Here is a 112,463-nt window from a genome sequence, read left to right as displayed (position 1 = left end):
CCCCGGCAATGACGGCTGTCATACCCTGCGGGCAGGGCCTCGCGGCACATCCCGCGATACCGCAGCGGAACACCGCAGCCGCGACACCATAATGCAGCGGAACAGCCGCCGGCAGGTGGGGAATCGCTTGCCCCGGCGCAAGGGCTCGACTAGTTGTCGCGCGCAAAACGCGCGTGGCCGGTGCCATTCGGCGGCGCGGCTTGCGCGACATGCATGCCCTCAGCGCGGATCGAGCGATCCGCCGCACACCCACGTCGAGGAGACCGGGCCGATGAGCCTCCTGTCCGCCGCCATGAACCGCATCCAGCCTTCCGCCACGATCGCCATTTCCAACAAGGCGCGTGAGCTGAAAGCCGCGGGGCGCGATGTGATCGCGCTGGCGGCCGGCGAGCCGGACTTCGAGACCCCGGACAACATCAAGGACGCCGCGATCAAGGCGATCCGCGACGGCCAAACCCGCTACACCGCGGTGGACGGCATCCCGGAGCTGAAGGCGGCGATCGTCGCCAAGTTCAAGCGCGAGAACGGCCTCACCTACAAGCCGAGCCAGATCACGGTCGGCACGGGCGGCAAGCAGGTGCTGTTCAACGCGCTGGTCGCGACGGTGGATGTCGGCGACGAAGTCATCATCCCGGCGCCCTATTGGGTCAGCTACCCGGATATCGTCCAGTTCGCCGGCGGCACCGTGGTGCCGGTCGAGACGAAGCTGGAAGACAATTTCAAGCTGAAGCCGGAGGCCCTCGAGGCAGCCATCACCCCGAAGACCAAGTGGCTGATCTTCAACTCGCCCTCCAACCCCTCGGGCGCCGCCTATTCGCGCGCGGAGATGAGGGCGCTCACCGACGTGCTGGTGAAGCACCCCCAGGTGCTGATCCTCACCGACGACATGTATGAGCACCTCGTCTATGACGGGTTCGAGTTCGTGACCCCGGCGCAGGTCGAGCCTTCGCTCTACGACCGCACGCTCACCATGAACGGCGTCTCCAAGGCCTATTGCATGACCGGCTGGCGCATCGGCTATGCCGGCGGCCCGGAGAAGCTGATCAAGGCGATCGGCACGCTGCAGTCGCAGTCCACCTCGAACCCCAACTCCATCGCCCAGTGGGCGGCGGTCGAGGCGCTGAACGGCCCGCAGGACTTCATCGCCGCCAATAACGAGGTGTTCAAGGAGCGCCGCGACCTCGCGGTCTCGATGCTGAACCAGGCCTCCGGCATCACCTGCCCGAAGCCGGAAGGCGCGTTCTACGTGTACCCGTCCTGCGCGGGCGTGATCGGCAAGACCACCGCCGGCGGTAAAAAGATCGCGACCGACGAGGATTTTGCCACCGAACTTCTCGACGCCGAGGGCGTTGCGGTGGTGCATGGGTCTGCCTTCGGTCTCGGACCCGCGTTCCGCATCTCCTATGCGACGGCCACCAAGGACGTCGAGGAGGCCTGCCTGCGCATCCAGCGCTTCTGCGGCTCGCTGCGCTGACCGGCCGAGACCCGGGACGACGCATCGCCCTTCGGCCGGCCGGGGCCAACCCGGCCGGTTCCGGTTCCACCAGGAACCAAACCGGACGGCCGCACCACGACGGCCGCCTGACTCAGGAGAGAACCATGTCGCGTTCGAACTTCGTCCGTTCCGCCGTGATCGCGCTTGCCGCCGCCGGCACGCTTGCGGCCCCGGCGCTGGCCCAGCCGCTGCGCACCACCATCCACAAGGCGCCCCACTACACGGCGGCCCCCCCGGTTCCCGGCACCGCCGCCGGCACCCTCACCTGCGTCGGCTCGCCCTCCAACGGCCTGCTCATCGGCTCGCACCGCACGCTGAGCTGCACCTTCACCGATACCCGCGGCGTGCCCCACCCCTATCAGGGCACCATCAGCCGCTACGGCCTCGATGTCGGCTTCACCGGCCAGAACGTCCTGGTGTGGAGCGTGCTCGCCCCCACCCGCGCGCTCGGCCCGGATTCGCTCTCCGGCAATTATGCCGGCGTGTCGGGCAGCGTCGCGGTCGGCGTCGGCCTCGCCGGCAACGTGCTGTTCGGCGGCTCCAACGACACCATCGCGCTGCAGCCCTTCTCCGGCGAGAGCATGACCGGCCTCAACCTCGCCGTCGGCGTGGGCGACCTGCGCCTGCGCGCGCTCTGACCGCGCCCTGGCATGGGGCGCCGGCTCGTCCGGCGCCCGCCTTTCCGAACGGCCCCGCGGCACACGCTGCGGGGCCGTTCGTCGTTTCGGGGGCGCGCGGAGCACACAACTCCACGCCGCCATCCCCTCACCCGGCCCCGCCGTGCACGACGAGTTGATGGTCGGCCACGCTACAACCGCCGCGTCCGGACGTATCTTCTCGCCGAGCCGATGGAGATACCCATGCTGATCCGCCGCCCGCCGAGCTGGCACCTGCCGGAAAACGCCGCCACGCCGGAGGCCGTCTATGTCTCCCGCCGCGAAGCCCTTGGCGCCGGGGTCGGACTCCTGGCGGGGCTGGCCGGGTTTTCGGGCATCCGCCCCGCGCAGGCCCAGCAGGCCGGGGATCCGGACGGGGATCCGACACGCGACCTCTATCCGGCCAAACGCAACCCGGCCTACACGCTGGACCACCCGGTGACGCCGGAGAAGGTGACCGCCAACTACAACAATTTCTACGAATTCGGCTCCGACCAGATGAACTACCATGTCGCCGACATCGCCGCGAAGATGCCGCGCCGGCCGTGGACGGTGAAGATCGACGGGCTGGTGGAAACCCCGCGCGAGGTAGGCATCGACGACATCATCCGCGCGATGACGCTCGAAGAGCGGCTCTACCGCCACCGCTGCGTCGAGGCGTGGTCGATGGCGGTGCCGTGGACCGGCTTTCCGCTCAAGCAGTTCGTCGCCTGGGCGAAGCCGCTCTCGGGGGCGAAATATGTGCGCATGGAAACCTTCGTGAACCCGAAGGTCGCGCCGGGGCAGAAGCGGTTCTTCTACCCGTGGCCCTATGTCGACGGCCTCACCATGGCGGAAGCGACCAACGACCTCGCCTTCATGGTTACCGGCGTCTATGGCAAGCCGGCGCCGAACCAGTATGGCGCGCCGCTGCGGCTCGCGCTGCCGTGGAAATACGGCTTCAAGTCGGTGAAGTCGATCGTGCGCATCTCCTTCGTCGCCGAGCGGCCGGTGGGGCTGTGGGAGCAGGTGCAGGGCGCCGAATACGGCTTCTGGGCCAATGTGAACCCCGAAGTGCCGCACCCCCGCTGGAGCCAGGCCAGCGAGCGCGACATCGGCACCGGCGAGCGCCGACCGACTCTCCTCTACAACGGCTATGCCGAGCAGGTGGCCGGGCTCTACAAGGATCTCGGAAACGAGAAGCTGTTCATGTGAGGCGGGCGGCACGGGTCGCGGCACACAAGGGTTAACATAACGTTAACATCCTGACTCGGCTTGGAAATAGTCGAAGCCTCGCCCCGAAATGGCCTTGAAATGGCAGCCTCTCGCCCAAGTCGCGACCAGCCGTGGCCCCGTTCGGCGGCGAACCTGCCCTCATCGCATCGGACCCATATGTCCCTCGCAGAGGAGGCCGCCATGACAGAGCTGATCATCCGCCGCCGCGACGCTGCCCGCACCGGTCGCGGACGCCTGCGCCATGCCGTCATGGAAGCCGGCGTGGTCCTCTCGCTCACCTTCGCCATCGTGGCGGTGATCTGCGCCTTCGGGCTCGACGGCGCGGGCGCCAGCGAGCTCCATGCGGTGGCAGGCGAGGCCGGCGGGCAGATGACGATGGGCGTTGTGCTGCTCTCGATCTTCGCCGGCATGTGCGTGCTCACGACCTTCATGCTGCGCCACACCATCTCCCGCACGCCCCAGCTCAGCCCGGTGCGCCGTCGCCCGCGCGAGGGTTGAGCCCCACGCCATCGCGCGCGCCGCCCGGCCCGGCCCTTCTCCCCCGACCGCCGGTATCCGGCGGGTTTCCTCGCCTCGCCCCGGTCGGCTCCATGCCGACCGGGTTTTTCTTTGTCACGGTCTTGTCACGCCGTGCCGGTGGGCGGCGGGCACGCTCTGTGCTTTAAGGCTGCGACGCAACGTCATGCGGAGCCTGCCCCGTGAGCCGACCGCCCTTCGCCCCACTGTCCCTGCCCTCGCGCCGCCGCATCCTTGCCGGGCTCGGCCTGCTGGCGGGGGCGCCGCTGCTGCCGCGCGCGGCCGCGGCGCAGGATGCCGGCCCCCTGCGGGTCCCCTCCTCCGCGGGGCCGATCAGCGTCGAGACGGTGACCGGCGGGCTCGAAAACCCGTGGGGCCTCGCCTTCCTGCCCGACGGCCGCGCGCTGGTGACGGAGCGGCCGGGGCGGCTGCGCATCGTCGCCACCAGCGGCACCCTCTCCGCCCCGGTGGCGGGCGTCCCCCCGGTCTTCGCGCAGGGACAGGGTGGCCTGCTCGATGTCGCGCTCGGACCGGATTTCGCCGATAGCGGCCACGTCTATCTCAGCTATGCCGAACCGCGCGAGGGCATCTCCGGCACCAGCGTCGCCCGCGGACGGCTGGTGGAGGAGGCCGGCAACGCCCGGCTGGACGGGGTCGAGGTCATCTTCCGGCAGGAGCCCGCGGTGAGCGGGTCGAGCCACTATGGCTCGCGCCTCGTCTTCGGTCGCGACGGCACGCTGTTTGTCACGCTCGGCGACCGCTTCTCGCAGCGCGACAAGGCGCAGGACCTGTCCAACCATCTCGGCAAGATCGTGCGCATCGGCGCCGACGGCAGCGGGCCGAAGGACAACCCCTTCGTGCGCATGCCGGGCGCCCGCCGCGAAATCTGGAGCTATGGCCACCGCAACGTGCAGGGCGCTGCGCTCGACCCCGCCACCGGGCGGCTCTGGACCGTGGAGCACGGCGCGCGGGGCGGCGACGAGCTGAACCACCCGGAGGCCGGACACAATTACGGCTGGCCCACCATCAGCTACGGCGTCGACTATTCCGGCGCCAAGATCGGCGAGGGAACGCAGAAGGACGGGCTGGAGCAGCCGGTCCATTACTGGGACCCCTCCATCGCTCCATCGGGGCTGGTCTTCTATACGGGAGAGGCCTTCCCGGCGTGGAAGGGTGACCTCTTCCTCGGCGCGCTGGCCGGCATGAAGCTGGTGCGCCTGCGGCTCGATGCCGACAAGAATGCGGTGATCCAGGAGGAAAGCCTGCTCGAAACGCTCGGCGTGCGCATCCGCGACGTCGCCCAGGGCACCGACGGCGCGCTCTATGTGCTCACCGACGAGACGTCGGACGCGCGTCTGCTGCGCCTGTCGCCGGCGGCGTGAGGCACCGGGAGCGGGTGCGGTGGCCCCGTCTCGCTGGCAGCAGGAAGCGCGGATGAGGATCGAGGTGGAGTGCCGCATCGAGGCGCCGATCGACGCGATCTGGCGGGCCTTCAACGATCCGGCGGACATCGTCCGATGGGATGCCTCGGAGGACTGGCGCGTCATCGAGGCCTCGAACGACCTGCAGGTCGGCGGACAGCTCCGGCTGCGAATGGCAGCGGGCGCGGTGGCGGCCGATGGCGACGCGGAGAGCGAGCTCGTCGCGCTCTATACCCGCATCGAGCCGGGGCGGCTGATCGAATGGCGCATGGGGGACGGCCGCCATGTCAGCGTGGCCTTCCTCGCCACGGGCGCCACCACGCTCCTGCAACAGAGCTTCGATGCGGAAGAGGGCATCGCCCCGGAGGTCCAGCGGCAGGACTGGCAGACGGTCCTCGACCGCTTTGCCGGCTATGTGACGGCACGGAGCGGCGCATAGCGTTGCATCGTCCCAGCAGGACACCGGCCATGCGCCCGCCGACGCCCCGCTGTCCATTTGCCGGTGCCCGCCCTAGACTAAGGGGAACACGGGGAGGCGCAGCGTGGACGACAGGACGATTCTCGCCGGAAAGTGTCATTGCGGCACGGTGCGCTTCGAGGTGACGCTCGACGATGGCTTCGCCTCGATCCGGCGCTGCACCTGCTCCTATTGCCGGATGCGCGGCGCGGTGGTCGTCTCGTCCGAGGCGGGCGCGATCCGCATCCTCGCAGGTGAAGACGCGCTGACGAGCTATCGCTTCAACACCGGCGTTGCGCAGCATTTCTTCTGTTCGTGCTGCGGGATCTACACCCATCACCAGCGCCGCTCGAACAACAGCCAGTATGGCGTGAACGTCGCGTGCCTCGACGGCGTCAGTCCGTTCGACTTTGCCGAGGTCCCGGTTTCCGACGGCGTCAACCACCCCAGCGACACCGGCCGGCCAGCGCGCCTGGCCGGCACATTGCGCTTCGTTCCGTCGACATAGGCGCGCGGCCCCTGCCCTCTCCCGGCACGGACAGGCGCGGCGCATGAATGCCGCCTGACTGTCGCCGCGGACGCGGCCTCAGAACTTGTGGAAGATGAAGAAAGCGCCGGCGGCGATGAAGGAGAAGCCCACGAGGTGATTCCAGCCCAGCGGCTCCTTCAGATAGAGCACCGAGAAGGCGGCGAAGACCAGCAGGGTGATGACCTCCTGCATGGTCTTGAGCTGGGCGGCCGAATACACCGCCGAGCCGAATCGGTTCGCCGGAACGGCAAGGCAATATTCGAAGAAGGCGATGCCCCAGCTCACGACGATCACGAGCAGCAGCGGCGCACTCTTGTATTTGAGGTGGCCGTACCAGGCGAAGGTCATGAAGACGTTCGAGGCGAACAGCAGGACGATCGGGGTCAGGGCAGGCGGGAGGAAGCCGGGCATCGGGGCTCCGTGACATGGCGGTTCGGGATCGGGACGGGACAGCGCGAGGGCGCGCCTCATCCATAACGCAGCTTGAGCGACAGAATACCGATCACAAGAACGAGCGAAGCCGCGTTCGCGGCGATGACCGGCACCGAGCCGATCAGCAGGCCGTAGACCAGCCACAGCGCAACCCCGGCGGCGAGCGCGGCATAGGCGACGAATGAGAGGTCACGGGTCTCGCGGGTGCGGAGCAGCTTCACGGTCTGCGGCAGCCAGCACAGCGTTGTGAGCACGGCAGCGAGGCTGCCGATGATCTCGGTCTGAAGGGACGTCACGACCCGCTTCTCCTGATGGGATGCACCGTGCTCCCATGAGGTTCCGTGGCTGTCAATCGGGCGGGCGCGGCCCTGCGCTCACATCTCGGCCCAGTGCCGTAGCAGATTGTGATAGACATTCGCCAGCGACAGCACCGCCGGATCGTCGTCGGGCAGTTTGCCCCGCGCGTCGATGATCGCCATGTCGAGATCGTAGAGCATGGTGCGCTGTTCGCCGGAGCGGATCATCGACTGGGTCCAGAAGAACGAGGCCCAGCGGCTGCCGCGGGTGATGACGTTTACGCTGTGCAGGCTGGTGGCGGGATAGACCACCGCATGGCCCGCCGGCAGCTTCACCTCCTGCGTGCCGTAGACATCCTCGATGACCAGTTCGCCGCCGTCATACTCGTCCGGGTCGGTCAGGAAGACGGTGGTGGAGACGTCCGCGCGCATCCGCATGCCGGCGCCCGGCACCGAGCGGATCGCGCCGTCGACATGGGCGCCGAAGGTCATGCCGACATCGTAGCGGTTGAACATCGGCGGCAGCACGCGCAGCGGCATGGCGGCCGAGGTGAATGTCGGGTTGCGGCCCAGCGCATTGAGGATGAGGTCGCCGAGTTCCAGCGCCTCGGGGGAATCGGTCGGGATCTGGAGATTGCGCTTGGTGAGCGCGGCCTGCGCCCCCGCCGTCACCCGTCCGTCGACCCAGCGCGAGCCTTCCAGCACGCGGCGGCAATGGGCGACTTCGTCCGGGGTGAGCAGGTCGGGAATGGCGATCAGCATGGCGGGATCCGATAAAAAAGCGGGAAAGCCGGGGGTGCCGGCTTTCCCGAAGTCGGTCATTGGTCGGGGAAGAAAGGCCCTGCGCCGGTTCCATCCAACACAGGGAGAGCGGTCTGGTGCCGGGAAAACCCGGCGGGGACGAGAAGCCCGGTGCCGAGAAAACCCGGCACCGGGGGGAGCAGACTTCAGAACGTCACGCCCATGGAAAGCGTGAAGGTGCGGCCCGAACCGGGCACGGCACGGTTGCCGAAGCCCTGCGCGTAGTTAAGCTCGTCGGTAAGGTTGTAGGCATTGAGCGCGACCCGGTACTTATCCCAGGAGTAGGAGACAAGAGCATCCAGCGAGAACGTCTCGGGGATGATCGCGGTGTTCGCACTGTTGGTGTAGTATTCGTCGGCATAGGTGACGCCGGCTCCGACCAGAAGCTTGCCCGGAAGCGAACGGATGACATTCTTGGTCAGGTCGTAGGTCGTCCACAGGGTGAAGTTGTTCGGCGAAACGAACGCGACTTCCTTGCCCGTGCTGGTGCCCGATGTGACTTCGCTGTCGTAATAGGCATAGCCGGCCTGCACGCTCCACGCATCGGTGATCATGCCGGTCACGCCGAGCTCGACGCCTTGCACGCGCTGGGCCTCGCCTGCGGAAACCGCGTCGCCGGTGTTCGGGTCGGTGTAGAAGACGTTGCTCTTCTCCACCCGGAACAGCGTGCCCGTGAGGCCGAGACGGCCCTCGAACAGCGAGATCTTGGCACCGACTTCCCAAGTGTCGTTGTCCTCGGGGTCGAGGTTCGGCTGAGCCGAATTGACGACCGTGACGTCGTTCGCGGGGAACGAGCCCTGCGGCGTGAACGACTTGGCGTAGGAGACGTAGTAGGTCTGCTCCTTCGTGGGTTCCCAGATAGCCGCGAATTTCGGGCTCCAGAAGTCGGTATTGGCGTCGGCATGGGCCCAGGTCGAGCCGTTCCAGTAGGTGTAGTCGCTCGAATAGGTGTCGTAGCGGGTGCCTGCCATGAAGGAGATCTGTTCGGTGATCCACATCCGGTCGCTGACGAACAGGCCGAGATCGGTCGCGTCCGACTTGCGCACACCGTTGCTGGCGAGCGGGTTGCTGTAGAGCGAATAGCCCGTGGTGTTGCCGAACACCGGATTCCAGATGGTCGAGGTGCCCTTGGAGCCGCTCACCGAGATCAGCGTGCGGTCGGAACTGACCGTGTACATGTCGAGGCCAGCGACCAGTTCATGGCGCAGGAAGCCGGTGTTGAATTTCGCGATCGCAGTGGTGACGTTCTGACCCGACCAGGTCTCCTGATCGAAGCCCGGATTGCCGCCGCCAAAGGTGATCGCCGGGTCCAGCCCGTCGAAGAACTGGCCGGTGCAGCTCGCATTGTAGGCGGCAAGCGTCGTTCCCGTGCCGCAGCCCGGAACCGTGGTCGCGAATTCGCGGGTGTAGTAGCCGACGCGGCTGTCATTGGTGATGGTCAGCCAGTCGTTCACCTCACGCTTGTAGTTGGCGGTGAACATGTTGGCGTCGGTGATGTCCTTGTCGGTGGTCTTTCCGTAGAAGGTCGAGCGCGGCACGCCGAATTCGGTCACCGGCCGGCCCAGCTTGCCGAAGGTCGCGACGTCATTGAAGCCGGGGGTCACGATCGGCACGCCATAATCGGGCGTCCGGTCGCCGTGCTGGTAGAGATAGTTGAAGGTGAGCGTCTGGTCGGTGCCGAGGCCGAAGGCCAGCGAGGCCATGACGCCGTAGCGGTCATTGGACACGTGGTCGCGGTCGGCGATGTCCTGCTCGTTGAACATCGCGACGATGCGGAAGGCGGTGGTGGCGTCGATCTGCTTGTTGAGGTCGACCACGCCGCGATACAGCATTCCGGTGCCGATCTGGCCCTCGAAATCGTATTTGTCGCCCAGATGAGCCTGCTTCAGCGTCGAGTTGATGACGCCGCCTGTGGTACCGAGTCCGAAGCCTTCCGACGACGGGCCCTTGAGGACCTGCACATTCTCATAGGCGAAGCTGTCGCGGGTGTAGACGCCGAAGTCACGCAGCCCGTTGACGAAGATGTCGCCCTTCGCCTGGAAGCCGCGGATGCGGAACTGGTCGCCATTCATGCCGCCGCCGCCCTCGCCGATCGAGACGGTGACGCCGGGCACGTTGCGCAGTGCCTGGTCGAGCGTGGTGATGCCCTGTTCCTGCATCTGCTGCTGCGAGATCACCTGCACCACCTGCGGCGTGTCCTGCACCGTGCCGGGCAGGCGCGAAATGCCGGTGGAGGCTTCCAGCGTGTTGGCTGCCGCGCCCTCGCCTTCCACGGTCACGACCGGAAGCTCTTCCGTGCCGGACGTCGTCGCTGTCGTTGCCTGCTGCGCCAGGGCGTCGGCGAACGGGATTGCCGAAAGGGTGACGGCAAGACCGGCCGTCAATGCCGCGTTCGGATTGGTTGTTCGCAGCGACCTCAAAGTCTTCATGGCCCCAAATACCCCACATTCATCATTATCCATCGCGGTGTAGGGCACCGGTCTAAACGCATGCAAACGCTATATTTTTGATATGTTCTAAGATAAACCCCTACCTCAAGGGCCCCTTGATATACCTTTTAATTATTAAAAGATGAATCGTACCAAAAACGTCTTTTTTTCCGTTGTTTTATCTAGAACGACCCCCGCGATGAGCTGACCAAATCGGAACTGTGGCGGTTTAGCCACATTTTGCACTTAGATGACGGTACGACATGCATGATGCCTGGATCACCTACCCCGCGTTGAAGCGGCTCGGCCCCGAAGGCCTTGCCGAACGCATGGCGCGAAGCCCGGAAGAAGCCGCGCGGTGGGTGGAAGGTGCGGCACTGAATGGAATCATCGGCGCGCAGATCGCTTTCGGGCAGATGCTGGTGGACGGCTTCGGCGTCGCCCGCGATCCCGCCGCGGCGCTGCGCTGGTTCACGATCGCGGCGAAGGCCGGCGATGCCGACGCCGTCACCATGCTGGGACGGGCGCATGAATTCGGCTGGGGCGTGCCGGCCGATGCCGCGCAGGCCGCGGTGCATTATCGCGAAGCCGCCGCCCGTGGCCATGCCTGGGCGCAGTTCAACCTCGGCACGCTGCTGCTGAACGGCACCGGCGTTCCGCAGGACCCTCGCGCGGCGCTGGATCTTTTCGTGCGTGCCGCCCGCCAGCGCCAGCCCAAGGCGATGTCGATCCTAGGCCGCTACCGCGAGCAGGGCTGGTGCCATCCGCCCCGTCCGGCCACCGCAGGGCGGCAGGCCCTCGCCTGGTATCGCCGCGGCGCCGAAGGCGGGGATTATCGCGGTCAGTTCGACTATGCCCGGCTGCTGACCCTGGCCGGCCATGGCGAAGCGGCGCTGCCCTGGTTCGCGCGGGCGGTGGAAGAGGGCGTGCCGGTGTTCTGCCGCCAGGTGGGCGCGGGGCTCGCCGAGAGCGGAGTGCCGGAACTGGAACGCATCGCGCTGCGGGCGCTGGAGCGTGCCTGCGGGACCGGCGAGCCGCAGGATCTCGATGCCTATGCCGGCGCCCTCGCCGCCGGCCTCGGCGGGACACCGCAGCCGGAGGAAGCCGCCCGGCTGGCCGCGCAGGCCCGGGAGATCGAGCGCCGCACCGCAGAGCGCGAGGCCGTGCGCCCCGCGGTCTCGCGGCCGGCGCGGCGCCTTGCTTTGCCGCAGCGCCTCCTCTGGCGGTTCCGGCGCTGGATCGACCGCGCCTGAGGAGCGACGCCTGAAGCCCTCTCCGCTCGTGAGGAACAGCGTTTCGGCCGCTCTAGATCCGCCCGTCCGCCCAGGCGGTGAACTCGCGGGTCAGGCGGCGAAAATCCCAGAACGCCGCCGCCACCAGAAAGGCCGGCACCAGCGCAAGGGCGAAGGAAAGCCCCTGCGAGACATCCATGGCGTTGCGGGCGAAATCATAGGCGGTGTAGCCGACCAGCAGGGTGAGCAACGCCGCGGTAAGCGCATAGATCCGCCCCGGCAGTCGCATGATGGCAATCGCGAGCAGCAGCGTCGCGACGATGGCGATGGCTCCCGCAAAACCCCAGCCGAGCGAGAACAGCGTCGCCATCCACCGTCCGATCATGGTCGCCACGATGACCAGCACCAGCGCCACCGCCGCCCCGGCCCGCGGCCGCAGGATGGAGGACCGCCGGCGCGCCGGGCGCGCGGGCGCCGGTGCCGGCGTCGCCGCGCTGCGTGAAGGTTCGCCCGCAGCATATCCGTTCCGCGGCTCGTGCTCGCTCATTGCCGTTCCCCTGCGCTCGCCCGGCACGGTCATCTGCCAGTCACAACCCGCACGATCACTCAAGTGCCGCATCCCGCGCCCGCGCGCAATATGACGGCGCCGCATCGAGCCGGGAAATACCGGCGGCCTGTGCCGGATCGGACAGCGCACTTGACGCAACGTCGGGCAGAACCATTTCGTCAGGACCGTCGGCATGTTTCCGCAGCGATGGCATGCTTCACCGGTTCTTGAGGATCCCCTCCTATCCTCCCACCCGATCGCCGAGCGGACCCGAGACCGAATCCACGATGCGCCCGACCGAGACGCCGTCACTCTCCCCGAACCCCGCCCCGCACCACAAGGTGCTGGTGCTGCTGAACGCCAATGCCGGCACGGTGCTCGATCGCGGCGCGGACAAGGTGGCGCAGCTGGTCGAGCAGCATCTCGGCCATGGCGAGCATGACGTCGAGGTGCGGATGCTCCGCGGCAAGGAACTGCTGAAGGCCATCACCTCCGCCGGCTCCGGCGACCATGACATCGTGGTGGTGGGCGGCGGCGACGGCAGCGTGAGCCTTGCGGTGAAGACGCTGGCCGGCAGCGACAAGGTGCTCGGCATCCTGCCGCTCGGCACGCTGAACCTGCTTGCCCACGACCTCGGCATCCCGACCGATCTCGTTGCGGCGCTGGCGGCGCTGTCCTCGGCCGAGGAGGTGGAGATCGATGTCGGCTCGCTGAACGGGCGGGCCTTCCACACCATCTCCGGCATCGGATTCTTCAGCCAGATGGCGCGGGCCCGCGAGGCGGCCCGGCACTGGAAACTGTGGCGCTTCCTCATCGTCGCCATCGCCGCGCTCTATGCGCTGCGCCGCAGCGGACGGGTGTCGCTGGACGTGACGGTCGACGGCAAGCCGCATTATTTCGAGGCGCTGGCCGCCCTCGTCACCGTGAACCGCTTTTCCGGCCCCGGCTGGCGGCGCGCGCGCCTCGACGAGGACGTGATGGAAGTCCACATCGCCGAGGAGCGCGGCGCGCTCGCCAAGCTGAAGGCCGGCGCCGACATGGTGACCGACAACTGGCGCGACAATCCCGGCATCATCAGCCTCGCCGGCCGCACCATCACCATCGAGCGCCGGCATCGCCATCGCGGCTGGGTCTCGACCGATGGCGAGCTCGCCCGCGAGCACATGCCGCTCGCCTATCGCATCCTGCCGCGCGGCCTGAAGGTGCTGAAACCCCACCCGCCGATCGGCGTGGGAAATCCGGGGTAGACGATGCGGACGCGCGGTGCGGGGAGCGGCCGATGCGGGCCGCATGTACCGCCTCGTCGAACCGTCATCCCGGACAGCCACTGGCTGATCCGGGATCATGGGCATGTCCGGGCACGATCCAGCGAACGATCCCGGCTCAGCGGCTCCGACTCCGACCGGGATGACGAGGAATAGGACACCTTGCATCCGCCGGTACATTCACTGCGGCCCGCCTTCCCCAATCGCCGTGATGCCCGGCACCAGCCGGGCATGCACCTTCCCTTGCCTCAACGCCCTCCCCGCACGAGGTGTGCGGCCAAGGACGCGAACGGCCGGGCGGAGCCGGCCGACCTTGTGTCGCGTGACGTCACGCGGGGCGCAGACGATCGACGGCCCCGGTGTCACGCCCCCCCTGCCGTCAGAGCGGCTCGATCTCGTAGACCACGGAGACGCTGGCGCGGACCTCCGTTTCGCCGGCCTCCATCGGCACCGAATCCATCTTCGCCGCCATCGCCATCATGCGCGGCATCGGCGCGGACGCGAACGACGTCTGCATGCTGAGAACGCCGACCACCCGCATGCCCGCGGCGCCGGCCAGCAGGTCCGCCTGCCGGCGCGCATCCTTCACCGCGTCGATGCTGGCATCGTCCTGCAGCCTGCCGGGCTCGGCGATGCCGAAGGATACGGAGCCGAGCTGGTTCGCCCCCTTGCCGACAAGCGTGTCGAGCAGCGGCCCGAGCCCGCCGAGGTCGCGCACCCGCACCGAGACGGTGTTGCGCACCTCATAGCCGACGATACGCGGCGCCTGCGGCTGGTTCTGGTTCTGGTTCGGCTCGCGCTTGGGATCGCCGAATTGCGGCTGCACCGAGAAGCCATCGGTCTGGATGTCGCGCTCGGCGATGCCGGAACCCTTTACCGCGGCGATGATGTCGGCGACCGCCGCGGTATTGGCGTCGAGCGCCTCGCGCGCGGTCTTGCCGGTGCTGACCACGCCGGCGGAGAGACTCGCCATGTCCGGCGCCGCGGTGACGCGGCCCATGCCGGTCACGGCGAGGGTCGGCCGTTTCGCCGGCTTCGGCAGCTCCTGCGCCGAGGCGGCAAGCGGGGCAAGCGCCAGCAGCAGGGCGGCGGAGATTGCGGCGAGGCGGAAGGGCGTCGGGGCCCGGCGGACGCGATGAGCGGCGTTCATGAGGATTCCTCGAAGGACTGCGACCGCTGACCGAGCGGCAGCTCAACACCATCCGGCGAAGGCGGCGGCATTTTGACCATGCCGCGGAAAGCGGGGGGCGCCCGCCCTACTGTTCGTCGCCCCCGAGGAAATGGCCGACCGCGGCGAGCGCGCTCACCTCGTCGCAGATGATCTTGGCGATGGCGAGCATCGGCACGGAGAGGATCGCGCCGGGAATGCCCCACATCCAGAACCAGAACACCAGCGCGATGATGACCAGCACCGGATTGAGCGTGAAGCGCCGGGCCAGCAGCATCGGCGTGACGATCTCGCCCTCGATCACATGGATCAGCAGATAGAGCCCGGCCGGCAGCAGCGCGATCCACAGCGTGTCGATGGCGAGCAGGCCGGCCAGCAGGAAGATGCCGATGCCGAACACCGGCCCCATGATCGGCACATAGTTGAGAAGGAAAGCCAGCACGCCCCAGAGCACCGGATCGCCCAGCCCCGTCGCCCAGGTCGCGATGCCGGTGGCGATGCCGACCGCGGCATTCATCAGGGTGATGGTGACCAGATAGCCCGAGATGTGGCGCTCGACATCGAGCGATATCTCCACGAGCCGCCGCTTGTCCTTGAAGCGCGGCACGATCTCGACGCCCCGCTTCAGAAAGATGCCGCCCGACATCAGCATGAAGAACAGGATCAGGATGGTCTCGAAGAATCGCGATGCAAAATGGGTGGTGCCAAGGAACAGGGTCGCCGCCAGCCCGGAAGTGACGCTCGGATGCTCGGCCGAGTTGGCGGCATTCGACCCACCCCCTCCGCCCACCACGTTGTCCACCTGATGCAGGAATTTCTGCAGCACCTCGATCGGCTGGTTCAGGAATTTCAGCCGCTCCTGCAGCCGCGGAATGCCGTCCGGCAGCTTGGCCGCCCATTCGGAGGCCGGGCCGGAAATGCCCGCCCCGATGCCGACGATGAGGCCGAACACCACGAGAATGAGAAACAGCGCCCCGAGCCCGCGCGGAATGCCGAGCTTGCGCAGAAACCGCATCGTCGGCTCCAGCAGCAGCTTGAGGATGAGCGCGACCACGATGGGCAGGATGATCTCGGCCGCGAAATAGGCGGCGGTGAGCGAGGCGAGGATCACGAGGATCGACAGCAGGATGACCACCGGATCGGAGGGAAGCTCGATCGGCTCGTCGTCCTCCGCGCGGACATTCTTCTCGGCCGCCGTATCGCTGCTCATGTGTCGTCCCCCCATGTCGCGGATATACCGCGCCCTTCAACGGAACATCCGGGTCGCTGGTTCCGGCGGGAATCGACTGGGGCTGGAAGGCCGCCGGCTTCCGTCACTCGTCACCACGGATGGCGGGTAACACGCGGCGTTCGACGTGAACTAGAAAATGAAAGAAATGAGATCGAAAACATCAAGGGTCAGGAGGTGGCTTTCGAAATAAAGGACTTCCATCGCCTCCTCCTGACGAGGATCTATTTCATATTTATCGTTTAATGACACTCAGATCTCCAAATCCCAACTGAGATTCGGACTTAGTTCCCGTTCTGCTGCAAGATATTTACGCGACATTTCAATCCACATGGGATTTGCTTTTCCATTCCGGTGGATCTCCTCGGCTGGCGGCGCCTCGGCGATCCTTTTTTTGGTTTCTTCCCAGAATTCGGTTTTCTTTATGAGCTGGAAGGCCGTTTCCACGGATATGCCGATATCCGATCGTCGATCTTCAGGGATCCTCTCGAGCATGGCTGCGCGGTGCTCTTCCATCCAGGCGAAGGCGATAGGAATAAGTCGCATTTCCACCCAACGATGATAGTCGACCATTCCGCGAAAAGCTCTGAGAAGATCGGGATGCTCCCAAGGCTCGATCGCCCCAAGGCAACCGCACAACTGTTCATCTTCGGAATAATTCTCCGGCTCATCAATGCACGGAACCGTCATCTGGCAACTATTTGATTTTATCGTCATCGCACATCTCCCTGGTGATGGCGGCCCGACATTCGCCGGCATCGACCAGAATTTACCACTTTTTGCCGCAAGACGTCCGAGAAAATATAGTCCTCGTAAACATTCGATCCATATTCCAAAAATGCAAACTACCTAAAGTAATACAATATAATGAAAATGTACCTGAATATCATTTTATAAACAAAGCATATATGCATGTATAATTCTGAACGAATCCAGACGTACGCTCGACAATATTAAATATCAATAGTATTAGTCGTCCGATAGTCCACCCAGAACGGCAAGAAGGGATAGTGTTAACCGATGAAGGGCACGCGATCGTCGCGATATTGGTAGGCCCGGCAGGACTCGAACCTGCAACCAGACCGTTATGAGCGGTCGGCTCTAACCATTGAGCTACAGGCCCTCCGGCAGAGCGGCCGGGCGGGAGGGAAACTAGCAAAGCCGGAACGGGACGCCAACCGGCCCGGCGACATCCACAGGCAGCCGCCCCCGCCTAGGACGTCCCGGCCGGTCCCGACGGGGGATCGACGGATGCCGGATCGAAGGAGCAGGCCGGGTTCGCCCGCGACTCAGTCGGTTATTTTCGACCATGGGCCGAAAATGTCGTGAAATCGGCACATTCGCTGATTACCGTACGGCAATCGCGCAAAAGCCGGCCCCAGAATGCCGGTGCGCGAAACGCCAGTTCCCATCCTTCCAACAATCCGCGGCATCCGCCGCGCGTCCGCTGCGCCTTTTGCGCACTGCGGATCAGGAGATTCATGCAGAATATCAATCATGTGCCGGCTGAACGGCGCATCCGCCCTTCTCTCCCGGTCAAATCCGTCCGTACCGCCCCGCTGCGCTCCAGCCCCGACTGGAAGCCCGAGCCCTGCCGGCTCTCCCGCGAGGAACTTCGCGCCATCATCGCCGAGCAGCTCGGCTGACGAGGCCCGGCGGAAGCCGCGGATCGTCCGCTCGCGCCGCCTGATCGCGACACAGCGGGCCGTTCCCGGCCCGCACCGCATTCACCTCACCAGAAACCCCTCGCCGATCGGATCGTCCGGATCCAGCGCCCAGGTCGCGGTGCCGAGGAAATGCGCGGTGCCGGAAATCTCCGGAATCACCGCCTCCCGGCCATGGAAGCGCACCCGCTCCAGCACGCGCGCCGACATCGTCGTGCCGATCAGCGACTCATTCGTCCAGCGCTCGCCATCCTTCAGCCACCCGCGGGCGGACAGGATGGCGGTGCGTCCGGCCGTGCCCGAGCCCGTGGGCGAGCGGTCGACCTGCCGGTCGGCGAAGATGCAGCAATTGGCCTGAAGCGAGCCGGCATCGCGCGGCGGACCGTCGATGATGGTGCCGTAGATGTGGTTCAGCTCCGGGATCTCGTCGTGCACCACCTTGTAGGCGCGGTTGGCCGCCTGCTTCACCTCGTCGCCGAAGCGGATCAGCGCCTCGACATTGCCGGCGGTGATGTCGAGCCCGAAGGGGCGGCCGTCCGTGTAGAAATAGAAGGCCCCGCCGAACGCGATGTCGCCGCGCACGCGCCCGAAGCTCGGGGTCTCGACCTCCGCATCGGCCTGCCAGACGAAGGACGGCACGTTGACGAAGCTCACCCCGCCGACCTTGGCGCCGTCCCATGCAACGAAGGCCTCGATGCGCCCGCACGGCGCGTCGATCACCACCCGCGTCTGAGGGCTCACCCGCTCCACCCAGCCGAGCAGCACCGCCGCGGTGGCCAGTGCGATGACGCCATGGCCGCAATGGTCGCTGTAGCCCTCATTGTGCGCGAAGATCACCCCGAACTGTGCGTCGGGCGACACCGGCGGCGTGAGGATGCCGAGATACATGTCGGCATGGCCGCGCGGCTCCAGCGTGAGGCTGCGGCGGATCACGTCCGCATGTTCGAGCAGCCATGCCCGGCGCGCGACGATGCTGGCGCCCGGAATGGCCGGGATGCCGCTGGTGATGATGCGGAAAGGTTCGCCCCCGGTGTGCATTTCCACCGTGGAGACGAGACGATCGACGAACATGGGGATGTCCTGTGGGTCATGCCCGGGGCCCGCCCGGCGGCTTCATGCTAGAGCATTCCGCTGCCCCGAGGATATCGTTCCCGCACGGAAAACACGTGGAAACAACACGCTGACGGCAGCGGCCACGCCGTCGCCCACGTCACGCGCCTCCGCCGCTCGCTGGACGAAAAACCGCTCCGCATGGCAAGCTTTCAAATCTGCATAGGACGTATTGTCGCAATGTTAGGCGAAAACGTGCAAAGACGGTGACCATCGCACCGCCGCATGGACGGCGGAGGCGCGTGAAGTGGCAGCACGCATCGGAAGCCCCGTCGCCCCGATGCGCCGAACATGGAGGTGCCGCGTGGCGGACCCTGAAACCACCCGAAATCCGCTGGCGCGCGGATGGCTGTTCCTGCTGGGGGCGGTCATTGTCCTGGCCGGCCTGTTCTTCCTCGGCGGCGGGGCGTATCTCGCCTGGCTCGGAGGCAGCCTGTATTTCGTGATCGCCGGCATCGTACTGGTGCTCTCCGGCCTGCTCATCGCGCGCGGGCGCGGAACGGGCGCCGCCTTGTTCGGCCTCGCCTTCCTCGGCACCTGCCTGTGGGCTTATGGCGAGGTCGGTCTTCATTTCTGGCCGCTGGTCTCGCGCCTGTTCGCTATGGCGGTCGGCGGCGTGGTCGTCGCCCTCTCGGTCCCGCTGCTGACGCGCGGCAAGGGCGCGCGGGCACTCGGCTGGCTCAGCGCGGCGGTGCTCGCGGTCGGCGTGGCCGCCACCGCGGTCTCGGCCTTCTCGCCCAAGGGCGTGATCGCCGCGACCGAGACCCCGCCGCCCGTCGTTCCTGCCGAAAAGACCGCCGCGCCGGCGGACTGGTCGGCCTGGGGCGCCAATGTCGCCGGCACCCGCTTCGCGGCGCTCGACGACATCACCCCGGCAAATGTGAACCAGCTCAAGGTCGCCTGGACCGCCCATACCGGTGAATTGCCAAAGAGCACCGGCGCCGGCGCGGAAGACCAGAACACCCCGCTGCAGATCGGCGACAGCCTCTATGTCTGCACCGCCTATGGCACCGTCATCTCCTATGACATCGACACCGGCGCCGAGAAATGGCGCTATGTGTCGGGTGGAACGGTTCCGTCGTGGCAGCGCTGCCGCAGCGTCGCCTATTACGACGCGGCCAAGGGCATGCGCGTCACCCCGCTGGCCGAAGGGGCGGACGCTACCGTCAGCCCTCACCGCATCTTCGTGCCCACCGTCGATGCCCGCCTGATCGGGCTCGACGCCGATACCGGCAAGCCGCTCGCCAATTTCGGCACGGACGGCATCGTCGATCTCAAGGTCGGCATGGGCGAGGTGAAGCCCGGCTATTACCAGCAGACATCGACCCCGCTGGTCGCGGCCAATCTCGTCATCGTCGGCGGCCGCGTCGCGGACAACAACGAAACCGGCGAGCCCCCCGGCGTGGTGCGCGCTTATGACGTGATCACCGGCGACCTGGTCTGGGCCTGGGACCCCGGCAATCCCGAGGTCACGCGCGAGCCGCTCTCGCCCGAGGGCTATACCCGCGGCACGCCGAATGTCTGGTCGGCGATGTCCTATGACGCCAAGCTCGGCCTGGTCTACCTGCCGACCGGCAACGCCACGCCCGACTTCTGGGCCGGCGAGCGCACGCCGGAGGACGACAAGTGGTCCTCCTCCATCGTCGCGGTGAATGTCTCGACCGGCCGTCCGGTCTGGCACTTCCAGACCGTGCACCACGATCTGTGGGATTTCGACGTTCCCGCGCAGCCGGTGCTCTACGACATCCCGAACGGCGACGGCACCACGACCCCGGCGCTGGCGCAGGTGCTGAAGTCGGGCATGATCTTCCTGCTCAACCGCGAAACCGGCGAGCCCATCGCCAAGGTCGAGGATCGCCCGGTCCCGCAGGGCCATGTGGCCGGCGAGCGCTATTCGCCGACCCAGCCCTTCTCGGTCGGCATGCCGATGATCGGCAACCAGACGCTCACCGAAAAGGACATGTGGGGCGCCACGCCCTTCGACCAGCTGCTGTGCCGCATCGCCTTCAAGGGCATGCGTCATGAGGGCGTCTTCACCCCGCCGGGCATGGATCGCGCGCTGCAGTTCCCGGGCTCGCTCGGGGGCATGAACTGGGGCTCGGTCTCCATCGATCCGACCACCAGCTACATGTTCGTCAACGACATGCGGCTCGGCCTCGCCAACTACATGATCCCGCGGGCGGACGTGAAGGGTGGCAGCGGCATCGAGATGGGCGTCGTGCCGCAGCTCGGCACCCCGTTCGGCGCGATGCGCGAGCGCTTCCTCTCGCAGCTCGGCATTCCCTGCCAGGAGCCGCCCTTCGGCACGCTCTCGGCCATCGACCTGAAGACGAAGAAGCTGGTGTGGCAGGTTCCGGTCGGCACGGTGCAGGACACCGGCCCGCTCGGCATCAAGATGGGCCTGCCGATCCCGATCGGCATGCCGACGCTGGGCCCGACACTGGCCACCCAGTCCGGCCTCGTCTTCATCGCCGGCACGCAGGACTTCTATCTGCGCGCCTATGACAGCCGCACCGGCCAGGAGGTCTGGAAGGCCCGCCTGCCGGTCGGCAGCCAGGGCGGCCCGATGACCTACCGCTCGCCCAAGACCGGCAAGCAGTACATCGTCGTCACCGCCGGCGGCGCCCGCCAGTCGCCGGAGCGCGGCGACTATGTGATCGCCTACGCTTTGCCGTGAGGCGCGCCGCAGCGACATGAAAAGACGGCGGCCGGATCGCTCCGGCCGCCGTTTTCTTTGGCAGGCTGCGTCGGCGCTGCGATCAGCCGACCACGCCGGCGGCACGCAGCCGGGCCTGCTCCGCCTCGTCCAGCCCCAGCAGGCCGCCGAGCACCTCCGCGGTGTGCTGGCCGAGGGTCGGCGGGGCGAGGGGCTCGCCGGGCGGCGAGCCACTGAGCCGCACGGGCGAACGCACCCCCGGCGCAGTGCCGCCCAGCACATGCGGAAGCGACAGCGCCAGACCGCGCGCGAGCGCCTGCGGCTCGGCGAAGGCCTGGGCGATGGTGTTGATCGGCCCGGCGGGAATGCCGGCGGCATCCAGCATCGCCAGCCATTCCGCTGTGGTCTGCCGCTTCAGGGCGGCGGCGACTTCGGGGATCACCGCCTCACGGTGCGCCACCCGCGCCGCATTGGTCGCGAAGCGCGGATCCTCCGGCAGGTGGGCGAGATCGGCCAGCCGGCAGAAGCGGGCGAACTGCCCGTCATTGCCGACCGCGAGGATCAAATGGCCGTCCGCCGTCTCGAACGCCTGGTAGGGCACGATGTTGGGATGGGCGTTGCCGAGCCGGCGCGGGGCAGTGCCGCCGACGAGATAGTTCAGCGCCTGGTTGGCGAGGCTCGCCATCGCGACGTCGAACAGCGCGAGGTCGATATATTGCCCCCGGCCGGTGCGATGGCGCTGCTCCAGCGCGGCGAGGATGGCGATGGCGGCGTGCAGCCCCGTCATCACATCCACCAGCGCGACGCCGATCTTCTGCGGCTCGGTCTGCGGCGCGCCGGTCACCGACATCAGCCCCGACATGCCCTGGATCATGAAGTCGTAGCCCGCCCGCCCCGCTTCCGGCCCGTCCTGCCCGAAGCCGGTGATGGAGCAGTAGACGAGGCGGGGATTGATGGCGGCGAGGCTTTCGTAATCGAGGCCGTAGCGCTTCAGCCCGCCGACCTTGAAGTTCTCGACCACCACGTCGCTTTCGGCCGCCAGAGCGCGGATCAGCGCCTGCCCGTCCGGGGTGGCCATGTCGATGGCGACGGAGCGCTTGTTGCGGTTGGCGGAGAGGAAATAGGCGCTCTCGCGGGTTGGCCGGCCCTCGCCGTCCGCCAGCCAGGGCGGACCCCAGCCGCGGGTATCGTCGCCCGCTCCGGGCTTCTCGATCTTGACGATGTCGGCACCGAGGTCGCCCAGCATCTGGGTGGCCCACGGCCCGGCCAGGACGCGGGACAAATCGAGCACCCGGATGCCGGTCAGCGCCTGCTGGACGGGGGCTTCGGGGGAAGGTTTGGTCATGGCGATACGCGCGCTTCAGCGGAGGATACGGAAAAGCCTCCGCCTTAGATCACAGTCCCCGCCGCCGGTCGATTGGCCGGCGGGGCTGCTCACGGCGTCGCGACGCCGAAGGAATAGCTGACACCGAGGCCGACGGTCGTCTGGTAGTCCGAGCCGAAGCTGCGGGTGATCGGACTGTCGGCGGCATCGCCCACCAGCTTGTCCACCCGGCCGTAGGCGGTCGCGCTCCAGGAGGGCGAGAAGGCGTAGCTGAGCGAGGCCAGCGCGCCATAGGATTGTACCCCGCCGGAGGGCTGGAACGGCGTGACCACGCCATTGGCCAGCGCCTCGGTTTCGGTGACGCCATACATGGTGCGCATATAGGCGGTGTCGCCCACGGACAGCCGCGGTCCGAGCGAGACGGTGACCGGGCCGAAGCGCCGGAACCAGTCGGCCGACACATCGGCAAGCAGTCCCTGCGTGGTCTTCACCGCCTGCCGCAGCTCGATGCGGGCGCGCAGCGCGTCCGGCACGAGCCAGTATTCGGCAAAACCGCCGACATCGAGCGTCACCGGAACCTCGGCAAGCCCGTAAAGCCCCGGATCGTCGGTCGGCGAGCGGCCGGTGCGATAGCCTGCCGCCGGCCCCATGGAGAAGCGGTCGAGATCGATCAAAGCGAGTTCGAAACTGTCGTCCGGCGCGCCGAGCCCGGCGGGCTCGTCGGCGCGGCGGATGTCGAAATCGCTCGGCACCACCGAGAAGCCGGAACGGTCCGACCCCGGATATTTCGGCCCGAACTCGCCGCCGACCCCGATCGTGACGATCCAGTCCGGCGCGGTGCCGGCGGGCACGCCGATGGGCAGCGTGACGTCCGGCAGGGCCGTGACCGGTGTGGCCGCCGCCGAGGTCGCCGCGGTCTGGGCGCGCGCCGGGCCGGCGCACGCCAGAAACGCCAGTGCGGCGGCAAAAGCCGCCCCACCGGGGTGACACCCCATAGGCGTGAAAGGCTGCGGCGCCATCACAACCGGTCTCCAGGATCCATTGCGCCCACCTTAGGCGAGACGGCTTACCACATCGTTGGCCGCGGCAAGGGTCGCCTCGACATCCTCGAAGCTGTGGGCCGTGGAGATGAAGAGGTTCTCATAGGCGCCCGGATGGAACAGCACGCCGCGGGCCAGCATGCCCTCCCACCAGCGGCGGAAGATGTCCTGATCGGCATGGCGTTCGGCGTCGCGATAGTTGCGGATCGGGGTGTCGGAGAACCACACCTGCAGCAGCGCGCCGATACCCTCGACATAGGCGGGGATGGCGGCCTTGGCGAAGATGGCCGAGAGCCCGTCGCGCAGGCAGGTGGAGACGGCCTCCAGCCGCTCATAGGTGCCGGGCCGTGCCAGTTCGTCCAGCGCCGCATTGGCGGCGGCGACCGCTATGCCGTTGGCGGTATAGGTGCCGGCCATCGACACCTTGCCCCGCGCGACCAGATCCATCACCGCGCGCCGGCCGCCGACCGCCGCGACCGGGAAGCCGCCGCCGAGCCCCTTGGCGAACACGCTGAGGTCCGGGCGGATGCCGAAGCGCGCCTGCGCCCCGCCGAGGCCGAGCCGGAAACCGGTGATGACCTCGTCGAAGATCAGCAGCACGCCATGCTTCTCTGTCAGCGCGCGCATCGCCTCCAGATAGCCGGGCTGCGGCAGGATGCAGCCGGTGTTGCACATCACCGGCTCGGTGATGATGGCGGCGATGTCGTCGCCCTCGCGCGCCAGCACGTCGGCGAGGATGTCGGCATCGTTCCACGGCAGGATGATGAGGTTGCGCTCCACCCCGCTCGGCAGGCCCGGTCCCTGCGGCACCGGCACCGGGCGCGCATCCGGCCCGGCGGTGGCGATGCTGGGATGCTTGCTCCAATACATGCCGTCGGAGAAGCCGTGATACATGCCCTCGAAGCGGATGATCTTGGAGCGGCCGGTAAAGGCGCGGGCGAGACGGGTGGCGTAGAGCACGGCTTCCGTGCCGGTATTGGCGAGCCGCACCTGCTCGACGCTCGGCACCGCGGCGACGATCTTGGCCGCCAGCACCGCCTCGTCGGCGGTCGGCAGGGCGAACACCGTGCCACGCCGCTCGATGAAGTCGACGACCGCGCGCGTCACGGCCGGCGGACGATGGCCGAGGATCATCGGGCCGAGGCCGAGCAGGTAATCGATATACGTGTTGCCGTCGACGTCGGTGAGGCGCGACCCGCGGCCCTGCTCGACGAACAGGGGATGGGGCGACCAGCCGGACCAGGTGGCGCGCGCGGTGCTGTTCACGCCGCCGGGGATATGCTCGCAGGCGATGTCGAAGAGGGCGGCGCTGCTGGAGGTACGCGACAGATACGGGTCGATGACGTTCACGAGGGTCTTCCTGACGATGGGCCGGGGTGCGGCCGGGTTAGGCGGGGAAGGCGCCGAACCCCGATGGGCCGGCGCCGGCTGCCAATCCCAGCGCAACGCCCGTGCCAGATGCACATTCCCCAGCGTTCGCAACGCTTTGTATGAAAGAGCTTCCCCATATTGTGGAGGTCGGGCCCGCCATTTTTCGGGGGCGGCTCCATTTTTTGGAGCCGTATTGCGGAGATCCGAAAGAGGGCTCGCCGCCGCCTGATAAAATAATCATTATATATCAATAAGATATGCGAAATTTCCGAGATTGGCACGGCGATTGCGCAGGAGAGGTCCAACGCACCTCGCGGCCTCTGGCCCGCCTATTCCGGATCGACCCGCATGACCTATCGACTGCTCTGCGACTTCGACGGCACCGTCTCGCTCTGCGACGTGACCGACCTCCTGCTCGAGGCCTTCGCCGAACCCGGCTGGCAGGCGATCGAGGAGCGATGGCAGGCGGGCGAGATCGGATCGGCGGCGTGCATGGCGCAGCAGGTGGCGCTGATGCGAGCCGGCCGCGCCGCGCTCGACGCCCTGCTCGACAGCGTGCGCATCGACCCGGCCTTCCCGGATTTCGTCGCGTTCTGCCGCGAGGAAGGCTTGCCGCTCGCCATCGTCAGCGACGGGCTGGACTACGCGATCGCGCGGATTCTCGCTGCAAACGGCATTACCGGCGTGCCGATCCTCGCCAATCATCTCGATTTCCGGCCCGGCAACCGTTTCGCCATGTCGAGCCCGCGCGCGGCGGCCGATTGCGGGGCGGGAGCCGGCACCTGCAAATGCGCCATCGCGCAGGAAAACGCGCTGACCGGCCAGCCGGTGGTGCTGATCGGCGACGGACGCTCGGATTTCTGCGTCTCCAACCGGGTGGACTTCGTCTTCGCGAAGGATCGGCTGGTGGAATATTGCGGTGAGAACGGCATCCCCCATCACGCTTTCGAGGGTTTTGCCGAGGTCGCTCCGGTGCTGCTGCGCCTGCTCGCCATGCCGGTACCGCGGCTCGACGAGGCGCTGGCCACCGGGCAGGGCGAGCGCTGAGCGGAGGAACGCGTCATGGACATACGCATCCTCGATCTCGACGGTACCCTGCCCGCCCAGCCGCCCATCGCGCGCCGGCTGGCCGAGGGAAAGGCCCGGCGCCACGACCTCACCGCGCTTGGCCCGAAGCTGCGGCTCTGGAGCCGCTCGCGCGATTATGACGCCTTCGCCGATGGCTGGCGCGACCTCGCCGAGGGCAGCAGCCCGACGTTGACGCTGTTCGGCTCCGGCGACTTCCACCACCTCACCGCCGCCTTCATCGAGGCCGCCGCCGGCCCGCTGACCGTGGTGCATTTCGACAACCATCCCGACTGGTGCCGCACCTTCCCCCGCCGCCATTGCGGCGGCTGGGTCAACGAAGCCCTCGCCATGCCGCATGTGCGCCGCGTCATCACGCTTGGCCCCTGCAGCGAGGATCTGGTTCGGCCGGACCGCAAGGGCGCCAACCTCGCCGCGCTGTCGGAAGGCTCGCTGGTGGTGCTGCCATGGCGCCATGAGCCCTCGCAGATCCGGGTGCCGGTCGCAGCCGGCAAGGGGCACGAGGTCGGCGACGGCGAGATCCGCTGGCGGAACCTGTGCGCACAGGACTGGGGCGGCGTGCTGGACGACCTGCTCTCCGCGATCCCGACGCGCCGGGTCTGGATCACCATCGACAAGGATGTGCTCGGCCCGGACGAGGCGCTGACCAACTGGGATCAGGGCGAGTTGCCGCTCGCCTGCGTCGAGGCCGCGATCCGGCATCTGGCGCGCGAATGCGAGATCGTCGGGGCGGACATCTGCGGCGACTACAATCCCGCGCCCTACCGCCAGCCCTTCAAGAGCCTCGAGGCGTTCCTCGACCAGCGCGACCGCCCGCGTGGCGGCGATGCGGCGGCGATCAATGCCCGCACCAATGAGCGCCTGATCGCCACCTTCGAGGAGTGCTTCGCATGACGGTCCCGGCTCTCACCCTTCCGGTCGCCGTGCTGGTCGCGACCGTGCTGCTCGATGTCGCCGGGCAACTCTTCTTCAAGCACGGCCTGAACGCCGCCACCGAGGGGTTGCCGGTGTGGAAGCGCATCGTGACGTCGCCTTTCATCGGGCTCGGGGTGGCCACCTATGCGCTGGAGCTGGTCGGCTGGCTGTTCGTGCTCGCCCATGTGCCGCTCAGCATCGCCTTCCCGGTCGCCAGCCTCGCCTATTGCGGGGTGGCGATCGCGGGACGTTTCGTCCTCGACGAACCGGTATCGGCCGAACGCTGGTTCGGCACCGCGTTCATCACCTTCGGCGCATTTCTCGTCAGCCTTTCCGCGTGAGACCCACCATGCCTGCCCATCCTTTCATTGATTTCCACTATCCCGGCGGCCCCACCGCCGTGCTGCTCGTCCACGGGCTGACCGGCACGCCGAGCGAGATGAAGATCACCGCCAAGGGCCTCGCGCGGGCGGGATATTCCGTCTATGGCGCGAAGCTGGCGGGTCATTGCGGCAGCGAGGCCGATCTCATCGCCACCACCGCCGAGGACTGGCTGGCGAGCGCGCTCTCCGCCTTCGACCACATCCGCACCACCCATGAGACGGTGATCGTGGGCGGGCTCTCCATGGGCGCGCTGCTCGCGCTGCTGGTCGCCCGCGAGCGGCCCGGCCAGGTGGCCGGCTGCCTCGCCTATGCGCCGACCCTGTTCTATGACGGCTGGAGCATTCCCAAGGCCAGCATCCTCCTGCGCAGCGCGGTGACACTGGGCTTCGGCCGCTTCATCCGCTTTCGCGAGGCCTATCCCTACGGCATCAAGGACGAGCGGCTGCGCGCGCGCATCGTCAACGCCATGGAGGCGGGCGATGCCGCCGCCGCCGGCCATCTCTACATGTCCGGCCTCTCGCTTCGGGAATTGCTGCGCATCATCGCCCGGGTGAAGCGCGAAGCCGGCGCGATCCGCACCCCGACCCTCATCCTGCAGGCCCGCGAGGACGACGTCGCCAGCGTGCGCAACGCCTCGTTCCTCGCCGCACGGCTCGGCGGACAGGCGGAGAAGATCCTGCTGGAGGACAGTTACCACATGATCACCATCGACCGGGAACGCGACCTCGTGGTCGCCCATTCGCTCGATTTCCTGCGTCGGCTGGAGGCGCGCCGGGCCGAGCCGGCCTTGCCGCGCGCACCGGCCCGCACCGGGCGCGGCGACACCGCCATCGCCTTTCCGCTCGCCGAACAGGAGCCGGCCTATGGCCTGTGACAGCACCATCGCCACCTCGATCCACGCCTTCTCGCCCGAGGAGTGGAACCGCTGCTTTCCCGGGGAAGCCGAGGACTGGTCGTTCTACAGCGCCTGCGAAGCCGCGGGCCCGCCGGACTTCACCTGGTTCTACGTCGCCCTGCGCGAAGAAGGCCGCCTCATTGCCGTCGCGCCCGCCTTCGGCACCACCTATCGGCTCGACACCACGCTGCAGGGTCCGCTTCGGCGGCTCACCGACCGGCTCTACCGGCTGATGCCCGGCCTGATGTCGATGCGCATGCTGGCCTTCGGCTCGCCGGTGGCGGAAACCTGCCATCTCGGCTTCGCGCCCCATGTCGCACCCGCACGGCGTGGTGAACTGCTCGGCGCGATGATGGCGGCGCTTCAGGCCTATGGTCACCGCAACGGCTATCACCTCATCGCGGTGAAAGATGTGCCGGAGCGGGACATGCCGGTGTGGAGGGACCGGCTGGCGGAGGGTGGCTATACCCGGCTGTCGGGCCTGCCGACCGCCTGTCTCGACCTGCCCTATGCCAGCTTCGAGGACTACCTCGCCAGCCTCAGCAAGGCGACCCGCAAGGACATGCGCCGCAAGATGAAGGCGCTGGACGAACTGCGCATCGAGCAGCGTCGCACCATCGACGACATCGTGCCGGCGATCGAGGATCTGTACCAGCAGACGGTGGCGCATAGCGAGCTGCAGTTCGAGCATCTGCCCGGCGCCTATTTCGACGAGGTGACCCGGCAGATGGCTCCGCGAACCAGCGTGATGCTCTACTGGGCGGGCAACCGTCTCGTCGCGTTCAACTTCATGATCGAGAGCGACGGTCGGTTGATCGACAAGTATATCGGCATGGATTACGACGCCGTGCGCCGCTACAACCTGTACTTCAATAGCTGGCTGGTGAATGTGCGCTACTGCATCGAGGCCGGCATCCCGATCTACCAGAGCGGGCAGGCCTTCTATGGCCCCAAGCTGCGGCTCGGTTGCCGGCTGCACGCCAACTGGCAATATTTCCGCCATCGCAATGCGGTGCTGAATGCGACATTGCGCCTTGTCGCCCGCGTGGTGGCGCTGGACCGCTTCGACCCTGCCATCGCGGAACTGACAAAGGCCGCCGCATGACCACCGTGCTTTCGCCCGAGCGGCGCGGCCATCCTCTCCTGCCCTCCTTCGCCGCCTGGGCAGTGCTCATCGGCTCGGAAACCGTGGCGCAGGTCGCGCTGAAGGCGGGCGGCCTGCATCTGACGGACGTCCCCGCCGGCCCCGGCTGGCTCCTTGCCGCCATACAGGATCCGTGGGTGATCGCGGGCATCGCCGGCTATATCGGCTCATTCCTTGCCTGGATGGTGATCCTCGACCGGGTCGACCTCAGCCTTGGCTTTCCGCTGACCGCCATCGTCATCGTCACGGTGACGCTCGCCTCCACCGTGATGTTCGGCGAAGCGCTGCCGCCGTTGCGCCTTGCCGGCATCGGGTTCATCGTCGCCGGTGCCGTGTTCATGGGGCGGGGTGAGACGTGAACGGTGCGCCGTCGCTGCCTTCCTGGTCGCTGCCGATGCGTTCGATCCGCTGGAAGCTCATCGCCACGCTCTGCGCGGTCAGCGTGCTGCCCATGCTGGTCGCGACCTATATGGCGACGCAGGTCGTGGCGACGACCTTCCATAACGAGGTCGAGGACTGGCTCTACCAGATTTCCCGCTTCTTCATCGCCAATGTGCGCGACGAACGCGAAGAGACGGGCCATTTCGCCCAGAGCCTGATCGAGCAGGGGCTGCTGACGCCGCTCGTCTCCTCCGCTTCGGAAGCGCTGCCCTCCGGCATCAACGACATGGCCGACGCGCTCGGCTACGACCTGCTGGTGATCCTCGACGACCAGGGCAAGATGGTCTTCTCCTCCAAGCCGATCGAGCACCTGCAGAAGATCCAGTTCGCCGATGGGCTCTATGTCTATCTCTACACTGCCCAGGGCCGCGACGTGCTGCTGGTGGCGGGCGAACGCTCCTTCGAGGTCAATGGCCGACAGTACCGGGTTCTGCTCGGCACATGGATCGACGACGGCTTCATCAATTCGATGAACGCGATGCAGTCGCTGGAAATCCGCGTCTATTACAAGATCGGCGACAGCTTCGAGCGCCTGTACTCCTCCCAGACCGGAACCGCGCAGGCACCCCCGCTGGACAGGGCGATGGCCGAACGCCTTGCGGCGGCGGACCCCTCGGCCCCCTTCATCAGCGGCCACCGCTATGGCGCGGGGATCCAGATCTTCACGCCGCTTCGCTCGGGCGACCAGTTGGTCGGCGTCGTCTATTGCGCGCTGCAGGGCGGGGGCACCGGCTGGATCACCCGCAGCAACCTCTTCCTCGGCATCTTCCTGGTCGGCATGTTCATCTCGGTGGTCGCCGGACTGATGCTCTCCAGCGTGCTGACCCGCCCGCTGATCCGCCTCGCGCAGGGTGTCAACGCCATCGCCACGGGCGATTTCAGCCAGCGTGTCGAGGTGCGCGGCGGCGATGAGCTGGGCCAGCTCGCCACGGCCTTCAATTCGATGGCGCGCCAGCTCGAGGCCTTTCGCAAGATGGAGGCGAAGCTGCGCCGGCGCGAGCGCATGACGACGCTGGGCGAAGTCGCCGCCGGCCTCGCGCACGAGGTGCGCAACCCGCTCGGCATCATCAAGACTTCGGCCGAGCTTCTGCAGGGCAGCAGCAGCCTCTCGCCGGTCGAGCTGCGCCGGCTCGGCTATGTGGTGGACGAGGTGCGGCGCATCGACCGGCTGATCCGCGACTTCCTGAGCTTCGCCACCCCGCCCCTGCGCACCTCCGCCATCCGCCCCGGCGAACTGGTGGCGCGCGTGCTCGGCTTTTGCCAGGGCGAACTGGAACGCCGCAACGTGACGGTCGAAATCGTGGACGAGGCACCCGATGCCCTGGTCAATGGCGATCTCGACCAGCTCGTGCAGGCATGCCTCAATCTGGTGCTCAACGCCGCCGAGGCCATGGAGCGCGCGCCGGATTCTCCGCACGAACCGGGACAGCCTCCCCGGCTCGTGATCCGTATCGCGCAAGAAGACGGCGAGGTGCATATTGTCGTTTCCGACAACGGGCCCGGCATCCGGCCGGACCTGCTGGGACGGATCTTCGACCCCTTCGTCACCACCAAGGCCACCGGCACCGGTCTCGGACTGGCAAAGGTGTTCGCCGTCGCGGAAAGCCATGGCGGCTGGATCGAGGCCCGCAACGAACCGTCCGGCGGCGCGAGCTTCGATCTGGTACTACCGCTTCTCTCAGAGAGCCTCGACGATGTCGCACACCATCCTGATCGTTGACGACGAGGTGCGGCTGCTGGACGTGCTCGGCGGGACGCTGGAGGCGCAGGGCTACCGAGCCCTCACGGCGGAAAGCGGCAGCGCGGCAATCGACCTGCTGGAGCGCGAAAGCGTCGATCTCGTGCTCACCGACCTGCGCATGCCGGGGATGAGCGGGCAGACGCTGCTCACCGAGATAAGGCGGCGGCATCCGACCATGCCGGTCATCATCATGACCGCCTATTCCACCGTCCGCGACGCCGTGCAGGCGATCAAGGACGGTGCCCACGACTATATCGACAAGCCCATCGAGATCGACCACCTCAACCGCGCCCTCGCCAACGCCCTCAAGCTGCAGGACGCGCTGCGCGACAATGAGCGGTTGCGGCAGGAACTGGCAGGCCGCTACAAGTTCGACATGTTGCTGGGCGTCTCGGCCAGCTTCCAGAAGGTGATCCGCGCGATCAGCGAAGTGTGCGAGCAGAAAACCACCGTGCTCATCACCGGGGAGAGCGGGACCGGCAAGGAAGTCGTCGCCCGCGCCATCCACTTCAACAGCCCTCGCCAGCGAAAGCCCTTCGTTGCGGTGAACTGCGCGGCGATCCCCGAGAACCTTCTGGAAAGCGAGTTCTTCGGCCATGTGAAGGGCAGCTTCACGGGAGCCGTCGCCAACCGCGCGGGGCGCTTCGCGCAGGCCGAGGGAGGCACGCTGTTCCTCGACGAGGTCGGCGACATGCCGCTCGCCCTGCAGGCCAAGATCCTGCGCGTGCTGCAGGAGCGGGCCTATGAACCGGTCGGCGCCACCGCCAGCCGGGCAGCGGATGTGCGTATCGTCGCCGCCACCAATCGCGATCTCAAGGCGATGGTCGCCTCCGGCGATTTCCGCGAGGACCTCTATTATCGCCTCGCCGTCTTCCCCATCGCTCTGCCGCCTTTGCGCGAGCGGGTGGAGGACATTCCCCCGCTGCTGAAGCGCTTTTCCGACGAGCTCGGCTATTCGCTAGGCCGGCGCAACGTCGCCTTCAGCCCCGACGCCGTGCGCGCGCTCACCAGCTATCGCTGGCCGGGCAATATCCGCGAATTGCAGAACTGCGTGGAACGCTCCCTCATCTCCGCGCGCGGCGGGGTGATCGAAGCCTCCGACCTGCCGCCCTATCTCTTCGAGCGACAGGCACCGCGCACCGACCAGCCGTCCTTCCCCATCGACCTCGACGCCGCACTCGCCGACTACGAGCGCAGGCAGATCCTCGCGGCGCTGAAGCAGGTGGATGGCGTGCAGGTGAAGGCGGCGGAGCTGCTCGGCATCAATGAGCGCAGCCTGTGGCACCGGGTGAAGAAGCTGGACATCACCGTGGTGAAAACCGCCTCGGCCCGGTGATACGGCTCCGAAGGGTCGCGGGGGCGGCCGGCATCCTCTAGGATGGCCCGCGCCAACTCCGTCTCGTCGTCGCGCGTATCTCAATGGACATGATGCCGACCTTGCCCGACAATCCGAACCCGCGTCCGCAGCCTCGCCCGCAGCCTCGTCCGCCCGTGGCCCGCCACAGCGAGAATGTGTGGAGCATCGTGCTCGGCACCTGCTCGCTGCTGCTGCTCATCGCACTCGGCGGAGCGACCTTCTACCTCATCCACCGTGTCGATGCCCTCGACAGGCGGCTTGCTGCGATAGAACAGGCGCAGGACGGCCTGCGCGACACGCTCGCGCAGATCAAGGCGGCGCCTATCCCCACCTTTCCACCGCAACCCGCCCCGCCGCCCGAAGCCCCCACCGCGCCCGCCGCCTCAATAGCGGCGGCACCGGCATCCGCAGCTCCAGCAGACAGCGCTCCGGCGCAGGGCGGACCCGCAGCATCCGAGGCATCCGCTGCTCCGGCCAGCGCGCCGGTGCCGATGCCTCCGCTGCCGCAGACGGCGGCAGCCATCAACCCCCTGCCCCCCGCCGATGCGAGCGCGGCCGCGTCATCCTCTGACGCCGCAGCACCTGCGCCGCCCGCCCCCACCCTGCCCGGCTCCGGCTACACGGTGCGCGTCTTCACCGCGCCGGACCGGTTCTCGAAGGACAAGCTGGCGCGGTTGCAGAAGACGCTGGAGGGGATGGGCTTCGAGGTGGGCATATCCGCCGACGCCCTGTTCGAGCCGCCCGGTTCATCGCTCTCCTTCCATCCGGCCGCGAAGGCGATGGCGCAGAAACTGGTCGGGGGCCTGCGCTCCTCCTATCCGAAGCTCCAGCTCGAACAGGTGCCGGTCGATACGACCCCGGCGAACGCACAGCGCATTCTCATCATCAATCTCGCCGCCGGCAGCCTCGGCTGAGGATGCCAGTGCGCCCTCAGCTCATCTGGCGCCGTTCGCCGAGCACGGTGAAGGCCGCCACCGCCGTGCCGGTGCGTTGCAGGACGATGTCGAGGGCACGGCCGTCCGCCAGAACCAGCACGCCACGGCCCGCCTGCTCGACCTCCAGAAGGGTCGCCACCTCGCTCTCCAGCGTGCCGGTGCCGTCGCCGAGGCGATAGCGGGCTGTTGCTGCCAGAGTGTTGCGGCTGAGCAGCCAGCCCGCCTCGCCATAGGCGCCCTCGCGTGCGGCGGACGGGCGCTCGAGTCGCGGCGTGGTGCGGACCAGTTGCGACAGCATCGCGGCACAGGACTGCAACGGGTTCTGCATGGCCTCGTCTCCGGTTGCGTTGATCCTCTCCGAACGACAAGCGTCCGGCGAGCCTGACGTTCCGGAACGGCGGCGAAATCCCGCGTCGATGCTTAATGCTCGGTGAAGAAATGTCGCACGCACGGCGAAAGCGGTGCGGGACAACCAGAGCGCCCTTGCAGGAGCGCGCCCGGAGCGGGAGAAAGGGCACCTTCGTTCGCCAGCTTGCCAAGGATGCCTGCCGTGATGTCGCTCGACCGCCGTGATTTCTTCGGCCCCCGCCGCCCGCCGGTTCTTGCCCGCGATGCGATGATCGCGACCTCCCACCCCTTCGCGACGGCAGCCGGCCTCGAAATCCTGAATGCCGGCGGCAGCGCGGTCGACGCCGCACTCGCGGCGGTGGCGACACAATGCGTGGTCGACCCGCACATGACAGGGATCGCCGGCGACGCCTTCATCCTCTACGCGCCCAAGGGCAAGCCCACCGTCGCGCTCAACGGCAGCGGCCGCGCTCCGGCGGCTGCCAGCGTCGCGGCTCTCGCCGCTGCCGGCGTCACCGGTGAGATCCCGCGCACCAGTGCCCACGCCGTCACCGTACCGGGCGCGGTTTCGGCATGGATGAAGCTGCATGGCGATTACGGCCGACTGGAGCTCGGCCGCCTCTTCGCCCGCGCCGTCGACTATGCCCGCAACGGCTATCCGGTGCTGCCGCGCGTGCAGTTCGACTGGCTGGATGAGGCCGAGATCCTGAAGGGCGACCCCTATGCGAGCGCTCTGTTCCTGCCCGGCGGCCACGCCCCGAAGGCGGGCGACCGCCACGCACAGCCGCTCCTTGCCGACCGGCTGGAAGCCATCGCCGCGAAGGGCGCCTCGGCGCTCTATGAAGGCGAAATCGCCGCGAAGATCGTGAGGCACCTGAACAGCCTCGGCGGCCTGCACACCGAGGAAGACTTCGCCGAGGGCAAGGACGCGGCGTTCTACACCACGCCGATTTCGGCGAATTACCGCGGCATCACGGTGGAGGAATGCCCGCCCAACGGCCAGGGCGTCATCGCCCTGATGATCCTCGGCATTCTGTCCCATTTCGACCTCGGCCCCGATGTGCCGATGGCCGACCGGGTGCACATCCATGCAGAGGCGACCAAGCTCGCCTATCTGCACCGCGACGCCTATCTCTCCGATCCGGCGACCATGACGATGCCGGTCGAGACGCTGCTCGCCCCGCAGACCACCGCCCAGCTCGCCGCGCGCATCCGCATGGACCGCGCCCAGCCGCCGGTGTTGTGGAACGAGCCGGAACACAAGGACACGGTCTATGTCTGCGCGGTGGACCGCGAGGGCAACATGGTGTCCTTCATCAACTCGATCTTCCACGCCTTCGGCTCGACGCGACTGGTGCCGGACACCGGCGTGCTGCTGCATTCGCGCGGCGCCTCGTTCCGGCTGATCGAGGGTCATCCCAACGCCATCGGGCCGCGCAAACGCCCGCTGCACACGATCATCCCCGGCCTCCTGCGCAAGGACGGGGAGGCGCTGGCGGTGTTCGGCGTGATGGGCGGGCAGTATCAGGCGGCGGGCCAGGCGGCGCTCATTTCCGGTATCTTCGACCGTGGCCTCGACCCCCAGGCGGCGATGGACGCACCGCGTTCCTTCGCCTTCAACGGCACGCTCGATGTCGAGCCGGCCCATGGCGAGGCGGTGTTCGCCGACCTTTCCGCGCGCGGCCACCAACTGACCCACGCCGTCGAACCGCTTGGCGGATCGCAGATGATCATGGTGGACGCCGCCCGCGGCTGCCTGATCGGCGGCTCCGACCCTCGCAAGGATGGCAGCGCGCTCGGCGTCTGAACGCCGACGAAGGGCGCGAGAGGCCGCTCGCGGGGCCATGGCGTCGCGAGCTGAGGTCGCGGGCGCCCCGGCCTGGCCCACGCCCGGGCATGACGATGCGCGAGGCGAGCGGGGCACAAGGCTCGCTCATCGCCCGCCATCCCAGCTGTAGGTGCAGCCGGAGAGCCGGGATCACGAAAGACCGGGCAGACCTTCTTCACACGCCACAGGGCCGCCACGCCTCGCCTCGAGAGCCGCACGATCCTGGATCGGCCTTGCCGTCCGGGATGACAGGATGGGGAGACGCTGCACCAAGGCGCTGCGTCCTCCACCCCTACCATGGAACCTTGCTGCCACACCGCCGTTGATCTGGCGGGGCCGGACCGGCCGCGCGCAACAAGGGGGATATTCCATGGAAGACGCTCAAATCGGCTGGATTGCCGCCATCATCATCGGCGGTCTCGCCGGGTGGATCGCCTCCGGTGTCATGAAAAGCGACACCGGCGTGTTCATGAACATCATTCTCGGCATTATCGGCGCCGCCATCGCCAGCGCCATCTTCGGCATGCTGGGCGTCAGCTTTGCCGGCTGGCTGGGCTATCTGATCGCGGGCATCGTCGGCGCCTGCATCCTCATCTGGGGCGCCCGTGCGATCCGCGGCTAGCGGGTTGATGACGTTCCTCGCGGAAGACGCCGCGCCTGCCCACAGGGAGAGCCTCGCCAGCGAGGCTCTCCCGACGCGGTCCCACGCTGTTTCAACAAGCGATCCCGCGCCCATCCGCCGGGTGGGCGTCGAGATCGAGTTCACCGGGCTCGGCGTCCGCCGCGCAGGCGAAGCGTTGGCCGTTCATTTCGGCGGAACGCTCTGCGTTGAAGATGCACACGCCGTCCCCTTGTAGGCAGCAGGCTGCCCGATGCCTGCATCGAGCTCGACATCCGTCACGTCCATCCGCACCGCACCATCGGGGCGCCGCGCCTGCGGCTGCCCGCTCGCCCGGCGGCATGGCTCGGCAGGCTGATTGCGCCGCTGGTTCCCCGCGAGCTGGTTTTCGCGCCATTGCCGAGCGACGAACTCGATCGGCTCGCTCCCGCCATCGATGTTCTGCGCGAAGCTGGCGCGCGGGGGCGTGGCGGATCGTGGCTCGATTCGCTCGGGCTGCATTTCAACATCGAGCAGGCGGAGCCCGATGCCCGGCGCATCGCGGCGGTGCTGAAGGCGTTTCTCCTCCTGGAGCCGTGGTTGCGACGGGAGGTGGCGCCCGATCTCGCGGGGCGGCTGCACCAGCCGTCTCCCTTTCCTGCTGCTTATGTGCGGAAGGTGCTGGCGCCCAGTTACTGGCCGACTCTCGCCGGCCTTGCCGCCGACTATGTGCATGCCAACCCGACCCGAAAGCGCAGCCTCGACCTGCTTCCGTTGCTGCGCCATTACGGGCCGGCGGACATTGAAGCGCGCATATCGGGCAAGGTGAAGCCGCGCCCTTCCTTCCACTACCGGCTGCCGCGCGCTTTCGTCGGCAAACCGGGCTGGAGCATCGCCGGGGACTGGCAGCGCTGGCTCGCCGTCGAAAGGCTGAGCGGCGACGAAGCTGCCCTTGCCCACCTCTCCGCCGCCCGTCGCGACGGCAGATGGATCGACGGCACGGGGCTGATGCCGGCCCCCATCACGCGCTGAGGGCATCCGCACGTAGACATTCACGCGCGTGGACGGGCACCTTCGATGAACAGCTCCAGGCAGCGCCGCACATAGGCGCGGGGCTCGCCGAAGCCGGGCCAGTGATGCCCTTCGCTGCTGCGTACCAACGGGTTGAAAACGATGTCCATGAGCATGCGCGCGGCGATCCGGCTGTCCTCGACCGCCATCCGCCCCAGCGCGTTCTGCCGCTCGATCCAGGCGGTGAGCTCGGCATGGGTCATGTCACGGCCGCGCTCCTCTACCACCGCTTTCAGTTCGGGATAACGCTCGCACTCGACCATCACCACGCGGATGAAGGCGGCACGCGCGCGATCGTCGGCAACACTGGTGTCGCACAGGAAGATGCGCGTGAGCGATTCCACGAGGGGAAGGTCATCGCGGCCGCGACGCAGGTCGATCATGGTTTCGCGGTGGGAGTCGGTCACCGCGGAGAACAGCGCGAGCTTGCCCGGGAAGAGCCGGTAGAGCGTCTTCTTCGACATCCGGCAGTGCGCCGCGACATCGTCCATCGTCATACGGCCATAGCCTTCCTCGCACAGCAAGGCGAAGGCGGCCTCTATGATGCGCTTGCGCTGGGCCTCGTCGGAAACAGTCTTGGGCCGGCCGCGGCCGCGTGGTGTATCCTCAATCTGTGCGTGCTTATCCATGTCCCCGCCATCCGATGCCGATATCCGCCCAGCGCTTTCCCACAGCCCGGCGAATTGACAATCCGTTCGTCACTGAAATAAGGATACTTTCAAGTTTCGTAAATAGGGAGCGTCCTGTGTCGTCGCCCGCTTATTCCGGCCGCACCGGCTTTCGCCTTCGCCGCGCCGCCGGCCCGTTCGTTGCCGGCCTCGCCTGCCTCGTCATCCTTGCCGGCTGCAAGGAGCAATCCGCACCAGCCGGCCCGACCGCCGGCCAGGCCCGACCGCAGGTCGGCGTCGTCACGCTGCACCCGCAATCCGTCGCGATCACCGCGGAACTGCCGGGGCGCACCACGGCCTCGCTGGTCGCGGAGGTACGCCCGCAGGTGGACGGCATCATCAAGGATCGCATCTTCCAGGAAGGCAGTGAGGTGAAAGCTGGCGATCCGCTCTACCAGATCGATCCGGCCAGCTATCAGGCCAGCTTCGACAGCGCCGTGGCGGCGCAGGCCAAGGCGGAGGCCGCCGTGCCGAGCGCGCAGTCCAAGGTCGATCGCTATGCCGGCCTGATCAAGCAGAACGCCGTCAGCAAACAGGACAATGACGATGCCATCGCCTCGCTCGCCCAGGCGACTGCCGACGTGGCTTCGGCAAAGGCCAGCGTCGAGACGGCGCGCATCAATCTCGATCGCACCCGCATCACCGCACCGATCAACGGGCGCATCGACAAATCCTCGCTGACCCCGGGCGCGCTGGTGACCGCCAGCCAGGACACCGCCCTGACCACCATCCGCACGCTCGATCCCATCAATGTCGACGTGACCCAGTCCAGCACCAACCTGCTGAACCTGCGTCAGGCCATCGACGCCGGACGCATCAAGATCTCCGGCAAGGATGTGAAGGTGCGGCTGAAACTCGACAACGGCACCATTTATCCCCATGACGGCACGCTGGAATTCGCCTCCGCCTATGTGGACGAGACCACCGGCACCTTCGGCGTGCGGGCGACCTTCCCCAACCCGGACCGGCTGCTGCTGCCGGGCATGTATGTCCGCGCCATCGTCGAGGAGGGCGTCGCTCCCAACAGCTTCCTCGTGCCCCAGCGAGGCGTGACCCGAAACACCCGCGGCGAGCCGATCGCCCTCGTGGTCACCGCCGACAACAAGATCGAGCAGCGCGTCCTCACTGTGGGGCGCAGCGTCGGCAACAACTGGCTCGTGCAGAGCGGCGTGGCCGACGGTGATCGGATCGTGGTGGAGGGCAGCCAGTTCGTGAAGCCCGGAGCGGACGTGATGCCGGTCGAGGTCACCATCGACGAGACGACCGGCGAGGTGAAGGACCGCGGCAAGGAGGGTGCCCTGCCGATCAAAGGGCACAATTTCGCCTACGCCGGCACGCCGGCCACCGGTCCGGTGAAGGAGTAAGCCGTCGTGGCGCGTTTCTTCATCGACCGACCCATCTTCGCATGGGTCATCGCCATCCTGATCATGCTGGGCGGCCTGCTCGCCCTCAATTCGCTCTCGATCGCGCAATATCCGCAGATCGCGCCGACCACCGTGCGCATCACCGCCACCTATCCCGGCGCGGACGCGCAGACCGTCGAGAACTCGGTGACCAAGGTCATCGAGCAGGGCATGACCGGGCTCGACAATCTCGACTACATCTCGGCGACCTCGACCTCGACCGGGCAGGCGAGCATCACCGTCACCTTCACCAACGCGGCCGACCCCGACGTCGCGCAGATGCAGGTGCAGAACAAGCTCCAGCTTGTCACCTCGCAGCTGCCGACCATCGTGCAGACGTCCGGCATCGAGGTCGACAAGGCGTCCGACAGCTTCCTGATGGTGGTCGGCTTCGTCTCCAACAACGGGTCGATGTCCTCCATCGACATCGCCGACTATGTGGATTCGACGCTGAACGACCCGCTGCGCCGCGTCTCCGGTGTCGGCACTACGCAGGTCTTCGGCTCGGCCTATTCGATGCGCATCTGGCTCGACCCGGACAAGCTGGCCAAGTTCCAGCTCATGCCGAGCGACGTCACTGCCGCCATAGAGGCACAGAATACGCAGGTCTCAGCGGGACAGGTCGGCGGCCTGCCGCAGAGGAAGGGACAGCAGCTCAACGCCACCGTCACCGCGCGGGGCCGACTGCAGACCCCCGAACAGTTCCGCAACATCATCATCAAGAGCACCAGCGACGGCTCCTTGGTCCGGCTCAATGACGTCGCCACCGTCGAGCTCGGCGCGGAGAGTTACACCACCACCTCGCGCTACAACGGCAAGCCCTCGGCGGCGCTCGGCATCAACCTCGCCACCGGGGCCAACGCCATCAGCACCGCGGACGGCGTGAAGGCGGCGATCCAGCGTCTGTCGGGCACCTTCCCGGAAGGGCTGGAAGTCGTCTATCCCTATGACACGACCCCCTTCGTGGTGCTTTCGATCGAAGATGTGGTGAAGACGCTTTTCGAAGCCATCGTCCTCGTCTTCGTCGTGATGTTCGTCTTCCTGCAGAGCATCCGCGCCACCATCATCCCCACCATCGCGGTGCCGGTTGTGCTGCTCGGCACCTTCGGCGTGCTGGCGCTGTTCGGCTACTCCATCAACACGCTGACCATGTTCGCCATGGTGCTGGCGATCGGCCTGCTGGTCGATGACGCCATCGTCGTCGTCGAGAATGTCGAACGCGTGATGGACGAGGAAGGGCTGCCGCCGAAGGAAGCCACCCGCAAGTCGATGTCGGAGATCACCGGCGCGCTGGTCGGCATCGCCACGGTGCTGTCCGCCGTGTTCGTGCCGATGGCGTTCATGGATGGGTCGGTCGGCGTCATCTACCGGCAGTTCTCGGTCACCATCGTCTCGGCCATGGTGCTCTCGGTGCTGGTCGCGCTCATCCTGACGCCGGCGCTGTGCGCCACGATCCTAAAGCCGCGCAAGGACGCCGCCGGCGAGGCCGGCCATGCGAAGCAGAAGGGCATCTTCGGCGCCTTCAACCGCGCCTTCGACCGCGGCAGCAACGCCTATCGCTCCGGCACGGCGGGCGTCATTGCGCGCTCCGGGCGCTTTCTCGTCATCTTCCTCGCCATTGCGGTGGCGATGGGCTGGATGTTCACCAAGCTGCCCTCCTCCTTCCTGCCTCAGGAAGACCAGGGTATCCTGATCACCAGCGTGCAGCTTCCCGTCGGTGCCACCGCGAACCGCACCGAAACGGTGCTGGCCGACGTGACCCGGCATTATCTCGAGAACGAGAAGGACGCGGTGGAAGGCGTGCTCACCGTGCAGGGCTTCGGCTTCGGCGGGCAGGGCCAGAATGTCGGCATCGCCTTCGTGCGCATGAGGCCCTTCGACGAGCGTACCAGCCCCAACCTCTCCGCCTCCGCGGTGGCAGGCCGGGCGATGGCCGCCTTCTCGAAATTCCACGACGCTCAGGTCTTCGCCCTCGCCCCTCCGGCGATCCAGGGCATGGGCAATTCCAACGGCTTCGACTTCTATCTGCAGGACATCAACGGGGCGGGCCACGACAAGCTGACCGCGGCCCGCAACCAGCTTCTCGCCAAGGCTGCCGGCGATGCGCGCCTCGCCAATACCCGTCCCAACGGCCAGGAGGACGAACCGCAGCTCGTGGTCGACATCGACGAGGAAAAGGCCAGTGCGCTTGGTGTGTCGCTGTCGGACATCAACGACACGCTCTCCACCGCGTGGGGCAGTTCCTATGTGAACGACTTCATCGACCGCGGCCGCGTGAAGAAGGTGTATGTGCAGTCCGCCGCCGACTTCCGCATGCAGCCGGAAGACCTCGCCAAGTGGCACGTGCGGAATTCGGATGGCACGATGGTGCCGTTCTCCTCCTTCACCTCCACGCGCTGGACGTTCGGCTCCCCGCGACTCGAACGTTTCAACGGTTCGTCGGCGGTCGAGATACAGGGTCAGGCCGCGCCGGGGGTGAGTTCGGGCGACGCGATGAACGCGATCGACGAGCTCGTCGCCCAGCTTCCCGCCGGCTATGGCCATGAATGGATCGGCCTGTCGAAGCAGGAGCAGCTCTCCGGCGATCAGGCGACCACGCTCTACGCCATCTCCGTGCTGGTCGTGTTCCTGTGCCTTGCCGCGCTCTACGAGAGCTGGTCGATCCCCTTCGCGGTCCTGCTTTCGGTGCCCATCGGCATCTTCGGCGCGCTGGTGGGCGCTCATCTGTTCGGCCAGACCAACGACGTCTATTTCAAGGTCGGCCTGCTCACCACCATCGGCCTCGCCGCGAAGAACGCGATTCTGATCGTGGAGTTCGCGATCGAGCGCCAGCAGCACGGCTTGGGGCTGATCGAGGCCACGCTCGACGCCGCGCGCCAGCGCCTGCGCCCGATCCTGATGACCTCCTTCGCCTTCATCCTCGGCGTGATGCCGCTGGCGATCGCGAGCGGGGCCGGCTCGGGGGCGCAGAACGCCATCGGCATCGGCGTGATGGGCGGCATGATCGCGGCCACCGTTCTCGGCGTCTTCTTCGTGCCGCTGCTCTTCGTCACCGTGCGCCGCATCTTCGGGCGCGGTGACAAAACGGCCACGGATGCGGGTCCGGAAACGGACGGACACACATCATGACGGGTAACGAGGCCGTGAATCACCTACACTCCCCGCCTGTTGTCCGCCTTAGCCGGAACCGCCTCATGATCGTACGCCATGCCGCCTTCCGCTCCGACCTGCCGCTGGCGCGGCTTTCCGCCGCCCTGCTTCTGGCGACGGCGCTCGCCGGATGCGCGGTGGGGCCGGACTACAAGGCGCCCAACCTCGTCCTGCCGGCCAAATGGGGCACCACCCACAAGACCACCCTTGCGGATGGCGCCAACCCGGCGAACCAACCCCCTCAGCTCGCGCGCTGGTGGGAGCGGCTCAATGACAAGACACTGAACAGCCTCGTCGAGGAGGCTGTCGTCGGCAATCTCGACGTCGCCAGCGCCAAGGCCCGCGTGCGGGAAGCACGGGCGAGCCGCAAGCAGGCCCTCGCCTCCCTCGCTCCGACGCTCGACGGCTCCGGCAGCTACCAGCGCGGGAAGAGCGCGGGCGGCAGCGAGGGAGACGCATTCAATGGCGGCCTCGACGCGAGCTGGGAGCTGGACCTGTTCGGTGCCAATCGCCGCACGGCGGAAGCTGCCAAATACGGCCTCGACGCCGCCGAGGAAGACCTGCGCAACACGCTGCTCACCCTCATCGGCGATGTCGCGACCTCCTATATCGAGGCGCGCGGCTATCAGGCCCGCCTGGCGCTGGCCCAGCGCACCGCACAGTCGCAGCGCGAGACGGCCGGTCTCACCCGTACCAAGTTCCAGGCGGGCTCGGCCTCTGCAGTGGATGTCGCCAATGCCGAGGGGCAGGCGGCGAGCACGGAAGCCAACATCCCCGAGCTGCGTTCCGCCTTCCAGCAGACGGTGCACGAGCTCAGCGTCCTGCTCGGCCTACCGCCGGCAACGCTGAACGAGCGCCTTGCGCGCAGCGCGCCGATCCCGACGCCTCGCTTCCCGATACCGACCGGCGTGCCGGCGAACGTGCTGCTGTCTCGCCCCGACGTCCGTCTCGCCGAGCGCCAGCTCGCCCAATACACCGCCCGCGTCGGCGCGGCGGAGGCGGCGCGCTACCCGGATGTGAGCCTGACCGGCGACATCTCGACCGCCGGCGTCAAGGTCGGCGATCTCGGCAAGAGCTCGAGCATCAGCTGGAGCTTCGGCCCCTCGGTCAGCGTGCCGATCTTCAACGCCGGCTCGCTGCAGGCAGCGGTGGAATATGCGCAGGCCCAGCGCGACGAATATTTCATCGCCTACCGCGCCTCGGTGCTCGCCGCGCTGCAGGATGTCGAGAATGCCAATGTCGCGATGCAGCAGGAGCGCATCAAGAACCGCAGCCTCGCCTCCTCGGCCGCCTCGTATCGGCAGGCCACCTCGCTCTCGCGCTCGCTCTACCAGTCCGGATCGTCGAGCTTCCTCGACGTGCTCGACGCCGAGCGCTCGCTCTATTCGGCGGAGGATTCCTACCTTGCCAGCCGCGTCGCCATCGCCACCGACTATGTGGCGCTGAACAAGGCGTTGGGAGGTGGCTGGCCGGGCACGGTCGACACCCGCACCCCGGACGTGGTCGACCAGATGGGTCCGCGCTTCGTAAGCTCCGACTGGGCCGAGAGGTTCGCCGGCCGGCAATAGGCGGCAACGCGGCCTAAGGTGCACAATCGTTCCGGCCGGGAGATGCCATCCGGCCGGAAGCCCCTTAACGATGGTGCATTCCACCACCGGGACAACGCCATGCCTATCACCGCGCCGCTTCCGCCGGATGTCACATTCGCCGATGTCGAGGCCGCCGCGGTTCGCATTGCCGGGGCGATCGCGCATACGCCCTTCGTGCAGTCCGAGACCCTCTCCGCCAAGCTCGGGGCGGAGATCTGGCTGAAGTTCGAGAATCTGCAATTCACCGCCTCGTTCAAGGAGCGCGGCGCGCTGAACAAGCTACTGACGCTGAGCGCCGCCGAGAAGGTGCGCGGGGTGATCGCGGCTTCGGCCGGCAACCATGCGCAGGGCGTCGCCTACCACGCGCGGCGCACCGGCGTTTCCGCCACCATCGTGATGCCGACCACCACGCCCAACCTCAAGGTCGAGCGGGTGCGCGAGCACGGTGCACGGGTGGTGCTGCACGGCGCGGACTTCGCCGAAGCCGCCGCCGAGATGTTGCGGCTCGCGCAGGTCGAAGGCCTCACGATCGTCCACCCCTTCGACGATCCCGCCATCATCGCCGGGCAAGGCACCGCGGCGCTCGAAATGCTTCGCGCCGTGCCCGATCTCGACATGCTGGTTGTGCCGATCGGCGGTGGCGGGCTGATCTCCGGCGCCGCGGTCGTCGCCCGCGCTATGCGGCCCGATCTACGCGTCGTCGGCGTGCAGTCGGAGATCTTCCCGGGCATGGCACGCGCAGCGAAAGGCTTTATCGGCGAGCCGGCGCCGGGCTCGACGGTGGCGGAAGGCATCGCGGTGAGCGAGCCGGGTCGCCTCACACGCCGCATCGTCGCCGCCGGGGTGGACGACATCGCGGTGGTGAGCGAAGACGCCATCGAGGAGGCGATCGCCCTGCTGCTGGGTATCGAGAAAACACTGTGCGAAGGCGCCGGCGCGGCCGGCATCGCAGCGATGATCGCGCAGCCGCCGCTATTTGCCGGCCAACGGGTTGGCGTCATTCTTTCGGGGGGCAACATCGACACCCGGGTGCTGGTCGCGGTTCTCCAGCGTCACCTCACCCGCGCCGGGCGCATGGTGCGCATCCGCGCGGAACTTCCCGACCATCCCGGCGCGCTGGCGCGGTTGACCGCGACCGTCGCGGCCCACGGCGGCAATATCTACGAACTGCGCCACGAGCGGCTGGCGGCCACCAGCCGTGCCAAGGAAAGCTCCGTCTCGCTCGACATCGAACTGCGCAACCCTTCCGATCTTTCCGGCCTCATGAGCCGTCTTGCCGAAGAGGGCTTCCGCGCCCGGCAGGATGCGTTCTGACGCGCTATCCCGAGGGCTGTGCGTTCGGATCCTCGTCCTCGCCGACGGGCGGCAGCATGCCGGTGCCCGGCGTCGCATCGGGATTGGTGAGATGCGGTTGTGCGTGCGGGCCGGCCGGCGGCACGTCGGGCTTCCGGCCCGGAGGCGTCTCCGGCTTCGCATCGCTGCCGCTCTGGATCCTGTCGTCATCTGTCATGTCGGCCTCCTGATCCAGTCCGAGGGGCACGCCCCTCACCGTTAAGGAACCGACGCAGACGGCCACGGGTTCCGTTCAGGCCTTCGACACCCGCCAGACGCAGTCGCCGACATCGTCCACCACCAGGAGGCCGCCACGCCGGTCCACGATGACACCCACCGGCCGGCCCAGCGCCTTGCCGTCGACCCGGAAGGCTCCGAGAATCTCCTCCGGCGGGCCGGACGGCTTGCCGTCAGCGAAGGGTACGAAGATCACCCGGTAGCCGGAGGGCGGGTTGCGATTCCACGAGCCGTGCTGGCCGATGAAGGCGCCATGGGTGAAGCGCTCGCCGAAGCGGCTGTCATCGACGAAGGTGAGGCCGAGCGAAGCGGTGTGGCAGCCCAGCGCATAGTCCGGCTTCAGCGCCCGCGCAACGAGATCGGGCAGCTGCGGCTTCACCCGCTCGTCCACGACCTTCCCCCAGTAGGAATAAGGCCAGCCATAGAAGGCGCCGTCCTTCACCGAGGTCATGTAATCGGGCACGAGGTCGTCACCGATTTCGTCGCGCTCGTTCACGCTGGTCCAGAGTTCACCGGTTACCGGGTTCCAGTCCATGCCGACGGGGTTGCGAAGGCCACCGGCGAAGACGCGGCGCGCGCCGGTTGCGATGTCGACCTCGAGGATGGCCGCACGGTCGACCTCCTCCTCCATGCCGAACTCGGCGACGTTCGAATTCGAGCCCACGCCCACATAGAGCTTGGTGCCCGCCTTGTTGGCGACGAGGCTCTTGGTCCAGTGGTGGTTGCGCCCGGCGGGCAGGTCGCAGATCTTCACCGGCGCGGCGGTGATCCGCGTCGCGCCCGGCTCGTAGGGAAAGCGCACCAGCGCATCCGCATTGGCAACGTAGAGGTGCTCACCCACAAGTGCCATGCCGAAGGGCGAGGTCAGCCCTTCGAGGAAAGCGAAGCACTGCTCGGCGATGCCGTCGCCATCCGCGTCGCGCAGCAGCGAGATGCGGTTCGCGCTCTTCACCCCCGCCCCGGCCCGCACCATGACGAAGCTCTGCGCCCACCAGCGCAGCGAGAACACGCCCGCCGGGCTCGGCGGTGCCGCGCTCTCGGCGCAGAGGACATCGCCGTTGGGCAGCTCATAGACCCAGCGGGGATGGTCGAGATCGGTAGCGAAGGCCTCCACCTTGTAGCCGGCGAGCGGCACTGGCTTCTGCCCGGCCCCCCACCCCACCGCCGGAGCTATCTTCATGACCGGGATAAGGGTCGGCTTCGGCTTGGGCAGGCTTGGCGCAGCGCCATAGCCCTCGCTCTCGACCAGCGCCGGCTGCTTGCGCAGATCGGTGAGGAAATGCGCCACGCCGGTGACGCAGGCGCCGAGAAAACCGCTGATCTTGACGTAATTCGCCATGCCACACCCCACTGCCTAAACCTTGTACGTTGATCACAGAAAAGGCGACGGCCGGCAATGCCCTCTTGGACGGAGAGGCGCGCCGTCGCAACGGGAGCCTTTTATCGACGGGGACGTTGACCCGTCGCCGCAATCGGAAAATGCTCCGGGCTACAGGAATCCGCGTCGCGTTCCTGTCCATCGGGCGGAAGCTGCGAAGGAAGGAGAAACCACGCCATGCCGCTTGTCGCCATGTCCGACGGTTGCCGCGTGCATTACGACATCATGGGCCGCGGCGCGCCGGTGGTGCTCATTCCCGGCCTTGGCGGCGACGGGCGGTTCTGGGAGCCGGTCGCGGAGCGGCTGGTCCATGGCTTCATGTTGATCGTCGTCGATCATCGCGGCGCCGGTCGCAGCGATCGCCCGCTCGGTCCTTACAGCATCGAGCGCATCGCCGCTGACGTGCTTGAGATCATGAATGCCGAGGAGGTCCACCGCGCTCACCTCGTTGGCCATTCGACCGGCGGAGCCATCGTGCAGACGCTGGCGCTCGATGCCGCAGAGCGCGCGGATCGCATCGTCATCAGCGGGAGCTGGGCGCGGCCGGATGCGCGCTTCCGCATGCTGTTCCAGGCCCGCCTCGCCTTGCTGGAAGCGAACCAGCCGGAGATTTACCAGGCCTTCACCCATGTGCTCGGCTATTCGGCGGAGTGGCTCGCCAGCCATGAGCACGGGTTGGACGGCGCGGTGGAGCGGGCACGCGCCGCGCTTGCGCCGCTTGATGTCACCGCCGCGCGGTTGCGCATGCTGCTGGCCTTCGACCGGGCGGGCGAGATCGGCCGCATCGCTGCGCCCACCCTCGTGCTGGGTGCGCTGGATGACGAGATGGTGCCCTATGCCCATTCGCTGCGGATCGCCGAGGCGATACCTAGCGCGCTGCTGGATTCCATGGCCGGCGGCCACTTTTTCCCCCGGACCGATCCGCACCGCTTCGCCGAGCTGGTGCGCGGCTTTCTGGTTGGCTGAAGCCGCCTCAAACGAACAGAGCCGCCCGGGGGCGGCTCTGTGTCAACCGGCGCGATGCCGCGCGATCAGCGGCGTGAACCGGTCAGCCACGCAATGAGCGGATTGGAAGTCGGAGCAGACGGGTTCTGCAACCGGTCCACGACCACCATCTGGGTGACGTCGCCGCGCTTATAGGCCGCCAGGAATTTCTCATATTCGCGGAATGACACGCAGCCATTGGAATCGCCCCGCGCACCGAGCATGTAGGTGTGGCTCAGAATGCCGTCGCGGCCATACATCTTGCCATCGCCGACCGGCGTCATCCGCAGCGCCTCGACACCGTGGAACAGCGATTCGCGCATGCTGAGCTTGTAGGTGTTCGGCGGGGTCGGGCCACGCATCTTCACATGGATGTAGCGCGGATTGTCGAACATCTCGCCATAGCCGGAATGGGCTTCCAGCTTGGCGCCGCCCGGAAGGTAAACGGTCTTGGCGGAAATGTCGTAGAGCGCGTAGCGGTCGCCACGGCCAGGAATCCGCGCTTCGGCCAGACCCGAGGAGAGCGGGCCGGTGGGCAGCGGCTTATCCGCCGGGGTCGCGGCCGCGACCTTGGGCGGCGCGTTGTCCGGCTCGGCCGCGGCGTCGAGATCGTCCGGGCGCGGCGGCGGCGCAACGGCGAGCCGCTCCTGCGCGGAAGGATCGTCCGGCGTGTCGTTGGCATTGAGACGTCCGGCCGCCACCAGCGGATTGGTTGCCGGCAGGGGTACGGTGCGCGCCGTCTTCACGACCGGCGAGGGAATCGGCACCGGGATCACCGCGAGATGCGACGCGCCCGGCTGGGGAATGTCCGCTTCCTGCATGTCGAAAGGCTCGTCGCCGGAAACCGGGCCGAGCGAAGCCGAGACGAAGGGAGCCACGGGACGGGACCCCGGTTCCGGTGTGGCAGGCGCCGCCGCAACACGGACCGGAACCTGCAGGGCGGAACTGAAGAGCCAGCCCGAAGGCAGGGAGACGATTCCGACGGCGCGATAATTGCCGATGTCGGAAACGCTCGGAACGGGCGGCACGTCGCGCACCGCGACGTGCGGGGGAACCATTGCCGGCTGCTGTGTATTGATACGGGGCTGGGTTGCCGGATCGGGCGCCGCGGCGAAGGAGACCATACCGGTCGCCGCCGCGCCGAACAGCAATGCGCCGCCCACCAGACCGACGCCGACCAGACTGGCCACGGCGATTCGCGCGGGAGACCGCTCTGGTGCGGCGGGTGAGAAGGCGTGTGTGGCCGTAATCGTCATGGTCCTCACAGTGCGACAAGAGTCGCGAGCCGGCGGGCACGCGAAGCTTATCAATCCTGCCCCTGCGGTCAATTCGCTCCCGTAGCAGAACATTCCGCTACGTCCGCGCGCCGCGATTACCACACGGCGTGTCGCCGATCCACCGGTCGACCGAAGCGAAGGATAAGGGCGGTTTGGGCAACAATGTCTTAACGCGCCGCAACAGCGAACATGACGTGGTGACCATATTGCCAGGCAGCGAGGTGCACGAGCCTTGCGGTTTTCCTGTGGCCGGGGCAGTCGCCCCCGAATCGTAACGCCCTTCACGATTCCGTGATCATATGGGCGCGAACCGGGCTCTGACACCGTTCGGATAAAGCTGCGCCTATCGGGGTGCCGCTTCCCCTACCCGGTTGCTGCGGGAGCGGCCTTGGTGAGCGCGGTCGCAGGGAACAGCCCGGCGAGGGGTTCGTTCTTAACCCGACCCGCGCACGTCGCGTCAGGGTGCGCCCCAACCGAGGACACGCCATGAAAGACCTGAACGAGCTCTTCGTGCACCTGCTCAAGGACGTCTACTATGCCGAGCGCCAGATCCTGAAGGCGCTGCCCAAGATGGCCAGGACGGCCGCGACCCCAGAGCTGAAGAAAGCCTTCGAAAATCACCGGACCGAGACCGAAGGCCAGGTTGAACGCCTGCAGCAGGTCTTCGAGATGATCGACAAGCCTGCTCGCGGCATCAAATGCGAGGCCATCGAGGGGCTGGTCGAGGAAGCCAAGGAAGTGATGGACGAGGCAGAGACGCCCGAAGTCATGGATGCCGGCCTTCTGGCCTCCGCGCAGGCGGTGGAGCATTACGAGATGGCCCGCTACGGCACGCTGATCGCCTGGGCCAGCCAGCTCAACATGCCGAAGGCCGTGCGCCTTCTGGAGCAGACGCTGGCGGAGGAGAAGAAGGCCGACGAGCTCCTCACCAATATCGCCATGCAGAGCGTGAACAAGAAAGCGGCGTGATGCGTTAGCAGGCAGGGCGGACGTTCCTTCCACGCCGGACGAAGCCCTACCTCCCTCCCCAGACTGGCCGGGCGCAGGCGCGTCCGGCCTTTTCCTTATGACCTCAGATCCTTCGTTCGGTTAGGAGCGGCGTACCGTCCGACGATGCGGGCGAGAATTTCCGCGCGCGCTGCCGGTGATCGCGTGCCCTTCAACTCATCCGCGAAGCCCCTCAGCGCGCCTTCCTCGAAAGCGGTGACGACGGCCGCGTGCACATAGGAGGTGCGGCACACGCTGGGCGTGTTCGCCAGCGTTTCCGCGACCGAGGCCACCGCCTTCACCACCTGTGAACGCCGCGCCCGCACGCTGCCAGCCGGGGCTGCGGCGGCCAGCAGCTCCAGTGCGCTGACCGAGGCGACCAGCGTGCGGAAATCCTTCAGCGAGAGAGGACAGCCGGCGATCCGCTTGAGAAACGCATTCACCTCCCCCGCGCGCACTGGATGCAGGGCACCATCCTCGCCGCGATACTGGAACAGCCGACGCCCGGGCAACGCCAGCAGCGCGCGCATCACGATCACGAAGCGCGGATTACAGATCTCCTTCACCACCTTTTTTCCACCCTTGGCGGTGAAGCGCAGCGTGACGCGGCCCTCGACGATCTTCACATGCGACTTCAGCAGCGTCGTCGCCCCGCGGGTGCCGTGCTCGCGGGCATAGGATTCGCTGCCTGCCCGGATCGCCGTCAGCGCGACGAGTTCCAGCACGGCGGCATAGGTGAAATCCCGGCCCTCCCCGCCCGCCCCGAGATGGCGGCCAATGGCGCGGCGAATGGTGGGGAGCGCCTGCGCCAGAGCATTGAGCCGACGCGCCTTCAGCGCCTCGCGCACCTGGGTCCACGCGGGATGGTAGCGGTATTGCAGCCGCCCGGCCGCGTCTTCGCCCACCGCCTGCAGGTGGGCCTGCGGATCGGCCGCGAAACGGACCTTTTCATAGGCCGGCGGCACGGCGAGCGCGCGCAGGCGGCGCACGGTGTCGCTATCCCGGATCGGCCGACCATCGGCATCGCGAAAGCTGAATCCGGTTCCCGCCCTGCGCCGGCTCAGGACGAGATCCTGCGGCCCGACCAGCACCAGCCCATGCGAGCGGGCGAGGCTTCGGATGAGGGAGATCCTGCGCATCGGGCAATGTCCTCAAGGCGGGATGATCCCGGCCTGTCGGAAAGCGAAACGCTCCCTCCGCTCCGCCGGTTCCTCCCCGCGCGGAAGCGTGACCACCCTCACTCGCCGATCGCCACCCCCTCGCGGCGCGGATCCGCGGCGCCGATCAGGCCGTCCGGCGTGATCTCTATGGCTTGCACCCCGGATGTCATCTCGGCCGTCTTCACCGCGAAGCCCATCGCCTTCAGCGGCTCTGACAGCGCGACGGCCGGCGTACCGGCCTCGATTTCCACCGCATCGAAGCGGGCGAGGATGTTGGGCGCGGCAATGGCGTCGGCGAAGCCCATGCCCCAGTCGAGATGCGCGATCAGCGTTTTCGCCACATAGCCGATAATCTGGCTGCCACCCGGCGAGCCGAGAGCGGCGACGGGGCGGCCGTCCTTCAGCACGATGGTCGGCGTCATGGAGGAACGCGGCCGCTTGCCGGGCTCGACCCGGTTGGCGATCGGCACGCCGTTCTCCTGGCTGCGGAAGGAGAAATCGGTGAGTTCGTTGTTGAGCAGGAAACCGCCGACCATGAGCCGGGAACCGAAGCCGTTCTCGATGGTGGAGGTCATGGAGACGACATTGCCTTGTGCGTCCACGACGACCAGGTGGGTGGTCGAGGGCAGCTCCAGCGCGGCATCGTCGGCCCGCGGCTCGGCCATGGCATGGTCCCAGCGCGGTTCGCCGGGCGCGACTTCCGGCAACGCGTCACCGCTCCTCAGCAGGCCCGAGCGGGCGGCGATGTACTCCGACGCCAGCAGCCCGCGCGTCGGCATCGGCACGAAATCGCTGTCGGCCATGTAGCGGCCGCGATCGGCGAAAGCGAGCCGCGAGGCATTTGCGATGAGCCGCCAGGCTTCCGGCGACTGCGGGCCCAGCGCCTTGAGATCGAAAGGCTCCAGCATGCCGAGGATCTGGCCGAGCGTCAGCGCGCCGGACGATGGCGGCCCCATGCCGCAGATATCGAGTCCGCGATAGGGCGCGCAGACCGGCCCGCGCTCCTTCACGCGGTAGGCGGCGAGGTCCTCCATGGCGAGCACGCCGGGATTGCCCGTCGCCTCGCGCACGGTGCGCACGATTTCGGCAGCGAGCGGACCGGTATAGAAGGCGCGGGACCCGTCCTTCGCCAGCGCGCGCAGCGTCTGCCTATAAGCAGGGTTCGCCAGCACGCTCCCGGCCGCGCGGGGACTGCCGTCGGCATTGAAGAAATAGGCCGCGGTCGGGCCGAACCGCTTCAGCGCGTCGCCCTCCCCGGCAATGAGGCCGGCGAGACGCGGCGAGACCACGAATCCCTCCTCCGCCATGTGGATCGCGGGATCGAACAGCGACGCCCAACCAAGCCGCCCGAAGCGTCGATGCACGCTCTCCAGCAGCGCGGGAATGCCGGGCGTGCCGACCGAACGCCCGCCGACAACCGCCTCCATGAAGGCGAGCGGCTCGCCCTTTTCGTTCTGGAACAGCGTCGGCGTCGCGGCGGCGGGAGCGGTTTCGCGAGCGTCGAACGTGGTCAGGGCCTTTGCGTCATTGTCCCAGTAGACGAGGAAGGCGCCACCCCCAAGCCCGGATGATTGCGGCTCCACGAGCCCGAGCACGAGCTGCGCCGCCACCACGGCGTCGATCGCGCTGCCGCCCCGCCGCAGCACGTCCGCGGCCGTTTCGCTGGCACGGGGATTGGCGGTCGCGACCATCCAGTGCCGCGCCTCGACGGGGGGCTTGGCAGCAATGGCGCTGCCGCGCTCCGGCACCACGGTGTCCGTCGCCTGCTGGGCAGCGACGGGGGTGGCGAGCACGGCGATTCCCAGCAAGACCGCCGCCCGCATAAGCCTGAAAGGGCGTGTGGCGGAGCGGTGAAGGGCGGGGCGAAGCGGCGTCGGCTCGGCGTTTGCTCGCATCGAACGATCCTCCGGAAACGGGTGCCTATATCCTGCCCACGCTTCGGCAATGCACAAAAAATGTCGCGCCGTAACCGGATGTGAAGCGGGATGGGGTGACGAATCGCGAAAAGGGGATAATCTCCTAGATGTCGTCAACAACCGAAAGGAGGTGATCCAGTGTCTGATCGTCTTGATCTGCGGTCGTCGGTATTCTCGGCCTGGACACTTGCCTCTTGCGAGGTCCGCGCCGCCTGATGCGACGCTTCGCGCCGTCCTTGTGACGGTTACCGGGCCGGACCGCGGTCTGACATGGGAAGGGCTGTCCGCGAGGACAGCCCTTCCTACTTGATAACCACCCTCTAGTCTTCGCGAGTGCAGCCTGAAACCGATCCTCATCTATGTCGATGCCGACGCCTGCCCGGTGAAAGCGGAAATCTTCAAGGTGGCCGAACGGCATGGCGTGAAGGTGCTGCTGGTCGCAAATTCTTATATCGCCGTGCCCTACGGGATCGAGGCCGAGCGGGTGGTGGTCGGTGCCGGGCTGAATGTCGCCGATGACTGGATTGCCGAACGTGCCGTCGAGGGCGATGTGGTGATCACCGCCGATGTCCCGCTCGCCGCCCGCTGCGTCGCCGCGGGGGCCGAGGTCATCGCCCCGAATGGCCGGCCCTTCAGCACTGCGTCCATCGGCATGCAGTTGGCCACCCGCAATCTGATGCAGGACCTGCGCGATGCCGGCGCGATTACCGGCGGTCCGCGCGCCTTCGCACCGCGCGACCGTTCGGAGTTTCTGCAGGCGCTCGATCGCGCGCTGGTGCGGCTGAAACGAAAGGGCTTCCCGGCGCGTTGATGCCTGAAACGGGGATAATGCCATGCTGCAGGCGTGCCTGAACGGCTCTCGGGGCAAGGAATTCCACGAGGCGACTCCGCTTACACCGGACGATCTCGCCCGCGACGCAACGCGCGTCGTGGACGCGGGCGCCACCGAGCTTCATCTTCACCCGCGCAACGCAGGAGGCGCCGAGACGCTGGCCCCCGTCGAGGTTGCCGCCGCGCTCGACGCGGTGCGCGCCGCGGTGCCCGGCATCCCTATCGGTCTCTCCACCCATGCCGGCATCGCCCCTGGTGGCCAGGGCCGACTCGATGCGGTGGCAGCGTGGCGCACGAAGCCAGACTACGTATCGGTCAACCTCATCGAGGACGACGCATCGGAGATGATCGCCCTGTGCCTGTCGCGCGGCATCGGTGTGGAGGCCGGCATCTGGAGCGTGGCCGATGCCGAGCGTTTCGTGAAGCTGCCCGAGGCCCGCAAATGCCTGCGTATCCTCATCGAGATCAACGAGCAGGACGTCGCGGAAGGCCTCGCCGCCGCCGCCGCGATCCGGCTCGTGCTGGCGCGGGCGAGCCTCGACGTACCGATCCTGCAGCACGGTTTCGAAGCCAGCGTCTGGCCGCTCTACCAGGACGCGCTCATGCGCGGCCTTGACGGGCGCATCGGGCTGGAGGACGGCCGCGACCTGCCCGACGGCATGATCGCGAAGGATAATACCGACCTCATCAAAGCTGCGTTCCGCCTCTCTCGCCAGCCGCCGAACCTGCCGCCGGAAGTAACGCCCTCCATCGCGCGCGGCTGAGGAACGAATGCCGGCGCCAGCTTAATTGGAGTCGGTCGGAATCATCGTGGCGACCTGCCGGTCTTTGTCGAGCGCGCTCGCGCCCAGCCCGGCCGCCACACCTTCCCGGTCCGCCATGGGCCGGTTCTGGCTCATCTTGCGCTTGCCTTCTAGGCGCGTGATCGGCAGCCGCATGCCGACAATCCCTTTCAATTGCGCCCGCACGAAAGCGTCCGGTGCATCGGCGACCGACCACGGCTCGGCGCGCGGCTGCTCATGGAGATCGGTCAGCCGCGTTACCGCCTCGCGCAGGCGCGTCTCGTCCTCGAAAAATTCGACCGCGCCATAGGCATGGACCGCCGCGTAGTTCCAGGTCGGCACGACCTTGCCGTGCTCCTGCTTCGAAGCGTACCAGGACGGCGTGACGTAGGCGTCAGGGCCGGAGAAGATCACCAGCGCCTCAGCCAACGGTTGCAGTCTCCACTGCGGATTTGCCTTGGCGACATGGCCGTAGAGCACCCCGTGCGGTCCTTCGGTCTCGTCGAGATAGAGCGGCAGCGGCGTGGCCAGCAGACCCTCGGCAGTGGCCGTGACCAACGTTGCCAGACGCACCTCGCGGATCATCTGGCGCAGGATAGCCGGGTCGTCTTCGCGGAAGGCGGGCGGAGTGTACATCGGGTCATCGACCTTGGCGCGGGGATGAGCGCAGCATAACCTGCGCTGATCCCCCGGTCATTCCATTCGCGGTCGCGTGGATCAGCTGGCGCGCGCGTGGATCAGCCCGAGTTCCGAAGCCCCGCCGAAATGCCGTTGATCGTGAGCTGGATGCCCTGCAGCACCTTCTCGTCGGTGTCGTTGCCGCGATAAGCGCGCAACAGGCCGACCTGCACATGGTTCAGCGGGTCGATATAAGGAAACCGGTTGCGGATGGAGCGGTCAAGCATCGGATTGCTGGCCAGCAGCTTGTCCTGCTGCGAGATGGCCAGCAGCGACTTGATGGCTGCACTATGCTCGGCGCGGATGCGGCCGAAGATCGAGTCCCGCAGTTCCACGTCCTCCACCAGCTCCGCATAGCGCGAGGCGATGGCGATGGAGCTCTTTGAGAGCACCATGTCCATATTGGAGAGCTGGGTGCGGAAGAACGGCCATTCCCGGTACATCTCCTGCAGCAGCGGCAGGCCGTCCGGGTGCTTCTCCAGCCAGGAACCGATTGCGGTGCCGAACCCGTACCAGCCCGGCAGCATCAGCCGGCACTGCGCCCATGAGAACACCCACGGAATGGCGCGCAGATCCTCGATCCGCCGCGTCTTTTTGCGTGAGGCGGGACGCGAACCGATATTCAGCGTCGCGATCTCGTTGATGACGGTCGATTCCCAGAAATAATCCTCAAAGCGCGGGGTCTCGTAGACCAGCGCCCGATAGGCCTTGAAGGCGGCATCGGAGAGCGCCTCCATGACGGTGAGATATTCCTCGCGTGGCGCCTTGGCATCGCCGGAGAGCAGGGTCGCCTCCAGCGTGGCGGAGGCGAGGATCTCCAGATTGGCGCGGCCCACAGCGGGATTGGAGTATTTGGACGAGATGATCTCGCCCTGTTCGGTGATGCGGATAAGCCCCTGCACCGCCCCGCCCGGCTGGGCGAGGATGGCGTCGTAGCTCGGCCCGCCGCCGCGGCCGACCGAACCGCCGCGGCCGTGGAACAGCCGCAGCCGCACGCCGTGGCGCTTGAACACCTCGATCAGTTCGATCTCGGCCTTATAGAGCTCCCAGCCCGATGTGACGAAGCCGCCATCCTTGTTGCTGTCGGAATAGCCGAGCATCACCTCCTGCATCGCGCCGCGGCTGTCGACCAGCTTGCGGTATTCCGGCAGACGGAACATCTGCTCCATCACCTTGGCGGAGTTGCGCAGGTCCTCGATGGTCTCGAACAGCGGCACGATGTTCACGGCCGAGGTGCCGGCGGGATCGACGAGACCGACCTCCTTCAGCAGCAGCGCCAGCTCCAGCATGTCCGAGACGCCCTCGGCCTTGGAGATGATGCAGGTCTGGATCGCCTCCGGGCCGTAGATCTGGTGGATGCGCGCGCAGGTACGCAGCATGTCCATCTCGCCGACCGTCTCGTCCGAATAGGTCGCGAAGGGCGAGGTCAGGGGGCGCGCCGTCGCCAGCTCACGCAGCAGCAGCGAGATGCGCGCGCCTTCGCCCAGCTCCTTGTAGTTTGTGCCCGGCGCCGCGATCTCGAACAGCTCGGCGACGCAGCGCTCGTGCACGTCGGAATTCTGGCGTGAATCGAGGATGGCGAGGTGGAAGCCGAAGCAGTCCACCGCCCGCCGCAGCGAACGCAGCTTGCCGCGCGCAATGGCAGCCGAGCGGTGCTTGCGCAGCGATTGGTCGATGATGTCGAGATCGGCCTTCAGCTCGGCGGCCGAGGCATAGGGCTCCACCGGAGGCTTCGCGGTCACGCCGACCAGATCGGCGATCTCCAGCTGGAACGTGGTCGCCCTGAGGCGTTCGGCGATGACCTGCGCGGCGGCGCGATAAGGTTCGTTGCGGCGCGCCTGTGAGATGGCGGGCATCTGGTCGATGAGCGCCAGAAGTTCGTCGGAGACATCCACCCGGATGGTGCTGATCGACAGCTCCGAGCCGAGCGCCTTCAGCTCGTCCAGATAGAAGGAAATCGCGGTGGAGCTCTGCCGGCGCATGGTCTGCGCCGTCACCGCGGCGGTGACGAAGGGGTTGCCGTCGCGATCGCCGCCGATCCAGCTTCCGATGCGCAGGAAGGAACCGATCTCGTCCGGCGGTCCGGGAACCGCGCCCTCCCCGCCTTCCAGCAAGGCAAGCTTGTCCTCCAGCGCCGCATAGACGCGGGGCAGCTGACGCAGGAAGGTGTAGTCGTAATAAGCGAGGCCGTTGGTTACCTCGTCCAGCACCGTGAGCTTGGTCCGGCGCAGCAGGTTGGTTTGCCACAGCGTCACCACACGGCGGCGCAGTTCCTCGTCGATGTCGGCGAGTTCTTCCGGCGTGGGGTCTATCCGGGTACGCTCGGCCAGAAGCTGGGCGATCCGCATTTCATGGGTCAGCGTGGCACGGCGGCGGACCTCGGTCGGGTGCGCGGTCAGCACGGGCGAGGCCAGGGCGCCGGCAAAGAACCTGCGCAGCTCGGCGGTGGAAACGCCGGCCTTCAGCGCATCGGCGAGCGCATGGGCGAGCGTGCCCGCGGCGGCATGGCCATTGGCGGTCTCGGCACGGGCGCGGCGCAGATTGTGCTGGTCTTCCGCAATGTTGGCGAGATGGGAGAAGTAGCTGAAGGCCCGCACGATGCTGATCGTATGGTCCGCCGGCAGGCTGGCGAGGATGGTCTCCAGCTCGTGACGCGCCGATTCGTCCTCCTCGCGGTGAAAACGGGTCGAGACCCGGCGCACGCGCTCCACAAGGTCGAAGATCGCGTCGCCCTCCTGATCGCGCAGCGTGTCGCCCAGCACGCGGCCGAGCATGCGTATCTCGTCGCGGAGCGACAGGTCGATGTCGGTATCCGCCTCGGGATCGGACGCAGGCGCCGGCATGGCGCCGGAGAGGGCAAGGGACATGGCTCGAGATCTCCGCTGACGGAAGCAACTTAGCAATTCGTATGCCGCAGGCGACACCCTCCTCAACTGCACCGCACACAGCCGAATTGTCGCCCCGCCTTCTCCCCGATCTGCCCCATCTGCGCCCCGAAGCTGAACGGATCTGCCCCTAATATGAACGGGAGGCTCAGGGGACGTTCAGCCGGCGGATGCGAAAAAGGTCGCACGTCGGAACGGCCCGAGTGATCGGCGACATATCGGAACAGCATTCGTCCCGACGCCGTTAGTGCCTTCAGGAGGTTGACATGGCTATGACGTTGCATCCCGCAGATACCACCCCGGCCGCGCCGGAGCGCGTTCTGCGTGTCGCGCCGCGTCTGTCGCGGACGACGGAAACCCTTGATTCGCAAGACCGTGCACCATTGCGTGCCGCCCTTTCCCGCCCGGGCGGGAAGGCCGTACCGGCCGGCTCCATCGCGGCACTCGAAACGCTGCTCGGCTTCTGATCACGTCCATCTGACGTCGGGGCACGTCTTTCGGGGATGACAAAACGGCACCCCCACCCCATATGGATGACGTTACGGCATGGGTGCCGTGGCGCGTGATGCACCGCAATATGGGGTGTCGCGGTATTTCGTTCCGGGGTGAATTGATGCTTCGCAGACTGTCTTCCCGCTCGGCGTTCCGCGTGGCGGTCGCGGCACTCGCTCTCGGCGCCGGCCTGATGGTCGCCGCCGATCTGGCTGAGGCGCGCGTCGGCCGCAGCGGCAGCTTCGGCAGCCGCGGAAGCCGGACATGGGCGGCGCCCGCACCGACGCCTACCGCGCCCACGGCACAGCCGATGCAGCGTTCGGCGACCCCGAATGCGCCGTCCTACGGCCAGACCGCGCCCGGCCTTGGCGCCGGAGCAGCCACCGCGGCGCGCCCCGGTGGATTTTTCAACCGCGGCGGACTGATGGGCGGCATCATGGGCGGCCTGCTCGGCGCCGGACTGTTCGGCATGCTGATGGGCGGCGGCTTCTTCTCCGGCCTCGGCAGCCTCGCCGGGATGCTCGGATTCATCCTCCAGGTCGTTCTGATCGTGGTCGCGATCCGCTTCGTCATGGGCTGGCTGCGCAACCGCAACCAGCCCTCCTATGCCGGCGGCGCGCGCCCGGACGCCATGGCCCGTGAGGGCTACCAGCCGCCACGTCCGACGCCGGCCGGCCTCGGCGCGAGCGGCGACACAGCCGGCGCCGCCGACCGCGCCGGCTTCAATACCGGCCCGCGCGGGCGTCCGCTGAAGCTCGCGGGATCCGATTTCGACGCGTTCGAGAGCCGGCTGACGCAGGTTCAGGAGGCCTATGGCCGCGATGACCGGCAAACCCTCGACCGCCTGCTGACGCCGGAAATGGCCCGCTATATCGGCGAGGAGCTCGACGACATGGAGCGCCAGGGCCTCGAAAACCATCTGTCCGACGTGAAGCTGCTGCAGGGCGACCTTTCGGAGGCGTGGAGCGAGAATGGGCACGACTACGCGACCGTCGCCATGCGCTACCAGCTGCGCGACACCATGGTGCAGCGCTCCAGCGGGCGCGTCGTGGAGGGTGACCCGGAGACTCTGCTGCAGGCCATCGAGTTCTGGACCTTCACCCGCCCGTCGGGCGGCGGCGAGTGGGTGGTGAGCGCCATCCAGCAGGCGTAACGATCGCTCACATGATGAAGCCGGCGGAACCTTCCGCCGGCTTTTTCATGTCTGCGCCTCACGACCGCGCCTGCGCAGGCGTCAAAGCGGGTCGCGGCCGTAGCTGTTGGTGCCTTCTGTGCCGCGGAACATGAACCACACAGTGACGATGATCGCGCCGATGCCGGTGAAGGTCAGCAGCAGCCACCAGCCGGTGCGGTCCAGGTCATGGAATCGGCGAATCGCCACTGTGATTGACGGCATCAGGAGAAAAAGGCCGAGCAGGCTCTGGATCGGCGTGAAAATGTGCGCGTCGCCATAGGCGAGCAGCGTATAGGGTCCGAACAGCGCCGTATCGACGATGCTCGCCACGGCATTCAGCAGGACGGTAAAAAGGACCCACCACCAATATTCCGAGCGCGGCGCCCGCCCGGTAATGCTGACATACTGGCCCAGCACGCTGGATATGGCCTGCGTAAAACCCATCTTCGATCCCCCAACCGAAAACGGCACCTTAGAGCCCTTTCCGATCCGGTGGAATCATCCCGTCGACAAGAAAGGGCTCCGGTTTCAAGTAAAGCGAAGCGCGCGCAGGATGGCGCATGCCGCGGCCATCGCCGCAGAATGGCGCACCGGAACGCTCACCGCTTCGGAGGTCGCCGCCCACCCTTTCGGTAGCCCTTGGTCATCGGATCCGGCCGCTCCGGTCGGGTCCAGCCATCGGCGCCGAGCGGCTCGGCGCGATCGGTGCCGGGGCCCATGTCGTCCAGCGAGGGCTTCATGACGCGGGAGCGCGGCAGGGGCAGGCCGTCATCGGGTTCATAGACCGCCTGCACCTCGTCCGCCCGCGCCGCGGCGCCGGAGGAGACGTGGCCCGGCGAGGACCGCGGACCCGATTTTCCACGCCCCCGCCCTTTCGGCTTGCCGGTCTCGCTCTCCGGCAGATTGGCGGCGGTGCCGTATTTGCGGGTGCCACGATAGCCACCGGTGCGATCGTCGATCGCCTCCTGCCGGGCGAGCGGATCGTCGGAAACGGCAAGCTCGGTGGCCTGAAGGCGCTTGATTTCGTCGCGCAGCCGGGCGGCCTGCTCGAAATCGAGGTCGGCGGCGGCCGCGCGCATGCGCTTTTCGAGATCCGCCATCACCGCCGCGAGATTGTGGCCATAGGCCGCCGGCGCTTCGGCAAGGCCGCTGTCGACCTGCACATGGTCGCGCTCATAGACGCTGTTGAGGATGTCGCCGATCGCCTTCTTCACGCTTTCCGGCGTGATGCCGTGCTCGGCGTTCCAGGCCATCTGCTTGGCGCGGCGACGCTCGGTTTCCGCCATCGCCCGCTCCATCGAGCCGGTGACGCTGTCGGCGTAGAGCAGCACCCGCCCGTCCACATTGCGCGCGGCGCGACCGATGGTCTGCACCAGTGAGGTCTCGGAACGCAGGAAGCCTTCCTTGTCGGCGTCGAGGATAGCGACAAGCCCGCATTCCGGGATGTCGAGCCCCTCGCGCAGCAGGTTGATGCCGACCAGCACGTCGAACGCCCCGAGCCGGAGGTCGCGAATGATCTCGATGCGCTCGATGGTGTCGATGTCGGAATGCATGTAGCGCACCCGCACGCCGTTCTCGTGCAGGTACTCGGTCAGGTCCTCCGCCATGCGCTTGGTGAGCACGGTGACCAGCGAGCGATAGCCCTTCTGCGCCGCCTGCCGCACCTCGCCGAGCAGATCGTCGACCTGGGTGCGTGCCGGACGCACCTCGACCGGGGGATCGACGAGGCCGGTGGGGCGGATCACCTGCTCGACGAAGACGCCGCCGGTGCGGTCCATCTCCCACGGCCCGGGAGTGGCGGAGACATGCACCGTCTGCGGGCGCATCGCCTCCCATTCCTCGAAGCGCAGCGGGCGGTTGTCCATGCAGCTCGGCAGGCGGAAGCCATATTCCGCCAGCGTTGCCTTACGGCGGAAGTCGCCGCGATACATCGCACCGATCTGCGGCACGGTGACGTGGCTCTCGTCAACGAAGATCAGCGCATTGTCCGGCACATATTCGAACAGCGTCGGCGGCGGCTCGCCGGGCAGGCGGCCGGTGAGCCAGCGCGAATAGTTCTCGATGCCGGCGCAGCTTCCCGTCGCCTCCATCATCTCGAGGTCGAAGGTGGTGCGCTGCTCCAGCCGCTGGGCCTCGAGGAAGCGGCCCATGGCGTTCAGCTCCTCCAGCCGCTGGCGCAGCTCGGCCTTGATGCCGGAAATGGCCTGGATCAGCGTCGGGCGGGGCGTGACGTAATGCGAATTGGCGTAGAGCTTGACGAACTTCAGCTCCTGCGACTTCTGCCCGGTCAGCGGGTCGAACTCCTGGATCGCCTCCACCTCGTCGCCGAACAGCGAGATGCGCCACGCCCGGTCCTCGTAATGGGCCGGGAACACCTCGATCACGTCGCCCCGCACCCGGAAGGTGCCGCGGCCGAAATCGCCCTGGATGCGCTTGTATTGCAGCGCCACGAGGTCGGCGAGAAGCTGGCGCTGGTCCACCCGCTCGCCCACCTCGACCTTGAGCGTCATCGAGGAATAGGTCTCGACCGAGCCGATACCGTAGATGCAGGACACCGAGGCGACGATGATGACGTCGTCGCGCTCCAGCAGCGCACGGGTCGCCGAGTGACGCATCCGGTCGATCTGCTCGTTGATCGAGGATTCCTTCTCGATATAGGTGTCCGTGCGCGGGACATAGGCTTCCGGCTGATAGTAGTCGTAATAAGAGACGAAGTATTCCACCGCATTGTCGGGGAAGAAGCTTTTGAACTCGCCATAGAGCTGCGCCGCCAGCGTCTTGTTCGGCGCCAGCACCAGCGCCGGGCGCTGCACCCGCTCGATGACGTTCGCCATGGTGAAGGTCTTGCCGGAGCCGGTGACGCCCAGCAGCACCTGGTCGCGCTCTCCCTCGCGCGCCGCCGCCACCAGTTCCTCGATCGCCTGCGGTTGGTCGCCGGCGGGGCTGTAATCCGACGTGATGACGAACTTCACGCCGCCTTCGGACTTCTCCGGCCGTGCCGGCCGGTGCGGCGCCCAGACCTGCCCGTCCACCTCCGGGCGCCCGCTCTCGATCAGGGCCGACAGCGCCGCCACCGTCGCCGAGGCGCCGGAGGTTGGCGCCACGCCGAGCTTCTCGGCGAGCTTGGGGTCGAGGGTCGCGGTGGGTGCGGGCTCGAAAGCGCGCTGCGAGCGCTCGCCGAAACCGCCGGGACGTGAAGCTTTGGCCATGGCGCGAATATGGGCCGGCGAAGGGCATAGGAAAAGGGGCGCGCGAACGACCGATCTGCTCAGAAGAACGGCAGCGGTCCCGGAAAACGGCCGATCGGCACGTGATGTGTCACCAGCCCCTCCTCCGCACTCCACCGGTGCAGCAGGAAGGCGGGCGGCTCAAGGAAGGAAACGCCCTCCTCCTCTCCCGTATCCAGCCTCAGGCCGATGGCGGTGCAGGTGCTCGGCGCCGTCATCAGCAGGGTGCCGCCGAAGCGGGCCTGCATCGCGCGGTGCACATGCCCGCACAGCACGCGCTCCACCTGCGGATGCCGTGCAATGACCGCCGCGAGTCGGACCTCGCCGAAGCAGCGATAGGCATCGATGCAGGATATGCCGCTGCGGATCGGCGGCTGGTGCATCATCAGGAGCGTCGGGCGCTCCGGCGCGGCGGCGAGCGTCGCCTCCAGCCAGCCGGCCGCCGCCTCGTCGACCACGCCGTGATGTTCGCCCGGCACCGTCACGTCGAGGCCGACGATACGAAGAGGCCCATGATCCACCGCGAAATGCAGCGACCCCTGCGCCGGCAGGTGGGCATGATCGGCGAAGGCCGCGCGGAAGGCGGCGCGCGCGTCGTGATTGCCGGGAAGCACCAGCAGCGGCGCCGGGAGCTGCGCGAGGAGGGTGCGGGCGAAGGCATAGTCCTCCGCGGTACCTTCTTCCACCACGTCGCCGGTCAGCAGCACCAGATCGGGCGCCGGCACCAACGTCCGCAGTTGCGCCACCGCCTGCGCGAACAGGGCATTGGAATCGACCAGTCTCTGATAGAGCCGGCCGGCAGGGCGCAGATGAGGATCGGAAAGCTGGGCGATGAGCATGGCGCCTCCAGGCAGGATTCGCGCCGTCCGATACCGCGCGGCGATGGATGCAGCTCTTTTGTCTCTACCCTTTTGCCTCCCGCAACGGGAGCCCTATGTCATCTCCAGCGCGCGACAGACGCGGCGCATGACTGTGGAGGGATTGAGAACCATGTCGATCTTGAAGAAGGGACTCGCAGGCGCCCCCGTTCGCATCCTGCAGGAAAAGCTGGGCGTGCCGGCGGACGGCCAGTTCGGCCCGAAGACCGAGGAAGCCCTGAAGGCCTACCAGAAGGAGCACGGCCTCGCCGTCGACGGCATCGCCGGGCCGGACACCTTCACCGCGCTGGGCCTTTATGAGCTGGTTCTCCTCAAGGTGGGCTCCTCCGGCGAAGGCGTGAAGAAGCTGCAGACCGCGCTCGGCCTGCCGGCGGACGGCAAGTTCGGCCCGGCCACCCAGAAGGCGGTGAAAGACTATCAGGCCAAGAACGGCCTCGATGCGGACGGCTATGCCGGCCCCGCCACGCTCGCCAAGCTCGGCGTGTTCAAGGAGATCACCCCGGACGTCATCTCCCGCTCGCAGGTCAGCCCGCAGGATGCGGCCGCCTCGGCAGCACCGGCTTCGGCACCGGCCGGAACCACACCCGCCGGACAGCCCTCCGCCAGCGTGCAGGCCGATGCATCCGCCGCAGCGGAGGCTCCGCCCAAGAGCATCTGGGCGACGATCAAGGGTTTCTTCAGCTAGCAGGCCGGCAGCTCTGCAACGTCATCCCGGACGGGCCGGCGGCCCGATCCGGGATCGCGCCCCCGCCGGGCGGGCTTCCTTCCGCGCAGCCGCAAAGAAGCCTCGCCGAGCCGCGGACGAACCCGCCCGTCGTCTGGCTGCGGCCGGGATGACGTTGGGAGAAAGACCCGCGAAAATGCCCGGCTGCCCTTCCGCCTTCCACGGAATCAGGGGATCCATAGGCGCGAGCCGATGCCGGGCATCTCCGCCCGGCCTTCTCCCGCCATGGATGCATGATGACCCTTCTCCTCACCTACGACCTCGGCAAGCTCGGCGTGCCGGAAGAAAGCGCCCCGGACGCCGACCGCGTGATCGCGGGCAACCCGCGGCACCTCACCTGGAACCTTGAGACCACCCCGGACGAGAAGGTGTTCTCCGGCGTGTGGGAATCGAGCCCCGGCATGTGGCGGGTGGAGTATGAGGAGTGGGAGTTCTGCTCCTTCCTCAGCGGCGTCTCGGTGCTGCATGAGGAGGGCAAGCTGCCGGTACGGCTCGAAGCCGGCGACAGCTTCGTCATCCGCCCCGGCTTCCGGGGAGTCTGGGAGGTGGTGGAGACCACGCGCAAGCTCTACGTGATCCGCCTGTCCTGAACGGCCGCCTGCGCGCACGCTTCACTGCCGCGTCCTCCCAAGGTGCGACATGAGGGGGAAGGGCGGCGAAGCACGCCGCGCCTGATCGCGCCAGGATGCCCGGCGGTCACTTTCCGGCCTGCTGATCGCACTCGATCTGCGCCTTGTGCGTCGCCGCCGGCGGCATCCGCATGCCACCATGGGCCTTCCGCACGTCGCTCATGCATTTGTGGAAGGCCGCCTCGCCCTGCGGCGAGCGCATCTTGTTCGCAACCTGGCTGGCGGGACCGCCCGCATGCGCAGCTCCGGCAAGGCTGGCAAGGGTGAACGCGACGGCAACGGAACGCGAAAGAACGTGACGCATGGACGGTATGCCTCCGTTGGGGCTGCACAAGCGCAACCCATCCACACACCACCATAGTGGCGCCGCGAGCGAGTGATGGCAGGAAATCGGCCTCGCCGTGCTCATCCTTTCTGGCGCGGCCGAATTCACCCAAAGGCGGTGCCGCAAGGAAATCCGCAGCGTGTCGCGCGCGCCGGCATTGACCCTGCGCGGCGCTCACAGCATGGTCAGGTGCGGGGTGCTGGAGGAAGCCGATGCGTGTCGAGCGAGTCGTAAGCGAAAAGAGCGCCGGACGGCGTGGCCGAAGCCGGATCGAGCGTCGCGGAAGGCTGCGCGCCGTGGTCGCGCGCGGGCTTGCGGCAACGCTGCTGGCCGGCGGCCTTGCCGGAAACGCGCATGCCACCGGCTTCCTGGAGAAGAACATCTGGCTGCCGCGCGACAGCTGGAGCGGACAGATCCCGGCCTGCGACACGCCGGCGGCGCTCGGCACCATACAATCCCGCTTTGCCGAAACCGAAAGCCGGTTCTGGGGGTCCTCGATCCGGCTCGACGGGTTCGATCGCATCCGCGAACTCGCCTTCCGCCCGTGGGGGCCGGAGAACCAGCCGCGGCGTTATTGCGAGGCGCGGGTCTTCGTCTCCGACGGCAAGGTCAGCACGGTCTATTACTCGCTCATCGAGGATGGTGGCTGGCAGGCGCTGACTTGGGGCGTCGACTGGTGCGTGATGGGCTATGATCGTGGCCTCGGCCATCCCCCGGATTGCCGGACCGCCCTGCCCTGACCGCCTGCCGCCAGAATCTTCGGATGTTTGCCGTGACCTCAGCTTTTCGACGCGTCGCTGCTGCCGGCCATGCGCGCCTGCGCGCCGCGGGGTTGGGGCTGCTGCTTGCCGTCGGCGTCGCCGCCGGCGTTCCGGCGCCGGTCGCCGCCCAGCAATCCGGCACGCCCGGCGGATTCGACCATTACGTACTCGCCCTCTCCTGGTCGCCGAGCTACTGCGCCGATGCCGGAAATCGCGCCTCGCCAAGCCAGTGCGGGGTCGATGCGCAGCCCTTTGCTTTCGTCGTGCACGGGCTCTGGCCTCAATATGACCGCGGCTGGCCGCAGAACTGCCAGAACCCGGCGCCGCGCGTACCGGAGCAGACCCTGCGCGGCATGCTCGACCTGATGCCGAGCCGCGGCCTCGTGCTGCACGAATGGCGCACCCACGGCACCTGCTCCGGCCTGTCCCCGGATGATTATTTCGACACCGTGCGCCGGGCCGCCGCGAAGGTGACGATTCCCGAGCGGTTCCGCCGGCTCGATACGCCCCTCAGCGTGACGCCCGGCGATGTCGAGGCCGCCTTTCGTGCCGCAAATCCCGGCATGGGTGCCGATATGATCGCGGTGGATTGCGGTGGGGGTGGCGGCTCGGGCCTGCGGCGGCTGGGCGAGGTGCGCATCTGCCTCGACCGCTCGCTCGGCTTCACCTCCTGCCCGGAGGTCGACGGGCGCGCCTGCCGCGTCGGCCGCCTCGTCATGCCGCCGGTGCGCGGCAACTGAAGAGCCTTCATGAATTACCGTCACGCTTTCCACGCCGGCAATTTCGCCGATGTCGTCAAGCACATCGTGCTCGCCCGGGTGCTCGTCTATCTCGCCCGCAAGGACGCCGCCTTCCGCGTGCTGGACACCCATGCCGGCGCCGGGCTCTATGATCTCGGCGGCGAGGAGGCGAGCCGCACCGGCGAGTGGGAAGCCGGCGTCGCCGCGGCGCTGGCCACGCCGCTGCCCGCTCCGGTCGAGGCCCTGATCGCGCCCTGGCGCGCTGCCATAAACGCCGCCAATCCGCAGGGGTTCGACACCGGGCTCGCGCACTATCCCGGCTCGCCCTTCATTGCCCGGCATCTCAGCCGCCCGCAGGACCGCATGCTGTTCTGCGAGAGCGAGCCGGGGGTGCGCGCCGCGCTGGCCGAGGTGATGCGTGCCGATGGCCGCGTCAAGGTTCTGCCGACCGATGGCTGGCAGGCGCTCTCCGCCTATCTGCCGCCGAAGGAGCGGCGCGGGCTGGTTCTGATCGACCCGCCCTTCGAGGAAGGCGGGGAGTTCCACCGCCTCGCCGAAGGCCTCGTCGGCGCCCACAGGCGCTGGGAAGGCGGCGTGCTGATGGCGTGGTATCCCATCAAGGACGTGCGGGCGGTCGATGCCTTCCGCCGCGAGGTGACCCGCGCCGGCATCCCCAAGACGTTGCGCATCGAGTTCGACCTGGCCGAGGTGCGGCAGGCCGACCGGCTGTCGGGCGCCGGCTTGGTCGTGGTCAACCCGCCCTTCACGCTCGCCGAGGAGATGCGCACGGTGATGACCGCGCTCGCCCCCCGCCTCGCCCATGACGGACGCGGTCGGGTGCGCATAGGCTGGCTGATGCCCGAGCGATGAACCCCGTACCCTGCCCTCTGTCGCACCCCTGACGACCGGCGGTGGCACGCTGCGCGGCGCTGGCCGCGCGGAGTGCCGTGCGCGGGCGCGGACGGCACCGGATTTGCTTGGAATCCGGCAGCAGGGGCGAGGCGGTCCGCTGGAGAGGCGGGCGGCCCTGCCCGGGGTTCACGGAGCAGGGATACAGATGGCGACGACGGGCACCGTCAAATTCTTCAACACCGACAAGGGATATGGTTTCATCCGGCCGGATGATGGCGGGCGCGACGTGTTCGTCCACGTCTCCGCGGTTACACGGTCGGGGCTGGGTTCGCTCGCCGAAGGTCAGCGGGTGAGCTTCGAGATCGAGCCGGACAAGCGGGGCAAGGGGCCCAAGGCGGTCGACCTCCAGCTCGCCGACTGATAGCCTCGCTGATCGTGGCAGCGGTGCGCTGCGCCGCTGCCGGCGGCGGCGCGCCTGCCACACCGAACACTCGCTCAAATGGTGTGAAGCCGTGTCCCTGCAGCTGCGTTCCGCTCCGCCCTCCCCGTTCGGCCGCAAGGTCAAGATCGCCGCCGTGCTCTGCGGCGTGCATCTCGACGTCGTCCCGGCCGACACCACCGACCCCTCCGAGGTGCTGCGCCAGCAGAACCCGCTCGGAAAGATTCCCGTGCTGCTGCGCGACACGGGCCCGGCGGTCTATGACTCCCCGGTCATCGTCGAATATCTCGACATGCTCGCGGGCGGCGGCTGCGTGCTGCCGGCCTCCGGCGAGCGCCGCATCGAGGTGCTGACCCTGCAGGCGCTGGCCGACGGCCTCATGGATGCGGCCCTGCTGCAGGTCTATGAAGCCCGCTTCCGCCCGGAAGGCGCGCGCAGCGAGAGCTGGCTGGACAACCAGGCCGGCAAGGTCGCGCGGGCACTGAAGGTGCTGGAGGCCGCTCCTCCCGGAAATGGCGGGATCGGCGGCGGGGTCAGCGGCGCGGCGGATGCCGGGGAGATCTCCGTGGCCTGCGCGCTCGGCTATCTCGACCTGCGCTTTGCCGGCGCCTGGCGGGCCGACCACCCGGCCCTCGTCGCGTGGCTGGACGCCTTTGCCGCGCGCGTGCCCGCTTTCGAGGCAACCCGCGCCCCCTGAGCAAGCGCCGGGCCCGAAGGTGCCGACAACGAAAGGCCCGGTCTGCACCGGGCCTTTTTCATGTTCCGGCCGCCGCCGTTCAGAACTTGTAGTTCACGCCGAGCCGGGCCGCCTGGATGCTGAAATCGTGGTCCTGCGAGCGGTAGGCTCTCCCGAGGTCGGGGCTGCCGAAATCGGCATAGATGTATTCGGCTCGCACCGACCAGTTGCTGCTCAGCGCATATTCGACGCCGGCGCCGGCCGACCAGCCCCAATAGGTGTCGCTCACCGAATCCGAATAGACCGGGATGCCGTTGATGCTGCCGCTCGCCGAGACCTTGGCGTTCGCCCAGGCGGCACCGCCGGTGACATAGGGCATCAGCCGGTCGAACGCATAGCCGAGGCGGGCGCGGATCGTGCCGAAGGCGTCGACCTTGGCGCGGATCTCGCCGGCATAGGCATTGGCGATGCCGGGCGCATAGGCGGTGTAGCCGAAGCCGTAGGTCTTGCGGAACGAGCCGATCACGAGGTCCGCCTCGCCGCCCAGCACCACATTGTTCGCGAACTGGTAGTTGTAGCCGGCCTGCACGCCGCCGAACCAGGCCGTGCCCTTCATGCCGCCGCTGTCCCACATCTCGCCATAGGTGAGGTAGCCCGAGGCAAGCGGTGTGTCGACATTCTTCACCTTCGCCTGGCCGTAGCCGACATAGCCACCGACATAGAGCCCGGTCCAGCTATAGGCCGGGGCGGGCGGGGGAAGGACAGGCTGCGGGGCGGGATAGGCGAGATCGGCGGCGGAGGCCGGCGCGGTCAGGAGAGCGATGGCGAGAGCGGCGGCGGTGCCGGGAAGCGCGCGATGCATGATGATGCCCACAGGTTGCAGCAGCAGAGGCATAACCGATGGGACAGAATTCTTCTATTGCAGAAATACAACAGGCATATATTGCCTAGCAGTTAGGCACGAAGATGTCCGCTTTTCAGGATGAATGGAGATAAAATGCCGACACCACGGCATTTCGTCACTTCATATCAGTTAACGAAAGCTTTCGACGTCCGGAATCGTCAAGAAACGGACCCGCAACGGCCCCGGCGCTCGAAGACGACCGACCCTGCAGACATGAAAAGGGCTCCTGCCGCAAGCGGCGGAGCCCTCGTCACGTTCGAAAATGCAGCGGCGATCGACCGCCGCTGCCGCGATCAGAACTTGTAGTTGATACCAGCGCGAACGATGTTCGAGTTGATACCGGCCTTGGCGTCGATGTTGCTGTAGTACTCGTCGCCCAGATCGACGTAGAGATATTCGATCTTGGCCGTCCAGTTGTTGTTGAAGGCGTATTCCACGCCGGCACCGGCGGTCCAGCCGGTGTGGGTCTTGCTCTCGTCCCAGCCGAGATAGTCGATCTTGTTGTGGCCGTAGGCGAAACCGCCGGTCACATAGGGCATCACGTTGTCAAACGCATAGCCGAGGCGGGCGCGGACGGTGCCGAAATAATCCAGCTTCGAGCTGACGCCGTAGAAGCCGTTCGAATCGTTGATGTCCGAGCCCTGCAGATCGGCTTCGGCGCCCAGCACGACATTGTTGCCGAACTGGTAGTTGAAGCCCACCTGGCCACCGGCAAGCCAGCCCGACGGATCGACGTCCAGCTCGTTCAGGCCCTTATTGCCGCTGCCCCAGGCATAGCCGGCATTGGCGCCCAGGTAGAAGCCGGTCCAGCTGAACACCGGGAGCGGCGCGACCACGGGGGCCTTGACGGGATAGGGCTGCGAGAGGTCAGCAGCCATGGCCGGCACAGCCGACAGAAGGGCAACCGCCGCAACACCAGAGTAGAGGAAGTTCTTCATCGTGATCGTCTCCGACAAACTGCAAGAACTGACACACGCAGTCGAGAGGTGAGATAGAAGGGGTCGGGGGCGTGTCTAGGGCCAGATTACGGCGAAATCCGCGTCTCTGGCGGTAACAACGCACTCACGAACCGGTGAAAACGCTGCGCAAAGCCTTGCTGTGCTTCAGCTTGGGCTTTGCGGCGCCCGACTGCTTGGCAAGGGGCGCCGCAACAATTTTGCCATCTTCCGCCGTGCTTTTGCGTCGCCTGTTGCAACGAAGTCACAAGAAGGAAGCCCGCCGATCATTGCCCGCCCCTTGGCACGATCAGAGCCGGAGACCGCGACCGGTCATCAGAACCGGTAGTTAACGCCCGCGCGCAGGAGGTTGCCGGTCACGCCGATATCCTGCGGACCCTCGACGCTGGAATAGGTCTCCGACGACAGGTCGATGCGCAGATACTCGCCCTTGACGCTCCAGTTCTGGTTGATGGCGTATTCCGCACCGGCGCCCAGCGCCCAGCCGATGTGGCTCTTGTCGGAGGACAGGCCGCCGAGCTTGTACTCGCCGCCGCCATAGGCAAGGCCGCCGGTGCCGTAGATCAGGAGCTGGTTGATGGCATAGCCGGCGCGCAGGCGGGCGGTGCCGAAATAGTCGAGGCTGTAGGGACCGGACTCCATGGCCGAATATTGCAGGTCGGTTTCGAAGCCGAGCACGATCGGGCTGGCGCCCTGCCAGTTGAATCCAAGCTGGCCGCCCACGATGCCGCCGTCCGGCTTGCCGCCATGGTCCACATTGCCCCAGCCATAGCCGCCATTGGCGCCGACATAGAAGCCGGACCAGGTGAACGGAGCCGCATAGGCCGGCTGCGCATAGGCCGGCGCGGGATAGGAAAGGTCGGCGGCAAAGGCGGGCGCGGCTGCAGCCATCGCCGCTGCAACAACGAAGCCGGTCAGATAACGCGTGTTCATCACGATCTCCTCAAAGGGGGTTCCATCGCCCCGTTGCGGGCTGGATGAAGGAGAAATGAGCCAAACATTCGAACCGACGCTTAACTACACTGCGAAACTCCCGATTATGCTTAAGGATTCCTTTCCCCACCGTGGCCTGCCGCGCTCGCAACCGCGGTAGGGCCCTTGTGCCGCCGAGACTTTCCGCCCCTTCGCGGTGCATGCGGCCGCCCCGCCAAACCCCGCCCGCCGTGCATCGCAGCAGGGAAGGTGCTACCCAACCGGGCACCGCTTCGCCGGTCGCGTGCCCGCCTTCCGCCCGCCTGACACAATCTGCCTGCCGCCATCCGCCTTTCGTTAGTGGACCCCGTCATGCCGCCCGTCCCGCCAGAGCGTTCCGCGTCCCTCGCCCCCGCCCGCCCGGTCGCGCTGGTCACCGGGGGGGCCGTGCGCATCGGCCGGGCGATCGGGCTCGCGCTGGTGACAGCGGGCTACGATCTCGCCATCCACGCCCGCCACGAACTGCCGGAATGCGCCGCGCTGGAGCGGGATGTCGCGGCGCTGGGCGGGCGGACCGCCTGCCTTTACGGCGATCTCGACGACCCGGCGGTCGTCGCCCGCCTCGTTCCCGATGCGATGGCGGCGCTCGGCCCGGTGGCGCTTCTCGTCAACAACGCCTCGGAATTCCGTGACGACGCCATCGGCACGCTCGACCTTGCGCAGTGGGATCGCCACTTCGCGGTCAATCTGCGCGCCCCGGTCTTCCTCGCCGAATCCCTCGCCACCCATCTGCCGGAGGGCATGGCCGGCGCGGTGGTGAACATCCTCGACCAGCGCGTGTTGAAGCCGGTGCCGCGGCACCTCTCCTACAGCCTGACGAAATGCGCTCTGCACGCCGCCACCGCGATGATGGCGCAGGCGCTGGCGCCGCGGCGCATCCGCGTCAACGCGGTGGCGCCCGGCCCCACGCTGCGCAACACCCGGCAGGACGCCGGGGCCTTCGCGCGACAGAGCGCCTCGGTGATGCTGGGCCGCGGGCCGAGCCCGGAGGAGATCGCGCAGGCCGTGCTCTTCCTCGCAGCCGCGCACAGCGTCACCGGGCAGACGCTGGCGGTGGATGGCGGCCAGCATCTCGCCTGGCAGACCCCGGACGCGACGGGCGAGGAGTAGCCCCTCAGCGCCGGCTGTCCGCCAGCGTATACCAGCCGATGCTCGCCACCACGACCAGCGCGCCGGCGAGTTCCACCCCCGTCACGCTCTCGCCCAGCAGCAGCACCGCCAGCACCATGGTCACCACCGGGCTTATGGTGCCGATGGTGGCGTTCGCCTGCGCCGAGATACGCTGCAGCGCCGCGTTCATCAGGAAGCTCGGCAGCACCGTGGCGCCGAGCGCGAGCGTCAGCCCGATGGCCCACATCCGCCCGTCTACCGCCAGCGCGCTCACCGGGCGCAGCGCGAGGAACTGGCCGAGCGCCACCATGGCGGCCGCCGTCATGGCGATGCAGGTGAAGATGGGCGCGCCCATGCCGGCAATCAGCGGCCGGGCGCAGAGCTGGTAGAGCGCGAAGCTGACCGCCGCCATGAGCACCAGCACCGTGCCGCGCACCGTATCGGTGCCGGAAACGCTGAGGTTCTCGGCGAAGATCAGCGCCAGTCCGGCATAGGCGACGGCGAAGGCGACCAACGCCCGCCGCCGGACCGGAAGGCCGAACAGCACCGCCCCGAACAGCACCACGAACAGCGGATAGGTGAACAGGATCAGCCGTGCGAAGGAGGCGGAGATATAGGTGAGGCCGAGAAAATCGGCATAGGACGAGAACCAGTAGCCGAGCATGCCGACGCCAGCCGCCTTCGCCAGCGCCATGCCGCGCGGCAGCCGTCCGCCCTGCCGCACCACACGCCCGGCGGCGAGAAGCCCGATGACCAGATAGAAGGGCAGCGACAGGCCCATGCGCAGCGCCAGCAGGGTCTCCGCGTCGATGCCCGCGGCATAGGCGATCTTGACGATGACGCTCTTCGCCGCGAACAGCGTCGCCCCGGCCAGCGCAAGCCCGTAGCCGGCCAGCGGAAGCGCCGGAGCGGAAGGGGCCGGGCCGGACGTTGCACGATCGCCGGACGTTGCTGCGCTGTCGCTGGACATGGAGAACCTCACCTCAGGGAGAGAGGCAGGCGGACGGGCATCGCACAGGCTGGGGAAACGATCCGGCGACGCTGGCGTCCGCGTGCCGGTGGAGAGCCGATCGACCGCGCGATCAACAGCCCGCCCGGACGCAGGACGCGCCGGTAAGCCGAAGACGAAGCAGGTGCGAAGAAGTGATCATGCCCCCGCGCTTAGCACGCCCTCGCCCGCCCCACAATCCGCAGCCGCGCCCGGAGCTGCCGCCCGATCCCCCGCGATCCCCCTGTCGCTCGGCGCCGCGAATCCCTATTTTCGGCGCGCATGACAGTCCGCGATCCCCTCACCCCACCCGACGATCTTCCGGACAGCGAGCTCGACGAGACCGCCGATCTCCAGGACGGCCTGCTCGACGAGGCCCTGCTCGCGCTCGACGACACCGATGCCGATGGCGCCGTCAGCCCCGGCTCGCTCGCCACCGGGCGGGCGGCGATCGCGGCGGCGGTGAAGCACGCCCCGTCCGGCGCCGGCGTCTACCGCATGCTCGATGCCGAGGACACGGTGCTCTATGTCGGCAAGGCCAAGAGCATCAAGCGCCGCATCATCGCCTATACGCGCCCGACCGGCCTCACCAACCGCATCGCCCGCATGGTGTCGGCCACCGCGCGGATGGAGTTCGTCTCCACCGGCACCGAGCGCGAGGCGCTGCTGCTGGAAGCGAACCTCATCAAGCAGCTGCGCCCGCGCTTCAACGTGCTGCTGCGCGACGACAAGTCCTTCCCCTACATCCTCATCACCCGCGACCATGACGCGCCGCAGATCACCAAGCATCGCGGCGCCCGCTCGCGGCCGGGCGATTATTACGGCCCCTTCGCCTCGGTCTGGGCGGTGAACCGCACCATCAACGCGTTGCAGAAGGCCTTCCTCGTTCGCTCCTGCACCGACAGCTTCTATGAGGGCCGCACCCGCCCCTGCCTGCTGTTCCAGATCAAGCGCTGCGCCGGCCCCTGCACCGGCGAGGTCGACCACGCCACCTATGCCGAATATGTGCGCGAGGCGCGCGACTTCCTGTCCGGCAAGAGCCGTTCGGTGAAGGAGCAGCTGGCGAAGGAGATGCAGGCCGCCTCCGACGCTCTCGAATTCGAGCGCGCCGCCGCCCTGCGCGACCGCCTCGCCGCGCTTTCGGCTGTGCAGGGCACGCAGGGCATCAATCCGCGCTCGGTGGAGGAGGCGGACGTCTTCGCCATCCACCAGGAGGGCGGAGCCACCTGCGTGCAGGTGTTCTTCTTCCGCACCGGGCAGAACTGGGGCAACCATCCCTATTATCCGCGCGCCGACCGCTCGCTGGAGCCCGGCGAGGTGCTCGGCGCCTTCCTCGCCCAGTTCTACGAGGACAAGCCCTGCCCGCGCCTCATCCTGCTCAGCCATCCGGTCGAGGATGCCGAACTGCTGGCGGACGCCCTGTCCGAACGGGCCGGCCACCGGGTCGAGATCGCGGTGCCGCAACGCGGCGAGAAACGCGAGCTGGTGGAGCATGCGGCCCAGAACGCCCGCGAGGCGCTCGGCCGCAAGCTCGCCGAGACCGCCAGCCAGGCCCGCCTGCTCGACGAACTCGCCCGCGCCTTCGCCCTGCCCGGCACGCCGCGGCGCATCGAGGTCTACGACAATTCCCACATCATGGGCACCAATGCGGTGGGCGGCATGATCGTGGCGGGGCCGGAAGGATTCGCCAAAAGCCAGTACCGCAAGTTCAACATCCGTTCGACCGACCTCACCCCCGGCGACGATTACGGCATGATGCGCGAAGTGCTGAACCGCCGCTTCGCCCGGCTGCTGAAGGAAGCGCCGCGGGCGGGCACAGGCACGGCGACAGTGGCGACGGGAGAGGCTGCGGCGTCCGGCGCGGTGGCAAGCACCGACCCGGTCGCCCCCATCGCCGAGGCCCCTCACCCCACCCATCTCCCCCACGGGGAGAGGGGGGCCGCGCCCGGTTCAGTAGCGGCGCGGCGGCACGGTGAAGCGGAGGACGAAGCGCGAGTGGCCGGCACGGCGGGAGCGGAGGCGGACGGGCTGGCGGAGGCGGCCGATGCCGTCGATGGCCGCTCCGAGCATGCTCCTGATTCCATGGCCTCTTCTGCCCATGGCGCGCGGTCCCGGTACGGCGCGGCTCCCCCTCCCCGTGGGGGAGAGGGCGGGGATGAGCGGCACAACACTCCGGTTAGTGAGCGGGACAAGGCGCCGGCCTCAGAGGACGCCGCCGACGCGCCCGCCCAGGCTTCCTTGCCCGCCCAGGCCTCCTCGCCCGCCTCCCGCGACCCGGACGACCTCACCGGCTGGCCGGACCTCGTGCTGATCGACGGCGGGCAGGGCCAGCTCAAGGCGGCGGCGGAGACGCTGGCGGCGCTCGGCATCACCGACGTGCCCCTCGTCGGCGTCGCCAAGGGACCGGACCGCGACGCCGGCCGCGAAACCTTCTTCATGGCCGGCCGCACGCCTTTCCGGCTGGAACCGCGCGATCCGGTGCTCTATTTCGTCCAGCGTCTGCGCGACGAGGCGCACCGCTTCGCCATCGGTTCGCACCGCGCCCGCCGCAAGAAGGACATCACCCAGGCCGGCCTCAGCGAGATCACCGGCGTCGGCCCGACCCGCAAGCGGGCGCTGCTGCACCATTTCGGCACGCTGAAAGCGATCGAACGCGCCTCCCTCACCGACCTCGCCGCCGTGCCGGGCGTCAACGAGGCCACGGCCCGCGCGGTGTATGATTATTTCCACGCGAAGGGGGGCTGAACGTTATTCCCGCCGCAGGGCCGGGATGACGCGTCGCCCCCCTCGCCTCCCGTGACCGAACCGCCTCATCACCCACGGTCGCCACTCCTCCGTCTTCCCATGGTAACCGCGCTCCCCGGTCATCCCACGGTCGCCGTCCTCCCTCATCCCGGCCGCAGGCGAAGCCGGAGAGCCGGGATCGGGGACGACCGGGTGGACCTTCTTCATCTGCGGCAGCGAGCGGCGGTGCCCATGCGCCCGGAAGCCTGGACGATGCCGGCTCTGCGCTGCGCTCCGGCCGGATGACGGTGGATGGACTGAGGATGACGGGCTGAGTCGGATGAAGATGGGGGAACCCGCTCCTTGGGCGGTACGGCAGCGGAGCGCCCGGATCGTTACCTCTTCCGCATCCCGCCTCACCCCCTTCGACAGCCCGCCGCGCCCCTCACCACTCCTGCCCCGCCGAATCGTCGCCACGCCCCATCAACACCCCGTCCATCACCGGCCTCCCATCCGTCCTCCCTCCCAGCCGCCTCGCCGCACATCCGCCGCTCTCGCCTGCCACCCTGCCCACCTTTCCCGAGGCTGCGGCGCTTTCTGCCGCGACTTTGCATTGACGGGCGCACGCCGGGTGGCTACGTCCCTGAGATCGGAGCCGGACGGACCCATGGTCGACGCCACCACGAGCCGCACTGCAACGCCCGAGGCCGAACCGCTGAAGCGGGGCCACGCGCTCGCATTGCCCAATCTGCTCACCTATGGGCGCTGCATCGCCGTACCCCTGCTGGCGGCGTGCCTGTTCTGGGCGGATATCCTCGACGGCGGCATCTGGCTGCGCTGGCTCGCGCTCGGCGTCTACATCGCCGCCGCCATCACCGATTTCTTCGACGGCTACCTCGCCCGCGCCTGGCACCAGCAATCGGCCATTGGGCGGATGCTCGACCCCATCGCCGACAAGCTGCTGGTCTCCACCTCGCTGCTGATGATGGCGTCCGACGGCACCATTCGAGGCTGGTCGCTCTGGGCCGGCATCGTGATCCTGTGCCGCGAGATCCTTGTCTCCGGCCTGCGCGAATTCCTCGCCGAGCTGCGGGTGAGCGTGCCGGTCACCCGCCTCGCGAAGTGGAAGACGGCGACGCAGCTCATCGCGGTGGGCGTTCTGCTGGCGGGACCGGCGGCGGATCTCATCCTGCCTGGCACCACCCTCACCGGCATCGTGCTGCTGTGGGTCGCCGCGCTGCTGACGCTCTACACCGGATGGGACTATTTCCGCGCGGGCGCCCGGCACCTCATCGATGAGTGAGCGGCGATGAAGATCCGCTATTTCGCCTGGGTGCGCGAGCGTGTCGGCGTCGAGGCCGAGGAGATCGAGCTGCCCGCCGGCGTCGCGACGCTGGCCGACCTCGCCGCCTTCCTCGCCCGACGCGGCGAGAATTACGCCCACGCCTTCGAAAATCCCCGCGTCGTGCGGGCCGCCATCGACCGCGTGCACGCCAGGCCCGAAGCGCCGATCGCCGGGGCGCGCGAGATCGCCTTCTTCCCGCCGATGACCGGCGGCTGAAGCCGGGGGCCGGCCATGTTCACCGTCCGCATCCAGAGCGCGCCCTTCGACGCCGCATGCGAGGCCGCCGCCCTTTCGGACGGGCGCCAGGATGTCGGCGCGCTGGTTACTTTCACCGGGCTGTGCCGGGCCGACGACGCCGCCCCCGAGGCCGGCGGCCGGCTGGTGGCGCTGACGCTGGAACACTATCCCGGCATGGCGGAGGAGGAAATCGCCCGCCATGTCGAGGAGGCGCGCCGCCGCTGGCCGCTGATGGGCGCAACCGTGATCCACCGGCACGGCCGCATCGTGCCCGGCGAGCCGATCGTGCTGGTGGTCACCGCCTCGGCGCATCGCGGCGCGGCGTTCGCCGCCGCCGAATTCCTGATGGACTGGCTCAAGACCAGCGCCCCCTTCTGGAAGCAGGAGGAACGCGAGGCGGCGACGGGCTGGGTGGACGCAAAGGCCGCCGACGACGACGCGGCGGGGCGGTGGGACCCGCTTCCCTGAAGCCGCGGCTTGGGTGCCTGCCGAGCGACGCGACGCTCAGGCTGCGGGAGCGGTGCGATCATCGGCGGCAGACCCGAAGGCGAGGCGCAGCGCATGGCGGCGCACATCCTCCGGCCATGGCGCCATATGGCTTTCCATCCGCGGGCGATCCCCCGCGAACAAGGCGCGGGTCGCCTCCTCATAGCCCGGCAGGTCGCCGGCGATAGCATGCAGGAAATGATAGGCCGCATCGGGCGCCGCCCGGCCGCTGTCCTGCGCGCCCTCGCTGCGCTGGGCCTGGTCCACGAGACGGCGCAGCGCCGCCGAGGCGCCGCCGCGCTGGTGGCCTAGCCAGTCCCATTGCCGCGGCAGCAGTGTCACCTCCCGCGCCACCACCCCGAGCTTCGGCCGGCCCCGCCCGGCGCTCGGCGTCTCCGGCGGCCGAAGCTCGGCATGGTGGCGCGCACTCTCCAGCCGCGCAACGATCTCGGCATCGCTGCCCCTCAGGTCGAGGTCGATGACGCGCCCGGTCGTATCGTCGAACACCAGCGGCATCTCCCCCGCTCCGCTCCCGGCCGCCTTCACGGCGACGGCGACGGCATCCAGAGGGCCAGCGGCGACGAGGCGGGTGCCGAGGAAGGCGGTGGCGCGGGGCAGAGGGGAAGCTAGTCTGGCGGACATGGGACGCACTCCGTTGACGAGGTGGCCATTAATACCCGGATAAATTTATCCGTCAATATCGCCCGGGTATAATTCCCTCACCGTCCGCCTCAAACGCAAAAAGGCCGCCCGGAGGCGGCCTTTCGCGTTTCTCGTGCCCGAAGACGACGGCTCAGGCCGCCTTCTTCTTCGGCTGCACCTCGGCCATGTAGTCCTCGAACAGGGTCTTGGTGACCTGCCCGGGCTGGAAATGGATGCCGTCGATCTCGGAAACCGGCGTCACCTCGGCGGCGGTGCCGGAGATGAAGCACTCCTGGAAGCCCGGCAGTTCGTCCGGGGTGATGCGGCGCTCCTGCACCTCGAAGCCGCGGCGCTTGGCCAGCTCGATCACGGTCTGCCGGGTGATGCCGTTCAGGAAGGCGTCGGCCAGCGGGGTGTGGATGACGCCGTCCTTCACGAAGAAGATGTTGGCGCCGGTGCACTCGGCCACATAACCGCGCCAGTCCAGCATCAGCGCATCGGCGAAGCCCGCGCGCTCGGCGGCGTGCTTGGAGATGGTGCAGATCATGTAGAGGCCGGCCGCCTTGGAGGTGGACGGGGCCGTCTGCGGGTCGGGGCGGCGGTACTTCGCATTGCCGATGCGGATGCCCTTCAGGCGCTCCTCGGGGTCGAAATAGCTCGGCCACTGCCACGCCGCGATGGCGAGGTGGATCTTGTTCTGCTGACCGGAGACGCCCATCATCTCCGAGCCGCGCCACGCGACCGGGCGCAGATAGGCGTCGGTGAAGCTGTTCTTCACCAGAACCTCGCGGCAGGCGGCGTTGATCTCGGCCACGCTGTAGGGAATCTCGAAATCGAGCAGCCGGGCGCTCTCCTTCAGGCGGGCGGAGTGCTCGTCGAGCTTGAAGATCTCGCCGCCATAGGCGCGCTCGCCCTCGAACACGCAGCTGCCATAGTGCAGGCCATGGGTGAGCACGTGGATCTTGGCATCGTTCCACGGCACCATGGCGCCGTCATACCACATCCAGCCGTCGCGTTTGTCGAAGGGCTCCGCGGACATTTCATGTCTCTCCAAATCCGGCCGCCATCCCCCGTCCGAGGGGTGCCGGCCCGCCAGTCTCCCCGGCGCTGTGTGTGTTGGGTCTTCCGGCCGCCCCGCTGGAGCGGGATGCTTTGCCTCGCGGACGAAGTCCCGTTATCGTTCAGCCCTGTCTTTACGAGAGAGCCACCGGTCGACGATCCAAGGGCCGAAGTGCGGCACAGCCGAACGATCCTTTCGTCGAACAGGACATCTGGGTAACGATCATAACGAAAAAAGTCAACATGGCTGACGTAAATGTCTCACCCGCCCAGCGCGCGGCAGATCCCCCCGCACCGCCGCAGGCGCGATCCATCGAGGGTGCGCCTGCGGCTCCGCTGGTCGACATCATCGAGCTTTTGTTCTTTGCCTATAGGAACTTCGTCAGCGACCCCGACGAAATCCTGGCGCGCTACGGCTTCGGCCGCGCCCATCACCGGGTGCTGCATTTCGTCCACCGCCACCCTGGCATGCGTGTAACGGACCTCCTCGACATCCTGCGCATCACCAAGCAGAGCCTGGGCCGGGTGCTGCGCGAGCTGGTGGACCAGGGCTTCATCGACAGCCGCGCCGGTTCGTCCGATCGCCGGCAGCGCCTGCTCTACCTCACCCCGAAGGGCGAGGCGCTGGCGCGCGACTTCATCGCCCTGCAATCGGCGCGCATCGAGCGGGCGCTTGCCGAATGCGCCGGCCCGGACGGCCGGATGGCGGACGCGAAGGCCAATGCACGCCGCTTCCTCGTCTCGATGATCGACGCCGAGGACCGCGGGCCGATCGAGAAGCTCATCGCCCGCGCCGAATCCGCGGCCGACCCAGCCCGTGCCGCCCTGCTGCGCCCGCCGGCCCGCCCGCGCGGCGCCGGCTGAGGAGTTCCCATGCTCACCACCGCCGACCCGCAATCGGGTCCGAAGCTCGCCGACGACGCGCCGCATCTCCTGATCGTGGATGACGACACCCGCATCCGCGATCTCATCTCCCGCTTCCTGTCCGACAGGGGCTATCGCGTCACCACGGCGGCCTCGGCGGCGGATGCGCGCGGGCGGCTCGCCGGGCTGACCTTCGACCTGCTGATCCTCGACGTGATGATGCCGGGGGAATCCGGGCTGGAGCTGGCCCGCTTCGTGCGCGGCGAATCCCCCGTGCCGATCCTGATGCTCACCGCCCGCTCCGAGCCGGCGGACCGCATCGCCGGACTGGAGATCGGCGCCGACGACTATCTCGCCAAGCCCTTCGAGCCGCGCGAATTGCTGCTGCGCATCGGCAACATCCTCAAGCGCTCGGCGACGCCCCAGCCGCAGGCGATCGAGAGCGTGCGCTTCGGGCCGTTCCTGTTCCATGTCGGGCGCGGCGAGCTGACCCGGGAGGGCGAGGCGGTGCGCCTCACCGACCGCGAGCGCGACATGCTGCGCGTGCTGAGCGAACGGCCCGGCGACACCGTGCCCCGGCAGGCGCTGGCCGCTCCCGGCGCGGGTGTCGGCGACCGGGCGGTGGACGTGCAGGTGAACCGGCTGCGCCGCAAGATCGAGCGCGACCCTGCCAACCCGGCCTATCTCCAGACCGTGCGCGGCTCCGGTTACCGGCTGGTCGTCACCCCGTGAGCCTCATCCACGGCCAGCGGCCCGGAGGGCCGGGCACCAAGGGGCGCACCGCCCTGCAGCGGCTGGCCGCGCCGCTCGCGGCAAAACTGCGCCTCTCGCCGCGGCCCTCTCCTGCGGCGCAGGCTCGGCTGGACGATCTCGCGGCAAAGCTGCGTCTTTCGCTGCGCCCCTCTCCCGCACTGCAGGCCCGGTTCGACGCACTGGCTCTGAGGCTGCGTCCCCCGCAGGACCGGCTGGACCGGATGAAGGCGGCGTCCGACGTGGTGACAGAGCGCATGCGCCGGCAGAACGACCGCTTCGGCGCCTGGTTCAACCGGGTGATGCCGAAGGGGCTCTATGCCCGCTCGCTCATCATCATCGTCACCCCCATGGTGTTGCTGCAATCGGTGCTGGCCTTCGTCTTCATGGAGCGGCACTACAATGCGGTGACGCGCCGGCTCTCCGCCGCGGTCTCGCAGGACATCGCCGCGGTGGTCGATCTCGCCGCCAGCTTCCCTACCCAGGCCGACCAGGACCGCATCCGCCAGATCGCGCAGGATCGCATGGGGCTGACGGCCGAATTCCTGCCCGGCGAGCGCCTTCCTCCGCCCGGCCCGAAGCCCTTCTTCTCCATCCTCGATTCCAGCTTCACCGCCGAGCTCGGCAAGAGGATGCGGCGCCCCTTCTGGACCGACACGGTGGGCAATTCCAACCTCATCGAGGTGCGGGTCCAGCTCGACGATTCGGTGCTGCGCATCTTCGCCCGCCGCAGCCAGGCCTACCTGTCCAATTCGCTGATCTTCCTCGTCTGGATGGTCGGCACTTCGCTGGTGTTGCTGGCGGTCGCCATCCTGTTCCTGCGCAACCAGATCAAGCCAATCGAAGCGCTGGCGGACGCGGCCGAGGCGTTCGGCAAGGGGCGCGACGTCATCGGCTTCCGGCCGCGCGGGGCGCGCGAGGTGCGCGGGGCGGCCCGCGCCTTCCTGGAAATGAAGCGGCGCATCGAGCGGCAGATCGAGCAGCGCACCATCATGCTCGCGGGCGTCTCCCACGACATGCGCACCATTCTCACCCGCTTCAAGCTGGAGCTCGCCTTCCTCGGCGACGGGCCGGAGGTGGAGATGCTGCGCAAGGATGTGGACGAGCTGCAATCCATGCTGGAGGCCTATCTCGCCTTCACCCGCGACGACAGCGGCGAGCCGACCGTGCAGGTCGACATGGCGAAGATGCTGGACGACATCCGGCTGAACGCCGAGCGCACGGGGGTGGAGGCAACCGCCAGCTTCCGCGGCAATCCGCTGGTAACGGTGCGGGCGGACGCCTTCCGCCGCTGCATCGGCAATCTCGTCGCCAATGCCGGCCGCCACGGCGACCGCGTCGACATCACCGGCACGCGGGACAATCGCTGGCTGGTGGTGAGCGTGGACGATGACGGCCCCGGCATCCCCGCCGACCGGCGCGAGGACGTGTTCCGCCCCTTCCTGCGCCTCGATGATGCCCGCAATCAGGACGCCGGCGGCTCTGGCCTCGGGCTCACCATCGCCCGCGACGCCGCGCGGGCCCATGGCGGCGACATCACGCTCGGCGACAGCCCGCTGGGAGGGCTGAGGGCGAGCGTGCGGATTCCGGTGTAGGTCTGCTGCCGACCGCGGGAAGGCGATGCGCCGGCCGCCGGGCCATGGTAAAATCCGCCATGGCAGCGCAATGGGGGCATGACGATGACCTCAGCCAATGAAGAGTGCTTCCAGCAGCCCCATTGGCTCATGCTCGCGCGGGGCCTCCATGTCGATCGCTGGCTCGATGACGGCCAATGGGTGGGCACCGGTGGCATCGAAATGCCCCGGGCGGTCCATCTGCGGACGGGCCAGCGCTACTTCCGCTTCGCCAGCAGCGCTGCACCGGCCGCCCAGGTCGCCGGCGGCTGGTGGATTGATTTCGAGAATTTCAACACGATCTCGAGATTCCACGAAAAGAACGAGATGAGCCTCACGGAGGCCGCGCGGCTCTTCCTGGCGCTGCCTTATGATTGGAGCCGCGTCGACCGTCTCGTCAGCGCGATATTGGAGGTTCCTCTGAAGGCCTATGCCGGTGCCGGAAAGCCCGTGCGTCCGGTCGACCACGAGGATTCGCACATCGGCTATGGACGTTCGGGCAAGGGGCAGATCCCGGAAGGCGCGTCATCATGGGTGCCGCAAAAGCATGGCGGCGTGACCCAGCTCCACATACCGGGCCTGTATGTCAAGCGGGAGGATCATTCGGCCCGCCAGCTCTACGAGATCGCATTTCCCCACCCCCGGATCGAGAGCATCGTTAGCGGCCGGGTGCGTATCTGACGCCGGACGGCACGTCGCCTAGGCACCCTCAGAACAGCCGCGCTCCGTTCGGCACATCGCGCTCCGGCTGCATCAGCACCACGTCGCCATTCTCGTCCGGGAAGCCGAGGGTCAGCACCTCGGACATGAATTTGCCGATCTGGCGCGGAGGGAAGTTCACCACCGCGGCGACCTGCCGGCCGATGAGGTCCTCGGCGGCGTAATGCACCGTGATCTGCGCCGAGGATCGCTTCACGCCGATCGAGCCGCCGAAGTCGATCAGCAACTTCAGCGCAGGCTTGCGCGCCTCCGGGAAGGGCTCGACCTGGATGATGGTCCCTGCGCGGACATCTACCTTGAGAAAATCGCCGAACTCGATGGTTTCGACAGGGGTCAGGCTCACGTCACATCCTCTCGTCGCGGACAGGGCCCTTCCCGATCGGGGATATCCCGACCGGCAGGAACGTGCCCGCCGATTCACAGCATTCGGGAACGCCCGGCTTCAGATCGCCGCCGCCGGCGCCTGATCCTCCGGTCGCACCCGCCCCATGCCCCGGCGGCGCCCGCGGCAGCTTGCCACCCGCGCGACCCCGCACAGCAGGCCGAGCGCACGCTCGCCCTTGGCGAGTTCGCGGTCAAGCTCCGCCATGGTACGGGCGAGGCCCGGATCGGTGTCGGTGACGAAGGTGCGCAGCACCCGGGCGAACAGCACCGCCAGCCCCTGGGCCCGCACCGTTCCCTTCAGCCCGGAGTTCTCGATCCGGGCAGCGGCGAGCATCCATTGCTGCGAACGCACCGCCATCCGGTTGAGGCCGAGCGCGAGCATCGGATTGCGTCGCATGGAGCGGGCGAGCGAGCCGATTGCCGCCTTGTGCGGGGCGAGCGCGTCGAGCCGGGCCATCAACACCTCGAACAGCCGGTCACGGCCGGTCGATTCGATCTCATCGTCCATCTCACTGGACTGATCGGCCTCGGTCGCGGCGAGCACTTTCGCGTCCGTCGCCCTCACGAATCCGGCCAGCATGTCAAAGGTCGATCCGAAGCTGGAGCGCAGCTCGGAAAGGCTCACCCCCGCCCGTCCGGCGACATCCGTCAGGCTGATCGTCTCGAAGGATCGCTCCGCCAGAAGACCCAGAAAAGCCTCCAGTATCGCCTCGCGGCCGGCGGGCGAACCGGCCGGGGAACGGACATCGCTGTCGGTCATGAGAACCTCCATCGCATGCGGACATGCCTTCCAAGGTAGGCACCGGCGCGGGCGGGTGAAGGGCTGCCCCCTCACAAACCCGCGCGCCGCCTCACTTTTCTACCTGCACGTCAGCCCGCCAACTCGCGCGAACGCCGCGCCGCCGCCGCGACCGCCTCGGCCAGAAGCGGCCCGAAGCCGCGATTCGCGTCCATCAGGACAGCGAGCGCCGCCGCCGTGGTGCCGTTCGGCGAGGTCACGTTCTGCCGCAGCACACCCGGCTCGATGCCCGAACGCGCGATCAGCTCGCCGGCGCCTGCGACCGTTTGCCGTGCGAGACGGTCGGCAAGGTCGGCGGGCAGGCCCGCAGCCGCTCCAGCCTTCGCCAATTCCTCAGCAAGAAGAAAGACATAGGCCGGACCCGAACCGGAGACGGCGGTGGCGAGGTCGATCATGTCCTCGTCCTCCACCCATTCCACCCCGCCGGTCGCGCGCAGCAGCGCATCGGCGATCCTCCGCTGCACATCGGTCACGGCATCATTGGCAACGGCCACCGTCACGCCACGCCCGATCGCCGCCGGGGTGTTGGGAATGGAGCGCACCACCGCGGTGCCGGCCGGAAACACGGATTCGAGAAAGGCCAGCGTGCGCCCGGCCATCACCGAAACCACCAGCGTATCTGCCCCGGCAAGCGGGGCGACTTTCGCCAGAACCTCAGGCGCCACCTGCGGTTTCACCGCCACCACCATGACCGAGGGCGGCCCGCCATTGAGGGGGTTGAGCGCGACGCCACGGCCTTCCAGCAGCGCCGCAACCTCCGGCGGCGGGCCGGGATCGATCACCGCCGCCTTGGCCGGATCAAGCCCGAGGCCGAGCCAGCCTTCAAGCATGGCGCCGCCCATCTTGCCGGCGCCGACCAGCAGCACGCGGCCCGGAATGTCGGAAAGCACGGGCATTCGGTTCCCTCCTCATGGAACGGCGCGAGGAAGGTGCCGGAACGTCGGCGGCTCAGGCCTCTCCGACCGTTTCGAACAGCACCGCGTCCATCGCCTCGCGCGCCGTCTTGCCCGCCCATACGACGAATTGGAAGGCAGGGAAATAGCGTTCGACGGCAGTGACCGCGCACTCCATCAGCGCCTCGCATTGCTGGTCGGTGGCTTCCGCACCCGCCAGCAGCAAGGCGTGGCGGAACATGATCACGCCCTCCTTGGACCAGAGGTCGAAATGGCCGATCCACATCTGCTCATTGATGAGCGAGAGAAGCCGGAGCACCTCGGTGCGCCGCTTCTCCGACACCTTCAGATCGAAGGCGCAGGCCACATGCAGCGCCTCGATCTCGTCCATCCACTGGAACGAGACATGACAATCCGTCCATCGCCCGTCGAGGGAGATGGTGATCTCGTCTTCCGTCGAACGCTCGAAGGACCATTCATTGAGCGTGGCCATGCGCTCGACCAGATCGAGCGGATGGAGCCGCGTCTCGGACTCAAAGTCAGTATAGGTCATGCTCGACCTCGCGAGGTTTGGCGCGGAGTGGGTCGACGGCACGTAACGCAACAGTCTGCCCGACGATGGATTGGACAATAGAATCAATCCGTTCCGAATCATCCGACAAGCAAAGGGTATCGCGCTGAATCCCTACCTCGCTACGACCATTATGAGTGGCCCCCGATCTTTTCGAACGCGGCATGTGGAAGCATCAGGCCAGCACATAGCGCGGAAAGGAGCAGGCGCCACCATGATAGTGGCGGGATGGCGGTTTCGGATCCGCCACCCTCCTGCGTGGATCAGGCTGAGGTGGCCGGAGAGGCGGCCTCGATCTTCGCAAGTCGCGCCTCGAGCTCGGCCACGCGGGCGGCGAGACGCTCGCTCTCCTCGCGGGCAGCGGCGGCGAGATCGCGAACCGTGTCGAATTCCTCGCGCGTCACCACGTCGAGTTCGCGCAGGATGCGCTCGGCCTGGGTGCGCATCACGTTTTCCGCCTCGCGCCGGACACCGGTGGCAACGCCCGCCGCATCGTTCATGAGGCGCGCGAAATCATCGAAAATGCGGCCGGTGGTCTGGGTCATGGTCTCTCTCCGGTCCCGGCGGCGGCCAAGGTGGTCCGGCGGCATACAGCAGCCCACCTTCATCCGGGACGATGGCGCGAGAATGGGCATTCGCCTGCCCGCGCGCAAGGGCGGCAGGCCGCGTCCTCCCGCATTTCGCGCGCGAACCGGCTTCGCGCGTCTTGATCCGGCCATCCGACGCGGGCAAGAGCAGGCATGGGGAGCTCGGGCCGGCGAGGGTCGCGTCGCGACGCCTCGCCCGGAACGCCTCCGACCGAAAGGCCGCCCATGCCGCTGTTCGTCCTGCCTTTTCCCAGCATAGATCCGGTGCTGATCGCCTTCGGGCCCTTCGCGATCCGCTGGTATGCGCTCGCCTATATCGCCGGGCTGATTCTCGGCTGGTGGCTGGCCAAGCGACTGTGCGAGCGCGATGGACTGTGGGGTGGCAAGGCCGCCATACCGCCGGAGGCCTTCGACGATGCCGTCGTTTGGATCGCCTTCGGCGTCATCCTCGGCGGACGCATCGGCTATGTGCTGTTCTACAATCTCGATTATTACCTGCAGAATCCGATAGCCGCGCTCACCGTCTGGCATGGCGGCATGTCGTTTCATGGCGGGTTCCTCGGCTCGATCCTCGCCATGGCGCTGTTCTGCCGCCGCCGAGGCCTCCCGCTGCTCTCCATGCTCGACATCGCCGCCGCCGTGGTGCCGATCGGCCTGTTCTTCGGCCGCCTCGCCAATTTCATCAATGGCGAGCTGTGGGGCCGGACCAGCGACGTGCCGTGGGCCATGGTGTTCCCGACCGGCGGTCCGCTGCCGCGCCATCCGAGCCAGCTCTATGAAGCCGGCCTGGAAGGTTTGCTGATGTTCCTCATCCTGATGATTGCCGCGAAGCGCGGTGCGCTGGCGCGGCCGGGCCTCATAGCCGGGCTGTTCGTGTTCCTCTATGGTTGCGCCCGCATCACGGTGGAATTCGTGCGCGAGCCCGATCCGCAGCTCGGCTATCTCTATGGCGACTGGCTCACCATGGGCATGTTGCTGTCGCTCCCCATGCTCGCGCTCGGCGCGAGCCTGATGCTGCGCGCCCGCTCCCGCCCCGCGCGCAGCGCGGCAGGCGCCTGATGACGACGCCGCTCGGCACGCGCATCGCCGCATTGATCGAGGCCGGCGGCGCGCCGCTGAGCGTCGAGGATTATATGCGGCTGTGCCTGCTCGACCCCGTGCACGGCTATTACACGACCGCCGAACCCTTCGGCCGATCAGGCGACTTCATCACCGCCCCCGAGATCAGCCAGATGTTCGGCGAGCTGCTGGGCCTCTGGGCCGCGGATGCGTGGATGCGGCTGGGCAGCCCCTCGCCCTTCATCCTCGCCGAACTCGGCCCTGGCCGCGGGACGCTGATGAGCGATGCTCTGCGGGCGACCCGCATCGTGCCGGGTTTTCGTGAGGCGGCGCGGATCGTGCTGGTCGAGGCCTCGCCCCGCTTGCGCGAAAGGCAGGCGCAGACGCTGGCGCCGGAGGTCGCGCATGTCGGGGTGGAGTGGGTGCAGCGCATCGAAGAGCTGCCGCAAGGACCCCTGATCCTGCTCGCCAATGAGTTCATCGACGCCCTGCCGGTGCGCCAGTTCGTGCGCACGCAACACGGAATCGCCGAGCGGATGGTCGGCATCGATGGTCGCGGCGGTTTGCGCTGGGGGTTGGTGCCCTCTCCCGCGCGGCCGGACGTGGTGGCGCGTCTTGAGACGGCCGAGCCGGGCGCGGTGCTGGAGATCTGCCCGGCCGGCGAAACCGTGGCGGCCGTCATCGGTGCGCGGATCGCGCGCGATGGGGGCGCGGCGCTGCTGGTGGATTACGGTCATGCCGGGGGCTTCGGCGACACGCTGCAGGCACTGTGGCGACAGGCCCCGGACGAGCCTCTCGCTCATCCCGGCGAGGCCGACCTCACGGCCCATGTCGATTTCGCCGCCCTCGCCCGTCACGCGACCGCGGCCGGCGCCCGCGCCTTCGGCCCGATCGGCCAGGGCGAGCTCCTGCTGCGCCTCGGCCTCGCCCGGCGCGCCGAGCGTCTGGCCCGCAACGCCGACGCGATGACGCGGGAGGCTATCGCAGCAGCCGCCAACCGTCTCGCCGGCTCCGGCCCGGAGGGCATGGGCGAGCTCTTCAAGGCGCTCGCGCTGGTGCATCCCTCCCTGTCCGAAATCGCCGGATTCGCCACCGGCGAAGCGTTCGCAGACACCGCCATCGCTGCCCGAGGAGACGTCGGATGAAGATCGAAGCCCCCACCCTCAGCGCCCTGCCGGGCATCCGGCACGCTTTCTTCACGCGTGAGGGCGGTGTGTCAGGCGGCATCTATGCCGGGCTAAATGCCGGCGTCGGCTCGCGCGACGTGCCCGAGCATGTGGCGGAGAACCGTTCGCGCATGGCCGGTGCCCTCGGCGTGCCGCAGGAACGCTTCCTGACCTGCTACCAGATCCACTCGCCGGACTGTCTCGCCGTCGATGCTCCCTTCGCCGAGCGCCCCCACGCCGACGCGCTCGCCACCGCGACGCCGGGCCTCGCGGTCGGCATCTCGATCGCCGATTGCGGGCCGGTTCTGTTCGCCGACCCCGTGGCCCGCGTCGTCGGCGCTGCCCATGCCGGCTGGAAGGGCGCGGTGGGCGGCGTGCTCGAAGGCACGCTCGCGCGCATGGAGCAGCTTGGCGCGCGGCGCGCGAACGTCATCGCGGTGATCGGTCCGCTGATCCGCCAGCCGAGCTATGAGGTGGGCCCGGATTTCATCGGCCGGCTCACGGAGGTGGATTCAGCGAATGGCCGGTTCCTCGCTCCCTCGGAAAGGCCGAACCATGCCATGTTCGACCTGCCCGGCTACATCGCCGACCGGCTTCGGGCGGCAGGCGTGGGAACGGTGGAGGATCTCGGCCTCGACACCTATTCCGACGAGACGCGCTTCTTCAGTTATCGCCGCGCGACGCATCGGGGCGAGCCCGATTACGGCCGGCAGATCGCCGCCATCGTCATCGAGTAGGGGCACACCCTACACCTTCTCCCCGTCCTTCCCGCGAAAAGGTTAACGAGGGCGCCTGGTCACCGATGTCGCCCGCCAACGAAAAACGCTTATTTTTCCAAATGTTGCCGGCGCCAATGCCGTATCGCAGCGGCATGCCGGCGCCCCCTGCACCCTCTGGACCTGTCGGGGAAATCAGCTTAACCATTCCTTAACCAAGGACCACCCGCGCCAAACGGGCGGTGCCGACCTTGAGGAATGGTGCATGACGATCCTTTCCCGCGGCCTTGTCATCCCGGTATGCGTGGTGCTTTCCGCCTTCGCACTGGCCGGCTGCCAGACCACCGGTGGACCGGTCGCCAGTGCGGATGCCCCCCGCGCCACCAACATGAGCGCCGGCCCGACCGCCGCAGGGGCGCCTGCCGGCAATACAGTTGCATTCGAATCGATCGACGGTCCTCCGCAGCCGGTCTTCACCAAGCTCGTCAGCAGCCTCAACTCCGAGGCCGGCTCGCATCGCGTGCAGATCGTTTCGCGCGACGAACCTGCCACCTATCGCGTGCGCGGCTACCTCGCCGCCAGCGTCGAGAACGGCAAGGGCACGGTCGATTGGGCGTGGGATGTGTTCGACGATGCCGAGCGCACCCGCGTGATGCGTATTTCCGGCTCCGAGCCCGTTGCCAGTGGTGACGTCTGGGACGAACTCGACCAGAACCAGCTCGACCGGATCGCCGCCCAGAGCATGGACGAACTGTCGCGCCGGCTGAGCGGCACCGCCGTCGCCAGCGCCGAACCCGCGGCGCCCGCAGAAGCCGAGACGCCGCCGACGGAAGGGGAAAGCGCTGCGCCGGCCGCCGAGGATGCGGCGACTTCCCCCGCCACAGCCGCGAATGACGAGGCCGCCCCGGCCGCCCCAACCCGTGCCACGCCAGCGGGCACCACCACTCGCGCGTCGACCACCCGTGCTGCCCGCAGCGCGTCCGCGGCCACAGGCGGCAATGGCTATGCGTCCCTTGCTTCCACGGGCGGAAATCTCGCCTTTGCACCCGAGCACGAATGACGCGCGTATCGTCATGCGCCGGGCCGCTCGCGCGGCAGTCCTGCCAGCCTGCCGCGTGACAACGACCGCCTGCTGCGGCTTCCCCGGCTTTACAGCGCGGGCCTGCCCGCCTATCAGGGCTCCCTGACGGGTGTAAGACAACCCGCCAACTGATAGGACGGCTTGGAGCGCGCCGGAATGTCCAGCAATAATGGATCGATCAAGATCGTCGCCGGCAACGCGAATCGGCCGCTGGCCGAGGCTGTCGGAGCGTATCTGTCCACGCCTTTGACGCAGGCCGTGGTCCGGCGTTTCGCCGACATGGAGATCTTTGTCGAGATCCAGGAGAACGTGCGCGGCAAGGACGTGTTCATCGTCCAGTCGACTTCGTTCCCCACGAACGACAACCTGATGGAGCTGCTCATCATCACCGATGCGCTGCGCCGTTCCTCCGCCCGCCGCATCACCGCGGTGCTGCCCTATTTCGGCTATGCCCGTCAGGATCGCCGCTCGTCCGGCCGTACCCCGATCTCGGCCAAGCTGGTGTCGAACCTCATCACTCATGCCGGCGCCGACCGCGTGCTGACGGTGGATCTGCATGCCGGCCAGATCCAGGGCTTCTTCGACATCCCGACCGACAACCTCTTCGCCGCGCCGGTGATGGTCGCCGACATCAAGTCGCGCTTCGACCTGTCCAACATCACCGTGGTATCGCCCGACGTCGGCGGCGTGGTGCGTGCCCGGGCGCTGGCCAAACGCATCGATGCCCGCCTCGCCATCGTCGACAAGCGCCGCGAGCGCCCCGGCGAGAGCGAGGTGATGAACGTCATCGGAGATGTCGAAGGCACGCGCTGCATCCTCGTCGACGACATCGTCGATTCCGGCGGCACACTGGTGAATGCCGCCGATGCGCTGCTCGCGCGCGGCGCCAAGGAGGTCTACGCCTACATAACCCACGGCGTGCTCTCGGGCGGCGCGGTGGCGCGTGTCACGGCGTCGAACCTCAAGGAACTCGTCATCACCGATTCGATCCAGCCGACCGAGGCGGTCCGGGTGGCGCGCAACATCCGGGTGATCTCGATTTCCTCGCTGATCGGCGAAGCCATCAGCCGCACCGCGCATGAGGAAAGCGTCTCCGGCCTGTTCAATTGAGGAGCTGGCGTTATTGCCATGCAGCATTTGCATGGCGATCGTCAAAAGCGAAACCGGATCAGGGTAATGACTCGGCAGTTCGCGGCCGAAACGGCCTGACACCGCCTTGATCTCGCGATTTTTCACGGAAGCGTGCCTTGTTCGGTCCATCTTTCGTCGCGAGTCTGTTGCCTCGCCAACGAACACGATGGAGGCCCGATGCAGCACTCCGAGCTGCCCGCCCTGCTGGTGCTCGCCTGCATAACCACCACTGGAGCCGTCCATCCGGCTCGCGCGCAGGCGCCCTTCGATCCCTGGACCGGGATCACCATTCCCGACCCTGTGCCCGACCCATCCGGCGGTGCAGACAGCGCGAGCCCCTACGAGCAGGCCGTCGAGAACGCGAATGCCGCGGCGATGGCTGATGCCGCCGGCGATCCACCGGATCTGACCGTGACCGTCTCGCCGCCGCCTCCGGACGAACAGGGTTCCGCGTCGGCCGAAGGCGGTCATGAGGCGGCGCCTGAACCGGCTGCGCCCGGAACGGTATGGGCGACGCTCGGCGGCGGAAGCGTGCCGAAGGTGAACTATATCGGGGCGACGCCAATCCAGCGGCTGCTGCAGAGCCGCGCGAAGAAGAAGGCGTCCGCCAGCCGCGACACGATCCCGACCGAGTTCGACTACCGGCACGGCGCGGCGAGCGTCAGCCTGAACACCAGCATGTCGGCCACCGCGCCGGTGTCCGGTTTCTCCTCCGCCACCGCCAGCAGCGGCAATGGCGAAGTGAAGGGACGGATCGACTACGCGCTCGACAATCTCGTCATCTATGGCAGCGGCAATGTCGGCGCGTCGGCGAGCACCGGCGTGTCGCTCTATGACGGCACCGCTGTCGGCACCACCTACAAGATGCCGCTGGCGATCTCGCCCGGCGATACGTTCGGCATGACGGCGGAACTCGCCAACCAGTCGAATGTGACGACCTCGATGGAGGTGCGCGGACCTCTCGGCCCGTTCGAGCGCTTCCTGTCGGTCGAACATGTGCGCACCATCGGCACCACGGGCACGGAAACCGTCAAGGCCGGACTGCTCGGCAAGTTCTGAGGGCTGCGAGCGTCCCGCATGCGCGCGCCGACATTGCCCCCGCACGGCTTTGCTGCTATGAGCCCGCGGGTTATCCGGCCTATCCGCACCCCTGGAGGCGCGCCGGCGACACTCGAAACTGCACCGCCTGACGGGCCGGGCCGCGCGAGCGGCCCTGTTGCGTTGGGCACGACCCATGAAGGATCAAGCCAATGACCGCCATCAAGGAACTGAAGGCGACGGCGCGCGCGACTGTCGGCAAGGGGGCCGCTCGTGCTGAACGCCGCGCCGGCCGCGTGCCCGCCGTGATCTACGGCGACGGCAAGGCGCCCGTCAGCATCTCGCTCGACTTCACCGAAATCAACCGCACCATCTATGCGGGCCACTTCCTCACCACGCTGTTCAACGTGGACGTGGACGGCACCAAGCACCGCGTCATCCCGCGCGACTATCAGCTCGACGTGCTGAAGGGCCTGCCGCAGCATGTCGACTTCCTGCGCGTCGCCACCGGCGCGACCCTGACGGTCGACATTCCGGTGCACTTCGCCAACGCCGAAAACGCCCCCGGCATCAAGCGCGGCGGCACGCTGAACATCGTCGCCCACTCGGTCTCGCTGAACGTTCCGGCCGATGCCATTCCCGAGGCGGTCACCGTCGATCTCGCGGCCGCCCAGCTCGGCGATTCGTTCCACCTCTCGGCAATCAAGCTGCCGGAGGGCGTGACCTGGGCCGGCCATGGCGACGATACCCTCGTCACCATCACCGCCCCCTCGGGCCTTAAGGAAGCCGAGGCGGACGAAGCCGCCGCTGCTGCGGCCGAAGCTGCGGCTCCGGCCAAGAAGTGATCTGACGTTCGGACCGGGAGACGCTGGTGTTCCTCTTCACGGGGCTCGGCAATCCCGGCCCGAAATATGCCGGCAACCGGCACAATATCGGCTTCATGGCGGTGGACGCGATCGTCCGCCGCCATCGCTTTTCGCCCTGGCGCCGCCGTTTCCAGGGGGCGGCCTGCGAGGGTGAGATCGCGGGAGAGAAGGTGCTGGCGCTGCTGCCCGAAACCTTCATGAACGAGAGCGGCCGCGCGGTCGCCGAGGCGCAGCGCTTCTACAAGATCGCGCTCGGCGACGTGGTGGTCTTCCACGACGAACTCGACCTCGCCCCTGCCAAGGTGCGCGCCAAGATCGGTGGCGGCAATGCCGGCCATAACGGGCTGCGCTCCATCACCGCGCATTGCGGCAACGACTATATGCGGGTGCGGCTCGGCATCGGACATCCGGGCGACAAGTCGCTGGTCATGCCCTATGTGCTGAACGACTTCGCCAAGGCCGAAGGCCCCTGGGTCGAGGCGGTCTGCGAGGGCTGCGCCGAACTTTCCGAGCTGCTGGTGCAGCGGCGGATCGACGAATTCCAGAGCCGGCTGCATCTCGTGCTGGAAGCGCGCGGCATCAACCCTGCCGCTCCGCATAAGATCTGACCCTTCCGCCGCCGGCTCATTCAAGACGCAAAGGCGGCGTTTGCCATTGCGATGCGGCGTCCGCCCCCTTAGGACGCTTCCTGACACGCACACCACGGAACTGACGGTTTAGCCATGGGCTTCAAATGCGGCATCGTCGGCCTGCCGAATGTCGGCAAGTCGACCCTCTTCAACGCGCTAACGCAGACGGCGGCGGCGCAGGCGGCGAATTATCCGTTCTGCACCATCGAGCCGAATGTCGGCGACGTCGCGGTGCCGGATCCGCGCCTCGATACCCTGGCGCAGATCGCCAGTTCGCAGGCCATCATACCGACCCGTCTTACCTTCGTGGACATCGCCGGCCTCGTGCGCGGTGCCTCGCAGGGTGAAGGCCTCGGCAACCAGTTCCTCGCCAATATCCGCGAATGCGACGCCATCGCCCATGTGGTGCGCTGCTTCGAAGACGGCGACGTCACCCATGTCGAGGGCAAGATCGCGCCGGTCTCCGACATCGAGACCATCGAGACCGAGCTGATGCTCGCCGATCTCGACAGCCTGGAAAAGCGCTCCGCCGCGCTGGAGAAGAAGGCCAAGGGCGGCGACAAGGAAGCGAAGGAGACGCTCGACCTCATGCAGCGCGCGCTGACGCTGCTGCGCGACGGCAAGCCCGCCCGCCTCGTCGACGTGAAGCCCGAGGAAGAGCGCACCTTCCGCATGCTCGGCCTGCTGTCCTCCAAGCCCGTGCTCTATGTCTGCAATGTCGAGGAGGCCTCGGCCAAGGACGGCAACCCCCTGTCCGCCCAGGTCTTCGAGCGCGCGCGCCAGGAAGGCGCGAAGGCGGTCGTCGTCTCCGCCAAGATCGAGAGCGAGATCGCGGTGCTGCCCCCCGAGGAGCAGACCGACTATCTCGAGGCGATCGACCTCGATGAGCCGGGCCTCAACCGCGTGATCCGCGCCGGCTACGAGCTCCTGAAGCTCGTGACCTATTTCACCGTCGGCCCGAAGGAAGCTCGCGCCTGGACCATCACCGCCGGCACCAAGGCCCCCGGTGCGGCCGGCGTTATCCATTCGGATTTCGAGAAGGGCTTCATCCGCGCCGAGACCATCGCCTTCGACGACTATGTGAAGGGCAAGGGCGAGGCCGGGGCCCGCGATGCCGGCCGGCTGCGGCTGGAAGGCAAGGAATATGTCGTCGCCGATGGCGACGTGCTGCATTTCCGCTTCAACACCTGAATGCCGCCCGGCGACTTGACGCCGGCAACGCTCTCCCGTGTGATCGTGCCCGGCGCCTTGCGCGTCGAAACCGAGCGGCGTCCCGTGAAGGACGCCGCGCCGCGGGGAGTTCACGTCGCGCATGATGTTCTGGGAAGACTTCCACGAGGGTCATGTTGCGACCTGCGGGCGCTATGTGGTCGGCCGCGAGGAGATCGTGGCCTTCGCACGGGATTTCGACCCTGCGCCCATTCATCTCGATGACGCCGCGGCGGAGGTGACCCCGCTCGCCGGCCTTGCCGCGTCCGGCTGGCACATCTGCGCCATCTTCATGCGCCTGCTGGCGGACGGCCTGCTCATCAAATGCGATTGCCTCGGCTCACCCGGCATGGAGGAGGTCCGCTATCTCCGTCCGGTTCACCCCGGCGCGGTGCTGAGCCTGCGGCGGGCCGTGCTGGAGACGCGCAGTTCAAAGAGCCGGCCCGACATGGGACTGGTGAAGTTCCGCTTCGAGCTCATCGACGGAACCGACGCCGTGGCGTGTGAACTCGTCGGCACCATCATGTTCGGCCGCCGCAACCCGGGAGCCCGGCTCGCATGAGATTCTTCGAGGATGTCGACGTCGGCGACGAAGAAGCGCTCGGCTCCCACACCTTCATGGCGCCGGAGATCATTGCCTTCGCCCGCGCCTGGGATCCCCAGCCATTCCATCTGGATGCCGCGGCCGCCGCCCGCACCCATTTCGGCGGGCTGGTGGCCTCCGGATGGCATACGGCGGCGATCTGGTCGCGCCTCCATGCGGCGGCCCAAGCGCGCCTGCATGGCCAGATGCGCGCCCGCGGCGAACGTGTGCCGCGGGTCGGCCCCTCCCCCGGTTTTCGCGACCTGCAATGGCTGAAGCCGGTGCATGCCGGCGACACGTTGAGCTTTGCCAGCAAGGTCACGGCGAAGAAGCCCAGCGCGAGCCGGCCGGAATGGGGCCTCGTCTTCAGCCACGAGACGGGCACCAATCAATATGGCCGGCTCGTCTTCGCGTTCACCAACTGCGTGTTCGTCGAACGGCAGGAGGCCTGAACATCGCAAACGACAAAGGGCCCCGCAGGGGCCCTTTTCCATGGTGCGAGCGCTAAATACAGATCCGCTCAGTGCTCGACGTTCCGCCAGATCTTCTTCTTGGTGAAATAAAGCAGGCCGGCGAAGACGATGAGGAAGATCATCGACATGAAGCCGATGCGCTTGCGTTCTTCCAGATGCGGCTCCGCGAGCCACATCATGAACGCCGCCACATCCCGCGAATACTGCTCGACCGTCTGCGGCGAACCGTCGGTGTAGGTCACCTGATCGGCCGAGAGCGGAGGCGGCATCTTGATGGAGTGCCCGGGGAAGAACTCGTTGTAATGTCCCCCCTCCGGCACCTTGAAGCCTTCCGGCGGATCCTTGTAGCCGTTCAGCAGCGCGTGGATGTAGTCCGGCCCCTGCTCCTGATACTGGCGCACGATGTCGAACAGGAAGCCCGGAAAGCCGACCTCATAGGTGCGCGCCTTGGCCAGAACCGAGAAGTCCGGCGGGTAGGCGCCGCCATTGGAGGCGCGGGCGGCCTGTTCGTTCGGGAACGGCGAGGGCCAGCGGTCCGAGAGCCGGCCGGGCCGCTCGAACATGTCGCCGGCATCGTTGGGGCCGTCCTGCACCTTGAAGGATTCGGCGACCGTCTTGGCCTGCGCCTCGGAGAATTCCGGACCGCCCTTCTGCGCGAGGTTGCGGAAGGCGAACAGGTGGGCCGCATGGCAGGACGAGCAGACCTCGCGGAATACCTGGAAGCCCCGCTGCACCTGGGCACGGTCGAAATGGCCGAACGGGCCGGCGAAGGTCCAGCTTTCGCGAGGCGGCTTCGGCGTCGCGTGGGCGTCCTGAGCGAAGCTGGTGCCGGTGCCGGCCAGCATCGTCGCGGCCGTCAGCGCGGCGAGCGTGAAGGAACGAAGGGAAGCAAAGCGCATGTTCATCATTCCTGCTCCGCTCACGCTGTCGTCGCGGGCGAGGCCGCAGTCTTGCCCTTCGCCAGCACCGCCTCGGTGATCGAGGCCGGCACCTGCTTCGGCTTCTCGAAGAGGCCGAGCAAAGGCAGGATGATGAGGAAGTGGACGAAGTAATACACCGTCAGCACGCGCCCGGCGATGACATAGCCGCCCTCCGCCGGCTTCGAGCCCAGCCAGCCCAGCCCGATGCACGCCGCAACCCAGATCCAGAAGAACTGCCGGTAGAGCGGGCGATAGGCGGCGGAGCGCACCTTGGAGGTGTCGAGCCACGGCACGAAGAACAGCACGATGATCGCGCTGAACATGGTCAGCACGCCGCCGAGCTTGTCCGGCACCGAGCGCAGCATCGCGTAGAACGGCAGGTAGTACCATTCCGGCACGATGTGAGCTGGCGTCACCAGCGGATTGGCGGGAATGTAGTTGTCCGCATGGCCGAGATAGTTCGGGATGTAGAACACGAACCAGGCGAAGAAGATGAGGAAGCACACCATGCCGAACGCGTCCTTGATGGTCGCGTAGGGGGTGAAGGGCACGGTGTCCTTCGGGGTCTTCGGCTCGACGCCGGTCGGGTTGTTCTGACCTGCGATATGCAGCGCCCAGATGTGCAGGACGACGACGCCCGCGATCATGAAGGGCAGCAGATAGTGCAGCGAGAAGAAGCGGTTGAGTGTCGGGTTGTCGACCGCGAACCCGCCCCAGAGCCATTCCACGATGGTCGGCCCGACCACCGGGAAGGCGGAGAACAGGTTGGTGATGACGGTGGCGCCCCAGAAGCTCATCTGCCCCCACGGCAGCACGTAGCCCATGAAGCCGGTCGCCATCATCAACAGGTAGATAATCACGCCGAGGATCCACAGCACTTCGCGAGGAGCCTTGTACGACCCGTAATAGAGGCCGCGGAACATATGGATGTACACCGCGATGAAGAACATCGAGGCGCCGTTGGCGTGGATGTAGCGGATCAGCCAGCCATAGCTGACATCGCGCATGATGTGCTCGACCGAGTCGAAGGCCAGCGTCACATGCGGCGTGTAGTGCATCACCAGCACCACGCCCGAAAGGATCTGGCAGACCAGCATCAGCGAGAGGATGCCGCCGAAGGTCCACCAGTAGTTCAGATTGCGCGGGGTGGGATAGGCGATGAAGGAGGAATGAATCAGGCCAACCAGAGGAAGCCGGCTCTCGAACCACTTGAGCGCGGGATTCTTCGGCTCGAATGTCGCGTGTCCGCTCATGTGAATGGTCCCTTGAGGCCGTCAGCCGATGGAGATCTTCGTGTCGGACACGAATGCGTAGGGCGGAATGGCGAGGTTCTCCGGCGCCGGCCCGCGGCGGACTCGGCCCGCGGCGTCGTATTCCGAGCCGTGGCAGGGGCAGAACCACCCGTCATATTCACCGGCATGGCCGATCGGCACGCAGCCGAGATGGGTGCAGATGCCGATGACGACCAGCCACTTCTCCCTGTCCTTGGCGGCGCGGTTCTCGTCCGTCGCGGGGGCATCGGCGGGCAAGTTGGCGTTGCGCGCGATCGGGTCGATGAGCTGGCCGACCGGAACATCCCTGGCCTTGGCGACATCGTCGGCGGTGCGGTTCCACACGAAGACAGGCTTGCCGCGCCACTTCACCGTGACGATCTGGCCTTCCTGAATCTGGGAGAGATCGACCTCGGTCGAAGAGAGCGCCAGCACCGATGCGTCCGGCTGCAGCTGCGAGATGAAAGGCCAGACGAGTGCCGCCGCGCCGACCGCACCCATCGCGCCCGTCGCGATGTAGAGAAAGTCGCGGCGCGTCGTCTGCGCCGTCTCGGTTGATGCCACGTTCGGGTCCCTTTCCCTCGACTGCGCGCGCCTGCCCGCTCCGCGCAATCCCCGGACCCACTTCCGGCGGAAACAGGACCCGCCGTAGCCGGACGTCTCTCCCGTTGCCGGGATCCGACGCGCGCCCGTAGCCTGTCGTCGGGCGCCTTCGGGGCCTCGCGCGTTGCGAGGCCGGAACCGCGACGCCCTCTGTCGCGCCGCGTACCTTCAATTGCCTCTAATTGCACCCTATCCCCACCTTGTCCAGACAAGGCCGCTGCGTCAGTGAGTCCTGCCCTCTAGCAAAACCGGAAACTTGACTTCACAAGCAAAAGCAGAAGCGTCGCATTTTATTGTGCAGTGCATTAATGTCTTTAAGGAAGATCGATGCCGGAACGCTCCGCTCCTGCCGGGCTTCGCCCCGCCCTCGCGCTCTACCAGCCGGACATCGCGCAGAATGCCGGCACCCTCGCACGCGCCGCGGCATGCCTGGATGTTTGCCTGCATATTATTGAACCTGCTGGATTTCCGGTCGGCGACGCCGGCTTCAGACGGGCGGGAATGGATTATCTGGATCGCGCCGCGATCCATCGCCACGCATCCTTCACCGCGTTCGAGGATTGGCGAAGAGCCGAGCGGCGCTGCCTTGTGCTGTGCAGCACAGGCGGGGCCATCCCCTACACTGCCTACGCCTTTCGTCCGGGCGACATCCTGATGCTCGGCCGCGAAAGCGCCGGCGTCCCCGATGACGTGCACTCGACGGCGGATGCGCGGATCGTCATTCCGATGATGCCGGGCGCCCGCTCGCTCAATGTCGCCCTCGCCGGCGCCATGATCCTTGGCGAAGCGCTCCGTCAGACCGGCGGTTGAGGGAGTTGTGCCGTCACTCCGCCGCCGCTGCGTCCTCGTCCGCCTCCAGAAAACCGCCGGACTGGCGCTGCCACAGCCGGGCATAGACTCCACCCCGCGCGATCAGTTCGGCATGGCTGCCGGTTTCGACGATCCGCCCCTGCTCCATCACCACCAGCCGGTCCATGCGGGCGATGGTGGAAAGCCGATGGGCGATGGCGATGACGGTCTTGCCGTCCATCAGTTCGTCGAGATTGGCCTGAATCGCCGCCTCGATCTCCGAATCAAGCGCCGAGGTCGCCTCGTCGAGCACGAGGATCGGCGCGTCTTTCAGCAGCACGCGGGCAATGGCTATGCGCTGCCTCTGGCCGCCCGAAAGTTTCACGCCCCGCTCGCCGACATGGGCGTCGAGCCCGCTGCGCCCTTGCGGATCGACCAGAGTATCGACGAAATCCTCCGCATGGGCCCGGCATACCGCCGCGCGAATCGCATCCTCACCGGCGTCGGGACGGCCATAGGCGATGTTGTCGCGCACCGAGCGGTGCAGCAGGGAGGTGTCCTGCGTCACCACGCCGATCTGCCCCCGCAGGCTCTCCTGCGAGACCGCCGCGATGTCCTGCCCGTCGATCAGGATGCGGCCGCCCTCGGGATCATAGAAGCGCAACAGCAGGCTCATCAGCGTCGACTTGCCGGCGCCGGAATGACCAACAAGACCCACGCGCTCGCCCGGCGTCAGGGTGAGGTTCAAGCCTTCGATCACGCCGGAGCCCCTGCCATAGTGGAAGGCGAGGTTCTCGAACCGGATCTCGCCCTTCGTCACAGCCAGCGCACGCGCATCCGGCCGGTCCGTCACCTCATGGGGGGCGGAAATCGAAAGGATCGCCTCCTGAACCGTGCCGACATTCTCGAACACGCCGGTCACCACCCACATGATCCAGCCGGACATGTTGGTGATGCGGATGGCAAGCCCGGTTGAAAGAGCGATGGCGCCGAGATTGATCGCGCCGATCGACCACAGCCACACGCCAAGCCCACCCACGGAGCCCAGCATGACGCTGTTCAGCACGCTGATGGCAAACGCCATGCGCGTGATCTGGCGCTGCTGGTTGCGGTTGTCGTCGACATTGCGGGCCAGTGCGTCGCGCACATAGCGGTCCTCCCGGTCCGCATGGGCGAACAGCTTCACGGTGAGGATGTTGGTGTAGCTGTCGACGATGCGGCCGGTGAGGGCGGAATTACTCTCCGACGTGCTCAGGGAAAGCGCCCGGATGCGCGGAATGAAGAACCGCAGCGCAACGATGTAGGAGGCGATCCACGCCGCCATCGGCACGGCGAGCCGCCAGTCCGCCTCGGCGAACAGCACGACCGCGCTGCCGGCATAGATGCCTGCGTACCAGAGCGCGTCGATGACATCGACCACCGAGCCGCGAATCGCCGGGCCCGCCTGCAGCACTCGCGCGGCAATGCGCCCGGCGAAGTCGTTGCTGAAGAAGCCGACGCTCTGGCGCACAACCCAGCGATAGGACTGCCAGCGGATCAGCGGCCCGACATTCCCGGTGATGGACTGCCGGATCAGCAGATCGTGCAGCCCATTGGCGAGCGGGCGCGCCACCACGACGACGAAGGCCATCCAGAGCAGCAGGCCGGAATGGTCGGCGAAGATGCTCTGCGGTGTCGAGCCCTGCACCAGATCGACGATCCGGCCGACATAGCGGAACAGCGACACTTCGATGATCGCGACCAGCAACGCCGCGCCGAGCGCCGCCACAAACACCCACCCCGCCTGCCGTACGAAATGCCAGTAGAAGGCGAGCAGCCCGACGGGCGGCCGCGCGGTGGGAGCGGACCGGAACGGGTCGATGACCGATTCGAAGGCGGAGAACAGGCGGGTGAACATCAAGCTGCCCTAGCTGCACCTTGCGGCGCCAGTATGGTGTCCGCACCTTGCCGGCGACCGCCGGGGCGTGCTGCCGCAGGCATTCCGTCTTGCCCCTCCCGCTCAGGCCGCTTAATGCGGTTCCTGCCTGACGGCACGCGACGGCGCGATTGCGCCGGATCAAGGCGCCGCAGGCGAAGCGGGTTCAGATCGTCGGCACCGCGAGCCGGCGCCGAAAGGAGAGCCCGATGCTGAACATCGCCACCCCGATCCCGGATGGACGCATGCCCGAGACGCTCACCGAACGAAAGGCACTTGCCCGCGGCTGGTTCGAGGAACTGCGCGACCGCATCTGCGCCGCCTTCGAGACGCTGGAGCGGGAGGCGCCGGAGGAGCTCTATCCGGGCGAGGCCGGCCATTTCGTCCGCACGCCCTGGCAGCGCACCGACCACAGCGGAGCGGCCGGCGGCGGCGGGGTGATGTCGGTCATGCGCGGGCGGCTGTTCGAGAAGGTCGGCGTGCATTGCTCCACCGTGCATGGCGAGTTCGCCCCCGAGTTCCGCAAACAGATTCCCGGCGCCGAGGAAGACCCGCGCTTCCACGCCACCGGCATCTCGCTCATCGCGCACCTCACCAATCCCAACGTGCCCGCCGTGCACATGAACACCCGCTTCGTCGTCACGTCGAAGGCGTGGTTCGGCGGCGGGGCCGACCTCACCCCGGTGCTTGATCGCCGCCGCACGCAGGAAGACCCGGATTCGCTCGCCTTCCACGCCGCCATGCGCAATGCCTGCATGCCGCATGAAGTGGCCGATTACGGCCGCTACAAGGAATGGTGCGACGAATATTTCTGGCTACCGCACCGCAAGGAGCCGCGCGGCATCGGCGGCATCTTCTATGACTGGCTCGACTCCGGCGACTGGGCGGCCGATTTCGCCTTCACCCGCGATGTCGGCCTCGCCTTTCTCGACATCTACCCACATCTGGTGCGCCAGAACTACGCGACCCCATGGACCGAGGCGGACCGCGAGGAACAGCTCGTCCGTCGCGGCCGCTATGTCGAGTTCAACCTGCTTTACGACCGCGGCACGGTGTTCGGCCTGAAGACCGGCGGCAATGTGGAATCGATCCTCTCTTCCATGCCGCCACTGGTAAAGTGGCCCTGACCGGGCTGCGGATCGTCCTGCCGGCCTATCGCTGGTCCGGCATGACGCTCATGTGGAAGAATTCCCACACATGGCCGTCCATATCCTCGAAGCCGTGGCCGTACATGAAGCCGTGATCCTGCGCGGGGCGCGGCGCGGTGCCGCCGGCGGCGATCGCCCGCGCCACGAGATCCTCCACCACCGCCCGGCTATCCACCGAGAGCGCGACCAGCACCTCCTTGCCCGCCGCATTGTCCGGCACCGGCAGCTTGCTAAAGCCGCTGAAGAAATCCTCCACCAGCAGCATCGCGTAGAAATTCTCGCCCAGCACGAGGCAGGCCGCGTTGGCGTCGGTGAATTGCGGGTTGAAGTCGAAGCCCAACGCCCGGAAGAACGCCATCGAGGCCGGAAGATCCCGAACGGGAAGGTTGACGAAAATCTGGTTGACCTTGGTCGGCATGATATCCGGCATGTCTATCCCCTGTACTGACTCACACAGCGCCGCTCCGCTGTCCGAAACAAGGACGCGGGTGATGTCCCGCCTCCGACAACCCGCCGCAAAAAACCGACGAGGCGCTCAGCCCTTGCCCATCGCATCGCGGGTGATGGAGACGAGGGCGAGCGGATCTTCCGGAAAGCCGCGCTCGATCCACAAGGCCTCGGCGCGCCGCAGCGTTACGCCGACCTCAGGGCCGGGCGGGATGCCGCGCGCGAGGAAGGCTCCGCCGTTCAGCGGGAATTTCGGCGCCGTCCACAGCTCCGGCAGGCGGGCAAGATCGTTCCAGTCGATGTCGTCCGACGCCGCGCCGGAGCGGGCGAAGTCCACCAGAACCCGGTCGCGATAAGGCTCCGCGCCCATGTGATAGAGCGCGGCGCAACGCTCGAGATCCGTGGTCGAGGGATCGAGGGCGAGGCGCGGATCGGCGATCGCCTCCAGCCGCTTCGCCTCGGCATTGGACAGGCGCAGCCCCTCGCGCAACCGCTCGACATCCTCCGGCGCCGAGGCCAGCAGGGCACCAAGGCGGCGCACCGAATCCGCATCAAGGCGGAGATGCCGCTCGATCGCCGCCAGCCGCTCGACCGCCGCCACATCGGGCATGCCCGCCGCACTGCCCAACACCGGCAGCAGCAATCCGGCCCGCTCCATCTCGGCGAGCGTTTCGGCGCCGCGCGGTGCCACGAGGAGCTTCATCAGTTCGGCGCGCACCCGCTCGCGCGACAGTTGGGCGAGACCGTCGTGGCCCTCGATGGACGCCGCCAGCGCCGCCGCATCGATCGGGCCGCGCCCATAGGAGGCGTGGAAACGGAACAGGCGCAGGATGCGCAGATAGTCCTCCCGGATCCGCGCCAGCGGATCGCCGATGAAGCGCACCCGCCCGGCCCTGGCATCGGCCTCACCCCCGAAGAGGTCCAGCACCGCCCCATCGCGATCCATGTACAGCGCATTCATCGTGAAATCGCGCCGTGCCGCATCCTGTGACCAGTCGCGCCCGAACACCACGCGCGCATGGCGACCGTCGGTCTCGACATCCTCGCGCAGCGTCGTCACCTCATAGGGTATGCCCCCGGAGACGAGCGTGACCGTGCCGTGCTCGATCCCTGTCGGCACCACCTTCAGCCCCGCCGCCTCTCCCCGCCGTACCACCTCCTGCGGCAGCGCCGTGGTGGCGAGGTCGATGTCGAACCGCGTGCCGAGGCCGAGCAGAACGTCGCGCACGGCGCCGCCGACGATGCGCACCTCTTCCCCCTCCCCGTTGAGCACGGCAAAGACGCGATCAAGATCGGGATGGGCCGCGATCAACGGATTCATTCGATATGCCCCGGCACGAGAACGCCATTCTGCCATGTGGGTGGTACGTAGCGCCCCTGTGTCGGACCGCGGTTCTCCCACTCCAGCAGATAAAGGCTGAGCGCGACCAGCAGCAACGCGACAAGGGTGCACACCGCGAAGGCACGGGTCGACCACCCGGCAAGCATCCGGTCGATGCCGCGGCCGAAGCGCAGATAGAGGCCGAACGCCACGAACGGCGCGACGAACAGCAGGATCTCGGTGATCGCGATCCGCAGCATCAGCCGTAGATCCTCTCATAGAGGTTGCGCAGGATGCCCGCCGTCACGCCCCAGATGAAGCGATCTTCATAGGCCATCGCGTGGAACATCCGCGTCAGGCCATCGCTCTGACGGGAATGGCGCTGGTGGTTCCCGGGCGCCATCAGGAAACCGAGCGGCACCTCGAAGGCTTCGTCCACCTCATCCCGGTTGATCGTCAGCTCGGCAGCGGCATCGACAAGCGCCACCACCGGTACGATGCGGAAAGCGGTGCGCGTCAGATAGGCGTCGAGATAGCCGAGCGGGGTCACGCGAGCGGGATCGAGGCCGACCTCCTCCTGCGCTTCGCGCAGCGCCGCACCGGCAGGCCCCTCGTCGAAGGGCTCGATCTTGCCGCCGGGAAAGGCGATCTGCCCGGCATGGCTGGACAGATGGGCGGAGCGCAGTGTGAGAAGCACGGTCGGCTCGGGCCGGGCCATCACGGGGACCAGCACCGCCGCGTCGCGCATCCGCGACGGATCGACCATCCCGCGAAACTGCGGCGTGAGATCATGGTCGCCCCGCGCCGCCTCTCCCGTCACTGGAGCGGCATGAAACAACCGCCGCCGCGCTCGTTCGACGAAATCGGCGAGCGGCAGAGAGCCCTCGGCGGCGAGGATGGTGGACGGTTCGGCCGGCGGCAGGGATGCGGTCATTTCGAGTTCGACTTCGGGAGACGGCTTCAGGCGGCGGGGTCGATGGGGAAGAACGAACCGGCGGACGCGACGCCGATCCTCGCCACGCCGTCGACGATTCGCTCCTCCGCGTGCTCGACGAGTTCAAGCGTCACGGAGCGCGAGAGCCGGGCCCACAGCTCCCCGCGCACCCTGATATAGGGCTTCAGCCCCCCATTGCCCGCATCCACCGCAAAACGCAGCGGATGCTCGCCATCGCAGCGCACGAGATCGTCGAGGCTGGTGCGGAAGACGAGCTGCTCGCCCTGCCCGGTCGTCTCGCTCGCCATGTCCACGGCGAGAAACGGTACGTCCTCCACCCGGATGCCCAGCTTCTCCACCGGCGTCACCAGCACATAACGCTCCCCGTCCTTCCTCAGCACCGAGGCGAACAGCTTGACGAGACCGACACGCTCGATCGGCGAGCTGCGATAGGACCAGCGCCCCTCGCCGTCGATGGCGATGTCGATTTCGCCACAATCGGGTGGATTCCAGCGTTCTACCGGCGCCGCCCCGCGCGTCGTTGACGCGCGCACGGCACTCATAAGCTGGTCGAAACGGGTTGAAGCTGCTGTATCCATTAAACTTTTCTTGGGAAGAGCAGATCATCGCGCAGTCGTGATGCCCTGCCCCATGGGTGACGCGAGGCCAAGATAGCGTAAGCTGGCAGCCACGCACATCCGCAGGTCCCTTCCAGAGGCCGGCGGCACGCAGGCTGCATGGCAGCCGGGACAGGCATCTGCGATGCAGCATCCCGGCATCGGTTTGGACGGGCTCAAGGAGCGGACATGACGACGGCGACCGGCGAAACCTTCGAGTCTCTCGACGCCATGATCATCCGCAATGCGGAAACCACGGCCGCCAATGTCCGTGCCGCGCGCGCCGGCATCGGCACGGTGATCTTCGGGCAGGAGAAGGTGGTGGAGCGTGCGCTCATCACCATCCTGTCGGGCGGACACGGGCTGCTGGTCGGCGTGCCGGGCCTCGCCAAGACCAAGCTGGTGGAGACTCTCGGCACGGTGCTCGGCCTTGATGCTCGCCGGGTGCAGTTCACCCCGGACCTGATGCCATCCGACATTCTCGGCGCCGAGGTGCTGGAGGAAAGCGCGGGCGGACGCCGCTCCTTCCGCTTCATACCCGGCCCGGTCTTCGCCCAGTTGCTGATGGCGGACGAGATCAACCGCGCCTCGCCGCGCACCCAGTCCGCCCTGCTGCAGTCGATGCAGGAAGGTCATGTCACCGTGGCCGGCCAGCGGCACGACCTGCCGAAGCCCTTCCACGTTCTGGCAACCCAGAACCCGCTGGAGCAGGAAGGCACCTATCCCCTGCCGGAAGCCCAGCTCGACCGCTTCCTCATGGAGATCGACGTCGACTATCCCGACCGCGATGCCGAGCGCCGCATCCTGTTCGACACCACCAGCGCAGAGGAAACAAAACCCCGCGCGGTGATGACCGCGGAAGACCTCGCGAGCGCCCAGCGGCTGGTCCGGCGGCTGCCGGTCGGCGAATCGGTGGTGGAGGCGATCCTTACCCTCGTGCGCTCGGCCCGTCCCGGCCCGGAAGCCGGCGAACTCGGCCGCTTCATCGCCTGGGGGCCGGGACCGCGCGCCTCGCAGTCGCTCATGCTGGCGGTGCGCGCCCGGGCGCTGCTGGACGGCCGCTATGCGCCGTCGCTGGACGATGTCGCAGCATTGGCCGAGCCCGTGCTGAAGCACCGCATGGCCCTGACCTTCGCGGCGCGCGCCGATGGCGAGACGGTGTCGGGCCTCATCGCCCGCCTCGTCGGCAAGATCGGCTGAGCCGGGTCGGGAGCGGAGATTGGAGCGCGACGCCGACACCGCCGTCCAGAGCGCGGCCCAGAGTGCCGCCAGCCTGGTCGCCGCCATGCCCCGGCTGGTACTGGAGGCGCGCCGGATCGCGGCCACCGTCTATCACGGCGTGCATGGCCGCCGCCGCGCCGGTGCCGGCGAGAATTTCTGGCAATACCGCCGCTTCGTGGATGGCGAGCCCTCCAACCGCGTCGACTGGCGCCGCTCCGCCCGCGACGATCATCTCTATGTCCGCGAGCGGGAATGGGAGGCAGCCCACACCGTCTGGATCTGGCCGGATCTGTCGCCCTCCATGGTGTTCGCCTCGCCGCTGGCGCGGGAAACGAAGCGCGACCGGGCGCTGGTGGTCGCCTTCGCCCTGGCCGACCTCCTGGTGCGCGGCGGCGAGCGCGTCGGCATTCCCGGCGTGATGCGCCCATCCGCGAGCCGCAACATCGTGGAGAAGATGGCCGAATCTCTCGTTCACGCGGCAAGCCTGCCCGACAGCCTGCCCCCGTCCTTCTCGCCGTCCCCGCTCGCCGAAGTGGTGGTGCTGGGCGACCTGTGGAGCCCGACGCCGGAGGTGGTGGCGAGCCTCGTCTCGCTCTCCGCCTCCGGCGCTCACGGCCATGTGGTGCAGGTCTGCGATCCGGTGGAAGAAACCTTCCCCTATACCGGCCGCGTCGAATTCCGGGAGCCGGAAAGCGGCACCCGCCTCACCATCGGGCGCGCGGAAACGTTGCGCGAGGACTATGTCGCCCGCGTCGACCTGCACCGCACCGCGATCCGGCGGGAGGCCGAGCGTCACAACTGGACCTTCCTCATCCACCGCACCGACCGCCCCGCCACCGAGCTGCTGCTCGCGCTCCATGCCCGCATGAGCGGCGGAGCGCCACAACCGGCGGTGCGGGCGCCCGATGACGCGCCGAGCGAGAGGGAACCTGCCTGATGCTGGGTCTTCCGCTCGCCTTTACCACCCCGATCATCCTGACTGCACTCATCGGCCTGCCGCTGCTGTGGTACCTGCTGCGGCTCGTCCCACCGCGCCCGCGCCGCATCTCCTTCGCCCCGACCCGCCTTCTCCTCGACCTGCCGCCAAAGGAGGAGACGCCCGCCCGCATGCCGTGGTGGCTCACCTTGCTGCGGCTGGTGCTGGCGGCACTGGTGATCTTCGCCGCCGCTGGTCCCATCTGGAATCCGCCCGCCGCGGGTCCGCCGGCCACCGGGCCGGTCGTGCTGCTCATCGACAGCGGCTGGCCGGCGGCCTCGACCTGGGAGAGACGCCGCGCCGCTGCCGAGGGGATCGTGGCCGACGCCGACCTCGCCAATCGTGGGATCGTGCTCGTCCCGACCGGAACGACGGCGGTTGATCCTCAGGTGCTGCGCGCCAATCAGGCGCGCGACCGGCTGCGCACCCTCGCCCCCGTTCCCTACGTTCCGGACCGCGCCGCCGCCTTCGCCAATCTGGAGAAGGCACTGGCCAATGCGCCCGACGCCTCGGTGGTCTATCTCTCCGATGCCACCACCCTCGATGGCGATGATGCGGCGATGGGCGAACTCAAGCGGATCGTCGGCCCGCGTCCGCTGGTTACCATGGCTGGTGGTCTTGCAGAGCCGCTGGCGCTTGCCGGCGCCGAGAACGCGATCGACGCGCTGAGCGTCGCGGTCCTGCGTACCGACCGCGAACAGACCGCCCGTTCCGGCACGGTCCGCGCGCTGGACATGCGCGGTCTCGCACTCGGCGAAGCCCCGTTCAACTTCGAGCCGGGGGCACTGGAGACACAGGCCCGGTTCGACATGCCGGTCGAGATCCGCAACGAGGTCGCGCGCATCGAGATTGCCGGCGAGGAGTCCGCCGGAGCCGTGCAGCTTCTTGACGAGCGCTGGCGCCGCCGCACCGTCGGCCTTGTCTCCGGCGTGAATGCGGACCAGCGCCAGCCCTTGCTCGCGCCCTCCTATTATCTGTCCCGAGCACTCGGCCCCTTTGCCGATGTGCGGACCTCCGAGGGCCACGGTTCGGCCGAAGCCATCGGCGGATTCATCGACGCCAAGCTGCCGGTCATCGTGCTGTCCGACATTGGCACCATCCCGCCCGAGGCCGAGCAGCGCCTGCAGCGCTGGATCGAGGGCGGCGGCGTTCTCGTCCGCTTCGCCGGACCGCGGCTAGCCAACAGCGACGATCGCCTCGTGCCGGTGACGTTGCGCCGCGGCGGACGCACGCTGGGCGGTTCGCTCTCGTGGGAGCAACCGCAGAAGCTGGGAAGCTTTTCGGCCGATGGTCCATTCCGCGACATCGCGGTGCCGAATGACGTGACCGTGCAGCGTCAGGTGCTCGCCGAGCCGGACGGGCTGCTCGCCTCCCGCACCTGGGCCGCGCTCACCGACGGCACTCCGCTCGTCACCGGCGAGCCGCGGGGCAAGGGGATGCTGGTGCTGTTCCACGTGACCGCCGACACCACATGGTCGGATCTGCCGCTCTCCGGCAGCTTCGTCGAGATGCTGCGCCGGGTCGTGGCACTGGGCGGCAGCAGCGCGGCGGAGGCCGCCGAGGGCGGCGGAACACCCATTGGCGAGACCATTGCGCCGAACCGGGTACTGGACGGGTTCGGCGCCTTCTCGTCCGTGCCGCCGACCGCAAAAGCCCTGCCCGCCGGCTTCAAGGGCCGGGCGAGCGCCGATCATCCACCCGGCTTCTACGGTCCCTCCGACGGCCTCGTCGCGGTGAATGCACTCCTCCCCGCCGACCGGCTGCGGCCGCTCGACCTCGCCGGACTGGGACGGGTGGAAGCCTACCGCGACGTCGCGCCACGCGACCTGCGGGCACCGGTGCTGATCGCGCTCTTCGCCCTGTTGGTGCTCGATGCGCTGATCGTGTTCCTGATCGGCGGCGGACTCGCACGTCTGCGACCGCGTCGGGTCCATGCTGCCTCTTTGCTCCTCGCGCTCGCCATCAGCATGCTGGCGC

At 67.6% G+C, this 112,463-nt stretch carries 109 protein-coding genes, 1 tRNA gene and 1 pseudogene (1 of these 111 cut by a window edge); 66 read left to right on the top strand and 45 right to left on the bottom strand.

What is annotated here, in order from left to right:
* The first annotated feature begins 271 nt into the window (after window positions 1–271).
* The 7 genes from MWN34_RS07525 to MWN34_RS07495 all read left to right on the top strand — a co-directional run bounded on the left by MWN34_RS07525 (window position 272) and on the right by MWN34_RS07495 (window position 6,268).
* Window positions 272–1,474 carry a pyridoxal phosphate-dependent aminotransferase gene (locus MWN34_RS07525; protein ID WP_247028149.1) on the top strand — a complete coding sequence of 401 codons (1,203 nt, stop codon included), beginning with the start codon at window positions 272–274 and terminating at the stop codon, window positions 1,472–1,474.
* A gap of 125 nt (window positions 1,475–1,599) precedes the next feature.
* On the top strand, window positions 1,600–2,133 hold the full coding sequence (locus MWN34_RS07520) for a DUF992 domain-containing protein (RefSeq protein ID WP_247028148.1): 534 nt from the start codon (window positions 1,600–1,602) through the stop codon (window positions 2,131–2,133).
* A gap of 222 nt (window positions 2,134–2,355) precedes the next feature.
* Window positions 2,356–3,345 carry a protein-methionine-sulfoxide reductase catalytic subunit MsrP gene (msrP, locus tag MWN34_RS07515; protein ID WP_247028147.1) on the top strand — a complete coding sequence of 330 codons (990 nt, stop codon included), beginning with the start codon at window positions 2,356–2,358 and terminating at the stop codon, window positions 3,343–3,345.
* Window positions 3,346–3,546: 201 nt separating this feature from the next.
* Window positions 3,547–3,864 carry a hypothetical protein gene (locus tag MWN34_RS07510; RefSeq protein WP_247028146.1) on the top strand — a complete coding sequence of 106 codons (318 nt, stop codon included), beginning with the start codon at window positions 3,547–3,549 and terminating at the stop codon, window positions 3,862–3,864.
* 200 nt (window positions 3,865–4,064) lie between these two features.
* Window positions 4,065–5,264, top strand: coding sequence for a PQQ-dependent sugar dehydrogenase (locus MWN34_RS07505; RefSeq protein ID WP_425532069.1), 1,200 nt, complete (start codon window positions 4,065–4,067; stop codon window positions 5,262–5,264).
* A 52-nt stretch (window positions 5,265–5,316) separates the two neighbouring features.
* Complete coding sequence (locus tag MWN34_RS07500; protein WP_247028145.1) at window positions 5,317–5,742, top strand: SRPBCC domain-containing protein; 426 nt, start codon at window positions 5,317–5,319, stop codon at window positions 5,740–5,742.
* A gap of 103 nt (window positions 5,743–5,845) precedes the next feature.
* Window positions 5,846–6,268, top strand: a complete 423-nt coding sequence (locus MWN34_RS07495) for a GFA family protein (RefSeq protein WP_247028144.1) — start codon at window positions 5,846–5,848, stop codon at window positions 6,266–6,268.
* A 78-nt stretch (window positions 6,269–6,346) separates the two neighbouring features.
* Here MWN34_RS07495 and MWN34_RS07490 read toward each other — a convergent pair whose 3' ends face one another.
* The 4 genes from MWN34_RS07490 to MWN34_RS07475 all read right to left on the bottom strand — a co-directional run bounded on the left by MWN34_RS07490 (window position 6,347) and on the right by MWN34_RS07475 (window position 10,247).
* Window positions 6,347–6,700: a DMT family protein gene (locus tag MWN34_RS07490; protein WP_247028143.1), complete on the bottom strand. Its 354-nt coding sequence runs from the start codon at window positions 6,698–6,700 to the stop codon at window positions 6,347–6,349.
* 56 nt (window positions 6,701–6,756) lie between these two features.
* The gene (locus MWN34_RS07485; RefSeq protein ID WP_247028141.1) at window positions 6,757–7,017 is read right to left on the bottom strand and encodes a SemiSWEET family sugar transporter; all 261 of its coding nucleotides are present in this window, start codon (window positions 7,015–7,017) and stop codon (window positions 6,757–6,759) included.
* 78 nt (window positions 7,018–7,095) lie between these two features.
* Window positions 7,096–7,779, bottom strand: coding sequence for a Fe2+-dependent dioxygenase (locus MWN34_RS07480; protein WP_247028139.1), 684 nt, complete (start codon window positions 7,777–7,779; stop codon window positions 7,096–7,098).
* A gap of 185 nt (window positions 7,780–7,964) precedes the next feature.
* Window positions 7,965–10,247: a TonB-dependent receptor gene (locus MWN34_RS07475; protein WP_247028137.1), complete on the bottom strand. Its 2,283-nt coding sequence runs from the start codon at window positions 10,245–10,247 to the stop codon at window positions 7,965–7,967.
* 263 nt (window positions 10,248–10,510) lie between these two features.
* Here MWN34_RS07475 and MWN34_RS07470 point away from each other — a divergent pair, with 263 nt between their 5' ends.
* A complete protein-coding gene (locus MWN34_RS07470; protein ID WP_247028135.1) occupies window positions 10,511–11,500 on the top strand; it encodes a tetratricopeptide repeat protein in 990 nt (329 codons plus the stop codon).
* Between the two features lie 52 nt (window positions 11,501–11,552).
* On the opposite strand, the gene MWN34_RS07465 is transcribed toward MWN34_RS07470, so the two are convergent.
* Window positions 11,553–12,089 carry a hypothetical protein gene (locus MWN34_RS07465; RefSeq protein ID WP_247028133.1) on the bottom strand — a complete coding sequence of 179 codons (537 nt, stop codon included), beginning with the start codon at window positions 12,087–12,089 and terminating at the stop codon, window positions 11,553–11,555.
* 224 nt (window positions 12,090–12,313) lie between these two features.
* On the opposite strand from MWN34_RS07465, the gene MWN34_RS07460 reads away from it, so the two are divergent.
* Window positions 12,314–13,273: a diacylglycerol/lipid kinase family protein gene (locus tag MWN34_RS07460; RefSeq protein ID WP_247028131.1), complete on the top strand. Its 960-nt coding sequence runs from the start codon at window positions 12,314–12,316 to the stop codon at window positions 13,271–13,273.
* 397 nt (window positions 13,274–13,670) lie between these two features.
* Here MWN34_RS07460 and MWN34_RS07455 read toward each other — a convergent pair whose 3' ends face one another.
* The 4 genes from MWN34_RS07455 to MWN34_RS07440 form a co-directional block, all read right to left on the bottom strand.
* A complete protein-coding gene (locus MWN34_RS07455; protein WP_247028129.1) occupies window positions 13,671–14,441 on the bottom strand; it encodes an SIMPL domain-containing protein in 771 nt (256 codons plus the stop codon).
* Between the two features lie 106 nt (window positions 14,442–14,547).
* The gene (locus MWN34_RS07450; RefSeq protein ID WP_247028127.1) at window positions 14,548–15,669 is read right to left on the bottom strand and encodes an AI-2E family transporter; all 1,122 of its coding nucleotides are present in this window, start codon (window positions 15,667–15,669) and stop codon (window positions 14,548–14,550) included.
* 270 nt (window positions 15,670–15,939) lie between these two features.
* Window positions 15,940–16,404: a hypothetical protein gene (locus MWN34_RS07445; protein WP_247028125.1), complete on the bottom strand. Its 465-nt coding sequence runs from the start codon at window positions 16,402–16,404 to the stop codon at window positions 15,940–15,942.
* A 330-nt stretch (window positions 16,405–16,734) separates the two neighbouring features.
* Window positions 16,735–16,810, bottom strand: a tRNA-Ile gene (locus MWN34_RS07440).
* Between the two features lie 358 nt (window positions 16,811–17,168).
* Here MWN34_RS07440 and MWN34_RS07435 point away from each other — a divergent pair.
* Window positions 17,169–17,333 (top strand): hypothetical protein, encoded by a 165-nt coding sequence (locus MWN34_RS07435; protein ID WP_247028123.1) that lies wholly within the window; start codon window positions 17,169–17,171, stop codon window positions 17,331–17,333.
* Between the two features lie 81 nt (window positions 17,334–17,414).
* On the opposite strand, the gene lhpH is transcribed toward MWN34_RS07435, so the two are convergent.
* Window positions 17,415–18,422, bottom strand: coding sequence for a trans-3-hydroxy-L-proline dehydratase (lhpH, locus tag MWN34_RS07430; protein ID WP_247028121.1), 1,008 nt, complete (start codon window positions 18,420–18,422; stop codon window positions 17,415–17,417).
* A 343-nt stretch (window positions 18,423–18,765) separates the two neighbouring features.
* Here lhpH and MWN34_RS07425 point away from each other — a divergent pair, with 343 nt between their 5' ends.
* Window positions 18,766–21,138 (top strand): membrane-bound PQQ-dependent dehydrogenase, glucose/quinate/shikimate family, encoded by a 2,373-nt coding sequence (locus MWN34_RS07425; RefSeq protein ID WP_247028118.1) that lies wholly within the window; start codon window positions 18,766–18,768, stop codon window positions 21,136–21,138.
* Between the two features lie 82 nt (window positions 21,139–21,220).
* On the opposite strand, the gene MWN34_RS07420 is transcribed toward MWN34_RS07425, so the two are convergent.
* The 3 genes from MWN34_RS07420 to MWN34_RS07410 all read right to left on the bottom strand — a co-directional run bounded on the left by MWN34_RS07420 (window position 21,221) and on the right by MWN34_RS07410 (window position 24,831).
* Window positions 21,221–22,462 (bottom strand): CaiB/BaiF CoA transferase family protein, encoded by a 1,242-nt coding sequence (locus MWN34_RS07420; RefSeq protein ID WP_247028116.1) that lies wholly within the window; start codon window positions 22,460–22,462, stop codon window positions 21,221–21,223.
* Between the two features lie 89 nt (window positions 22,463–22,551).
* Complete coding sequence (locus MWN34_RS07415; protein WP_247028114.1) at window positions 22,552–23,460, bottom strand: MipA/OmpV family protein; 909 nt, start codon at window positions 23,458–23,460, stop codon at window positions 22,552–22,554.
* Window positions 23,461–23,493: 33 nt separating this feature from the next.
* The gene (locus tag MWN34_RS07410) at window positions 23,494–24,831 is read right to left on the bottom strand and encodes an aspartate aminotransferase family protein (RefSeq protein WP_247028112.1); all 1,338 of its coding nucleotides are present in this window, start codon (window positions 24,829–24,831) and stop codon (window positions 23,494–23,496) included.
* 369 nt (window positions 24,832–25,200) lie between these two features.
* Here MWN34_RS07410 and MWN34_RS07405 point away from each other — a divergent pair, with 369 nt between their 5' ends.
* From MWN34_RS07405 to MWN34_RS07365, 9 genes are all read left to right on the top strand, one after another.
* The gene (locus MWN34_RS07405; protein ID WP_247028110.1) at window positions 25,201–25,899 is read left to right on the top strand and encodes an MtnX-like HAD-IB family phosphatase; all 699 of its coding nucleotides are present in this window, start codon (window positions 25,201–25,203) and stop codon (window positions 25,897–25,899) included.
* Between the two features lie 15 nt (window positions 25,900–25,914).
* Window positions 25,915–26,832: an arginase family protein gene (locus tag MWN34_RS07400; protein WP_247028108.1), complete on the top strand. Its 918-nt coding sequence runs from the start codon at window positions 25,915–25,917 to the stop codon at window positions 26,830–26,832.
* Window positions 26,829–27,194 (top strand): DMT family transporter, encoded by a 366-nt coding sequence (locus tag MWN34_RS07395; RefSeq protein ID WP_247028106.1) that lies wholly within the window; start codon window positions 26,829–26,831, stop codon window positions 27,192–27,194. Before MWN34_RS07400 ends, MWN34_RS07395 begins: the two co-directional genes overlap by 4 nt.
* 8 nt (window positions 27,195–27,202) lie before the next feature.
* Complete coding sequence (locus MWN34_RS07390; RefSeq protein WP_247028104.1) at window positions 27,203–28,111, top strand: alpha/beta hydrolase; 909 nt, start codon at window positions 27,203–27,205, stop codon at window positions 28,109–28,111.
* A complete protein-coding gene (locus tag MWN34_RS07385; RefSeq protein ID WP_247028102.1) occupies window positions 28,101–29,237 on the top strand; it encodes a GNAT family N-acetyltransferase in 1,137 nt (378 codons plus the stop codon). Before MWN34_RS07390 ends, MWN34_RS07385 begins: the two co-directional genes overlap by 11 nt.
* Entirely contained in the window at window positions 29,234–29,635 is a 402-nt protein-coding gene (locus MWN34_RS07380; RefSeq protein WP_247028100.1) for a DMT family transporter, read from the top strand. The genes MWN34_RS07385 and MWN34_RS07380 overlap by 4 nt, the downstream gene beginning before the upstream one ends.
* On the top strand, window positions 29,632–31,437 hold the full coding sequence (locus tag MWN34_RS19705) for a sensor histidine kinase (protein WP_247028098.1): 1,806 nt from the start codon (window positions 29,632–29,634) through the stop codon (window positions 31,435–31,437). The genes MWN34_RS07380 and MWN34_RS19705 overlap by 4 nt, the downstream gene beginning before the upstream one ends.
* Window positions 31,412–32,794, top strand: coding sequence for a sigma-54-dependent transcriptional regulator (locus MWN34_RS07370; RefSeq protein WP_247028095.1), 1,383 nt, complete (start codon window positions 31,412–31,414; stop codon window positions 32,792–32,794). The genes MWN34_RS19705 and MWN34_RS07370 overlap by 26 nt, the downstream gene beginning before the upstream one ends.
* 155 nt (window positions 32,795–32,949) lie before the next feature.
* Complete coding sequence (locus MWN34_RS07365; RefSeq protein ID WP_247028093.1) at window positions 32,950–33,729, top strand: hypothetical protein; 780 nt, start codon at window positions 32,950–32,952, stop codon at window positions 33,727–33,729.
* A gap of 16 nt (window positions 33,730–33,745) precedes the next feature.
* Here the strand turns inward: MWN34_RS07365 and MWN34_RS07360 are convergent, their stop codons facing one another.
* Window positions 33,746–34,078, bottom strand: a complete 333-nt coding sequence (locus MWN34_RS07360) for a hypothetical protein (RefSeq protein WP_247028092.1) — start codon at window positions 34,076–34,078, stop codon at window positions 33,746–33,748.
* Between the two features lie 225 nt (window positions 34,079–34,303).
* On the opposite strand from MWN34_RS07360, the gene MWN34_RS07355 reads away from it, so the two are divergent.
* From MWN34_RS07355 to MWN34_RS07345, 4 genes are all read left to right on the top strand, one after another.
* Window positions 34,304–35,905 carry a gamma-glutamyltransferase family protein gene (locus MWN34_RS07355; protein WP_247028090.1) on the top strand — a complete coding sequence of 534 codons (1,602 nt, stop codon included), beginning with the start codon at window positions 34,304–34,306 and terminating at the stop codon, window positions 35,903–35,905.
* Between the two features lie 391 nt (window positions 35,906–36,296).
* Window positions 36,297–36,548: a GlsB/YeaQ/YmgE family stress response membrane protein gene (locus MWN34_RS07350; protein ID WP_247028088.1), complete on the top strand. Its 252-nt coding sequence runs from the start codon at window positions 36,297–36,299 to the stop codon at window positions 36,546–36,548.
* A gap of 7 nt (window positions 36,549–36,555) precedes the next feature.
* Window positions 36,556–36,783 carry an amidoligase family protein gene (locus MWN34_RS19785; protein ID WP_425532068.1) on the top strand — a complete coding sequence of 76 codons (228 nt, stop codon included), beginning with the start codon at window positions 36,556–36,558 and terminating at the stop codon, window positions 36,781–36,783.
* Window positions 36,784–36,941: 158 nt separating this feature from the next.
* Entirely contained in the window at window positions 36,942–37,556 is a 615-nt protein-coding gene (locus tag MWN34_RS07345) for an amidoligase family protein (RefSeq protein WP_247028086.1), read from the top strand.
* Window positions 37,557–37,576: 20 nt separating this feature from the next.
* Here MWN34_RS07345 and MWN34_RS07340 read toward each other — a convergent pair whose 3' ends face one another.
* On the bottom strand, window positions 37,577–38,224 hold the full coding sequence (locus MWN34_RS07340) for a TetR/AcrR family transcriptional regulator (RefSeq protein ID WP_247028084.1): 648 nt from the start codon (window positions 38,222–38,224) through the stop codon (window positions 37,577–37,579).
* 203 nt (window positions 38,225–38,427) lie between these two features.
* On the opposite strand from MWN34_RS07340, the gene MWN34_RS07335 reads away from it, so the two are divergent.
* From MWN34_RS07335 to MWN34_RS07320, 4 genes are all read left to right on the top strand, one after another.
* Window positions 38,428–39,627, top strand: coding sequence for an efflux RND transporter periplasmic adaptor subunit (locus tag MWN34_RS07335; protein WP_247028364.1), 1,200 nt, complete (start codon window positions 38,428–38,430; stop codon window positions 39,625–39,627).
* 6 nt (window positions 39,628–39,633) lie between these two features.
* Entirely contained in the window at window positions 39,634–42,795 is a 3,162-nt protein-coding gene (locus MWN34_RS07330) for an efflux RND transporter permease subunit (RefSeq protein WP_247028082.1), read from the top strand.
* Between the two features lie 65 nt (window positions 42,796–42,860).
* A complete protein-coding gene (locus tag MWN34_RS07325) occupies window positions 42,861–44,384 on the top strand; it encodes an efflux transporter outer membrane subunit (protein ID WP_247028080.1) in 1,524 nt (507 codons plus the stop codon).
* A 99-nt stretch (window positions 44,385–44,483) separates the two neighbouring features.
* Window positions 44,484–45,719, top strand: coding sequence for a threonine ammonia-lyase (locus MWN34_RS07320; protein WP_247028078.1), 1,236 nt, complete (start codon window positions 44,484–44,486; stop codon window positions 45,717–45,719).
* Window positions 45,720–45,723: 4 nt separating this feature from the next.
* Here the strand turns inward: MWN34_RS07320 and MWN34_RS07315 are convergent, their stop codons facing one another.
* Both MWN34_RS07315 and MWN34_RS07310 read right to left on the bottom strand, forming a co-directional pair.
* Window positions 45,724–45,915 (bottom strand): hypothetical protein, encoded by a 192-nt coding sequence (locus MWN34_RS07315; protein WP_247028076.1) that lies wholly within the window; start codon window positions 45,913–45,915, stop codon window positions 45,724–45,726.
* A 75-nt stretch (window positions 45,916–45,990) separates the two neighbouring features.
* Window positions 45,991–47,313: a PQQ-dependent sugar dehydrogenase gene (locus MWN34_RS07310; protein ID WP_247028074.1), complete on the bottom strand. Its 1,323-nt coding sequence runs from the start codon at window positions 47,311–47,313 to the stop codon at window positions 45,991–45,993.
* Between the two features lie 216 nt (window positions 47,314–47,529).
* Between MWN34_RS07310 and MWN34_RS07305 the strand changes: the two genes are divergently transcribed.
* Entirely contained in the window at window positions 47,530–48,318 is a 789-nt protein-coding gene (locus tag MWN34_RS07305; RefSeq protein WP_247028072.1) for an alpha/beta fold hydrolase, read from the top strand.
* A gap of 65 nt (window positions 48,319–48,383) precedes the next feature.
* Here the strand turns inward: MWN34_RS07305 and MWN34_RS07300 are convergent, their stop codons facing one another.
* Window positions 48,384–49,526: a DUF2778 domain-containing protein gene (locus MWN34_RS07300; RefSeq protein ID WP_247028070.1), complete on the bottom strand. Its 1,143-nt coding sequence runs from the start codon at window positions 49,524–49,526 to the stop codon at window positions 48,384–48,386.
* Window positions 49,527–50,099: 573 nt separating this feature from the next.
* Between MWN34_RS07300 and MWN34_RS07295 the strand changes: the two genes are divergently transcribed.
* Entirely contained in the window at window positions 50,100–50,582 is a 483-nt protein-coding gene (locus MWN34_RS07295; protein WP_247028068.1) for a YciE/YciF ferroxidase family protein, read from the top strand.
* A gap of 95 nt (window positions 50,583–50,677) precedes the next feature.
* Here MWN34_RS07295 and MWN34_RS07290 read toward each other — a convergent pair whose 3' ends face one another.
* Complete coding sequence (locus MWN34_RS07290; protein ID WP_247028066.1) at window positions 50,678–51,739, bottom strand: DNA topoisomerase IB; 1,062 nt, start codon at window positions 51,737–51,739, stop codon at window positions 50,678–50,680.
* Between the two features lie 98 nt (window positions 51,740–51,837).
* The gene (gene ggt / locus MWN34_RS07285) at window positions 51,838–53,583 is read right to left on the bottom strand and encodes a gamma-glutamyltransferase (protein WP_247028363.1); all 1,746 of its coding nucleotides are present in this window, start codon (window positions 53,581–53,583) and stop codon (window positions 51,838–51,840) included.
* A gap of 433 nt (window positions 53,584–54,016) precedes the next feature.
* Between ggt and MWN34_RS07280 the strand changes: the two genes are divergently transcribed.
* Both MWN34_RS07280 and MWN34_RS07275 read left to right on the top strand, forming a co-directional pair.
* Window positions 54,017–54,487: a YaiI/YqxD family protein gene (locus tag MWN34_RS07280; RefSeq protein WP_247028362.1), complete on the top strand. Its 471-nt coding sequence runs from the start codon at window positions 54,017–54,019 to the stop codon at window positions 54,485–54,487.
* Between the two features lie 22 nt (window positions 54,488–54,509).
* Complete coding sequence (locus tag MWN34_RS07275) at window positions 54,510–55,271, top strand: 3-keto-5-aminohexanoate cleavage protein (RefSeq protein WP_247028064.1); 762 nt, start codon at window positions 54,510–54,512, stop codon at window positions 55,269–55,271.
* A 21-nt stretch (window positions 55,272–55,292) separates the two neighbouring features.
* On the opposite strand, the gene MWN34_RS07270 is transcribed toward MWN34_RS07275, so the two are convergent.
* Together MWN34_RS07270 and ppc are read right to left on the bottom strand one after the other, a co-directional pair.
* Entirely contained in the window at window positions 55,293–55,925 is a 633-nt protein-coding gene (locus MWN34_RS07270) for an FMN-binding negative transcriptional regulator (RefSeq protein WP_247028062.1), read from the bottom strand.
* A gap of 101 nt (window positions 55,926–56,026) precedes the next feature.
* Window positions 56,027–58,834 carry a phosphoenolpyruvate carboxylase gene (gene ppc, locus MWN34_RS07265; RefSeq protein ID WP_425532066.1) on the bottom strand — a complete coding sequence of 936 codons (2,808 nt, stop codon included), beginning with the start codon at window positions 58,832–58,834 and terminating at the stop codon, window positions 56,027–56,029.
* Window positions 58,835–59,118: 284 nt separating this feature from the next.
* Here ppc and MWN34_RS07260 point away from each other — a divergent pair, with 284 nt between their 5' ends.
* Window positions 59,119–59,319 (top strand): hypothetical protein, encoded by a 201-nt coding sequence (locus MWN34_RS07260; protein WP_247028060.1) that lies wholly within the window; start codon window positions 59,119–59,121, stop codon window positions 59,317–59,319.
* Window positions 59,320–59,465: 146 nt separating this feature from the next.
* Window positions 59,466–60,497: a Tim44 domain-containing protein gene (locus MWN34_RS07255; protein WP_247028058.1), complete on the top strand. Its 1,032-nt coding sequence runs from the start codon at window positions 59,466–59,468 to the stop codon at window positions 60,495–60,497.
* Window positions 60,498–60,578: 81 nt separating this feature from the next.
* Here the strand turns inward: MWN34_RS07255 and MWN34_RS07250 are convergent, their stop codons facing one another.
* From MWN34_RS07250 to MWN34_RS07240, 3 genes are all read right to left on the bottom strand, one after another.
* On the bottom strand, window positions 60,579–60,962 hold the full coding sequence (locus MWN34_RS07250) for a DUF805 domain-containing protein (RefSeq protein ID WP_247028056.1): 384 nt from the start codon (window positions 60,960–60,962) through the stop codon (window positions 60,579–60,581).
* A 155-nt stretch (window positions 60,963–61,117) separates the two neighbouring features.
* A complete protein-coding gene (uvrB, locus tag MWN34_RS07245) occupies window positions 61,118–63,727 on the bottom strand; it encodes an excinuclease ABC subunit UvrB (RefSeq protein ID WP_247028054.1) in 2,610 nt (869 codons plus the stop codon).
* 59 nt (window positions 63,728–63,786) lie between these two features.
* Window positions 63,787–64,584 (bottom strand): phosphodiesterase, encoded by a 798-nt coding sequence (locus MWN34_RS07240; RefSeq protein WP_247028052.1) that lies wholly within the window; start codon window positions 64,582–64,584, stop codon window positions 63,787–63,789.
* A 151-nt stretch (window positions 64,585–64,735) separates the two neighbouring features.
* On the opposite strand from MWN34_RS07240, the gene MWN34_RS19590 reads away from it, so the two are divergent.
* Window positions 64,736–65,308 (top strand): peptidoglycan-binding domain-containing protein, encoded by a 573-nt coding sequence (locus MWN34_RS19590; protein ID WP_281502911.1) that lies wholly within the window; start codon window positions 64,736–64,738, stop codon window positions 65,306–65,308.
* Window positions 65,309–65,583: 275 nt separating this feature from the next.
* Window positions 65,584–65,937 carry a cupin domain-containing protein gene (locus MWN34_RS07225; protein ID WP_247028359.1) on the top strand — a complete coding sequence of 118 codons (354 nt, stop codon included), beginning with the start codon at window positions 65,584–65,586 and terminating at the stop codon, window positions 65,935–65,937.
* A gap of 106 nt (window positions 65,938–66,043) precedes the next feature.
* Here the strand turns inward: MWN34_RS07225 and MWN34_RS07220 are convergent, their stop codons facing one another.
* Window positions 66,044–66,280: a hypothetical protein gene (locus MWN34_RS07220; RefSeq protein WP_247028050.1), complete on the bottom strand. Its 237-nt coding sequence runs from the start codon at window positions 66,278–66,280 to the stop codon at window positions 66,044–66,046.
* Between the two features lie 233 nt (window positions 66,281–66,513).
* Here MWN34_RS07220 and MWN34_RS07215 point away from each other — a divergent pair, with 233 nt between their 5' ends.
* The 5 genes from MWN34_RS07215 (at window position 66,514) to MWN34_RS07195 (ending at window position 69,790) form a co-directional block, all read left to right on the top strand.
* Window positions 66,514–67,041 carry a hypothetical protein gene (locus MWN34_RS07215; RefSeq protein ID WP_247028048.1) on the top strand — a complete coding sequence of 176 codons (528 nt, stop codon included), beginning with the start codon at window positions 66,514–66,516 and terminating at the stop codon, window positions 67,039–67,041.
* Between the two features lie 23 nt (window positions 67,042–67,064).
* A complete protein-coding gene (locus MWN34_RS07210; RefSeq protein ID WP_425532065.1) occupies window positions 67,065–67,802 on the top strand; it encodes a ribonuclease T2 family protein in 738 nt (245 codons plus the stop codon).
* Between the two features lie 9 nt (window positions 67,803–67,811).
* On the top strand, window positions 67,812–68,672 hold the full coding sequence (locus tag MWN34_RS07205; RefSeq protein ID WP_247028044.1) for a 23S rRNA (adenine(2030)-N(6))-methyltransferase RlmJ: 861 nt from the start codon (window positions 67,812–67,814) through the stop codon (window positions 68,670–68,672).
* Between the two features lie 187 nt (window positions 68,673–68,859).
* Window positions 68,860–69,075 carry a cold-shock protein gene (locus tag MWN34_RS07200; protein ID WP_247028042.1) on the top strand — a complete coding sequence of 72 codons (216 nt, stop codon included), beginning with the start codon at window positions 68,860–68,862 and terminating at the stop codon, window positions 69,073–69,075.
* A 97-nt stretch (window positions 69,076–69,172) separates the two neighbouring features.
* Complete coding sequence (locus tag MWN34_RS07195) at window positions 69,173–69,790, top strand: glutathione S-transferase family protein (RefSeq protein WP_247028358.1); 618 nt, start codon at window positions 69,173–69,175, stop codon at window positions 69,788–69,790.
* A gap of 79 nt (window positions 69,791–69,869) precedes the next feature.
* On the opposite strand, the gene MWN34_RS07190 is transcribed toward MWN34_RS07195, so the two are convergent.
* The 3 genes from MWN34_RS07190 to MWN34_RS07180 form a co-directional block, all read right to left on the bottom strand.
* Entirely contained in the window at window positions 69,870–70,631 is a 762-nt protein-coding gene (locus MWN34_RS07190; protein ID WP_247028040.1) for an outer membrane protein, read from the bottom strand.
* A gap of 335 nt (window positions 70,632–70,966) precedes the next feature.
* Window positions 70,967–71,611, bottom strand: a complete 645-nt coding sequence (locus MWN34_RS07185) for an outer membrane protein (protein WP_247028038.1) — start codon at window positions 71,609–71,611, stop codon at window positions 70,967–70,969.
* 333 nt (window positions 71,612–71,944) lie between these two features.
* Window positions 71,945–72,562, bottom strand: coding sequence for an outer membrane protein (locus MWN34_RS07180; protein WP_247028036.1), 618 nt, complete (start codon window positions 72,560–72,562; stop codon window positions 71,945–71,947).
* 351 nt (window positions 72,563–72,913) lie between these two features.
* Here MWN34_RS07180 and MWN34_RS07175 point away from each other — a divergent pair, with 351 nt between their 5' ends.
* Window positions 72,914–73,711 (top strand): SDR family oxidoreductase, encoded by a 798-nt coding sequence (locus tag MWN34_RS07175; protein WP_247028033.1) that lies wholly within the window; start codon window positions 72,914–72,916, stop codon window positions 73,709–73,711.
* Window positions 73,712–73,715: 4 nt separating this feature from the next.
* Here MWN34_RS07175 and MWN34_RS07170 read toward each other — a convergent pair whose 3' ends face one another.
* Entirely contained in the window at window positions 73,716–74,681 is a 966-nt protein-coding gene (locus MWN34_RS07170) for a DMT family transporter (RefSeq protein ID WP_247028031.1), read from the bottom strand.
* Between the two features lie 300 nt (window positions 74,682–74,981).
* On the opposite strand from MWN34_RS07170, the gene uvrC reads away from it, so the two are divergent.
* The 4 genes from uvrC to MWN34_RS07150 all read left to right on the top strand — a co-directional run bounded on the left by uvrC (window position 74,982) and on the right by MWN34_RS07150 (window position 79,473).
* Window positions 74,982–77,444, top strand: a complete 2,463-nt coding sequence (gene uvrC, locus MWN34_RS07165) for an excinuclease ABC subunit UvrC (RefSeq protein ID WP_247028029.1) — start codon at window positions 74,982–74,984, stop codon at window positions 77,442–77,444.
* A 694-nt stretch (window positions 77,445–78,138) separates the two neighbouring features.
* The gene (gene pgsA, locus MWN34_RS07160) at window positions 78,139–78,726 is read left to right on the top strand and encodes a CDP-diacylglycerol--glycerol-3-phosphate 3-phosphatidyltransferase (RefSeq protein ID WP_247028357.1); all 588 of its coding nucleotides are present in this window, start codon (window positions 78,139–78,141) and stop codon (window positions 78,724–78,726) included.
* A gap of 6 nt (window positions 78,727–78,732) precedes the next feature.
* Window positions 78,733–78,984, top strand: a complete 252-nt coding sequence (gene moaD / locus MWN34_RS07155; protein ID WP_247028027.1) for a molybdopterin converting factor subunit 1 — start codon at window positions 78,733–78,735, stop codon at window positions 78,982–78,984.
* 15 nt (window positions 78,985–78,999) lie between these two features.
* Window positions 79,000–79,473 (top strand): molybdenum cofactor biosynthesis protein MoaE, encoded by a 474-nt coding sequence (locus MWN34_RS07150; protein WP_247028025.1) that lies wholly within the window; start codon window positions 79,000–79,002, stop codon window positions 79,471–79,473.
* 36 nt (window positions 79,474–79,509) lie between these two features.
* On the opposite strand, the gene MWN34_RS07145 is transcribed toward MWN34_RS07150, so the two are convergent.
* Window positions 79,510–80,133 carry a DUF2239 family protein gene (locus MWN34_RS07145; RefSeq protein ID WP_247028023.1) on the bottom strand — a complete coding sequence of 208 codons (624 nt, stop codon included), beginning with the start codon at window positions 80,131–80,133 and terminating at the stop codon, window positions 79,510–79,512.
* Between the two features lie 151 nt (window positions 80,134–80,284).
* On the bottom strand, window positions 80,285–81,172 hold the full coding sequence (locus MWN34_RS07140; protein ID WP_247028021.1) for a branched-chain amino acid aminotransferase: 888 nt from the start codon (window positions 81,170–81,172) through the stop codon (window positions 80,285–80,287).
* A 263-nt stretch (window positions 81,173–81,435) separates the two neighbouring features.
* Between MWN34_RS07140 and MWN34_RS07135 the strand changes: the two genes are divergently transcribed.
* The 4 genes from MWN34_RS07135 (at window position 81,436) to MWN34_RS07120 (ending at window position 85,100) form a co-directional block, all read left to right on the top strand.
* Window positions 81,436–82,056, top strand: coding sequence for a MarR family winged helix-turn-helix transcriptional regulator (locus tag MWN34_RS07135; protein WP_247028019.1), 621 nt, complete (start codon window positions 81,436–81,438; stop codon window positions 82,054–82,056).
* Window positions 82,057–82,065: 9 nt separating this feature from the next.
* A complete protein-coding gene (locus MWN34_RS07130) occupies window positions 82,066–82,788 on the top strand; it encodes a response regulator (protein WP_247028017.1) in 723 nt (240 codons plus the stop codon).
* 242 nt (window positions 82,789–83,030) lie between these two features.
* On the top strand, window positions 83,031–84,401 hold the full coding sequence (locus tag MWN34_RS07125; RefSeq protein ID WP_425532072.1) for an ATP-binding protein: 1,371 nt from the start codon (window positions 83,031–83,033) through the stop codon (window positions 84,399–84,401).
* Window positions 84,402–84,479: 78 nt separating this feature from the next.
* On the top strand, window positions 84,480–85,100 hold the full coding sequence (locus MWN34_RS07120; RefSeq protein ID WP_247028015.1) for a hypothetical protein: 621 nt from the start codon (window positions 84,480–84,482) through the stop codon (window positions 85,098–85,100).
* A gap of 28 nt (window positions 85,101–85,128) precedes the next feature.
* Here MWN34_RS07120 and MWN34_RS07115 read toward each other — a convergent pair whose 3' ends face one another.
* The 5 genes from MWN34_RS07115 to MWN34_RS07095 all read right to left on the bottom strand — a co-directional run bounded on the left by MWN34_RS07115 (window position 85,129) and on the right by MWN34_RS07095 (window position 88,331).
* The gene (locus tag MWN34_RS07115) at window positions 85,129–85,482 is read right to left on the bottom strand and encodes a tRNA-binding protein (protein ID WP_247028013.1); all 354 of its coding nucleotides are present in this window, start codon (window positions 85,480–85,482) and stop codon (window positions 85,129–85,131) included.
* A 99-nt stretch (window positions 85,483–85,581) separates the two neighbouring features.
* Complete coding sequence (locus tag MWN34_RS07110) at window positions 85,582–86,283, bottom strand: TetR/AcrR family transcriptional regulator (RefSeq protein ID WP_247028011.1); 702 nt, start codon at window positions 86,281–86,283, stop codon at window positions 85,582–85,584.
* A 110-nt stretch (window positions 86,284–86,393) separates the two neighbouring features.
* Window positions 86,394–87,218 carry a pyrroline-5-carboxylate reductase gene (gene proC / locus MWN34_RS07105; RefSeq protein WP_247028008.1) on the bottom strand — a complete coding sequence of 275 codons (825 nt, stop codon included), beginning with the start codon at window positions 87,216–87,218 and terminating at the stop codon, window positions 86,394–86,396.
* Between the two features lie 52 nt (window positions 87,219–87,270).
* Window positions 87,271–87,768 (bottom strand): type III secretion system chaperone family protein, encoded by a 498-nt coding sequence (locus MWN34_RS07100; RefSeq protein WP_247028006.1) that lies wholly within the window; start codon window positions 87,766–87,768, stop codon window positions 87,271–87,273.
* A gap of 281 nt (window positions 87,769–88,049) precedes the next feature.
* Window positions 88,050–88,331 (bottom strand): accessory factor UbiK family protein, encoded by a 282-nt coding sequence (locus MWN34_RS07095; RefSeq protein WP_247028004.1) that lies wholly within the window; start codon window positions 88,329–88,331, stop codon window positions 88,050–88,052.
* A gap of 267 nt (window positions 88,332–88,598) precedes the next feature.
* Between MWN34_RS07095 and lgt the strand changes: the two genes are divergently transcribed.
* The 11 genes from lgt to MWN34_RS07040 all read left to right on the top strand — a co-directional run bounded on the left by lgt (window position 88,599) and on the right by MWN34_RS07040 (window position 98,303).
* On the top strand, window positions 88,599–89,432 hold the full coding sequence (gene lgt / locus MWN34_RS07090; protein ID WP_247028002.1) for a prolipoprotein diacylglyceryl transferase: 834 nt from the start codon (window positions 88,599–88,601) through the stop codon (window positions 89,430–89,432).
* Window positions 89,432–90,577 (top strand): class I SAM-dependent methyltransferase, encoded by a 1,146-nt coding sequence (locus MWN34_RS07085; protein ID WP_247028000.1) that lies wholly within the window; start codon window positions 89,432–89,434, stop codon window positions 90,575–90,577. Before lgt ends, MWN34_RS07085 begins: the two co-directional genes overlap by 1 nt.
* Window positions 90,574–91,335, top strand: a complete 762-nt coding sequence (gene pgeF / locus MWN34_RS07080) for a peptidoglycan editing factor PgeF (protein WP_247027998.1) — start codon at window positions 90,574–90,576, stop codon at window positions 91,333–91,335. Before MWN34_RS07085 ends, pgeF begins: the two co-directional genes overlap by 4 nt.
* Window positions 91,336–91,579: 244 nt before the next feature.
* The gene (locus MWN34_RS07075; protein ID WP_247027996.1) at window positions 91,580–92,374 is read left to right on the top strand and encodes a hypothetical protein; all 795 of its coding nucleotides are present in this window, start codon (window positions 91,580–91,582) and stop codon (window positions 92,372–92,374) included.
* 177 nt (window positions 92,375–92,551) lie between these two features.
* The gene (locus MWN34_RS07070; RefSeq protein ID WP_247027994.1) at window positions 92,552–93,505 is read left to right on the top strand and encodes a ribose-phosphate pyrophosphokinase; all 954 of its coding nucleotides are present in this window, start codon (window positions 92,552–92,554) and stop codon (window positions 93,503–93,505) included.
* 198 nt (window positions 93,506–93,703) lie between these two features.
* Window positions 93,704–94,585 carry a hypothetical protein gene (locus MWN34_RS07065; protein ID WP_247027992.1) on the top strand — a complete coding sequence of 294 codons (882 nt, stop codon included), beginning with the start codon at window positions 93,704–93,706 and terminating at the stop codon, window positions 94,583–94,585.
* Window positions 94,586–94,776: 191 nt separating this feature from the next.
* Window positions 94,777–95,409 (top strand): 50S ribosomal protein L25/general stress protein Ctc, encoded by a 633-nt coding sequence (locus tag MWN34_RS07060; protein ID WP_247027991.1) that lies wholly within the window; start codon window positions 94,777–94,779, stop codon window positions 95,407–95,409.
* Between the two features lie 26 nt (window positions 95,410–95,435).
* Window positions 95,436–96,038, top strand: coding sequence for an aminoacyl-tRNA hydrolase (gene pth, locus MWN34_RS07055; protein WP_247027989.1), 603 nt, complete (start codon window positions 95,436–95,438; stop codon window positions 96,036–96,038).
* 114 nt (window positions 96,039–96,152) lie between these two features.
* Window positions 96,153–97,250 carry a redox-regulated ATPase YchF gene (ychF, locus tag MWN34_RS07050; protein WP_247027987.1) on the top strand — a complete coding sequence of 366 codons (1,098 nt, stop codon included), beginning with the start codon at window positions 96,153–96,155 and terminating at the stop codon, window positions 97,248–97,250.
* A gap of 121 nt (window positions 97,251–97,371) precedes the next feature.
* Window positions 97,372–97,830 (top strand): MaoC/PaaZ C-terminal domain-containing protein, encoded by a 459-nt coding sequence (locus MWN34_RS07045; protein WP_247027985.1) that lies wholly within the window; start codon window positions 97,372–97,374, stop codon window positions 97,828–97,830.
* Window positions 97,827–98,303, top strand: coding sequence for a MaoC family dehydratase (locus tag MWN34_RS07040; RefSeq protein WP_247027983.1), 477 nt, complete (start codon window positions 97,827–97,829; stop codon window positions 98,301–98,303). The genes MWN34_RS07045 and MWN34_RS07040 overlap by 4 nt, the downstream gene beginning before the upstream one ends.
* Window positions 98,304–98,371: 68 nt before the next feature.
* Here the strand turns inward: MWN34_RS07040 and MWN34_RS19780 are convergent.
* Window positions 98,372–100,497: pseudogene (locus MWN34_RS19780) on the bottom strand (cytochrome c1).
* Between the two features lie 21 nt (window positions 100,498–100,518).
* The gene (gene petA / locus MWN34_RS07025) at window positions 100,519–101,079 is read right to left on the bottom strand and encodes a ubiquinol-cytochrome c reductase iron-sulfur subunit (protein ID WP_247027976.1); all 561 of its coding nucleotides are present in this window, start codon (window positions 101,077–101,079) and stop codon (window positions 100,519–100,521) included.
* A 366-nt stretch (window positions 101,080–101,445) separates the two neighbouring features.
* Here petA and MWN34_RS07020 point away from each other — a divergent pair, with 366 nt between their 5' ends.
* Window positions 101,446–101,928 (top strand): tRNA (cytidine(34)-2'-O)-methyltransferase, encoded by a 483-nt coding sequence (locus tag MWN34_RS07020; protein ID WP_247027974.1) that lies wholly within the window; start codon window positions 101,446–101,448, stop codon window positions 101,926–101,928.
* A 13-nt stretch (window positions 101,929–101,941) separates the two neighbouring features.
* Here the strand turns inward: MWN34_RS07020 and MWN34_RS07015 are convergent, their stop codons facing one another.
* Window positions 101,942–103,804, bottom strand: a complete 1,863-nt coding sequence (locus MWN34_RS07015; RefSeq protein WP_247027972.1) for an ABC transporter ATP-binding protein — start codon at window positions 103,802–103,804, stop codon at window positions 101,942–101,944.
* 227 nt (window positions 103,805–104,031) lie between these two features.
* Here MWN34_RS07015 and hemF point away from each other — a divergent pair, with 227 nt between their 5' ends.
* Window positions 104,032–104,949, top strand: a complete 918-nt coding sequence (hemF, locus tag MWN34_RS07010; RefSeq protein ID WP_247027970.1) for an oxygen-dependent coproporphyrinogen oxidase — start codon at window positions 104,032–104,034, stop codon at window positions 104,947–104,949.
* 25 nt (window positions 104,950–104,974) lie between these two features.
* Here the strand turns inward: hemF and MWN34_RS07005 are convergent, their stop codons facing one another.
* The 5 genes from MWN34_RS07005 to MWN34_RS06985 form a co-directional block, all read right to left on the bottom strand.
* Window positions 104,975–105,400, bottom strand: coding sequence for a VOC family protein (locus tag MWN34_RS07005; protein WP_247027968.1), 426 nt, complete (start codon window positions 105,398–105,400; stop codon window positions 104,975–104,977).
* Between the two features lie 105 nt (window positions 105,401–105,505).
* Entirely contained in the window at window positions 105,506–106,738 is a 1,233-nt protein-coding gene (locus MWN34_RS07000) for a CCA tRNA nucleotidyltransferase (protein ID WP_247027967.1), read from the bottom strand.
* A complete protein-coding gene (locus MWN34_RS06995) occupies window positions 106,735–106,998 on the bottom strand; it encodes a DUF6111 family protein (RefSeq protein WP_247027965.1) in 264 nt (87 codons plus the stop codon). The genes MWN34_RS07000 and MWN34_RS06995 overlap by 4 nt, the downstream gene beginning before the upstream one ends.
* Entirely contained in the window at window positions 106,998–107,672 is a 675-nt protein-coding gene (locus MWN34_RS06990; RefSeq protein WP_247027962.1) for a CoA pyrophosphatase, read from the bottom strand. The genes MWN34_RS06995 and MWN34_RS06990 overlap by 1 nt, the downstream gene beginning before the upstream one ends.
* A gap of 26 nt (window positions 107,673–107,698) precedes the next feature.
* Window positions 107,699–108,235: a DUF1285 domain-containing protein gene (locus tag MWN34_RS06985; protein WP_247027960.1), complete on the bottom strand. Its 537-nt coding sequence runs from the start codon at window positions 108,233–108,235 to the stop codon at window positions 107,699–107,701.
* 243 nt (window positions 108,236–108,478) lie between these two features.
* Here MWN34_RS06985 and MWN34_RS06980 point away from each other — a divergent pair, with 243 nt between their 5' ends.
* The 3 genes in view from MWN34_RS06980 to MWN34_RS06970 are tightly spaced (at most 19 nt apart) and all read left to right on the top strand, a layout consistent with a single transcriptional unit that may run on beyond the window.
* Window positions 108,479–109,489 carry an AAA family ATPase gene (locus MWN34_RS06980; RefSeq protein ID WP_247027958.1) on the top strand — a complete coding sequence of 337 codons (1,011 nt, stop codon included), beginning with the start codon at window positions 108,479–108,481 and terminating at the stop codon, window positions 109,487–109,489.
* Window positions 109,490–109,508: 19 nt separating this feature from the next.
* The gene (locus MWN34_RS06975) at window positions 109,509–110,447 is read left to right on the top strand and encodes a DUF58 domain-containing protein (RefSeq protein WP_247027956.1); all 939 of its coding nucleotides are present in this window, start codon (window positions 109,509–109,511) and stop codon (window positions 110,445–110,447) included.
* Window positions 110,447–112,463, top strand: the 5' portion of a protein-coding gene (locus MWN34_RS06970; RefSeq protein ID WP_247027955.1) for a DUF4159 domain-containing protein. It continues 833 nt past the right edge of the window; 2,017 of the gene's 2,850 nt are visible here — the first part of the coding sequence; it begins with the start codon at window positions 110,447–110,449; its stop codon lies beyond the right edge, outside the window. The genes MWN34_RS06975 and MWN34_RS06970 overlap by 1 nt, the downstream gene beginning before the upstream one ends.

Origin of the sequence: Ancylobacter crimeensis (assembly GCF_023016805.1) — a bacterium.
In the GTDB taxonomy this organism is placed as follows: Bacteria; Pseudomonadota; Alphaproteobacteria; order Rhizobiales; family Xanthobacteraceae; genus Ancylobacter; species Ancylobacter crimeensis.
This window is presented reverse-complemented; position numbering and strand designations above follow the sequence as displayed.

Coding starts and splice junctions, on each gene's coding strand:
- MWN34_RS07020 (WP_247027974.1), top strand. CDS start 101,446: ATGCCGGAACGCTCCGCTCCTGCCGGGCTTCGCCCCGCCCTCGCGCTC.
- MWN34_RS07210 (WP_425532065.1), top strand. CDS start 67,065: ATGTTTGCCGTGACCTCAGCTTTTCGACGCGTCGCTGCTGCCGGCCAT.
- lhpH (WP_247028121.1), bottom strand. CDS start 18,422: ATGTTCGTCGATCGTCTCGTCTCCACGGTGGAAATGCACACCGGGGGC.
- MWN34_RS07310 (WP_247028074.1), bottom strand. CDS start 47,313: ATGGCGAATTACGTCAAGATCAGCGGTTTTCTCGGCGCCTGCGTCACC.
- MWN34_RS07060 (WP_247027991.1), top strand. CDS start 94,777: ATGACCGCCATCAAGGAACTGAAGGCGACGGCGCGCGCGACTGTCGGC.
- MWN34_RS07470 (WP_247028135.1), top strand. CDS start 10,511: ATGCATGATGCCTGGATCACCTACCCCGCGTTGAAGCGGCTCGGCCCC.
- MWN34_RS07350 (WP_247028088.1), top strand. CDS start 36,297: ATGGAAGACGCTCAAATCGGCTGGATTGCCGCCATCATCATCGGCGGT.
- MWN34_RS07145 (WP_247028023.1), bottom strand. CDS start 80,133: ATGTCCGCCAGACTAGCTTCCCCTCTGCCCCGCGCCACCGCCTTCCTC.
- MWN34_RS07445 (WP_247028125.1), bottom strand. CDS start 16,404: ATGACGATAAAATCAAATAGTTGCCAGATGACGGTTCCGTGCATTGAT.
- MWN34_RS07455 (WP_247028129.1), bottom strand. CDS start 14,441: ATGAACGCCGCTCATCGCGTCCGCCGGGCCCCGACGCCCTTCCGCCTC.
- MWN34_RS07320 (WP_247028078.1), top strand. CDS start 44,484: ATGCCTATCACCGCGCCGCTTCCGCCGGATGTCACATTCGCCGATGTC.
- MWN34_RS07255 (WP_247028058.1), top strand. CDS start 59,466: ATGCTTCGCAGACTGTCTTCCCGCTCGGCGTTCCGCGTGGCGGTCGCG.
- MWN34_RS07120 (WP_247028015.1), top strand. CDS start 84,480: ATGACGATGACCTCAGCCAATGAAGAGTGCTTCCAGCAGCCCCATTGG.
- MWN34_RS07140 (WP_247028021.1), bottom strand. CDS start 81,172: ATGTCCGCGGAGCCCTTCGACAAACGCGACGGCTGGATGTGGTATGAC.
- ychF (WP_247027987.1), top strand. CDS start 96,153: ATGGGCTTCAAATGCGGCATCGTCGGCCTGCCGAATGTCGGCAAGTCG.
- MWN34_RS07415 (WP_247028114.1), bottom strand. CDS start 23,460: ATGGCGCCGCAGCCTTTCACGCCTATGGGGTGTCACCCCGGTGGGGCG.
- MWN34_RS07040 (WP_247027983.1), top strand. CDS start 97,827: ATGAGATTCTTCGAGGATGTCGACGTCGGCGACGAAGAAGCGCTCGGC.
- MWN34_RS07315 (WP_247028076.1), bottom strand. CDS start 45,915: ATGACAGATGACGACAGGATCCAGAGCGGCAGCGATGCGAAGCCGGAG.
- MWN34_RS07395 (WP_247028106.1), top strand. CDS start 26,829: ATGACGGTCCCGGCTCTCACCCTTCCGGTCGCCGTGCTGGTCGCGACC.
- MWN34_RS19590 (WP_281502911.1), top strand. CDS start 64,736: ATGTCGATCTTGAAGAAGGGACTCGCAGGCGCCCCCGTTCGCATCCTG.
- MWN34_RS07045 (WP_247027985.1), top strand. CDS start 97,372: ATGATGTTCTGGGAAGACTTCCACGAGGGTCATGTTGCGACCTGCGGG.
- MWN34_RS07435 (WP_247028123.1), top strand. CDS start 17,169: ATGCAGAATATCAATCATGTGCCGGCTGAACGGCGCATCCGCCCTTCT.
- MWN34_RS06995 (WP_247027965.1), bottom strand. CDS start 106,998: ATGCTGCGGATCGCGATCACCGAGATCCTGCTGTTCGTCGCGCCGTTC.
- MWN34_RS07220 (WP_247028050.1), bottom strand. CDS start 66,280: ATGCGTCACGTTCTTTCGCGTTCCGTTGCCGTCGCGTTCACCCTTGCC.
- MWN34_RS07450 (WP_247028127.1), bottom strand. CDS start 15,669: ATGAGCAGCGATACGGCGGCCGAGAAGAATGTCCGCGCGGAGGACGAC.
- MWN34_RS07205 (WP_247028044.1), top strand. CDS start 67,812: ATGAATTACCGTCACGCTTTCCACGCCGGCAATTTCGCCGATGTCGTC.
- MWN34_RS07475 (WP_247028137.1), bottom strand. CDS start 10,247: ATGAAGACTTTGAGGTCGCTGCGAACAACCAATCCGAACGCGGCATTG.
- moaD (WP_247028027.1), top strand. CDS start 78,733: ATGAAGATCCGCTATTTCGCCTGGGTGCGCGAGCGTGTCGGCGTCGAG.
- MWN34_RS07305 (WP_247028072.1), top strand. CDS start 47,530: ATGCCGCTTGTCGCCATGTCCGACGGTTGCCGCGTGCATTACGACATC.
- msrP (WP_247028147.1), top strand. CDS start 2,356: ATGCTGATCCGCCGCCCGCCGAGCTGGCACCTGCCGGAAAACGCCGCC.
- MWN34_RS07325 (WP_247028080.1), top strand. CDS start 42,861: ATGATCGTACGCCATGCCGCCTTCCGCTCCGACCTGCCGCTGGCGCGG.
- MWN34_RS07110 (WP_247028011.1), bottom strand. CDS start 86,283: ATGACCGACAGCGATGTCCGTTCCCCGGCCGGTTCGCCCGCCGGCCGC.
- MWN34_RS07500 (WP_247028145.1), top strand. CDS start 5,317: ATGAGGATCGAGGTGGAGTGCCGCATCGAGGCGCCGATCGACGCGATC.
- MWN34_RS07525 (WP_247028149.1), top strand. CDS start 272: ATGAGCCTCCTGTCCGCCGCCATGAACCGCATCCAGCCTTCCGCCACG.
- MWN34_RS07135 (WP_247028019.1), top strand. CDS start 81,436: ATGGCTGACGTAAATGTCTCACCCGCCCAGCGCGCGGCAGATCCCCCC.
- ppc (WP_425532066.1), bottom strand. CDS start 58,834: ATGTCCCTTGCCCTCTCCGGCGCCATGCCGGCGCCTGCGTCCGATCCC.
- MWN34_RS07130 (WP_247028017.1), top strand. CDS start 82,066: ATGCTCACCACCGCCGACCCGCAATCGGGTCCGAAGCTCGCCGACGAC.
- MWN34_RS07380 (WP_247028100.1), top strand. CDS start 29,234: ATGACCACCGTGCTTTCGCCCGAGCGGCGCGGCCATCCTCTCCTGCCC.
- MWN34_RS07290 (WP_247028066.1), bottom strand. CDS start 51,739: ATGCGCAGGATCTCCCTCATCCGAAGCCTCGCCCGCTCGCATGGGCTG.
- MWN34_RS07065 (WP_247027992.1), top strand. CDS start 93,704: ATGCAGCACTCCGAGCTGCCCGCCCTGCTGGTGCTCGCCTGCATAACC.
- MWN34_RS07295 (WP_247028068.1), top strand. CDS start 50,100: ATGAAAGACCTGAACGAGCTCTTCGTGCACCTGCTCAAGGACGTCTAC.
- MWN34_RS07015 (WP_247027972.1), bottom strand. CDS start 103,804: ATGTTCACCCGCCTGTTCTCCGCCTTCGAATCGGTCATCGACCCGTTC.
- hemF (WP_247027970.1), top strand. CDS start 104,032: ATGCTGAACATCGCCACCCCGATCCCGGATGGACGCATGCCCGAGACG.
- MWN34_RS07170 (WP_247028031.1), bottom strand. CDS start 74,681: ATGTCCAGCGACAGCGCAGCAACGTCCGGCGATCGTGCAACGTCCGGC.
- MWN34_RS07355 (WP_247028090.1), top strand. CDS start 34,304: ATGTCGCTCGACCGCCGTGATTTCTTCGGCCCCCGCCGCCCGCCGGTT.
- MWN34_RS07190 (WP_247028040.1), bottom strand. CDS start 70,631: ATGCATCGCGCGCTTCCCGGCACCGCCGCCGCTCTCGCCATCGCTCTC.
- uvrB (WP_247028054.1), bottom strand. CDS start 63,727: ATGGCCAAAGCTTCACGTCCCGGCGGTTTCGGCGAGCGCTCGCAGCGC.
- MWN34_RS07260 (WP_247028060.1), top strand. CDS start 59,119: ATGGCTATGACGTTGCATCCCGCAGATACCACCCCGGCCGCGCCGGAG.
- MWN34_RS07270 (WP_247028062.1), bottom strand. CDS start 55,925: ATGTACACTCCGCCCGCCTTCCGCGAAGACGACCCGGCTATCCTGCGC.
- MWN34_RS06980 (WP_247027958.1), top strand. CDS start 108,479: ATGACGACGGCGACCGGCGAAACCTTCGAGTCTCTCGACGCCATGATC.
- MWN34_RS07150 (WP_247028025.1), top strand. CDS start 79,000: ATGTTCACCGTCCGCATCCAGAGCGCGCCCTTCGACGCCGCATGCGAG.
- MWN34_RS07250 (WP_247028056.1), bottom strand. CDS start 60,962: ATGGGTTTTACGCAGGCCATATCCAGCGTGCTGGGCCAGTATGTCAGC.
- ggt (WP_247028363.1), bottom strand. CDS start 53,583: ATGCGGGCGGCGGTCTTGCTGGGAATCGCCGTGCTCGCCACCCCCGTC.
- MWN34_RS07400 (WP_247028108.1), top strand. CDS start 25,915: ATGGACATACGCATCCTCGATCTCGACGGTACCCTGCCCGCCCAGCCG.
- lgt (WP_247028002.1), top strand. CDS start 88,599: ATGCCGCTGTTCGTCCTGCCTTTTCCCAGCATAGATCCGGTGCTGATC.
- MWN34_RS07175 (WP_247028033.1), top strand. CDS start 72,914: ATGCCGCCCGTCCCGCCAGAGCGTTCCGCGTCCCTCGCCCCCGCCCGC.
- MWN34_RS07005 (WP_247027968.1), bottom strand. CDS start 105,400: ATGCCGGATATCATGCCGACCAAGGTCAACCAGATTTTCGTCAACCTT.
- pgeF (WP_247027998.1), top strand. CDS start 90,574: ATGAAGATCGAAGCCCCCACCCTCAGCGCCCTGCCGGGCATCCGGCAC.
- MWN34_RS07215 (WP_247028048.1), top strand. CDS start 66,514: ATGCGTGTCGAGCGAGTCGTAAGCGAAAAGAGCGCCGGACGGCGTGGC.
- MWN34_RS19785 (WP_425532068.1), top strand. CDS start 36,556: ATGACGTTCCTCGCGGAAGACGCCGCGCCTGCCCACAGGGAGAGCCTC.
- MWN34_RS07275 (WP_247028064.1), top strand. CDS start 54,510: ATGCTGCAGGCGTGCCTGAACGGCTCTCGGGGCAAGGAATTCCACGAG.
- MWN34_RS07085 (WP_247028000.1), top strand. CDS start 89,432: ATGACGACGCCGCTCGGCACGCGCATCGCCGCATTGATCGAGGCCGGC.
- MWN34_RS06990 (WP_247027962.1), bottom strand. CDS start 107,672: ATGACCGCATCCCTGCCGCCGGCCGAACCGTCCACCATCCTCGCCGCC.
- MWN34_RS07100 (WP_247028006.1), bottom strand. CDS start 87,768: ATGACCTATACTGACTTTGAGTCCGAGACGCGGCTCCATCCGCTCGAT.
- MWN34_RS07225 (WP_247028359.1), top strand. CDS start 65,584: ATGACCCTTCTCCTCACCTACGACCTCGGCAAGCTCGGCGTGCCGGAA.
- MWN34_RS07000 (WP_247027967.1), bottom strand. CDS start 106,738: ATGAATCCGTTGATCGCGGCCCATCCCGATCTTGATCGCGTCTTTGCC.
- MWN34_RS07185 (WP_247028038.1), bottom strand. CDS start 71,611: ATGAAGAACTTCCTCTACTCTGGTGTTGCGGCGGTTGCCCTTCTGTCG.
- MWN34_RS07420 (WP_247028116.1), bottom strand. CDS start 22,462: ATGACCAAACCTTCCCCCGAAGCCCCCGTCCAGCAGGCGCTGACCGGC.
- MWN34_RS07490 (WP_247028143.1), bottom strand. CDS start 6,700: ATGCCCGGCTTCCTCCCGCCTGCCCTGACCCCGATCGTCCTGCTGTTC.
- MWN34_RS07405 (WP_247028110.1), top strand. CDS start 25,201: ATGACCTATCGACTGCTCTGCGACTTCGACGGCACCGTCTCGCTCTGC.
- MWN34_RS07075 (WP_247027996.1), top strand. CDS start 91,580: ATGACGATCCTTTCCCGCGGCCTTGTCATCCCGGTATGCGTGGTGCTT.
- MWN34_RS07390 (WP_247028104.1), top strand. CDS start 27,203: ATGCCTGCCCATCCTTTCATTGATTTCCACTATCCCGGCGGCCCCACC.
- MWN34_RS07070 (WP_247027994.1), top strand. CDS start 92,552: ATGTCCAGCAATAATGGATCGATCAAGATCGTCGCCGGCAACGCGAAT.
- proC (WP_247028008.1), bottom strand. CDS start 87,218: ATGCCCGTGCTTTCCGACATTCCGGGCCGCGTGCTGCTGGTCGGCGCC.
- MWN34_RS07095 (WP_247028004.1), bottom strand. CDS start 88,331: ATGACCCAGACCACCGGCCGCATTTTCGATGATTTCGCGCGCCTCATG.
- MWN34_RS06985 (WP_247027960.1), bottom strand. CDS start 108,235: ATGAGTGCCGTGCGCGCGTCAACGACGCGCGGGGCGGCGCCGGTAGAA.
- MWN34_RS07360 (WP_247028092.1), bottom strand. CDS start 34,078: ATGCAGAACCCGTTGCAGTCCTGTGCCGCGATGCTGTCGCAACTGGTC.
- MWN34_RS07125 (WP_425532072.1), top strand. CDS start 83,031: ATGAAGGCGGCGTCCGACGTGGTGACAGAGCGCATGCGCCGGCAGAAC.
- uvrC (WP_247028029.1), top strand. CDS start 74,982: ATGACAGTCCGCGATCCCCTCACCCCACCCGACGATCTTCCGGACAGC.
- MWN34_RS07240 (WP_247028052.1), bottom strand. CDS start 64,584: ATGCTCATCGCCCAGCTTTCCGATCCTCATCTGCGCCCTGCCGGCCGG.
- MWN34_RS07370 (WP_247028095.1), top strand. CDS start 31,412: ATGTCGCACACCATCCTGATCGTTGACGACGAGGTGCGGCTGCTGGAC.
- MWN34_RS07520 (WP_247028148.1), top strand. CDS start 1,600: ATGTCGCGTTCGAACTTCGTCCGTTCCGCCGTGATCGCGCTTGCCGCC.
- MWN34_RS07180 (WP_247028036.1), bottom strand. CDS start 72,562: ATGAACACGCGTTATCTGACCGGCTTCGTTGTTGCAGCGGCGATGGCT.
- MWN34_RS07385 (WP_247028102.1), top strand. CDS start 28,101: ATGGCCTGTGACAGCACCATCGCCACCTCGATCCACGCCTTCTCGCCC.
- MWN34_RS07340 (WP_247028084.1), bottom strand. CDS start 38,224: ATGGATAAGCACGCACAGATTGAGGATACACCACGCGGCCGCGGCCGG.
- MWN34_RS07480 (WP_247028139.1), bottom strand. CDS start 7,779: ATGCTGATCGCCATTCCCGACCTGCTCACCCCGGACGAAGTCGCCCAT.
- MWN34_RS07510 (WP_247028146.1), top strand. CDS start 3,547: ATGACAGAGCTGATCATCCGCCGCCGCGACGCTGCCCGCACCGGTCGC.
- MWN34_RS07200 (WP_247028042.1), top strand. CDS start 68,860: ATGGCGACGACGGGCACCGTCAAATTCTTCAACACCGACAAGGGATAT.
- MWN34_RS07460 (WP_247028131.1), top strand. CDS start 12,314: ATGCGCCCGACCGAGACGCCGTCACTCTCCCCGAACCCCGCCCCGCAC.